Origin of the sequence: Aquimarina spongiae (assembly GCF_900141785.1) — a bacterium.
Classification (GTDB): Bacteria; Bacteroidota; Bacteroidia; order Flavobacteriales; family Flavobacteriaceae; genus Aquimarina; species Aquimarina spongiae.
Map to the genome: position 1 here is coordinate 346028 of NZ_FQYP01000001.1, position 115343 is coordinate 461370.

Genomic DNA, 115343 nt, shown 5'->3' on the forward strand with positions numbered 1-115343 from the left:
TCTAGTATTGCACCGGGAGTGACTGTTGGAGGTAATGTCAAGATTGATTTTTGCTCAGCGGTATCATTAGGAGCAAATATAATACAAGGAGTTACTGTAGGTAAGCACAGTATTATTGGAGCAGGAGCTTTGGTGCTGAACGATGTAAATGATTATAAATTAGTTTATGGAGTTCCTGGAAAGGAAATTGAAACCATTAAAAAAGGAAAAAAATATATTTCTAAATCTTAGTTTAGTATTCTTTCTAAAGTAGAGGGGAGGTATTTGATAAGATTTAATTTTTTAAATAAAAAAGATGTATAAATCATTTTTGAAACGCTTAATAGATTTTTTGGCTTCCTTTTTTGGGATAGTATTGTTATCGCCAATTATCCTTTTTCTCATTGTGTTTTTGGCCATGGCAAATAGTGGAAAGCCTTTTTTCTTTCAAGCGCGCCCGGGTAGAAATGAAAGAATATTCAAAATTGTGAAGTTCAAGAGTATGAACGACAAGAAGGATGAAAACGGAGAGCTTTTACCATTTGAACAACGCATCACAAAAGTGGGTAAGTTTATCAGAAAATACTCTTTGGATGAAATTCCACAGTTGTTTAATGTGCTAAAAGGAGATATGAGTCTTATTGGACCAAGGCCTTTATTAGTAAAATATCTTCCGTTGTATAATGATTTTCAGAAAAGAAGACATGATGTACGACCAGGAATCACTGGTTGGGCACAGGTAAATGGTAGAAATACGATCTCTTGGGAGGAAAAATTTAAATTGGATGTTTGGTATACCGAACATATTAGTTTTATAACGGACATGAAGATTTTGATACGAACAATAAAGAAAGTATTGTTCAAAGAAGATATCAATAGCGGGCAAAATTTGAATATGCCTACTTTTACAGGTAATAATTAACCAAAGAAACAACCACTAAAAACTTTAGATACAAAGTGAAAAATGCAGTAATTATAGGAGCAGGGACCCAGGGGCAGGTATATGCATCCTATTTGAAAGAAGCTGGAGTGCAGATCATCGGTTTTATCGATGATAACCCCGATCTCCAGGGGACAGAGGTGATCGGTATTCCCGTCTTGGGAAAATACGAAGACCTTTTTGATAATACATTTAAGAGCAAAATACAGGATGTGTATTGCCCAATCGGAGTGAATAAGGTAAGAGCAGAGTATTTATCGACCTTAAAGAATGAAGGATATGGTATTCCAGGTTTTTTACACCATACTGTTTCTATCGCACCAGATGTAACCATTGGAGAAGCGGTATACATGTTGGCAGGAAATATCGTAATGCCGCATACAACTATAGGAAATTACATCATGATCAATATGGATAGTACCATAGCACATCATGTAACTCTGGAAGATGGTGTTTTTATGTCATCTGGAGTTAACATTGGAGCTTTGATCAATGTAAGAGAAAACGCCTATATTGGTATGGGAGTAACCGCTATGACGGGGGTAAAAGAAATAGGTAGAGATACGCTTATAGGAGCCGGTACCGTTATTATACGTGATGTTCCTGATTATACCACTGTTGTAGGTAACCCAGGAAGAGTTATTAAAACCAAACAACCTTAATTCATGCAGGCCGAAATTAAAACCAAAATATCAGATATAACATTTATCGGTTCAGGGATATCTTCTTCTTTTACCATCTTACATTTTCTAGATAAATTAGAAGCTACTCCAGATGCAACCGAAAAGATTTACATCACAATCATCGATAAGTATAGCGAGTTTCATACGGGAATTCCATATGGTTCCAGATCAGGATATTCTGTACACCTTATTACTTCTTTGAAGAATTTTTTACCAGAACCAGAGCTGAGCAAGTTTGTCAAATGGCTTAACGAAAATAAAGGTTGGTTGTTGGATAATTTGAAAAAGGAGGGAGGTGATTTATCTATTGAATGGATGCAAACTCATGCTCAAAAAATAGAAAACAATGATTGGGAAGATTTATTTATTCCCAGAAGGTTTTTTGGATGTTATATCGAAGAAAAAGTAAACAGCCGTTTAGATAAATTCAGACAAGAGGGAAGACTGGAAATAAGCTGTGTTACTGGTGAAGTTATCGATATCGAAAAAGAAGCAGAACGATACCACCTATCATTAAAAAATGACCAAGTTATTGTTTCTCATAAAGTAGTACTTTCTGTAGGGTCATTGCCCGTAAATCATCTTTGGAAAGATGAGGACCTCATAGAAGAAGACAATCTTTTGTTTGCGAATGACCCTTACAAACCAGAGCTAGCACAAACTTTGCAAAAGATTGATGCTTTTTCTGAAGGATTGGGTAACAATACTCCGATTAATGTACTAATTGTAGGAGCCAATGCCAGTGGATTGGAGATGTTGTATAAGTTTAATGATATAGCTCATATAAAATCAAGGATACATAAGTTCTCTTTTCTTTCAACTCAGGGATTGTTACCGGATTCTGTTATTGATACCGAAAAGAGAAAAGAATATGTCCCTGAGCATTTAAAGGCCTTGGCAGATAAAGAAAGTCTAACTGCTCAAGAAATAGCGAATGCTACCTATAAAGATCTGGATCATGCCGATGAGATCAATTTGGGAGCAGCATCTACTGTTGAGATTGTTTCCAAAGCATTTGGAACGTTGCTTGGTAAGTTAGATACAGACGAACTTAGAAAGTTTGCCTGTTTTCATGGTAATGAAATCGGGAGAAGACAACGTTGTGCGGGATTCCATTACTCCAAAACCGTTGATGCATTAAAAGCCGAAGGAAGATTCAATCATATTGCAGGGCGATTTAGGGATCTAAAGAAGAATGATAATGGAGATTATGTTTTGCAATACTTGGATACCCAAACCAAGACCAATTTGATAGATCAGGATCCAGTACATATCATTATCAATTGTGTAGGAAGTACAAATCTGTCAAAAGAGAACATACCTGTATTACTTCAGAATATGATAAAGAAAGGATATGCCAAGGCAAATGATTCTAATATTGGTTTTGAGGTGAATGAAGATTTGGAAACCTTACCGAATTTACACATCATGGGCCCTTTGTTGGCTGGAAATATTTTTGATGGAAAGGCAGTTTGGCATTTAGAACATTGTGGTCGGATCATATGGTTGTCAAAAGTGCTGTCTGAAAAATTCAGTAGTTATTTTCTGAATACAGTAGAATAAAGAAAAACCTAAATAATAAACCTAAATTAATAGTTGTACAATTGAAGCAAAACTACAGATTACTTGTCGACCATCTCGATGATCAAGCAAATGTATCTCAATACAGAACGCTTCTTCAGGAGAAATGGGATAATAACGTGTATTATGCAATCGAGCATTTGCGTTATTTTGCTAATGATTCTGACAAGCTGAATTACTTTTTGTTAGAAAAAGACGGTACCCCATGTGTATTAATGCCTTTTGTGTCAAGAGAAATTGAAGTAAATGGTGTTAAAAGTAAATATCGAGATGTAATAAGTCCTTACGGATATAATGGTCCTCTTTTTAATTCTGATGTTTCTGAAGAAGACTTATCTGAGTTTTGGAGCCAGGTAGATGCCTGGTATCTGGAGAACAATATTGTCTCAGAGTTTATTCGGTTTAGTTTGACAGCCAATCATATGGCTTATTCTGGCAATCTAATACAAACACTTTCGAATGTGAGAGGAAATCTTTTGGGAGATTTTGAAGCGCAATGGACGGCTTTTCTGCCCAAAGTGAGGAATAATTACAGAAAAGCAGTGAATTATGATTTAAGTTTTAAAATATTCGACAAGCAGGAGATTACTAAAGATGTTATCAAAATTTTTAATGATATCTATGTAGAAACGATGAGTAGAAATAATGCGGCTAGTATCTATTTCTTTTCTAGTTCGTATTTTGATGATCTTGTCCTTTCGAACATTGATAACTTTTCAATAGCCGTCGCTTATTTTGAAGATGTCCCAATTTCTGTAGAGTTGATCATCAACTATAAGGATACCGTTTTTGCCTTTTTGGGAGGAACCAATGCAGAATACTTCAGTTATAGACCTAATGATTTTCTACGGGTAAAAGTTATCGATTGGGCTATTGCTAATCATAAGAAACACTACGTTTTGGGTGGAGGAATGAAAGATGGAGACGGATTGTACAAAAATAAAAAGTCATTGTTTCCAAAAGATGAAGATGTGATTTTTTATACCGGAAGGAAGGTGGTCAATCAAGAAGTTTATGATGATTTAAGCAAGTCTGCAAATCAAGAATATACTACATTTTCTGAAGAAGAGTTGAACAATTGTTTTTTTCCGTTTTACCGATGGAAACCCTAAAAAGAGGTATAAACCAAAACTAAAACAGGTGAAAAAAGAGATTGTAGATTATTTTTTCGAGATTTTTGAAAAGGGAAATATACCTCAAATATTTTCAGAGATTACTACCCATGGAGAGCATCAATCTATCCGAAATCCAGAGTATGAGGATCGATCAGATACGGTGTATTCATTTTTCTTTATTCCGGATTACCTAAAGCCGGTCTACAATAACGCAAAACTGAATACAAAGACGATTAATCAGTTTTTCAAGGGATATGCTATTTTATTAGACGGTTTTGCCAGCGCAGATGCATATGTAAAAGCTCGTTTCCGTAGTAATGCCAAAGGGATAAGAAGAAGGGTAAAAAGACTAGAAACCTGCTTTGATATCTCTTACAAAACGTTTTATGGAGAGATCCAACGAGAAGAGTACGATGCGTTGCTAGATGCTCTGGAAAAAATGTTGGTTAGAAGATTTGAGCAACGCAATGATGTAAGCCAAAGTTTAAAACAATGGGATCGCTATAAAAAGATGTACTTTTCTTTGATCAATGAAAAGAAAGCTTCTCTTTTTGTAGCTTATGAAAAAAACACGCCTATAGTAGTTTCCTTAAATCATCATTTTCACGGAAGATTGTTTAGTGCGATATCCTCTTATGATATCGACTTTGGGAAATTTAGCTTGGGTAGTGTAGAGATATTTAAGAAATTGGATTGGTGTATAGCAAATGATCATTTGTCTTACGAAATGGGAATGGGAGATTTGAGTTACAAAAGAGAATGGTGTAATCATATCTATCAATTCGAACAACAAATCTTATATCCCAAAAAATCCTTTTCCGGATGGTTTACAGCTACCATAGAATACTTGAAAGCAAGTGCAAAAGAGTTTGTTTTTAAAATAGCTTATGTACGCTACAAAAACTTTAAAGCAAAACGTAAAAAAGAACATCTTATTCAAGAAAGGTCTTTTGAAACTCAAGCGAAAGAAGAACTAAAAACATTCGAAACCTACCAAGAAATCGATTACAATCAGGATCAGTATTTGTATCTACGAAGAAACGTATTCGATTTTCTATATACCAGTATCGAACATGTAGATCAGGTAAAAGTGATTCAGGTACCCGAAGAAAAGGATAGTTTTTATATTTGTGGAGTTTCCAAAATGCAAAAAATCATTTTTGCAGATTAAAGATTTCAGTAATTTCTTGTAGACTTTATTTCCAGCCTTTGTTTTGCTGCAAATGATCTGTGATCACTTTAGCAATCAAACTTCTACCATGGTTGTTCCAATGGCGATCATAAATTAACGTTGTTGGTTTTTTTGATGCTTCAAATAAAGGTGCAAAATCCAGATAATCAAAGTTATTCGTTTCCAAGTGTTCTAAAAATAGAGGAGGAGTGATTCTGGAATCTAGTAAGAGCGTAAAACGTTCTTTGTCAAAACCATATAACTTAACTAAGCTTTCAAAATTAGCTAAATATTGTTGTTCTTTCTCTTTTTGGATTCGTGCAGTTTCTTCTTCGCTAATTACATGGGGTTCCTGCTTTGATTTTAGAAAACTTCTCATCCTGTAGATCAGTTTTTGAGGAGGGTCAAGAAGCCCAATACTCTTGGTATAGACCAATAATTTACTTTTTTTCAGTAATTTGTTTAAAGGAGATTCTAGAGCCAGTCTTCCTGTCATTACCTGATATTTGGAGCGTGTTAAATCATTAGAAAACTTGATTCCCAATATCACTTTATCAATATGATTAAACTCCTCTTTGTAGGAGTGTACAAGATGCAATTGATCAGCAAAATCATACCCCGCATAACCATATTCATATACTTCAATATCTGTGAATTGCTGCTCTATTTTTTTACCAATAGAATTGTAGTAGTTTTGATGAAATCCTTCTATAAAAGAGTCTCCCACTAGTGCCAGTTCTGTCTTATTCGCTGTAGGGTTAAATTCTCGATAAGAATTATATCCCGAGTTATTAATTTTATATTCAGAAAAGTTTTGCCTTCGATTTCCGGTTACCGAAAAACCATTTTGATTCGGAACCCATTTTTCAACTTCATGTTCATCAAGAAATCGATTAGGAGTGTCCTTTCCCAAATGAAAAACACGCACCAAACCTTCCAGAAAAATTAGGATCAGAAAAAAGTATAAACCGCTTTTTAGAATAAGTTTTTTCATCGTGTTTTAGAATTGAAAATAAATAAAAGATCGATCCACATTATCGTCGTAGAATAATAACATAGCGAGTATTACAAGTGCATACACCAAAAATCGAACGTACTTGGATTTAAATTTAAACGGAGCTCTTTCATCTCTACGTATTCTAAATTCGTACCATACAAAAATACCAAGTAAAATATAATAATCGATCATTCTATATCCCAATGGATGATGATAGCTTTCGTAAGAAAAATTAGTATAACACTGTTTTATAAAACCAAAGGCATCAGAAATGGATTCTGACCTAAAAAACACTCTAGAAAAAGTAACCAGAGAGAATGTGATCATGATCTGTATAATTTCCTTTACAGAAGGAAACCAGTTATTTTCTGCTACTACATTGTTCATGTAGATTCGGTTTCTTCCCATCAAAAATACAGGGATGTACAATACAGCATGTAATGCTCCCCAGGCAATGAATGTCCAATTAGCGCCATGCCAAAAGCCGCTGACCAAAAATATGATGATGATATTTCTAACAGATTTAAGTTTGCTTACTCTGCTTCCTCCAAGTGGGATGTACACATAATGCCTAAACCATGTAGAGAGTGATACATGCCAACGTTGCCAATATTCTGCTACATTTCTAGAAAAAACAGGGAATTTAAAATTAGACATCAATTCTATACCAAATAGTTTTGCGGTACCAATGGCGATATCAGAGTATCCACTAAAATCTCCATACACCTGAAAACTAAAAAGAGAAACTCCCAAGATCAAGGTTGAAGCAGGATATGAATGATAATTGGCAAAGATATCATCTACAATCGGCGCTATCGAATCTGCAATAACCACTTTTTTAAATAGTCCCCAAAGAATCAATTTTAACCCTTCTGTACATTGTACGTAGTTAAATACTCTTTTGGCGGTGATTTGTGATAGTAGATTAGATGCTCTTTCAATAGGTCCCGCAACTAGTTGCGGAAAGAAACTTACAAAAGTTGCAAAAGCAATAAAGTCTTTGGTAGGAGATAGTCTTTTATAATAGATGTCTAACGAATACGACATGGTCTGGAAAGTATAAAAGGAAATTCCTACTGGTAATATGATTTGTAACGTCCAGGTGCTTTTTAAATCATATCCTAAGATGGATATAAAATCAACCCAGGAATTCACAAAGAAATTATAGTATTTAAAAAAACCTAAAAGGCTGATATTGAAGATTACACTAATCCATAGCCAGGTTTTTCTTTTTGATTGATTATCAGAGTTGTGAATTGCCTGGCCTACAAAGAAATCCACTAAGGTGCTTGCCAGAATAAGGAACAAAAACCGCCAATCCCAAAGCCCGTAAAAAATGTAACTAGCAACTAGAAGAAAAGTATTTTGGATCTTGTTCTTTTTATGAAAAAGAAACCAATATGAAACAAAGACTATCGGTAGAAAAATGAAAAAATCTATAGAATTAAATAACATCTAGATGGTTTATAATTATAAAATTCTTGGGGAGGGAAATAGTTACTTACATCGCAATGGGTAGCTATTTTGAGGGAGTAAATTTTATACAATTAATTAAATAAATCAAAATTTATCTATGTTTTTTTTGAATCATGCTTGTAAACGTGAGTGTTAGGTTCTAAATAGCTTTTTGTAAGGGGAAAATACCCCGCCCATATTTAGGTATTGCACTGTAATATTTAAAAAAAGTATGCCTATTATTGCAGTGTTTATTGGTGGTTAGCTAATAATGTCATCTCATGATTATTTTTTTGTTTATCCTTGATCAAAATGACATTAGCGTAATTGCAACATAAGTTCTTTGAACAGTATTACTTGTAAAAGCTTGGTTTTCATCATACTTTTCTTACGGGAAACACGTATTTGGTGTAAGTAAGTAAGGGAATTTTAACCGTTAAACGTTTTTTTTAAGTATTCTGTCTAAAAAATAGATTTTTGAATTGATAATTGATCTATCTGAACTATTTTAGCTATCGGAAAATAAAATTATAAGGAAGTTCTACCCCCCTCTTCCAGCGTTTTTTTAGATTGTCATGAAAAAGAAGTGGATAGATGATACAATTTAGTCGGTATCATTTAATCGCTCAGAGATTATTTGTTCATTATTAATGGGAAAATATGAATATAATTGACTCAAAAAGAATATGGCTTTCATCGCCGCATATGGGTGGAACGGAACAAGATTTCGTCAATGAAGCTTTTCGTACAAACTGGGTTGCTCCACTGGGGCCAAATGTTGATGGGTTCGAAAAAGACCTAGAAACTTACCTAGAAAATGATGCAAATGTAGCAGCACTAAGTTCTGGTACAGGAGCACTGCATCTTGGTTTGATCATGCTAGGGGTATCTCATGGAGATGAGGTATTATGCCAGAGTATGACCTTTGCAGCTTCAGCGAATCCAATTGTATACCTAGGGGCAAAGCCAATATTTGTTGATAGCGAAAGAGATACCTGGAACATCTGTCCAGAGCAATTAGAAATTGCGATTAAAGACAGAATAGCCAAGGGAAAAAAACCGAAAGCAATTGTGGCAGTTCATTTATATGGAATGCCTTATAATGTAGAAGCGGTTCATCAAGTAGCAAAAGAGTATAAGATACCTGTTCTCGAGGATAGTGCAGAAGCTCTTGGAAGTACTTATCACGGGATTAAGTGTGGTACTTTTGGGGATTTAGCTATCTTATCTTTTAATGGAAACAAAATCATCACTACATCGGGTGGTGGTGCTTTGGTTACCAAAAATGAAGAACAAAAGAAGAGAGCTATCTTTTTATCAACACAAGCAAGAGATAATGCTCCACATTATGAGCATTCAGAGATAGGGTATAACTATCGTATGAGCAATATTACAGCAGGAATCGGTCGAGGACAGATGCAAGTATTGGATAAGCATGTGTCTTATAGAAGAAGAAATTTTGAATTTTATAAAGAGCATTTATCAGATTCTTCAGAAATAAAGTTTTTGGAAGAGCCTAACGGAATGTTTTCAAATAGATGGCTTAGTTGTATCGAAACCACTTCGTACAAACTAAGAGAAGCAATTAGAGGAGCCCTGGCCAAAGAGAATATTGAGTCCAGACCATTATGGAAACCGATGCATCTCCAATCTGTGTTTACAGAATGTGATGCGTATTTAAATGGAGTTTCAGAAGATCTGTTTGAGCGTGGACTATGTCTGCCAAGCGGATCAAATCTTGAAGAAGACGATTTACAAAGAGTAGTTTCAGTAATTAAAAATGTATTACGATGATTAAAAATTACCTAATAAATAATTCACATAAACATGCTTCCAAGTGGTTAGTATTGTCTATAGATGTATCTATTACGATTTTTAATTTCTTTTTAGCTTATGTAATACGTTTTGGTATTACGCTAAATTTTGATACATCAAGTTTGTTATACCAAATCCCTGTGGTTGCGGTATTGGCAACGTTAAGCTTTTTGACCATCGGATCTTACAAAGGTGTAGTAAGACACACCGGGATGAGAGATGCGTATAATTTATTCCTGTCGGTTACGGTATTAATTGCTCTAACAGGCTTTTTGATGGTGTCTAGTAGAATGTCATTGATCCCTGAGTTATTAAATATTCCAGTATCGATTATTTGTATTCACTATCTTTTGAATATCATTACGCTAACCACTAGTCGTTTGATATTTAAATATTGTTTTTACTACATAAAATCAAAATTAGGAGAGACTTCTAGAATTTTAATCTACGGTGCAGGAGATTCTGGTTTGATCACTTTGGCAGCAATTACGAATGATTCTAGCCGTTCTCTTTCTGTGGTTGGTTTTGTAGATGATAATGCGCAAAAAATAGGAAAGACCATCAATGGTATCAAGGTATTCTCTTCAAAGAATTTAACGCAGAGTTTTATCAACAAGAATAACATTCAGGAAATCGTTGTTTCGATACCTCATATTAGCAAGAAAAGGCTCTCTGAGATCTCTGATGAGTTATTGAAACTATCGGTTAAAGTAAAAATTATTCCTGCGGTTAATGACTGGATCGATGGTAAGTTGAATGTTTCGCAAATCAAAGAAATCCAGATTGAAGACTTGTTAGATAGAGCACCTATCAATATGGATAACCAAAATATTAAAGCAGAGCTTGAAGGTAAGGTAATTATGATTACAGGTGCTGCAGGTTCTATTGGTAGTGAGATTGTAAGACAAGCTTCTTATTATAACTACAAAAACTTGATTTTGGTAGATCAGGCAGAATCTGCTTTGTATGATTTACAACAAGAATTGCTAAGTAAAGGGGTTACTAAATTTACTCCTATCATCGCAGACATTAGAGATCACCAAAGAATAGAAACTATATTCGAAAAATATAGACCTAATATGGTATTTCACGCGGCAGCGTATAAACACGTACCGCTTATGGAATCTAATCCTTGCGAAGCAATTAAGATTAATGTTTTAGGAACTAGAAAATTAGCTGATCTCTCTTCAGAATTTGGTGTAGATAAATTCGTATTTGTTTCTACCGATAAAGCGGTGAACCCAACAAATGTAATGGGGGCTACCAAGAGAGTTGCAGAAATGTATATCAAGTGTCTTCATAGAACTAGTAAAACTAAGTTTATCACAACGAGATTTGGTAATGTACTTGGTTCTAATGGTTCTGTGATTCCTTTATTCAAAAAACAAATCCAAAAAGGAGGTCCGTTAACAGTTACTCATAAAGATGTAACACGTTTCTTTATGACTATTCCTGAAGCATCACAATTAGTGATCGAGGCAGGTACTATGGGTAACGGAGGAGAGATCTTCATATTCGATATGGGTGAATCAGTTAAGATATTTGATCTTGCCAAAAAGATGATTCGACTTTCAGGATTACAATATCCAAACGATATTGATATCCAGATTACCGGACTAAGACCAGGGGAGAAGTTGTACGAAGAATTATTGGCGGATACCGAAAATACATTACCTACTTATCATAAGAAAATTATGATCAGCAAGCATGATGATAATGATTGTGCATTGGTGAAAGATAAAATCGATGATTTGTGTATCATGAATTTATTAAATCAGGATCATCAAATTGTTGGAAAATTAAAAGAAATTGTGCCCGAATATATTTCTAATAACTCTACCTTCGAAAGTATTGATAAAATCAATAAAGAATCTAATAGAGCAAAAGAAGAGATTTTGGCATAGGGATTTAGGGAAAACAAGGTTTGCCATAGGACAATAATTGAGTTTGTGTCATTAAAAAGAATTTTAAGGGAAACAGATGACACAAAATTCTATTGTCGAATTAAATAAAGTTATATTTTTGTGACTTATACGATAGGCTTGCCTTAAAAGTGTTGTAAATATGCGATATAGATTTTTGTTATTACTTCTATTATTATTGATTTCAATTGTTTCATGCAAAGCTCCAAAAGACGTAGTATATTTTCAGGATTCTGCGAATTTGGAAAAAATTGGCTCTCCAAATTCATTTACACCGGTATTTAAAGTAGATGACATTGTTAGCATATTTATTTCTGCGGCAGATATGGATGCTGCAAGACCATTTAATTTGGGTCAGGGATCAAACATTAGTGCTGCAGGAGATGCTGGAGCAGCTGCAGCAGGCGGAGGAAGCGGAGTAGAGCCTAATTACTTAATCGACGAAAACGGAAATATCGATTTTCCAGTTCTTGGAAAACTAAAAATATCTGGACTTACCAGAGTTCAGGTAAAAGATATGATCAAGGAGAAGTTGAAAATTTATATCAACGATCCAATAGTAAGTGTACGACTGATGAACTTCAAAATCACCGTTTTGGGTGAGGTTGCCAGACCAGGTTCTTACACCATACCAAATGAAAGAGTAACTATAATTGAAGCACTAGGTCTAGCTGGTGATATGACCATTAAAGGAAAGAGAGAAAATGTGATGGTGATTAGAGAAAACGAAGGTGAAAATACCTATCATCGTGTGGACCTTACATCAAAATCAATTTTTGAATCTCCAGTGTACTATTTAGCACAAAATGATGTGTTGTATATTGAGCCTAATGATTCTAGAGTAAGAACTTCTAAAACTAATAATAATGCCTTAGGAATTATTATCAGTGTGGTTGGTTTAGTCTTGTCTGCAGTAACATTAATCATAAGATAATAGTAGGTAATTCTATGATTACTAATAATGCCCCCGTCGAAAATAATACTTTTGATACCAATAATGGTTTTGGTTTCAATCTACGTGATCAAATAATTAAGTATCTCAAAAAATGGTATTGGTTCGCTTTGAGTGTAGCCATTTTTGTAACAGGCGCTTTTTTAAAGGTCAGATATACGATTCCGCAGTATAATGTATCATCATCTATCATGATTTCTCAGGATGAAAGCATAAGCGAATCAGAACTTGCGGCTTTCAAGGATTTGGGATTGATAGAGTCTTCGCAAAATAGTATTCAAAACGAGATTCAGATTATTAGATCAAGAACTTTAATTACCAATGTGGTTAATAATTTGAAACTTAACGTTAGATATTTTTCTGAAGGTCGCATCTTAGAAGTAGAAAACTACCCTAAATCTTTGATCGAAATCAACTTTTTGGCGGATGATTCTATAGTGCATACAAAGTCTAAGGTTTTTCATGTAAAAATAAATTCATCTACTGCCTTTTCATTTTTGGATGAGAAAGGGAATAAGATCAGCGATCATTCTTTTGGAAATACTGTAAGCAGTACTGTTGGTGATATTGTGATCACTCCAAGTGTAGATAATCTCGACGCAAATATTGGTAAAATCATAAAAATCCAAATTGCTCCGGTAAAGATAGTGGCAGAGTCGTATAGAAATAGAATTGCCATATCACCAATGAAAAACTCTACCATAGTTCGTTTGGCCCTTAACGACCCTGTTAAGGAAAAAGCAAAGGATATCCTGAATAATCTGGTAGAAGAGTACAATAAGGCGACTATAGAGAATAAGAAACAAATCTCCGCCCGAACGGCAGATTTTATTAATGATCGCTTGGATTTGATATCAGGAGATTTATCTCAAGTGGATGATGAAGCAGCAGGGTATAAGTCCAAATTTGGTCTTACCAACGATGTTGAAGCCCAAACACAACGTGTTGCAGATATTGATTCTAGAAATGTACAAGAAATAGCACAGCTTAATACACAACTCAATTTGATCGAATCAATGAGAAGGTTTGTATTGAGTCAGGAAGGACGATATGATCTCATTCCTGCCAATCTTGGGTTTAGTGATGGTACAATTACGACTACAGTAACTAGATATAACGGTTTGATTTTACAACGAAAGCGATTATTAAAAACCTCTAGTGCTCAAAACCCGGTGGTTGTCAATATTGATCAGCAAATCGACGGACTACGACAGGTTTTGATTGGTAGTTTGAACAGTTTGCGAAGCAATATCAATATTCGTTTACAAAGTTTAAGAACTCAGGATCAGTATTTCAGTGGTAAGTTATATAGTGCACCTTTGCGTCAAAAGGATTTGAGAGTTATTGAACGTGAGCAAACCATTAAAGAACAACTTTACCTTTACTTATTACAAAAAAGGGAAGAAGCAGAGATCACAAGTCATATTACCTTGTCTAATGCACGTGTAATTGATAAAGCGACAACCTTAAGTTCATTCCCGGTATCTCCTAATAAAAAAATGATCTATGCAGGAGCGTTGTTCCTGGGATTAGTGATTCCGTTTATGATCATTTACCTATCAGATTTGCTGAATGTAAGAATCAACTCTAGAGAGGATCTTGAAAAAGTGCTTTCTATGCCTATTATAGGTTCTATTCCAAAGGTAAAAGGAAAGAGCAAAATTTTGATCTCTCAAAATGACAGATCTGGTATTGCAGAAGCGTTTAGGATACTACGTACCAATTTGGATTTCTTACTCGCCGGAATCAAAAAGGATAAAGGAAAAGTTATATTTATTACCTCTACAATTTCGGGAGAAGGTAAGACCATGATATCTTCTAATTTGGCTAAAGCCCTGTCCATTTCTGGTAAAAAAGTGGTGTATTTGGGGACTGATCTTAGAGATCCTAAGTTTCATAAAATATTAGAGTTGCCTCAAGGGAAAGATACCAAAGGACTTACTAATTTCATCATGGATTCCGAATTGAAGACTACAGATGTGATATACAGTCAAAAAGATGAAGATTCTTTCGATTATATCCCTTCTGGAGCGATTCCTCCTAATCCTGCCGAGTTATTGATGCAGGATAGGGTAAAAACAATGTTCGATTATCTGGAAGAAAATTATGATTATGTAATTGTGGATACTGCGCCTGTGAGCTTGGTTGCAGATACCTTGTTGATAGGTAAGTTTTCTGATCTTAGTATTTATATCGTAAGAGAAAACTACTCAGATAAGAGAATTCTGCAAGTACCTGAAAATTTCTATAGAGAAAAACGTTTGCCTAACATTGCTGTACTTCTTAATGCAGCTGGTAGTCAAGCGGGTTATAACTACGGTTACGGATACGGAAAAAAGAACTAAGAGAATATAAAGTTCTTTTTCATTAGGTTTTTGATTTGTTCTGCTATTTTTGGTTGGAAGCCTTTTTCCAGTACCATAAATTGCTGGTAGTTATGAACGTCTGATCCTGTAAAGTCTATATAACCTCTTTCGATCATTTTCTTGGCAAATTCTTTAACCTGATCCCCATAAAAACCGGACAAAGACAATAAATTAAGTTGAAACAGAACACCAGCTTCTTTAAGCTCGTCAAACTTCTTTAAGTCTTTATGGTAAAATGTATAACGTTCGGGATGAGCAAGTATCGGAATATATCCAGCCAATTTGGTTTCAAACAGCATTTCATTCAAATTCATTGGTGGACTAAAAGTAGACATCTCTACCAATACATATTTGTCGTGTAAAGGAAGAATGTCTTTTTCCTTTATTCTTTGAAAAAACAAATCATCCAACATGTACTCGGCACTTACCTTCAATTGAATATCTTCAATTCCTAGAGTGGGCAATATGGAGTTTACTTCCTCATATTTTTGAAGAATGGTTTCCGTAGAATTTGGCCAAATTTGTTGTAGCACATGTGGCGTGGTAATTACTTTTTTTACTCCAAGCTTTTGAAATTGTTCTAATATATAGGCAGATTGATACATGGTTTTTACACCATCATCAATTCCTGGAATTAAATGCGAATGGATATCCACATAGCCATCAGGAACAATGTCCTTAAAAGGAATCTCTTTTTTAGATAAAAACAGCAATGCGGCAGGTATTTGGGGGTGAACAATATTTCCTTTATGCTTATCTTTTAATAAATTAAGATAATCATGATGTAAAAATAAAGATTATTATACATAAAAAAAACTGCTTATGATTTCCTTATGATCATAAGCAGCCTAATGATGTTAAAAAACTGTCTATTAATATCTTGTAATGTCTCCTGATCCAGAAACCTTTTTGTCTTCTATTTTTGGGTCTCCTTTATACATAATGTCACCAGATCCTGTAACTCTTGCTTTTAATGAAGCAGTAGCAGTTACTTGTACATCTCCAGATCCAGTTACAGAAGCACTAACTTCTTTGGCATCCAGACTATATGCTTTTAGATCACCAGAACCTGTTACGCTACAATCAAAGTTGCTTGAAGAACCGCTTAGTACCAAATCTCCACTACCTGTTACATAACCTTCTGTGGTTTCTGCATCCAACATCAATTTTACATCACCAGATCCTGAAACACCGGTTTTAAAATTTGTTGCTTTGATTGGGTCTTTACTGTAGACATCTCCAGATCCGGATAAGGTAACTTTACTAATATCTTCAAAAGGAACAGTGATTATTAATTTTTTACCTCTTGATACTTTTAGATAATATCCTTTTTCTACATAAATTTTTAATGCATCTCCATCTACTTCGGTATTTACGTACTCGATTAGGTTACTTTCACCTTCGATGGTTAATTTACCTTCAGACCCAGCTACCAAAGATACATCCAAAGATCCTTTTACCTTGATTACATCGTAGTCTGATACGGTTCTGTTTTTGGAAACCATATTACCGTTTCCGGCAATTTTCTTTCCATTTCCCCACCACTGCGCGTTCACAGAAGTGATACTGCATAAAGCTAAACTTAAAATGATTGTTACTGTTCTCATTTGATTGAAATATTAGATTAGTGTTTTAGTTTTTTCTGAGTTTGATTCCTCCATAGCTAGAATAGATGTTCATCGTGTTTCCGGTATTGGGTTCACCCACATATCCCTGATACTCTTTTTTAGAGTCTTTACTGTACTTTTTCTGAACGTTGATACTGTCATCCAATTTAATGCCTCCGTAAGAAGTTTTGATGTAAAAATTAAAGCTACCCCCAGCTTCGTATCCAATATCAACCCCAGTATAATCAGTGTCAATACTCACAGTTTTTATAGACGATTTTAGAGATTCTACATCTATCGAACCGTAATCTGATTCTATATTAAGGGTGTTTGATACACTCCCTATCTTGGTGTCTACATAGTCAGAATTTCCAATAATCTTATCTGCATTCTGGATTCTAATTCCTCCATAATCACAATTATAGTTAATGGCTTTTACGGATTTAAATTTCGATTGAGTATAATCAGCATTCAAGTTTATTTTTTCGCTGCTTCCCACCTCAAAGTTTGAGTAATCTGCATTGATCTTACCAGTCTTCATGTATTTTATCGTACTGTTATTGGTATAATCAATGTTAATATCATTATTCTTTCCTAATAATTCACCCAAAATAATTTGTCCGTAGTCACAGTTAATATTAGCATCCCCCTCTATCTTATCTAGGGTAATACTTCCGTAGTCATTATTAAGATCAACACTGTTGGTAACCGGGACTTTTACAGTATAGTTGATTTTTAAACTTAAATTGTTTCCCCAATTGTTGGTCCATTTATCCCACCAGGAGCGATCTCCTTTATTGAAGGTAGTTTTTGCGCTTACCATTTGCGATGAAGATTCAAAATCTACATCTATGGATTCTAGCTTTTTAATTACCTTTTCTTCATTATTACCACTTACTTTTATGCTGATTTGCATTACGATGCGATTTTCATTCCAAGAGGTGATATCAAGATTCCCATAATCGTTACTGATTTTTAACAAGGCATTTGGGCTCACAGAGAATTCTTTGTTTAGTGTTTTCTCTTTGGTGTATTTTCCTTTTAGCTCTCCATTGTTTGCAATTACGGCCACAGGAAACAAGAGTAATAGTATTATCTTATAGAATAGCGTTTTCATTTTCGGATATTTTTAATTCGTTTATTTCGTTGATTTTTTGAAGTACATCTTCAAGCAAACTTGCTCTTTTTTGAAAGTTTCTAATCATAGCACTGATTACACGTTTATCATTTCCACTGTGTACCAGGTCTTTCTTTAGATCCTCATAGTCAGACTCAAGTTTTTCTAACAAATTCATAGCATCTTTTACTAATGCCTTGGTTTCTGGCGAAGAAATTTGATCAATTTCTTCTAGTTGTTGCTGAATGGCAGAGGTGAAAAACGTTTGGGTTTCTTCCATTTGCGGCGAAACACTAGCTAGATCTGCTTTCTCTTTGGGCTCATAAGATGTAAACATTGTAGCTACACCCATAAGGATTGCAATAGAAGCAGCAATGGCCAAAGGTTTGTACCAACTTTTCTTTTTGGTTGATAGTTGAACAACTTCACTTTGTTGTTGTAGTTTATCCAAAAATCTTGTTTTATGCCCATCAGCAGGTTCAAATATGTCTAGCTGATCTTTCATTTGTTCAAACAGTTTTTCAATATTGTCCTCTTTCATACCGGCTGTAATTTTTTTCGTAGGCTTTCTTTTGCGCGCGAAACAAGCGTACGACAATTAGAATATGATATATTCATGATCTCACAGATTTCTTCATAATCATACCCTTCAATGAGGTGTAATGATAATGCAGTGCTGTAACTTTCTTTTAGTTGTTTTAGTGTACTTAGAACTGTATTCGCCTTTATTTGTGTTAAATCTTCTTCTGCGATTCCGTCGGTATCACTCAAGCCATATTCAACAGTTTCCAGAGCTACCTCTTTATAGGTGTCCTTTTTGCGTAAAGCAGTGATACTAGAGTTCACAACAATTTTCTTTAACCAGGCGCCAAACATTTTATTGTCTTCTAACATAGGTAGCTTTGTAAAGGCAGTTAAAAAAGCCTCTTGCATAACATCTTCCGCTTCTGCAGAATCTTTTATGATTCGTAAAGCTGCATTAAACATAGCTTTGTAATAGCGATTGTAAACCTCAAGTTGCGCACCTTGATGTTGTTTACGACATTTCGCAATTAATTGCTCTGTATTTAGTTGGGTTAGTGACAAAAAAAATAGTTTACTTTAACCTAAAGATATAGAATGATACAGTTTGTTACAGTTTTTAAATTTTTTTTTTAAAGTTTGTGGCATAACAATTGAAATATAGAAGTAGCATTACACGCTAAGAATCTGATTTTATTGGGTTTTTATTGATTTTTTTAATCTGATTATAGTAACTTTAAAAGATATGTCAATTGTCTTAATGACAAAATGACTTTTATATATACTTATGGCGAAAACCAAATTTACAACACTTGACAGTTTGTCATTTCAAGGGATAGATGAGGAAGCAGAGTTAATACCATTATTAACTCCAGAGGATGAAGAGGAAATTAATAAGGAATCATTACCTGAGGTTTTACCAATTTTACCGCTTAGAAATACCGTATTGTTTCCAGGAGTGGTAATTCCTATTACTGCTGGAAGAGACAAATCCATAAAATTGCTGAACGAAGCAAACAGTGGAAATAAAACTATAGGCGTAGTTTCTCAAAAAGAAGAAGGAGTAGAAAATCCTTCCTTACAGGATATCAACAAAATTGGAGTGGTAGCTCGTATTCTTAGAGTCTTGAAAATGCCTGATGGCAATACTACGGTGATTCTGCAAGGGAAAAAAAGATTTGAAATAGAGGATGTAGTTGCAGAAAACCCTTACATCAAAGCTAAGGTAAAAGAAGTACCAGAAACAAGACCTACAAAAGAAAATAAAGAGTTTAGTGCAATTATTGAATCTATTAAAGACCTTGCGCTAGAAATTATTAAGGAAAGTCCTAATATTCCTTCTGAGGCTTCTTTTGCCATCAAGAATATAGAGAGTAATTCTTTTTTGATCAATTTCGTTTCTTCTAATCTGAATCTTCCTGTAGAGGAAAAACAAAATCTTTTAGAAATCAACGATCTGCAAGAGAGAGCATTGGCAACATTGAAGTTCATGAACGTAGAGTTCCAAAAACTGGAGCTTAAAAATGTGATTCAAAGTAAAGTGCAACATGATATGAGCCAGCAACAACGCGAATATTTTCTGCATCAACAAATGAAAACGATTCAAGAAGAACTTGGAGGAGTTTCACATGAAGATGAGCTGGAGGATATGCGCATGCGAAGCAAAGAAAAGAAATGGGATGAAAAGATAGCCAAGCATTTTGAAAAAGAACTTTCAAAAATGCAACGTATGAATCCTCAAGTTGCAGAGTATTCGATACAACGTAACTATCTGGATCTGTTTCTTGATTTGCCTTGGAATGAATACAGTACAGATAAGTTTGACCTAAAACGAGCAAAGAAAATATTGGATAAAGACCATTATGGTCTAGACGAAGTAAAACGCCGAATAATAGAATACCTGGCAGTATTAAAACTGCGTAATGATATGAAATCTCCTATTCTTTGTCTTTATGGACCTCCAGGTGTGGGTAAAACCTCATTAGGGAAGTCTGTAGCCGAAGCTTTGGGAAGAGAGTATGTAAGAATATCCTTGGGTGGTTTAAGAGATGAAGCCGAAATACGAGGGCATAGAAAGACCTATATCGGTGCAATGCCAGGTAGAATCATTCAAAGTCTTAAAAAAGCAGGAACAAGCAATCCTGTCTTTGTACTAGACGAGATCGATAAACTTTCTGTAGGGAATCAGGGAGATCCGTCTTCTGCCTTATTAGAAGTATTGGATCCTGAGCAAAATTCGGAGTTTCACGATAACTTCCTCGAGATGGGATTTGATTTATCAAAAGTGATGTTTATTGCAACTTCAAATAGCCTGGCAACAATCCAGCCCGCGCTGCGAGATCGAATGGAAATCATTAACGTTACTGGATATACTATCGAGGAAAAAGTTGAGATAGCCAAGCAACATTTACTTCCAAAACAATTGGAAGAGCATGGGTTAACCAATACCCATCTTAAAATAGGAAAAGTACAGTTAGAAAAAATCATAGAAGGGTATACTCGAGAGTCTGGTGTTAGAGGACTGGAAAAACAAATCGCAAAAATGGTTCGCTATGCGGCAAAAAATATTGCGATGGAGGAGGAGTATAATATAAAAGTAACCAACGAGGATGTTATTGAAGTATTGGGGGCTCCTAGATTAGAGAGAGATAAATACGAAAGTAATGAAGTAGCAGGAGTGGTTACCGGTTTGGCGTGGACCAGCGTTGGAGGAGATATTTTATTTATAGAGTCTATTTTATCCAAAGGGAAAGGAAATCTTACGATTACCGGAAACTTGGGTAAAGTGATGAAAGAATCTGCTACTATAGCCATGGAGTATATCAAAGCTAATGCAGATACACTAGGGATTAATCCTGAGATTTTTGATAAATATAATGTGCATATCCATGTGCCAGAAGGAGCAACTCCCAAAGATGGACCCAGCGCAGGAGTTACCATGTTAACCTCTTTGGTTTCATTATTTACACAACGTAAAGTAAAGAAAAGCCTTGCTATGACGGGTGAAATAACGTTGCGAGGTAAAGTATTACCAGTAGGAGGTATTAAAGAGAAAATCCTTGCTGCAAAACGCGCTCATATCAAAGAGATCCTGCTTTGTGAAGACAATAGAAGAGATATCGAAGAGATAAAGGCAGAATACCTAAAAGGACTGACTTTTCATTATGTCAAGGATATGGGTGATGTTCTTAAAATAGCAATAACAAATATCAAGGTAAAAAAACCCAAAAAATTATAAACAAAAAGCAGAACGTAATGTTCTGCTTTTTTTATTTTTTTCTCACCAATACTCCGGTATAGCGATCTAAATTTTTGAGTACAATTTCGCTTCCTTTCACAACGGTTTTCAGAGGTTGATCTCCAAGATGTACGGGTAGTTCTGTTGACCAGGATAAACGTTGGTCTAATCCCCTGAGCATGGATCCACCTCCAGTTAAATAAATACCAGAATTATAAATGTCGGCAGAGATTTCTGGTGGAATTTCAGATAATGTTTCCATGATAGCATTTTCTATTTGTGAAATAGATTTATCCAAACTTCTTTCAATTTCTTTATAAGACAAAGAAATTTGTTTTGGCTTTCCGGTAAGCAAATCTCTTCCTTCAATTTTCATATCAGGTGGTGGTTTTTTTAAATCAGATACTGCAGAACCAATTTGTAGTTTTACCTTTTCTGCCATAGATTCCCCAATATGAAGATTACGATGTTCTCTTACGTACTGCATGATGTCTTCGTTAAAAACATTACCTGCTATTTTTACAGATTGCCCACTAATAATACTTCCTATAGAGATTACTGCAATTTCTGTAGTTCCTCCACCAATATCGACAACCATGTTTCCCTTGGGTTCTAACACATTGATCCCACCACCAATTGCAGCAGCTATAGGCTCGTGTATGAGGAAAACATTTTTTGCATTTAATCTTTTAGCTGACTCCTTTACCGCTCTCATTTCTACTTCTGTGCTTCCGCAGGGTATAGATATAATCATATTGTAAGAGGAAGTAAAGAAAGAAGATTTAAGCGTGGATAGTTGCTTGATAAATGCTTTCAGCATCTTTTCTCCGGCATCAAAATTAGAAATAACTCCATTTTTAAAAGGGTGCAACGTCTGTATATTTTTGTTGATCTTTCCCTTCATCATGCCGGCTTCCTTACCAACGCCGATAATTTTACCAGTTAATCTGTTGATGGCAACTATAGAAGGGTGATTGATTGCTATTTTCCCTTTGTAGGTAATTAAAGTATTTGAAGTGCCAAGATCTATGGCGATCTTTTCATTAAGAAAATCAAAGAAGCCCATATTTGCGTGTTTAGGTTAATAGATGTCGATTTAAGGTCTTAAAAGTAACTTCTTGTCATGCAAAAGGGCGTTTCATGTAATAACTTTACAATTACTTAAATATTGTATACAAAGCCTGAACCGATGTATTAGGATGTGTCTAATGTCGTTGAGGGCAGTTTGAGTTCCTGAAGTAAGGGGGTAGGATTTTAACTTTTTACTCGAATATGAGTTAGTTTGGATTGTTTAAGGTATTTTTGATGTTGAATTAAATTCTGAAAACAGGAATACAGCTTGAAAAATAATAAAATCATTATTGCAATAGATGGGCATTCATCTACAGGAAAAAGTACAGTAGCTAAACAGTTGGCAAAAGCTTTGCACTATATATACGTAGATACTGGAGCTATGTATAGAGCAGTTACATTATATGCAATGCGAAAGGGATATATAGATGTTGATCATTTTGATGTGAGAGCCTTGGAAAGTGAGTTGCCTTTGATACGTATTAGATTTGAAAGAAACGCAAATAATGGGTTGGCAGAGGTGATTTTGAATGATGAAAATATTGAAAAAGAAATACGTGGGTTATCTGTATCCAGACATGTAAGTAAGATCGCTGCAGTATCTGCTGTTCGTAAAAAATTGGTAGAACAACAACAAGAAATGGGTAAAGATAAAGGTATTGTTATGGATGGTAGGGATATAGGAACGGTAGTATTTCCTAATGCAGAATTGAAATTATTTATGACAGCTACTGCAAAGGATCGAGCAGAACGACGCTATTTAGAACTAAAGGAAAGGGGGGACGATGTAAGTTATGAAGATGTTCTAAAAAATGTAGTCAACAGAGATCATATCGACAGTACAAGAAAAGACTCGCCTTTGAGAAAAGCTAGCGATGCTATCAAAATAGACAACTCTAATCTTACTCTTGATCAACAGTTTGAGCAGATACTAATATTAGCACAAACAAAAATTAAGAACTCTTAGTTAATTGGTGTCAGAAACATAATCGTGTTCATTGGTGTATTTGATAATGTTTCTGGATTCATAATACCTTAGGGTATTTTTGGTCCATTCTATAATCTCGATATATTCATCACCTCCACGAATAACCAATACACGATTTAGCATCAGATCATTATTCTGGACAGTGATAAATCTTTTTATAGAGATATCAGTCACTTCATAAAAAGCCTTTTCGTTAACAATTTGATAAGACTTTCCGGTATTCAATACCACCTGATCTTTACGTTCGTAAATAATGTCTGTTTTTGACAGTGATTGGGCACATGTAGGTATTGAATAGCATAGTACAATAATTAGTAATATCCTGTTCATACAAGTTGAGCTTTGGTTTCAAAGCATAAAAATACGGTAAAACCACAAAATAATTAGGGTAATTGGCGGAATTTACTTGTTTTTCAGGGTGAAAAGAGCAAAAAATCGATATAATACATAAAAAAGCTACTTTTTAGAGGTGTTTTTATTCAAAAAAAAGTCGCAATAACAATGTATTGCGACTTTTCTGTTGTTTTTTTATAGTATGGAAAATACTTTCTTAGAGATTTGGGATCACTAATTCCTGATCTGGATGGATAACATCTGGATTTTTAAGAATGTTAGTATTCGCCTCAAAGATTTGTTTGTATTTCATTGGGTCACCATAATAGTGTTTAGCTATTTTACTTAATGATTCTCCACTTTTTACCGTATGCCTATGATAAACAGAATTATCTGATACGTCGATGTCAGCCATAATATCTGATGGAGATTCACCACCAATTTCTTTAATTTTGTCCCAAAGTAGATTTTTCTCGTATTGAGTCTTTGCCGTTCCCTTTATTTTAAGAGTTCCGTTTTCTTCAGAGACATCACCGCCTTGGATATTTAATTGTTGTCCTAGATCCAAAACTTCTTGATACTTAGCTTTTACCATAACAAAGTTGATTTTAAATTATTAATTAGATTTACTCAAATATAGTGATTCTTCACTTATTTTTTTGAAAGTTTTAGGATTAAAAAAGAGTGTTTTATCGTTGAAATACATAATTTATCTATATTCGGGGACTACATAATAAAAATCAATGTTTAGAAAACGTTTCTATTATTTACTAGAATTACAATATTTAGGGTTTAGATATCACGGTTGGCAAAAACAACCTACAGTAAACACATTGCAAAGAATGGTAGAACGTACAGTTGCCTATGTTTTGGAACATAAAGATTTTAAAGTATTAGCAGCGGGAAGAACGGATGCAAAGGTATCTGCCAATCATGCATTTATAGAATTGTTTGTAGATCATGCTCCTTTGGATGTCGAAGAATTTTTGCCCATCTTCAATAGAAATCTTCCACAGGATATTAGAGCTTTGAAGATAAGTGTTACCGACGAGCATTTTAATATCATTCGATCTCCAAAAGTCAAGGAATATTTATACCTGTTTTCTTTTGGTTCAAAGTTTCATCCATTTTGTGCTCCATTTATGTACAATGTTTTAGAAGATTTGGATATAGAAATCATGAAAAAAGCAGCCCAATTGTTTGTTGGAAAACATAATTTTAGATCGTATTGCCATCGCCCTTCGGAGCACACGATTTTGGAAGGAGAAATACTTTATTGTGAGATAGAAAAAAATGATGTCTATATGGCTAATTTTTTTCCAGAAGAGAGTTATCTTTTACGAGTAAAAGGAGAAGGGTTTAAAAGAAATCAGATTCGATTAATGATGGGGGTTTTGTTGGATTTGGGTAAAGGAAAAGTGGATTTGGATTTTATAAAACAGACGTTGAACCCAGATGCAGAAGAAATTGTACTAGAGCATATCGTACCAGGATCAGGCTTGATTCTGAATAAAGTAGACTTAAAACCATAATATAATGAAAGTGTTATCAACAAACATAGGTGAACCCACAACCATACTTTGGAGAGGGAAAGAAGTGAAAACAGGGATTTATAAATACCCAGTGGACCAACCGATTTTTTTAGATAAAGAAGATGTAGCTGGAGATCACGTTATTGACAGGAGATATCATGGTGGGGTTGATAAAGCTTGCTATTTGTATGCAGCGGAGCATTATCCTTTTTGGAAAGAAAAGTATCCCGATTTAGACTGGAATTATGGAATGTTTGGAGAAAATCTAACTGTTTCAGGTTTTCAGGAAGAGGCGATTAAAATAGGGTCCATTTATCAACTAGGGACTGCAAAGGTGCAGATTTCGAGACCCAGGCAACCGTGCTATAAGCTGGGTGTGCGATTCGGAAGTCCTGCGATTATCAAACAATTTATTGATTCTAAGTTGTCTGGAGTATACGTGAGAGTAATCGAGCCTGGATCTGTAAGTGCAGGCGATGAGTTCATTCTGGAGAATGAAAATATCCAGGGGATCTCTATCAAAGAATTAAATACTTTATTGTTTCATTATAACGCTGAGGAACATGCAGAACTCCTAAAAAAAGCAGTTGAAGATCCTTTAGTTTCGGATGATGATAAAAAGTATTTTCCGAAGGACTAAACAGACTTCTTGAGCTTCTAGGCAATCTCTTTTAATAAGGTGGTTGCCTCTATCCTTTTTCTGGGAAGAGAAGAAGCATTTGCAATTTCACTTTCTTTTATCAATTGAATGATTCTTGTATTGGCTGGGCAGGCTATTTCATGTTTTTGAGCAGCTTTGATAATCGCACCATTCAAATAATCGATTTCTGTGTTTTTTCCTTGAGAAAGATCCCACCACATTGATGTTCGTACCGTGGGATCTATGGCTAGCATCTTGTTGGCCACCAGATTAAAAAGAAAATTAGGTAAGCTCAATATCAAAGGAAGGTACCTTGCAGGCAAGGATGTAAGTTTGGGTAATTGAATCTCTAAAGAATCAGTAACCTTTAGCAATTCTTTCATTAATGCCGCTATCACCAAACGATAGCCTCGCTGTTGAAGCATATTTTTGACTGGAATATCAGCCAATGCATTCACACTATTTCCCAGGTTGAGTTGTAATTTAGCCCACTGTAATTCCAGCATGGCTTTGGTTTCTTTAACGGGTAACATTTTACTATCCAGTACTTCCACCAATTCTGTAATTACTTCAGGTTGTTCTACTGATGTTTCTATATGTAAAGTCCCCTCTGATCCACGATGCAAATGGCCAGGAGCAGGTTCTGCCACATTAAAAGGAACCATAACTCGTAAAATCTGATTATTAGGAAAATGCTCCTTAATGATTTGCTCAGAACCTAAACCGTTTTGACAACATAAAATTATAGTATTTGGGCCTACAAATGGTTTGATATCATTGCTCACCTTTTGAATTGCAGTGCACTTCACAGTAATCCAAAGAAAACGACAATGCATATTATTGTCGGTTGCCGGAGGTATTTCTGAATCGATAAAATATAACTTAGGAATATTGACTTCATTTTTATGATAGTCAGTCAATCGGAGTCCGTTTGCTAATTTCTTTTGGGTTTGTGGGCGACAAACCAACCGAGTATCCTGTCCCAAAGAAGTAAATATACCTCCTAGAAACCCTCCTATCAATCCAGCACCAAAAATGATATGTGAAGACATAAAATTATAGTTAAGTAGTCGAGTCTTTTTTATCTAATATAGCCAAACCAATTTTTATAGTGTTGTAATCTACTGACCCTTCAAAGTGTTCGTAATAGGGTTTGAGCGTTTCGGGACTGTTCAATAATTCTTTAGCTTTTTGAATAGCAGTAATATTTTCCTTATCGATAAATTGATGCAGATCTATGGCTTCACCATCTTCGTATAGTTTGAAGATATGAGAAAAAATTGTACTAGCCGTCAATTTTCTTTGAACTGCAATTTCTTCCAAAGAAAGCCCATTCTTCAAAAGGGTTAATGTTTCTGTATGGGTTTTTCCCTTTTTGGTGGTTTTCTTTTTCTTTTTTGGAGGGTCTACAAAAGCTTGAATCTCTTTGATAAACTGATAGCCGTAATTTTGCATCTTTTGGCGTCCTACACCATTGATCTGTATAAATTCTTCATCGGTTACAGGTTTGTGCTTTTCCATTTCCCGTAAAGTAGCATCATTGAAAATTTGATATGCGGGAATTCCTGCTTTTTTGGCAAGTTCTAAACGCAATAATCTTAGCTTTTCAAATAAATCATTACTCGCAACCTGATTCGTGTTGATCACCGGCTGTTTTACCTTCTCCAATTCTTTTAAATGTGCAAGACTTACCTTTTCTCCTTCAAACAATACTTTCTTGGATAAAGCAGTTAGCTTTAGTTTGTTATTTTGATGAAATGCAATTTCTAGGTATCCTTGATTGATGAGTTGTATGATATATTGTTGCCAATCTCTCCAGGCAATGTCGCGACCAATACCGTAGGTTTTAAGGTTTTGATATCCTTGATCAACAACAATTGCATTTTGTGCACCTCGAAGAACATCTATTACCGTTCCAATAGGTTCTTGTTCTTTAATTCTTGTCACACAGGATAAGGCTTTTTGGGCCAGGGTTGTCCCATCGATAATAGTAGGCGGATTATTGCAAACATCGCAATTACCGCAATCTTTTTCTATCAATTCTCCAAAATAGCTCAATAGTATTTTGCGTCTGCAACTCAAGGATTCTGCGTATTGTTTCATTCTATCCAATTTTGCCAATTGGATTTCTTTATTACCAGACATATCTGCAAACTTTTGCAGTTGTACAACATCGGCATAACTATGAAATAATAGGGTAGAAGAGGGAAGGCCGTCACGGCCGGCACGACCAATCTCTTGATAGTACCCTTCTATGTTTTTGGGTAAGTTATAATGAATTACCCATCGTACATTGGATTTGTCGATCCCCATACCAAAGGCGATAGTGGCACATACTATTTGTATACTGTCATTAATAAACTTTTCTTGTACTTCTGCTCGTTTTTGATGTTCGATCCCAGCATGATATGCTGCAGCACTAAAACCTTTGTTGTTTAACTTCTCTGCAAGCGCTTCTGTAGTTTTTCTGCTCAAGCAATAAATGATACCACTTTGAAAAGGTTTATCAGAAAGGAAAGTATAGATTTGCTCGATACGCTTATTTCCGGGGCGTACTTCTAGTGCAAGATTTTTACGATCAAAAGATGCCAGATGTAATTTGGCATTAGGGATATTTAATTGATCACAAATATCTTTTCTTGTAGCTTTGTCCGCTGTAGCGGTTAGGGCAATTATTGGCGTTTTAGGAAATTGTTTTTTCAGGTATCCAAGTTGGGTATAGGCTGGTCTGAAATCATGTCCCCAGGCTGAAATACAATGGGCTTCATCAATGGCGATTAGACTAATTTCTATTTCGCTGAGTAGCCCTTCCAAAAAGTGTAAGCTTTCCGGAGCAACATAGAGTATTTTAATAGCCAGATTAGCGATATCCTGAAATATTTCTTGTTGTTCTGCTTCGTCTTGACTACTATTTACAAAGGCAGCTTTAATTCCGTTAGCCTTTAATCCATCTACCTGATCCTTCATCAAGGCGATTAATGGAGAAATAACCAAAGTGATACCAGGTAATAATAACGCAGGTAGTTGATAACAAATCGATTTACCACCGCCGGTGGGCATAATAACCAGATTATCCTTTCCTTCAAAAACAGCTTCTATGATTTCCTTTTGGAGATCACGAAAGCTGTCATATCCAAAATATTCTTTAAGGGTGTTTAGTATCAGTTGTGATTCAGGCATAGTATTAGCAATACTGTATTCGGTAAAAATGGTAGTATAATAAATTAAATTACAATAATAGAAGTGTTCAGTTTTATTTTTTGAAACTGTGTGTATTTTTGGTCAATTCCAGGATGACGTCATCGACTAGAAATCAATACATGGTATTCTTATTTGCAGAATGTTCAGGAATTTGCTGTATGGCATCCCAATGTTCAACAATTTTTCCTTGTTCGTCAAAACGAAAAAAGTCCATGGTTACGTATTGATCATTTCCCGGCCATGTTTGATGGGTATGCAAGGAGACCAAATCTCCCTCGGCGATGCAACGCACAAATTCTATGGTTTTTTCTGGATATTCACGTTGCATACGTTCAAAATACGCTATAAACCCAGATTTCCCGTCTTTTACATCGGGATTGTGTTGAATATAATCTGCACCTACAAATTTTTCTATCGCTTCTTTGGGATTACCTTCATATGCCATTTTGTAGAATGCAATGGCATTATCTTTATTTTGCTGTAAGTTCATAAGAGAAAGTTTACCCTAAATCTACTCAAAAAGATCAGAACTTAGGTATCGATCTCCACGATCACAGATAATAGCAACAAGAACACCGCTCTCTAAAGTTTCTGCAAGCTTTAAGGCAGCTGTAACAGATCCACCGCTACTCATTCCGGCAAAAACTCCTTCTTCTTTGGCTAATCTTTTGGCCATTGCTGTGGCTTCTTCCTGGCTTACTTCAATGACCTGATCCACTTTTTGCGGATTAAAAATTTTGGGCAAGTATTCTTTTGGCCATTTTCTAATACCCGGTATTCTAGAGTCATCTGTGGGCTGTACACCCACAATTTGGATGTCTTGAGACTGTTCCTTTAAGAAAGTAGAAGTCCCCATAATTGTACCCGTGGTTCCCATAGAAGAAACAAAATGGGTGATTTTACCTTCGGTATCTCTCCATATTTCAGGACCAGTGGTTTTATAGTGTGCTTTCCAGTTGTCATCATTTCCAAACTGATTTAGCATTACATAGCCTTCGTTGTTTACTTTTGCTTCTGCATAGTCTCTTGATCCTTCAATACCAATATCTGCGGAGGTTAATGTTACTTTTGCTCCATAGGCTCTCATGGTTTGTACCCGCTCTTTGGTAGAGTTCTCTGGCATGACCAATTCTATATTGAGATCAAAGATTCCTGCAATCATAGCCAGGGCAATACCGGTATTACCACTAGTTGCCTCAATCAATTTTGTGTTTTGGTCTATATCTCCTCTATCCAGTGCAGATTTGATCATATTAAATGCCGCACGATCTTTAACGCTCCCACCGGGATTATGACCTTCCAGTTTTAGATACAGTGTGATATTCGGGTTTTTAACAAGGGATTTTGCCTTTACCAAAGGCGTGTTACCAATCAGGTCTAAAATGCTATGAGACATTAAACAACTTTTTTAATCTTGATTTCTGAAGTATTTGAAATGATGGAGTTTTCTGGTACCGAAGAAGTAATCCAAGCATTACCACCAATGGTGCTATTGGCGCCAATAACCGTACTACCACCCAAGATTGTGGCATTAGCATAGATGGTAACGTTATCTTCTACAGTAGGATGTCGCTTTACGTTACGTAGTTTACGATCCACATAAAGACCACCCAGTGTAACTCCTTGATAAATCTTAACATTATCTTTGATGATGGCAGTTTCTCCAATCACTATTCCCGTGGCGTGATCAATAAAGAAGGATTCTCCTATTTCTGCTCCCGGATTAATATCTGTACCCGTAAGTCGGTGAGAATACTCAGTCATTAATCTCGGCACCATAGGTAATCCAAATTTTAGTAATTCATGACTCAATCGATAAATCGCAATGGCATAAAACCCAGGATAGGCTAGATAGACTTCTTCGATAGAATTTGCCGCAGGATCACTTTTCATAAAAGCTTCGGCATCTCTATTTAATTTTTGTAAAATACCCGGTAGTTTTTCCAGGTAAGATTGCCAAAGTTTACTACATGGTTTTTCAGTTTCCCAACACGCCAAATCGATCAACTCTTCAAAAGTTTCTTCAAGAAGGTCAACATTTTTGGCTACTTCGGTATCTGAATCAAATAGGGTATAAAAAAGCAAGTTCGTAAAATACTCTGTGCGCTCTTTTAAACGGAGGCGTAAATTGGGATTTTTCTTTTGCTCTTCTATTCTTGCTATGATAGCATCTCGCTCTTTGGACATCATCTTACGTTTAAAACTCTAGTAAATATATAGAATAAAGAATACATAAGTCACAATAAGTTGCAAATCATTACATTTTTAAAAGAAATATAACAACTCCAACCTAAAAATGGCATAAATGCATAATTTTTAGTTAAACTTAAAACTGGGAGGTAGATTTTAGATAAATTTAGTGGTAAAGAAAAACTTATGAATACCATACCAAAATCAGCATTTGAATTTTTAAAAAAACTAAAAAAGAATAATCATCGGGATTGGATGACCGAAAATAAAAAGGAATATCAAGCGGGAGAAAAGGTATTAAAAGCTTTTTATGCTTCCATAGTAGAACGATTGAATGAAAATGATGAGATAGAGAAAACGAAGGTATTTCGTATCAATAGAGATATTAGATTTAGTAAAGATAAAACCCCCTATAATGTGCATCGAAGTGCAAGTTTCAGCAGAGCAGGGGCTCATAGAAGAGGTGGATATTACCTACGATTAGAACCAGGGAACTCTTTGGTAGCTGGTGGATTTTTTGGTCCTCAACCAGCGGATTTATTGCGGATTCGGAAAGAGTTTGAAATGGATGACCAGGAAATTAGAGAAATATTGTCAGCTCCTGATTTTGATAAAGCCTTTGGCGGATTTAATACCGAGTTTCAGGTAAAGACGGCTCCAAAGGGTTTTAGTAAGGAACACCCTGCAATAGATCTCATCAAAAACAAATCTTTTTTTGTATCTCATAGCTTTACCGATCAAGAAGTTTTTGCCGATGACTTTTTGGATAAAGTGATCTATCATTATGAGTTGTTAAGACCTTTTTTTGATTATATGAGTGATGTGCTTACCACGGATTTGAATGGAGTATCTTTATTAGAAGATTGAAGCTTTTAATAGTAATTTTAATAATCTTTTTTCGACAAAAATAATAGAGAAAGACAGATGTTTTCTCTTTAACTTTTTTACCAACATTAACTTAAAAAAATATGAAAAGAATAGCCATAAATGGGTTCGGACGGATAGGAAGAGCCGCATTGAAAGTAATTATGGACGAGCCAGATATGCAAATTGTAGCCGTTAATGATTTGATGACCATCGAAAATGCAAAATATCTTTTAAAATACGACAGTGTATATGGCGTGTATGATAAAGAGGTGAGTGTAGAGGGAGATCACCTAGTCGTAGATGATCAAAAAATAATGTATCTCAATCAACGTGATCCAGAACAATTACCGTGGAAAGAAAACAATGTTGATATTGTTATTGAGAGCACGGGTTTTTTTACGAATAGAGAAGATGCCGAAAAGCATATTAAAGCAGGAGCCACAAATGTGGTAATATCTGGCCCCACAAAAAGTATAGATACTCCAACCGTTGTGCACGGAGTAAACACAGAAGATGGAAAAACCAGTATATTTTCTTGTGCAAGTTGTACAACAAATAATATTAGCCCAGTAGTAGAAATATTAGGAAGAACTATAGGTATTAAAAAAGCAATTTTGAATACTATTCATGCGTACACCGCCTCGCAAACTTTGGTGGATGCTCCTTCCAAAAAGAATCCAAGAATGGGAAGAGCTGGAGCAGTTAATTTAACTCCAACGACAACTGGAGCTGCAATTGCTACTACGAAGGCTTTACCACAATATCGAGGCAGGTTTGATGGGGTCGCAGTAAGAACACCTGTTCCTGTAGGCTCCATAAGTGATGTGACTTTTATTGCCGAAAGAGCAACTACTCCCGAAGAAATCAATGAAATATTACAAAAAGAATCTGGAACAGATCGATATGCTGAAGTATTGGATGTTACTTATGAACCTATTGTCTCTTCTGATATTCAACAAAGTCCATATGCAGCAATTGTAGATGCTTCTATGACCAGAGTGGTAGATGGAGATTTGGTAAAACTAATGATTTGGTATGACAACGAATGGGGATTTACCAATCAAATGATTCGACAGATCAAAGAATTATAAACGATGATCTAATAACATATAAAAGACCGTATGGTTTATAAACCATACGGTCTTTTATATGTTATTGTTTTGATTTAGATTTGACTTAAACCACCATCAACTTCTATTTCAATACCATTGATGTAGGATGCGTCTTCAGAGGCCAAAAACAATGCAGTTTTTGCAATCTCTTCAGACGTTCCGAATCTTCCTAATGGTACTTGTTCCCCAAATCCTGATCCCATTTCTTCAATAGTTTCTTGTGGTAATCCCATTTTGTCGTAAATAGGAGTAGCAATTGGTCCTGGAGCAATAGAGTTTACTCGTATTTTGCGTGATTTCACTTCAGAAGTTAATACTCTTTGGTAAGCTCTTAAAGCTCCTTTGGTAGCAGAATACACACTAAAACCATCAAACCCTTTTTGTGTAACAATAGAATTAGTGAATAAAATAGTACCCCCGTCATTAATATGAGATAATGCTTCTTTTGTTGCCAAAATAGGCCCTTTTACATTAGTGTTGAATAGTGAATCGTAATGTGCTTCGGTTACTTCGTGAGTAGGAGTAGGAGGTGCGATTCCTGCATTCAAGAAAAGTACATCAATTTTTCCGTAAGCTGCTACTGCTTCCTGAATGAGCTTGGTATTGTCTTCAGGTTTTGAAACATCAGCAGTAACAGTTATAAAATCTCCTTCAAGTTCATTAGCTACTTCTTCTAGTGCCTCTGGACGTCTTCCTGAAATTACCACCTTAGCACCTTCTTCTAAGTATAATTTTGCTGTGGCTAATCCAATACCGCTATTCGCTCCTGTAATAACGGCTACTTTGTTTTCTAATTTTTTCATTTTTTATTTTAATGTTATAGTGATAAGTTTTGAATTTTAGTTTTAGCTCCTTCCAGAATTTCTTCGGCATTGGTCATGATTAAATCGGAATTAATAAATTCGATATCAGTAATCCCTAAGAAATTGAGAAAAGTGGTCATATATCCTGTTACGTGATCAACTTCGGTACCTAGTTTGGTACCACCAGTAGTGATGATCACATAGGCTTTTTTGTTTTTAAGTAATCCTTGAGGTCCGTTTTCGGTGTATTGAAAGCTGATTCCCGCTCTCGAAATAAGATCGATATAGGTTTTTAATCCTGCAGAAACGCTAAAATTATACATAGGAACCGCAAATAGATAAGTATCAGCCTCTGCAAACTCTGTTGCTAGGATATTAGAAGCTTTGATGGCTTCTTTCTGTGTTGCGGTTTGTTCATTTTCCGGAGTAAAGTATGCCGTTACACTGTCTTCGTTACCCAAATGGATAAGTTGGTCATAATAGGTGTCTCTATTTTTGGTAGTATAGCTTACTTCAGCTTCTAGTTTGCTTTGCAGAACATCTGCCAATTGTCTGCTGATAGAGGTGGATTTTCTTGGACTACTATCTATTCTTAATAAGGTTTTCATTTTATTTTTGTTTTATTTGAAACGATCGTTTCATATTAGAGTAAAAAAAATTAATATAATGCCTTTAGTATGGTGTTTACTAAATTGTCTAGTTCTTCTTTATTGTTGTTTAATATGCCTGTCATACGCAACCCTTGGATAGCTGAGTATAGATATAAAGCATATTGGGCTGCAGTTTGATCTTGATTAAAGATTTTTTCCATTTGACCTTTGTAGACGATGTCCTCTAACATGGCTGTGGTTTGGTCCTGACTTTGTTCCATAAAGGATTTGATCATTGGTTCCTGATTGGTCATTTCTGACTTACAGTTTACCAAAAGACAACCTTTTTTGTTGGTATCATTTAGGATGTCCTCAACATACATGTTGAAAATTGCTTTAATAGAGTCGGAGGCGTTATGGGTATGAATCAACTCTTTTTTCATGTTGTCCTTACCACAAGATCTATAATGAGTAAGCACTTCCATAAACATCCCCAATTTACTACCAAAAGAATTATAGATACTAGATCTATTAAGAGAAGTAGCATCTACCAAATCTTGCATAGAGGTCCCGTTGTATCCATTTTTATGGAATACATTAGTTGCATTTTGCAATACTTGTTTTCTATCAAAGGTTTCTACTTTTGGCATTTTAATTGGAATGTTCGTTTCAAAATTAAATAAAAAAAAACTATGAACTGTTATGAAAATCATAAAGTTTATAATTCCAATTTCATCATTACGTCGGTTTGAATCTCGGTACCTAGCACAAACTTATGTGTAGTAAAAGCTTTAAATCCCCACCGTTCATAAAAACGAATAGCTCTTGTATTTTGGTCCCAAACCCCAAGCCAAACACAATTTGATTGTAATTCTTTGGCAATTGATAGGGCTTTCTGTAGTAATATCTGACCAATACTTTTACCTTGTTGTTCTTTTGTAACGTAGATACGTTCTATTTCTAAAGCATTAAGGTCTACAGCTTCGGTTTGAGCAGTCTGGGTATTTAACTTGATATATCCTACCAAAGTATTTTGTATACAAGCAAAATAAAACTGGGAGTGGGGGTGCAGAAGCTCTTGGGTGATTTGATCCAGGGTAAACTTTTGCTCAAGATAGCTTTGGATATTTTCTTCGGTATTTACAGGAGGACCAAAAGCCTCGTAGAAGGTGTTATAACCTATTTCTAATAGTTTTTCTTTGTCTTCTAGGGTAACTTTTACTATTTCTACATCTTGAGGCACCATAAGGCCTAAATAATTCTTTTGATTACACGTAGGTTATGGGTATGTGTTCTTCTTTCGGCATTATAAATCCCTGTATGATCTATACGATCCACACGCACTTTGCCATGCGCGTGGATGATATAGTTATCTTTCATCATGATACCGACATGTATGATGTTACCTTCTTCGTTGTCAAAAAAAGCCAGATCACCGGGTTCACTTTCTTCAATAAAACTTAATGCTTCTCCCTGAGTTGCTTGTTGCGAGGCATCCCGAAGGAGTTGATATCCATTTAATTTGTACACCATTTGGGTAAAACCACTACAGTCTATCCCAAAACTGGTCTTACCTCCCCATAAATATGGAGTATTTAGAAACATCAATGCAGTTTCTATCAAGTGTTCTTTTTCACTTTTTTGTGTAATGGTATACCCTTCAAACGTATGTTGAAAAAAATCTAAAGCTCCAAGAGAAGCGCCTAGTGGAATGGGCATCAGTTGATTTTGATCACAATTCACAAACTCTACCAAATCGCCTGATAAACAAATATCCTGTTCATCAAAGTTTTTATATTGTTGTTCGGTGATATCCAGATATTGTTTATTATCGATCCAGCCTTCATACTTATCATAGGCCAGACGAATCTTACTCCACTTTTTGCGTTTTTCGAGTACTTTAAAATGTTCTCCATACAAGACCTGAGTAACCATTTCACTTGGATCACTGGGTTCTGCACGTAAAGGAACAATACTTAGGTTACAAATGCCGTATTGCATTATCGGTAATTAGGGATTAGCAATGTTATAGAGCTACGCTCTTGATCAATAAAATTATAAACGCTCTATTACCATAGCAGAGGCACCACCACCACCATTACAGATTGCTGCGGCTCCAATTTTAGCGTTGTTTTGATCCAGTACATTCATCAAGGTGATCAAAATACGAACTCCAGAGCACCCTAGTGGATGTCCCAAAGAAACAGCTCCTCCATTTACATTGGTATTCTCATCGCTAAGTCCAAGAATTTTAAGATTTGCTAAACCAACTACAGAGAAGGCTTCGTTGAATTCGAAGAAATCAACATCATCTAAACTAATACCTGCTTTCTCGATAGCTTTTGGTAACGCTTTTGCAGGAGCAGTAGTAAACCATTTTGGTTCGTGAGCTGCATCTGCATAACTTTTAATTTTTACTAGAGGTTGTAATCCTAGTTCCTTTGCTTTATCAGCACTCATTACTACTACAGCTCCCGCACCATCATTAATAGTAGAAGCATTAGCAGCAGTTACCGTTCCATCTTTGCTAAACGCAGGTCGCAAAGCTGGAATCTTCTCCATTTTTACGTTTTTGTATTCTTCATCTTCCGTAACCATAACAGGCTCTCCACGGCGTTGTGGAACAGGTACAGGTACTACTTCATTATTAAATTTACCATCTGCCCATGCTTTTGCAGATCTTTCGTAAGATTGGATAGCAAAAGCATCTTGATCTTCACGACTAAATTCGTATTCATTGGCGCATAAATCAGCACAAACTCCCATGGCATTTCCATCATAAACATCTACCAAACCATCTCGCTGCATTCCATCTTCTAGTGTTTGAGGACCAAATTTATGTCCTGCTCTTAGTCGAACGTAATGAGGGATCAAACTCATGTTTTCCATACCTCCGGCAACGATGATATCTGCATCTCCCAAAGCAATAGCTTGAGCAGCATGCATAACAGCTTTCATACCACTTGCACAAACTTTATTTACCGTAGTACAAGGAACGTGATCACCTATACCAGCACCAAGTGCGGCTTGTCTTGCTGGAGCTTGTCCGTTTCCTGCTTGTACTACATTTCCCATAAAAACTTCTTGAACAAGAGAAGGGTCCAGGTTGATTTTATCCAATGCTCCTTTTATGGCAATAGCACCCAATTGGGTTGCCGGCACAGTAGATAAACTTCCTAAGAAACTTCCAATTGGTGTTCTTGCTGCAGATACAATTACTACTTCTTTACTCATTATATGTAATTTAAATTGTGTGTATTGTTTGCTGCGAATTTAAGGATTTTTGTAGGATAAAAACTAAGTAAAAAGTTAAGAGTTAGCTGTAATCCAAGTATAATTCTTAATTCTAGAGGGATACTTCGTACATCTAAGTTTGATTTACTACTTTTGAGTAATCAATAGAACGTAATTTGTGAGACGCTTTTTGAATAAATTTTATAAAAGACAATCTTTTATTTACAGGATTTTTCTTTTTATAACCACTACTGCACTTATTGTCTATTTGTTTCCTAAAGGGGGGATATTTAAGTACGAGTTTACCAAGGGAAAACCTTGGCAATACGAAAACTTATATGCTCCTTTTGATTTTGCCATTGCGAAGACAGAAGAGGAGATCGAAGAAGAAAAAAAAGACATTACCGATAATACAATCCCTTATTTTGAATACGATACTATTGTTTCTAATACTGCCAAAGAATCCTATGACGAGGCATTTAATAATTATCTAAAAGTCTTTAATCAAACCAGTGCCAGGGATCAGGCAAAGTTGTTTGGTCGAATCCTGCTTAACGATATTTATCGATACGGAGTCTTACAAAGCACAAGTCCGTATGATGAGCAGCGACAGATTTTTTTAAACAAAGGAAACGAAGCTGAAGCCATCACTTATGGGCAAATTTTGACTTCTAATGAAGTGACTAACCTCATTAACTCCAGAATTGATAAGAGTGAATATGCAAAGTTTAAAAGTGATTTTGTCGCCTTGTTCTATGATTTGGTGAAGCCCAATGTAAAACTCAATGAAAGATTAACACAAAGCACACTAGAGAATGAGTTGGCCAAAGTACTAACCACTAGAGGAGGAGTATCCAGAGGAAGTAGGATTATTGCGAGAGGAGAGGTTGTAGAAGGAGGTAAGTTGCAGATCTTAAATTCATTAAAAGCAGAATACGAATCTCAGGTATGGAGTGCCAAAAACTTTTACTGGATTGTTTTGGGGTATAGTCTTTTGGTATCATTGGCGTTAATGATGCTTTTATTATTTATCAGAAAATACAGGAACGATATTTATGAAAATAATACCCAGGTCACCTTTATTTTCTTTAATATTTTGTTCATCGTTTTGGTATCTACTTTGGTGGTGAAATATCGCTCCGAATATATCTATGTAGTACCCTTGTGTATATTGCCTTTGGTTCTTAAGGCTTTCTTCGATTCGCGTTTAGGTTTATTTACTCATGTCATTACGGTGTTAATCTTAGGTTTTGTAGTACCCAATAGCTATGAGTATACATTTTTACAAATCATTGCAGGTATTGTTACGATATTGACGATTTCAGAATCTTTTAAAAGAGCTAATCTCTTTATATCGGTGGGTCAAATCACCATCATCTATATCATTGCCTATATATCTTTTCATATTATACATGAAGGGAGTGTAAGTAATATCGATTGGACTACCGTCGTTTTGTTCGTGATTAGTGGATTTGCAACCCTTATTGTACACCCATTGATTTATGCTTACGAAAAGATTTTTGGCCTTATTTCTGATGTTTCCTTGTTGGAACTTAGTGATACCAATTCGGTGTTGCTAAAAGAATTGTCAGACAAAGCTCCTGGCACATTCCACCATTCTTTGAATGTCGCAAACATTGCAGAAGCAGCGGCCAATGAAATTGGGGCAAATGCCATGTTGGTTAGAGTTGGAGCGCTGTATCATGATATAGGTAAGATGGCAAATCCTACTTATTTTACAGAAAACCAATCGGCATCGGGAAATCCACATGATGTATTGTCTCCGAAAGAGAGTGCAAGAATTATTATCAATCATGTAATAAGAGGGATTGAAATCGCTAAAAAGTATAAACTTCCAGATCGGGTCATTGATTTTATCAGAACGCACCACGGTACAAGCACAGTATACTATTTCTATACCAAGGAAAAAGAGAGTAATGAAAACGTGAATATTGAAGATTTTCAATATCCTGGGCCAAAACCGTTTTCAAAAGAAACTGCCATCTTGATGATGAGTGATAGTGTAGAAGCCGCATCAAAGAGTCTTAAAAACCCTACCAGTAGTCTGATCGATTCTTTTGTAGAAAAGATTGTCAATAAACAGATGGAAGACGAGCAGTTTTTGAATGCTAATATTACTTTCAAGGAAATTCAGCAGGTAAAGAAGGTTTTTAAACGCAAGCTTACGAATATCTATCATTTGCGGATCGAATATCCGGAGTAATTGTGTTTTTTCGCTGGCATGGTTTTGCGGCACATTGTTTGATGCAGTAATCCTAGCAAGTTTTAAACACAATCAGGATGAAGAATTATCTTTTTTTATTGGCTTTACTTAGTTTACCATTTACTCATGTTTCTAATGCACAACTACGAATAGGAGGAGGGATATCTATTGGAGTAAATATTGACCTTCCTCTGCCAGAAATTGCTGTAGTCGTAGGAGACGCACCGTGCCCACAACCTCAAAATAGACGCCCAATAGTTCATAACTATGGTTCGATTAATCATCAAAATGGTCCTTATGGAAGGCATATTTATGAAGTAACAGGAGCAAGATTGCAACCAACATCTAATCAAGAAGAACGTATCCTATATTATTTGGGCTCTGGAGATGTATTAGAACTCATAATTCATACCGTTAACCCCAATGATTACAATTATCATTATTATGACGCTAATTGCGGTGATTGCTGGACGAATAATAACAGTATCGTTGCAATTTATATGAATCAAGAAGAAATCCCATTACATAATGGAAGCATTTCCCTGCAACCTGAAGTCAATGGAAGACTACATAGCGTGATTAACCTTCATAGTATCTATGATGGTGATTTTAATGGTACTATTGTGTTTTAGTCAGATATTTTTTATCCATCCAAAACGTTCCAAAAGGAATGATAGAACAAAGTAATACGATAGCTAGGGTTTTGTTATTCCATTGTTTTTCGAACTTTACAACAATGGCAAATACGATGTATAACAAGAATAGCAACCCATGTGCCATACCGATCACTTTATTGGGTTCTGGGGATTCGAACATATACTTTAGGGGCATAGTTACAAATAAAATAAGTAGGTATGAGATACCTTCTAGATAACTGATGAGTCTAAAACCTTTTATCATAAATTATGTATTGATATTATAATCCAACTCAAAAACTTCGAGTTTAAAATAGGGGATAGCAGATAGTAAGTGGTCAAAGATATCTGCCATTATATTTTCATAGTTTTTCCAAACCTTATCATTACTAAAAGCATAGATCTCAAGTGGAGTTCCTTGGGCTGTAGGAGCTAGTTGTCTACTCATTATGGTCATGTCTTTGTTGATATATGGATGGTTTTCTAGATATAACTCTACATAAGCTCTAAACACTCCCATATTGGATAGGTTTCTACCATTAACCAAATTACTTTTGTTAATGTTGTTTTGTGTATTGAAGGTATCTATTTCCGATTTTCTTTTCTGAAGATACGCTTTGATGATTTCAATTTCCTGAAGTTTATTGATATCTTCTTCTGAAAGGAAGGCAATACTTGATGTTTTAATGAGAAGAGATCTTTTGATTCTTCTCCCTCCAGAATCCATCATCCCTCTCCAGTTCCGAAACGATTCTGAAGTAAGGTGATAGGTAGGAATTGTAGTAATGGTTTTATCAAAATTCTGAACTTTAACTGAAGAAAGATTAATTTCTATTACATCTCCATCGGCACCATATTTTTCCATAGTAATCCAATCTCCAATTCGTACTGTGTCATTTACAGCAACCTGAATACTGGCAACAAATCCAAGAATAGTATCTTTAAAAATTAATAAAATAACTGCAGACATGGCTCCAAGCGCGGTTAGAAACGTCCAAATGGATTTTCCGGTGGCCGAAGAGAATATAAAGATGCCTCCAATTACCCAAACAAAAATCATAAAAACCTGTACGTAACTATCGATAGGCTTGTCTTTAAAAGAGTCTAAAGATTTTAGGAAATCCCGAAATGTTCTAAGAACGCTTCGCAAAATCCAAATCGTTAACACGATCACCATAATATCGAATAAGATCTCAAGGTATTTTTCTGTTGTTGGAAAAGCAATAAATAACTTAGGGACAATCCAAACAGTTATAGATAGCGGTATAATATGTGCCAGATAGTTGAAGGTATTGTTCTTTACCAAATAATCATCGAAGGTGTTTTTTGATCTTGATGCGTATTTCTTAAAAATAGTGATAAAGACTTTTTTCATGATAAAGTGTATCACGAATAAAGAAACAATCAATATAGCAAGACCAATAACTAAATTTAAATACTCTGAAGTGTTTTCTGAAAAGCCTTTGGAAACAAAAAGCTGGTAAAAGTATCGGGTAATATCTTCCATAAAAAAGGAATACTAGTTTAAGCGCAAAATTAAGGGTATACGGATAGTAATAAAAAATTATTCAAAGGATTTATGATTTAATTTAACGTATACAAACAAGAACCGCCATATACAATGATATGGCGGCTTTGATAAAGTGTTTTTGTAATCTAGAAGTTGAAATCTAGTCTTGCATAATAATATGCACCACCAAATCCCATTTGTACTGCATCCCAATATCCACCTGCTTCGGTTTCTCCATCATTTTGTTGGTCTGGATATTCATTAAAAATATTATTTCCTCCCAAAGTGAGTTTAAGGTTATCGCTTAATTGATACCCTGCATTAAGATCTGCAGTTATTTTTGCGCCATACACATCTTCGGTATCTGCAAAATCAATCAATACAATTTCGCTAAAATGGGTCAGTCCTAATCCAGCATTGAATTTATCCTTACTGTAGTTTGCATTAAAAGCAAATTTACTATCAGGTGCAGAAGCTAGAAGAAATGCCTTTTCACGTTCTCCAAAGAATATACTTTCGTCCAAATTTCCATTTTTAACTTCTTCGATAGTCATATTATTGATATTTCCAGCTAGAGTAGCTGAAATATTACCAAAATCAAAATTACCTTTCCAGGATAGGATAATATCAAGTCCCACAGTTTCGGTATCCACTCCATTTGCAAAAAATTGTGCTTCATTTACGTTTGGAATTTGAGGAGCGGCAAAAGTACCAGTTAGTACTATTCTATCTTTTACATTGATGTAGTATCCATCTACGGTAGCCGTAAACCCACCAAAGCTAGCTGTAGCTCCCACTGCAGCATTTATCGCTGTTTCTTCTTCAAGGGATTCGATACCAAAAGAAGCGGTTACAGGGCTGTTATTTGGTGATAAAAGTGTTTCTGTTGCCACACCCCCTTGAAAATCTGTAAATCGTAAGTTGTAATATATCTGAGCTAAAGAAGGTGCTCTAAAACCAGTACTCACAGATCCACGAACGTTAATGTTGTCTGATGCTTTCACTCTAAAGGCCAACTTTCCATTTATGGTGCTTCCAAAATCACTATAGTTCTCGAATCGTGCTGCAGCACCCAATAAGAAGCTATCGGTTATATCCAATTCTGCATCTGTGTATAAAGAGAAGTTGGATCTGGATCGATCAACTTCGTTGGCTGGGCTATATCCCGGGAAACCTTGTGACCCTCCTGGCCGAAGTTCTCCAGAATCAGGGTCGGTAGGTTGGGTTTGATTAGCAGGATCAATAATGGGTAATCCATTTACATCATACGTAGCATATGATCCTTCTTCACCAGCAAAAATGATAAAGTTTTCGGTTCTATATTCGGATCCAAAGGCTATGTTTAATCCTTTCATAATGTTTGGATAATACTTGGAGAGATCAAGACTTGTGGTATTCTGACTTAAGCTGTGTCCACCAGCATCAAAGTCAGTAGGAGAGGACTCTTGCAAAGAAGCATTTAACGTACCTTGTATGAAATAATGAAAATTGTTTTTACCCCATGTGTTATTTACGTCAATTTTCCAACCGTTTTCCGTCTCCGTACGTACTCCAACGGATACTGAGTTGTCAATGATATTGGAGGTGATTCTTGGTGTAAAACCATTAGGGAATATTGCGGTTACCACTCTTTCTCCACCATTACGAGTAAAAGCAAAAGCATCGGTATCTCTGTAGTTTCTTCCTCCAAAGGCGTAAGCTTCTGTTTTTTTGGAAATAGGTACAGCCGCGTTTACGAAGAAATTAAACCCATCGATAGCCGCTTCACCAAAACCTCTCCTGAAATCAAATCCGGGACGAAGTGTCTTATTTTTGCTCAAGAACTCTGTGGTAAAGTTGGCATAACCCCCATCGCCGATTTCTACTCCATAATTGGCAGTTACCTTTACGGATCCACCGTCAAAATCTTGGTCATCACCAATACGATTTCCATCATTATCGGTATCTAATCGATTTCCATCCGTATTGGGAGTACCGTCGGGAAAATCTCCCTTGGCATTGGTATTGTAAGCTCCATAGCTTACACTTCCAGAGATGGTATTTACATCGTTTTTAAGTACAATATTGATAACTCCAGCGATGGCATCAGAACCGTATTGCGCGGCAGCACCGTCTCGTAATACTTCGATTCTTTTGATAGCAGTGGCGGGAATTGCATTAAGGTCGGTTCCCGAATTTCCTCTTCCTCGTGTCCCAAAAATGTTAATTAAAGACGAAGAATGCCTTCTTTTTCCATTAATTAAAACCAAAGTCTGATCAGGTCCTAATCCACGAAGAGAGGCAGGATCAATATGATCTGCTCCATCAGATCCAGATTGTTTGTTGGCATTAAACGAAGGTGCTGTATATTGAAGCAGTTCATTGATTTCAATTTTACCACTTTTGGTAATAATCTCTTGCATATCAATAATGTCAATAGCTACAGGAGTATCGGTTGCTGTTCTTTTTGGACTTCTGGATCCAACCACAATAATGGTACTTAAGGCTTCTCCTTCTTGTAGAACAACATCTATAATTTCTTGATTTCCAACTTCTACCTCTTTAGTTTCATAGCCAATAAAGCTGAAAACTAATACGGCTCCTTCGTCAACAGCTATGGTATATTTACCTTGCTCATCGGTTGTGGTCCCTTTTTCTGAGCCTTTTTCTAGAATGTTAACATAGGGAATAGGAAGTCCAGAGGGGTCAGTTACCGTACCTGATACGATTTGTTGACCATAACTTAGGTACGTAGTGAATACCCCCAATAAAATGAGTGTGAATTTTTTCATAAAGTAATGTTTATTTAAGTTGATTGTCACCTTAAATATATCTAAAATATTTTACTTCGATTACTTTAAAAAAGGAGCAGACATAAAAAAGGCCGGAAGTAATTCCGGCCAACTTAATCTATTGTACTTTTATGTTATTTTAACTTATAAATAGTGGTAATTACTTCATCCGTATTACTATCATAAGATTCTAAAATAAGATTTTTGTCATTATCAAAATGCCCGACAGTATTATCTTTTCCTCCGGCGTTTATGATATAATATCCATTACTAAGCGGTCTCGCTTTGCATACTTGATTACCAGTTTTGTTCAAAAGAGTAATAACAAAACCTTTTCCATCGGTTACTTTAGTATACGCATCCATATCCGAAGAAGATTCTGATTTTTGAACTTGAACTTCTTGATCTGAATAGATTGCAGATTGATTGGTTTTGTCTTCATCACCAGGGTTTAATTCGATTTTACTTTTTTTGGTAATGACTTCTTGTTTTGTAATCACTTTCTCCTCGCCGTTAGCTCCCTTGATTCTAATAATTTTGGTAACTGTTTCTTCCGAAGAGTTTTCTTTCGGTTTTTCTGTAGTTTGAGAAAAACCGACGCTTGTAAATCCTAAAAGGATGACTGAGGTTAAAATTTTAAAAGTATTCATTTGTTTATAATTGGGATTCAAAATTAAAAAAAATGCTAAAAACAATAAAATATGCACTTTGATTACGATAATAAGAAGTGTAAATAGCGATTTGCTAATCTAATTCTACATATTTGTTTCCTAACTAGGAATAATAGTATCTTTGCACTCTCAAAAACGAGATAATACATAAGAAATCTCTGTTCAAAATAACGCAATAGAATTATGAAAGCAGGTATCGTAGGATTACCAAATGTTGGAAAATCAACTTTATTTAACTGTTTATCCAATGCCAAAGCGCAAAGTGCAAACTTTCCGTTTTGTACTATAGAACCCAATATCGGAGTGGTCAATGTTCCCGATCCCAGATTAGAGAAATTAGAAGAATTAGTAAATCCAGAAAAGGTGATACCGGCAACAGTAGAGATTGTTGATATTGCTGGTCTGGTTAAAGGAGCAAGTAAAGGAGAAGGATTAGGAAACCAGTTTTTGGGGAATATTAGAGAAACCGATGCGATCATTCATGTGCTTAGATGTTTTGATAATGATAATGTAGTACACGTTGATGGTTCTGTAGATCCTATACGTGATAAGGAAACTATTGATATAGAATTGCAGTTAAAGGACCTTGAAAGTATAGATAAAAAACTGGATAAGGTAAAGAGAGCTGCAAAGACAGGAAATAAAGAAGCGCAGAAAGAAGAATCTATTTTACTGCAATTGAAAGAAGGTCTTGAGGCCGGAACTTCAGTGAGAGCAATAGCTATTTCTGAAGATGATCGTGAAACTTATGTGAAACCATTACAGTTGATTACAGATAAACCAGTATTGTATGTTTGTAATGTGGATGAAGGATCTGCAGTAAATGGAAATCATTATGTAGACAAAGTGAAAGAAACTGTTGCTTCAGAGAATGCAGAGGTGATCGTTCTTGCTGTAGGTACCGAAGCAGATATCACAGAATTAGAAGATTATGAAGAACGCCAACTATTTTTACAGGATATGGGACTAGAGGAGCCTGGTGCTTCTGTACTTATTCGTGCAGCTTATAAATTATTAAATCAGCAAACCTATTTTACTGCAGGTCAGAAAGAGGTACGAGCATGGACAGTAACTGTTGGAGCCACTGCACCACAAGCTGCAGGAGTAATTCACACCGATTTCGAAAAAGGGTTTATCCGTGCAGAGGTAATCAAATACGATGATTTCGTACACTATGGCAGTGAATCCAAAGCCAGAGAGGCAGGTAAACTAGGAGTTGAAGGAAAGGCATATGTGGTAAATGATGGAGACGTAATGCATTTTCTGTTTAATGTTTAATGAAATTATATTTATATAGAAAAAGGCCTTCTGAAGAGCATCAGAAGGCTTTTTTAATTGCTGTTATGAGTGTGATTATTATACTTTATAGGTAATCTGGTATCTTTTGTAACTATAAAATTTCCTACCATAAAAAGGATAAACATTCTTTAAAAAAGAGATGAAATCGACACTTTATTAATGGGGGTTTACGGTTTTTTTACTAAATTAACGTATTGATAAGCAGGTTTTTGCTTATAAGGGGACTCTTTAACGTAAACAAAATATTCATTGTATAAATTGCTCGTGCATTAATAATTAGTGAGCCTTGAGAACGTATGTGCTAATATTTTCTGTGGTAGCTCTTAGCTATCTGTCTTACGGTCAAAACACCATGACCGAAACCCATAATGATAGCCTACAGTCATTAATTGATCAGTCTAGCGATTTGAGTTATGAGTACAAGATCAAAGAATCATTGGATTATGCAATTAAAGCTGTAAACTATGCTCATGAGCTAAATAATAACTACTACAAAGGGCAGGCATATTATCTGATGGCTTATAATTATGAAGTTTTGGTTGACTTCAAAAATGCTGAAACCTGTTACCGAAAATCATTACACTTTGGAGAGATTTCAAAAGATACATTGTTGATTTTACGCAGTAATAATGGTTTGGGAAATGTCTATTCTGATGGGTATAAAGACCTGAAAACTTCTTTGATTTTTTATGACAAAGCCAAAGAGTTGGGTAAAAATCTTGAAGACTCTTACGAATACATGACCCCAGTAATAAATTTAGCATGGACCTATATTGATATCGAACAATTTGAAGAAGCATTGCCTTTTATAGAAGAGGCACATCAATTGGTAGTAGAACATAGAGAATTACAAGGGTATTGTGAGGTGTTTTATCTGAAAGGTAAATATGCGATGTATAAAGGGAATTTTGTAGAAGCTGGTGACTTTTTTGAGGAAGCTATCGATATTGCAGAAAAACACGATATGATTCTTGAATTGTCTTATTTATATGAAGGGAGGGCTGAGCTAAATGAGAAAAGAGGTAATATCAATGAAGCCTATCAGGATATTAAGAAATATCAGGAGTTTACAAATAAACTATATGACAAAGAGAAATTAAAACAAATAGAGATTGCTAGAGTAAGTTTTAGTGTTGATGAATATAAAAGAGAATTGGAAATTGCTAATAAAGAAAAGGATTATCAAGCAAGTATTGCGAAGAATAATAAGACGATAACTTTTATTTCGATAGCAGGATTGATTTTTGTGTTGGGAACTGCATTTTTCTTCTACATGGGGTATCGTTCTAAGAAAAAACTGAATAATGTATTAAGAGAGAAAAATACACAGCTAGAAGTAGCAAAAACTGAAGCCGAGAAATTAACTACAGTAAAATCACAGTTTATCTCCACGGTAAGTCATGAATTAAGAACTCCGTTGTATGGTGTAGTGGGTATAACCTCTTTGTTATTAGAGGAAAAAGATATGCCTGAAAAGCATAAAAAACTACTTAATTCCTTAAAGTTTTCTGGGGATTATCTACTTGATTTGATCAATAAGGTATTGAAGATTGGTAAAATTGAATCCAACAAAGAAAAACTAACCAAAACCCCAACTGACTTAGCGCAATTGTCTCAAAATTTATTGCATTCTTTTGAATATCAAGCTAAAAATAAAAATAATAAACTGGTATTAGATATTCAGAAAGAAGTGCCTAAAATAGTAAGCGTTGATTCCCTTAAGTTGTCAGAAGTATTAATTAATTTAATAGGGAATTCAACAAAATTTACAGAAAATGGAACGATTTGGTTGAGAATTAAAATCGTATCTATAGATAAGGATCAAATTAAAATAAGGTACGAAGTAGAAGACAATGGGTTGGGAATTCCCAAGGATAAGCAAGAGTTTGTTTTTGAAAAGTTTTCTCAGTTAGGGAGAGAAGTTAATAAATCTGAAGGTACTGGTCTAGGACTTTCTATAGTAAAGAACCTACTTGAAATGATGGATAGCCAAATTCATCTCGATAGTAAAGAGGGGAGAGGAACCCGGTTTTATTTTGATTTAGATGTTGAGATTGTCGATGAAAAACAAGCAGAGAAACTCGATCTTAATGGTGAAGATACTGCACAAACGTTTAAGAAGATTCTTGTAGCAGAGGATAACAAAATCAATCAAATAGTAACCAAAAACCTATTGGATATTATAGGATATAGTTGCACCATTGTGGAGAACGGCTTCAATGCCTTGCAAATGGTCAAAAAAGAAGACTTTGATCTTATTTTGATGGATCTAAATATGCCTTATCTCGACGGGATGGAAGCCACCAAACGGATACGTGAATTTAATACACAAACGCCTATCATAGCACTAACAGCTTCAGAATTAAGTGAAGTGAAGTCAGAATGTTTGGAGGCCGGGATGAACGATATTATCAATAAACCACTAAATAAAGACGATCTCAAAGATATTATCGCAAAGAATTTGATGTAGTATTCGCAATAATATCTTTGAGGATCTAGTATTGTTTCTTAGTGAGTCCCTTCAGGTTGTTTATTTTTTTTATTCTTAACATGTTTTTCTAACCATTGATCTTGTTCCCATAGCACGTGTAGAATAGATTCTTTTGCTCTATATCCATGACTTTCTTTGGGTAAAATCACTAGCCTTGTTGTTGCACCTAATCCTTTTAAAGCATTAAAATAGCGCTCACTTTGCATAGGATATGTTCCCGAATTATTGTCTGCTTCACCATGAATTAAAAGTAAAGGTGTTTTCATTTTATCGGCATGCATAAATGGGGACATGTTATAATATATTTCAGGAGCCTCCCAATAATTGCGTTCTTCACTTTGGAAACCAAATGGAGTGAGTGTTCTGTTATATGCTCCGCTTCGTGCGATGCCTGCAGCAAAAAGGTTAGAATGAGAGAGTAGATTAGCGGTCATAAACGCACCATAGGAATGCCCACCTACTGCAACTCTTTCTCGGTCGATATAACCTAGTTGATCAATGGCATCTATAGCTGCTTTTCCGTTAGCGACTAACTGATCTCTAAAGGAATCATTCGGTTCTTTGTTATCTTCCCCTACAATAGGAAAAGAAGCATCATCAAGTACAGCATATCCTTTTGTAATCCAATATATCATAGATCCCCAAAAAGGATAGGTAAACTCATTTGGATTTGAAGTAGATTGAGAAGCACTATTTTTATCTTTATACTCAACCGGATATGCCCACAAAATCATTGGTAACTTTTCTTTCTTCTCTTTATCATAACCTGGTGGAAGATATAAAGTTCCTGAAAGCTCAAGACCATCGTTTCTTTTATATTTAATCAATTCCTTCGATACATTTTGTAATCCTTTAAATGGATTTTCGAAAGAAGTAATTTGATCTACAGTGTTCTTTTTTATGTTTCTTACATAGTAGTTAGGATATTCGTTTGGAGATTCAATGCGGACAAGAAATTTACCTTTTTCAAGATCTATGGCGCTGTATATATTTTCAACTTTATCAGTGTATTCTGATTGATAAACCCTAGTTGTTTTGTTTGTTTTTAATTCTAAGTTATCAATAAAAGGGAATTGACCATCTTTGGTAAAACCATCTCCGATTAGGTGCATCTGATCATTCTTAATGTCAATTACAGAAAGTCCATAGTCATTAATGGTTCTTATAGGGTCCCCAGGATCACTGTACCGGTCTTGGTAATTTCGATCAGAAATAATTTTTGATTCAGATTTTGGTTTTGAGGGATTGAAAACATACGTCTTGGTGTTTCTGGTATTCCACCAATAATCGTATGCAATCGCATACTCACTATTATTAGTCCAATTGATTTGCCAAACTCTGTTTTTGGTTTTTAGAATAGATTGAGGAGCTTCGTTAAAGGGAGCTTTTAACTGGAATACTTCATCTCTAAAATCTACTTTAACTTCTGGATCTCCTTTGTCTAATGCTTCAAACCAATACAATACAGCAGGTTTATCCACTCTCCATGAAATATTTCTTTTACCGGTTCTTGTAGACATAAAGCCTTTTGGTAGAACTTCAGTAAGAGGAACTTGGTTAATCGTTTTTATAACTTTTCCGCTATTATCATAAATTTTAGTTTCTTGAGGGAAACGGCGATAAGGTACCAAATAAGAAAAAGGCTTCTTGATTTCGGTTACAATAACATATGCTCCATTTGGTGAAAAAGAAAAAGAACTGTACATAGCAGAAGAAGCCCAGTTTTCAATGGTTCCATCTAACGGGACTTTTTTAATCTCTGAAAGGGATAGCTGCTCAAAGTTATATTCGTCGTTAGGATTCTTTAACAAATCCTGATACGTTCTGTTTTGTGCTTTTGTACCTTCACTAATCGTAATGGTAGGTCCCGTAGGAATAGCTTCTTCCTTATTTACAAGGGACTTTCTGTTATTAGGGATAAACTTTACTAATATAGATGAACTGTCCATAAACCACTTAAAAGGAGCACCCATATTTGAGTTTACCTTGGCATCTGTAATTTTCTTTGCCTCATTTTTTGCGACATCAAGAACCCATAATTCAACGCCGGTTTCTACAGTATTGGTGAAAGCTATTTTCTTTTGATCTGGTGACCATCTAGCATTAGTAATTCTCATATTTGAAGACAAACCAAGAACCTGTTTAGCATCTTTATCTTTTGGAGTCTTAATTTTAATATTATTGAAGTAATTGGCACGGCTAGAAATATTGGTTTTAGGGTTAATCCTTAAACCTGCTAGTCTCATTTCTTTTTCCGAAAGTTCTGCAATAGATTTATACGGATTACGATAGAAGAAAATTAAATTGTCGGCATTTTTATCCGCTCTAACAAAAGGAGCTAGTTGGACATCAACTAAATCCAGGATCTCATTTGAAGGCTTTTGATAGCCTAAATTTTCTTGGGCATAAACAGTAGATGACACTACTAATAATGCTAGGAAGAGCTTAATGTATTTCATGGTTAAGAATATTGTGTGAAAATTTTTGATACAGCTTTATAGCTGTTACAAGATTCAAATAATTACGAATATTAACAAGTATAATAATCCATTTAACATTAAAAAGATAGGTTTTTAATAAATCTAGTGGTCTCTTGTAAAACAACCTCCGCATTCTCCTTATGTGGAGTATGACCAATGTCAGGAATAATCAATGCTTCCGAAGGTCCTGTCGTATTATTTACAATTGAGTATACCTGATCCAAGGACCCGTATTCGTCCCTTTCTCCCTGTATGATTAGAGATGGGCATTTGATTTTGGGTAGGAATTCCTCGATATTCCAGAATTGATAGTCTTCGGATAACCAAGTCTCTGTCCACATTCTAAATACATCATCTGTTTTGTTTCCATGATATTTTATAAGCTTATCTCGAAGATTGGTCTTTTGGTAAGCGATTACCGCTTCTTTGATGCCAGCTATTGTTTCTTTTTCGACAAATACATGAGCTCCTTCAGTGATAACTCCCGAAATGATATCTGGAGATAGCGCTGCCGCCAGTAGTGAAATACTTCCACCATCGCTATGTCCAAAAAGAATAACCTTGGTAAGTTGTAGTTGATTGATTATTTGTACCAATACCTCTGCTTCATTTTGGAGGTAGCTTTTATCTCTTTTTTGAATTGAAAAAGGGGCAGATTGCCCATACCCCTGTCGATCGTATGATAGTATATTACACCCAATGCGATCAGCTATTTTGTTGGGAAAATCTCTCCATAGTTCAATGCACCCCAAAGAATCATGGAGAAAAATGATAGTCGGTAAATCTGTATTGAATAGGTTAGGATTGTCTGAAAATCGGAGACGATGATGATCAATTTTAATATCCAAAATGATGGGTTTATGGTAAAAAGTGCTAAAAATAAGCTAAAGTCTGTACAAAATGTATATTTTACGTCCTCAAAATTGTAACATAAACTAGTTTTCTTAGTCTAGCAATAGTAAATAATTAATTTGATCAGATGAAAAATATTTTTGCCAAAATCTTCATTGGCGTAATGCTAGTGGGGTGTGGAACTCCAAAAACGTCTAACGATATCGCTACAGGTGTACCTATTGCCTCGTCTGTAGATTTAACAAAGTCTACAGAAGACAAAGTACCTGTAGTTATCAACCCAGGAAGGTTTGCGCAAGATACGGTAACTTACTACTTGCCCAAAGTAGTACAAGGAACCTATGCAGTAAGTGATTTTGGGAAATTCGTAGATAATTTCAAAGCGTTGGATTATGAAGGAAATGAAATTATTACCAATAAGTTAGATGACAATACCTGGGTGATTCCTAATGCAAAACAATTAGACCAAATCCAATATCTAGTTAATGATACTTATGATATTGAAAACTCTGGAGAAGCTACACCGTTTTCTCCATCAGGAACCAATATCGAACCAGAGAATTACGTGTTGAATCTTCACGGTTTTATTGGTTATTTTGATGTACTCAAGAACAATCAATATACACTAGAGGTTATTGCACCAAAAGAGATGAAACGAACTTCTGCATTGCAAAAAGTAGGAGAAGAAGCTAGTGAGGATGAGAGTGTAGTGACGGATAAGTATTTTGCATCACGTTATTTTGAGATCACGGATAACCCAATGATGTATGGGAAACTGGATGTAGAAGAATTTATGGTGGGGGATATCAAAATTGTATTGAGTGTATATTCACCAAATGGAGTTCATAAAGCTTCAAAAATCAAAGAAACTGTTTTTAAGATGATGAAGGGACAAAAGGCATATCTTGGTGACATTAATAGTACACCTAGATATGATATCTATTTGTATTTAGCCGAAGGTACTCAGGAATCGCCAACAGGATTTGGAGCTCTGGAACATCATACGTCTACTGTAGTAGTATTACCAGAACAAATGCCTGATGAGGCATTAGCAAGTGCTATGATTGATGTAGTTTCTCATGAGTTTTTTCATATTGTAACTCCGCTTTCTGTGCATTCTGAGGATGTACACTATTTTGATTACAATGACCCTACATTTTCTAAGCATTTGTGGATGTATGAAGGAGTAACTGAATATTTTGCTACTTTATTTCAAGTGAATCAGGATCTCGTTGGTGAAGATGAGTTTTATGAAAAGGTGATGGGCAAGATTCAAAGTGCTAATGGTTTTGATGATACGATGAGTTTTACAGAAATGAGTGAGAACATCTTGGATCAACCGTACGCCTCAAATTATGTAAATGTATACGAAAAAGGAGCGCTTATCGGAATGTGTATTGATATTCTGATGAGAGAAGAGAGTAATGGGAACAGAGGTATTTTGTCCTTGATGAAAGAATTATCCTTGAAATATGGGAAAAATAAACCTTTCGAAGATGATAACATCATTGCCGAAATTACAGAAATGACGTACCCTTCTGTAGGTGAATTTTTGAATACTCATGTAGTAGGAAAGACTCCGATCAATTACAGAGAGTTTTTTAACAAAGTAGGGCTTTCAATTAGTAATGAAAAGGTAGAAACGAATTATATTCAAAATTCTGGAGCACTTATTGTGGCTGGTGATCAGGCCACTGGAACGATCTTCTTTACTGATTTGGTAGCAGATAATAGTTTTTGGGCAGAAAATGGAGTAAAAGCGAATGATAATATTGTAGAGATTAATGGTACTAAGTTGACTGTACAGAATGCTAATAATGTACTTGGAGGTACTTTTCAATGGAAAGAAGGAGACGATCTGGAGGTGAAATTGAATAGAGAAGGAGAAGAGGTTGTAATCAAAACCAAAGTCGCTAAATCGTATACACAAGGAGAAACGTTGTCTCCGTCAGATAATCCTACAGAAGAACAACTGGCGCTTCGTAAAGCTTGGTTGAAAGGATAATTTGTAATAAGAATAACTAAAAAAGCTGTAAAGCATATGCTTTACAGCTTTTTTTATGATGATTGTAGACTGTTTATTTTAAAGAAGAAGAATCGTATACCAATACCTTATTCCATAAATCTTTATTTTCTGCAATAAATTTTTTGTGGATAGGAGCCACCTGGTAGTTGTCATGAGCTTCTTTGGATGCAAAAGTGATTACCACACAATAGGTAAAGGAAGCATCAACTACAGGACGTTTTTCTGTGTTGGCAGGTGTACCAAAGTGGCTAGAGGTGATAAATTCACAACCGTCTAAAAGTTCTTTTACTCCTTTTTCAAAAGTTTTCCTTTCCTCTCTATTGTCTGGATTGTTTAACCAAAATAGTACAGTGTGCACTAGTTTCCCGTCTATGGTTTTGGCTGATTTTGTTGTTGATTCATCTTGTTGCGCAAAACTAAATGAGGAAATTAGAAGTGCTGCAAGAATTAGATAACGTTTCATAAATCAATGTGCTTTAGTTAATGTGTTGTTACCGATGTGGTATATATAAGAGTTGTTTCTGTTTAAAATATAGACGGTTTTACTCCGATTTATAGGGGATTTTATCTAAGAGGTATCGTATAGCCTCAAGACGGGCTTTGGTTTTTCGATCTGCTTCTATAATGATCCAGGGAGAATCTTTGGTATTAGTATGTTCAAACATTTTGACTTTGTATTTGGTGTATTCATCCCAAAGTTCCTGTGCTCGTTCATCTACCTTTGTCATTTTCCATTTTTTTAGCGGATTGGACTTGATATCTTTAAAACGATAATCTTGTTCCTCCTTAGTGATCGAAAAATAGAACTTGATGAGGTAGGTGTCAGATTCCATGATCATTCTTTCAAACTCATTGACCTGGCCCATAAAAGTTTCGTACTGTTGTTGGGTACAAAAACCATTTACAGGCTCTACCACAGCTCTATTATACCAACTGCGATCAAAAAAGACAATCTCGCCAGGTTTGGGGAGTTGGTTAACATAGCGTTGAAAATACCATTGTCCTCCTTCTTCTTCGGTTGGTTTTGGTAGAGCAACAATTTTGAAGTGTCTGGGGTTAATGTGAGCAGTAACTCTTCTTATGGCACCACCTTTACCAGCGGCATCTCGACCTTCGAACAGAATTACGACCTTTTTGTTATTGGTAATTACCCAGCTTTGTAACTTAACCAACTCTGCTTGTAATGCTTTAAGCTCAATTTCATACTTGGTCATTCTCAATGCTTTTTCTACATCGGTCTTTTTGTCGGCAAGAAGATATCGCAATCCAATGGGAGAATTGAGGAGTTCTATATCCTTTTCTGAAAGATATAGGGCTTCTGTTTGTTTTGTTTCTTTCATAGGGGATTAAATATCAATTTGTTCAACATATCGATGATACCTCAATATCACATTTGGGTCGGGAAATAGCCTGGTTTTGGCTCTGGTTTTACCTGTGTATTCAAATTTGGATAGCACGTAACGCATACTTTCTAGACGAGCTGTCTTTTTACTATTGGTCTTAACAATGATCCAAGGGCTAAAGGTAGTATGTGTTTTAGAGAACATTTGTTCTTTATAGAGCGTGTATTTACTCCATAATTGCTGTCCTTTCATATCTACAGGGCTAAATTTCCAGGCTTTCAAAGGGTTTTCTATCCGCGCATCAAATCGTTTTTGTTGTTCTTCTTTGGATATCGAAAACCAGAATTTGATAACTATTACACCATCTTCATAGAGCATATGCTCAAATTCGGGAACCTGCACCATAAACTTATTGTATTGCTTTTTGGTACAAAATCCCATTACTGGCTCTACTACAGCGCGGTTATACCAGCTGCGATCAAAAAAAACAATTTCTCCTGGGTTTGGTAATTCTTTTATATATCTTCGGAAATACCATTGCCCTTGTTCTTCTTCTGTAGGTTTGGATAGTGCTACAATTCGCATAGAGCGGGGGTTAAGATGCTCTGTAAACCGTTTGATAGATCCTCCTTTTCCTGCAGCGTCTCTCCCTTCAAAAATAATGGCTACTCTCATTTTTTTCTTGGCGATCCATTGTTGAAGGTTTACCAATTCAGCTTGTAAAAACCGTAGTTCTTCTTCATATTGAAACTTGCGCATTATTTTCTGGATATCAATATCCTTTTCCTGGGCAAGTGCTACAAGCTGTTTACGTTTTTTTATTTGATTAAGCTCCTCGAGGGTGAACATGTGTATTTTGATTTGTTGTAGTGTATGGTAAATATAGCATTAAGCAAGCTTTGGTACAACCCCATATATGGCTTTTCTGGATTTGAAAAGATAATCGCTTTATAAACAATGTGGTTTCTGGAAGGTGTTTTTGGGAAAAAAGAAAGCAGGCACATTTGATATGCGCCTGCTTCTAAATATTTTTAAGATGATTTTAACTTACTTTTTCTTGCAAGTAAGAGGTTAATCTTTCAAAAGTAGAGCCCCAACCGTTGTAGAAGCCCATTTGTTCTTGTTGCCTACAGTATTCTTCGGTTTCATGGATGACATGAAATGTAAATTGTGTTTTGTCGCCAATTTTCTTGAGTAACACTTGTAGTTCAACACCTTCAGTCATCGGTTTGAAATTGGCAGAAGTTCGAATTTTTTGAAGTTTAATGATTTCGATGTATACACCATCCGCAATAAAATCTTTTCCATCGGGCATGGTCATTGCATATTCCCAGGCACCACCTTCTACAAAATTATGCTCGATAATTCTGGTTTTCATTCCTTTTGGTCCCCACCATTGTGTAATGTGCTCGGGTTGTGTCCAGGCCTCCCAAACCAATTCTATGGGAGCGTCAAAAGTTTTTTCAATGGTTAACGTTCGGTTGTTAAGATCACTCATTTTTATTATCGTTTTTGGATTTTGCTTGTAGTTGTTTTAAGTAGGCTTCGAAAGAGTCTATTTTTTCTTCCCATAAACTTTGATATTGTTCAACCCATAAAAAAGCCGGAATCAGACTCTTAGGGCGAATCAGACAATAGCGTTCTCGCCCTTGTTGTTGGATATCAATAATACCACACTCATTAAGAATCTTTAGATGTTTAGATATCGCAGGTCGACTTACATCAAACTGATGGGCTATTTCGTTGATTGATAAGGTTTTTTGTGATAACAATTGAATGATATCACGTCGTACCGGATCGGCAATAGCTTGAAAAACGTCTCTTCTCATAAATATGTTACCGTTTGGTTACAAATATATATGTAACTATTCGGTTACACAAATTAATTGTGGATTAATTTTTAGATTTGAGGAGGAGGAGGTAAGTCAATGATTACAATCCAAGAAGTTGAAGTTTTTTAATTTTATGATAGCGTAAAGCGGCTTTAACGCATTGCTTTAGCTCATTTTTGGTAGTGGTTCGTTAATTTGAAACACCAGGGCTCTATTTCCTTCAAAATCAAAAGTTTGTTTAAAAACGATTCTGAAAGTAGCCACTAATTGACTTGAACAGTTAAAATACATGGCATATTGATTTGGAGTCTTTTTCTTCCAATCAATTCTGAGGGTACTTCCGTGTTTAGCAATATAGCTTGGTTCTCCCCATTTTAGAGTTTCTTCTAATTCTAATACTTCTTCGGTTTCCTTAGCAGTTTCCAAAATCAACTCACGAAGATTCAGCATTTTATCTTTTACGGTCCCTGGATAATTATCAAAAACGGTTTTTACGTTTTGAGAGGTGTTCAGTTTAAAATCTTTCATGAATTGTTATTTACTAAAATGGATGTTGTGATTTGAAAAGGATTAAAGATTAAGGTATCTGGTGTCACTGACAACTGTATGTCAGTAGCTAAATTTAATTTTTGGAGAGCTTTATTGAACATTAAGGAAGAATTGACATCAGCATGGGAAGAATCATAATGTACCCGTGCTTATTCAGGATATACTTTTGTGGTGTACACAATAAACAAAACTTTTAATTAAAACTATTATGAATAATTCAACTACAAAAGAACAGACAATCAAAGAAAATGTAAACGCTGTATTAAATCTACTTTCAGAAGGTAAATTTCTGGATGCAATGAATGAGTATTTGGCAGATGATGTTATTCTACGCGAAGGAAATAACGAGCCTAAGGTGGGTAAGGAATTTTGTATTCGTCAAGAAGAAGAATTACTAGCTACTGTTACTGCATTTCATGGATACGAAGTTGTAAGTGGTCCTGCAGTAAAAGGAGATACTTCATTTTATGAGGCTGTAATGAAATTTGATACCGCAGACGGACAAAAACATACTTTCGAACAAGTAGTGCGAACAAAATGGAATGATGCAGGAAAAATTATTGAAGAAAGATATTATCATTCTTAAAATCAAAAGATTACAATAAGTGTTTAATGGGATTGAGAACGACCATTACTGAAAAAGTAATGGTCGTTTAGTATATGAATGTCTCTCATTGTTTAAAAAAGAATCTAATCTCATTTCATGTTTATATAATTAGATGCTCTTCCTTCGGATTTAGACAAAATTGAAGGTGTATTTTGGTTGAAATGTATTTTAATAGCTTGTAAGCCAAATAATCAACAAATTTAGCTATGTATTTGTTAATTACTTTGTAGGTTGGCTGTTTTAATTTTGTAAGTGAAACCTTATATTAGCTGGCATTCTACCCAAAATTTTATGAGTAAGGAAACCAAATATACTGAAGATAATATACGATCCCTCGATTGGAAAGAGCATATCCGTATGCGACCAGGGATGTATATTGGGAAACTGGGAGATGGATCATCTCCAGATGATGGAATTTATATTTTATTAAAAGAGGTACTCGACAATTCGATTGACGAATATGTGATGGGTGCTGGTAAGACCATTGAAATTTCTATACAGGGAGATAAGGTGATCGTAAGAGATTATGGTCGTGGTATTCCTCTGGGTAAAGTAGTAGATGTGGTTTCCAAAATGAATACTGGGGGTAAGTATGACTCCAGAGCCTTCAAAAAGTCTGTTGGATTAAACGGGGTAGGTACCAAGGCAGTAAATGCGTTGTCTACTTATTTCCGTGTTGAATCTACTCGTGATGGGAAATCGGCTTCGGCAGAGTTTGAGAAAGGAAATCTTACCAATCAGGATACGCTAGATGAAACTTCTAGAAGACGAGGAACCAAAGTGTCTTTTGTTCCTGATGATTCTATTTTTAAGCATTACAAGTATCGTACAGAGTATGTAAGCAAAATGCTTAAAAATTATGTGTATCTTAATCCTGGACTAACCATTATCTTCAATGGGGAAAAGTTCATTTCTGAAAATGGGTTAAAAGATCTTCTTTCAGACAATATCAATCAAGAAGATCGCTTGTATGATATTGTTCATCTAAAAGGGGATGATATCGAAGTAGCGATTACACATAGTAAAACGCAGTATAGCGAGGAGTATCATTCGTTCGTAAACGGTCAACATACCACACAAGGAGGTACGCATCAAGCTGCTTTTCGGGAGGCTGTTGTAAAGACCGTTAGAGAATTCTATGGTAAAAACTATGAGGCCAGTGATATCCGTAAATCGATTGTAGCTGCCATTAGTATCAAAGTAATGGAACCCGTTTTTGAGAGTCAAACCAAAACAAAATTGGGATCTACAGAAATGGGGGACGGTTTGCCTACCGTGCGGACATACATTAATGATTTCGTAAAGAACAAGCTTGATAATTTCTTACATAAAAATCAGGCTACTGCAGAGAGTTTACAACGTAAGATTTTACAGGCAGAACGAGAAAGAAAAGATCTATCTGGAATCCGGAAATTAGCTCGTGAAAGAGCAAAAAAGGCAAGTTTACACAACAAAAAACTAAGAGATTGTCGCGTACACCTAAGTGATAGTAAGAAGGAGAGAAATTTGGAGAGTACGCTATTCATTACCGAGGGAGACTCGGCAAGTGGATCGATTACCAAATCCAGAGATGTAAATACGCAGGCAGTTTTTAGTTTACGAGGGAAACCTTTGAATAGCTATAACATGAGTAAAAAGATTGTGTATGAAAATGAGGAATTCAATCTTTTGCAAGCTGCCTTAAATATAGAAGAGTCTTTAGAAGATCTGCGATATAACAATATAGTAATCGCAACCGATGCCGATGTCGATGGAATGCACATTCGATTACTATTGATCACATTCTTTTTGCAGTTTTTCCCCGAAGTGATTAAAGAAGGACATCTTTATATTTTGCAAACACCACTATTTCGGGTAAGAAATAAAAAAGAAACCATCTATTGCTATTCTGAACAAGAACGAAGAGATGCGATTAATAAATTATCAGGAAAACCTGAAATCACACGATTTAAGGGACTTGGTGAAATTTCTCCAGACGAATTCAAACATTTTATAGGAGATGATATGCGTTTGGACCCGGTGATGCTGGATAAGGAGAAGTCTATAGAAGAGCTATTGTCATTTTACATGGGGAAAAACACTCCACAACGACAAGAGTTCATTATAGACAATTTGAAAGTAGAATTAGACGCAATAGAGGAAGAATTATAATAGTTTAAGCGCCCCTTAGGATAAATATGGATTTGGAAAACGAAAACGAAGAACTACATCACGAATCAACTCCCGAAGATCACCAACCACAAGAGGTGATCACTAAGGTAACAGGAATGTACAAAGACTGGTTTTTGGATTATGCCTCGTATGTAATCCTGGAACGTGCTGTACCCGCTATAGAAGATGGTTTAAAACCAGTACAACGCCGTATCCTACATTCTATGAAGGATTTGGATGATGGACGTTATAATAAGGTCGCTAACATCGTAGGGCATACCATGCAATATCACCCTCACGGTGATGCCAGTATCTCGGATGCTATGGTTCAAATAGGTCAAAAAGATCTATTGATCGATATGCAGGGAAACTGGGGTAATATCCTTACTGGAGATAGAGCAGCAGCCTCGAGATATATTGAAGCGCGCTTGTCTAAGTTTGCCTTGGATGTAGTTTATAATCCCAAGGTAACCGATTGGCAGTTATCCTATGATGGAAGAAAGAAAGAGCCCATCAATTTACCGGTTAAGTTTCCGTTATTGTTAGCACAGGGAGCAGAAGGTATTGCCGTTGGATTAAGTACCAAGATACTTCCTCATAACTTTATTGAACTTATCGATGCTTCTGTAAAACATTTGCAAGGAAAACGATTTACGATACTGCCTGATTTTCCTACCTCTGGTATTGCGGATTGCACGAATTATAATGATGGTAATAGAGGGGGTAAAGTTAGAGTACGGGCGAAAATTGCGCAACAAGACAAAAATACATTGGTGATTTCCGAGATTCCTTTCTCAACGACCACCACAAGTTTGATTGATTCTATCCTGAAAGCAAATGATAAAGGAAAGATTAAGATCAAGAAAATAGAAGATAATACAGCAGCAGAGGTAGAGATACTAGTGCATCTTCCTTCTGGAATTTCACCAGACAAAACTATTGATGCGCTATATGCATTTACCAATTGTGAGGTTTCTATTTCTCCTCTTGGGTGTGTGATCGAAGAAAACAAACCAAATTTCATTGGTGTTTCTGAGATGCTTCGCCGTTCTACTGATAATACGGTAGAATTACTAAAAAAGGAGCTCGAAATACAGTTAAACGAGCTTCAGGAGCAATGGCATTTTGCTTCTCTGGAAAGAATTTTCATCGAAAATCGAATTTATCGAGACATTGAAGAGGTAGAAACCTGGGAAGGAGTGATAGAGGCAATCGATAAAGGGTTGAAACCGCATATCAAGCACCTAAAGCGTGCCGTAACCGAGGAAGATATTGTGCGATTAACAGAAATACGAATCAAGCGTATTTCTAAGTTTGATATTGATAAAGCACAACAAAAAATTGAGGCTTTAGAAGATGATATCGCCAGTGTAAAGCATAATTTGGAACATCTTATCGAATATGCTATAGATTACTTCAAACGATTAAAATCCACTTACGGAAAAGGTAAAGAGCGCAAAACAGAGCTTAAGATTTTTGACGATATTGAAGCTACCAAGGTAGTAATCAGAAATACCAAGCTTTATGTAAATCGTGAAGAAGGATTTGTGGGTACGTCATTACGACGGGATGAATATGTAACCGATTGTTCTGATATTGATGATATTATCTGTTTTACTGCAGAAGGTAAGATGATGGTTACCAAAGTAGATTCTAAAACCTTTATTGGTAAAAACATTATCCATGTTGCCGTATTCAAAAAGAAGGATAAGCGTACCATTTACAATATGATTTATCAAGATGGTAGAGGAGGAGCTTCTTTTGTAAAACGATTTGCGGTAACGGCAGTAACACGTGATAAAGAGTATGATCTTACCCAAGGGAAAAAGAGCTCAAAAGTCACTTATTTTTCTGCTAACCCTAATGGCGAAGCTGAGGTAATTACTATTTTGCTACGTCAGGCGGGGAGTATCAAAAAACTGAAGTTTGATCTGGATTTTTCTGATTTGCTGATAAAAGGTAGAGGAGTAAAAGGAAATATAGTTACCAAATATAATATCAAACGAGTTGAGCTAAAAGAAGCGGGAGTGTCTACGCTGAAACCCCGTAAGATTTGGTTCGATGATACGGTACAACGATTAAATGTTGATGGAAGAGGAGAACTGCTGGGGGAATTTAAAGGAGAAGATCGCTTATTGATTATCGATCAAAAAGGCGGGGTGAAAACTTTGATTCCTGAAATGAGTTTGCATTTTAGTGCTGATATGATTGTGTTGGAAAAATGGAAACCTAAAAAACCAATTTCCGCAGTCTATTGGGATGGAGAAAAAGAACGTTACTATGTGAAACGATTTGTAATAGAAAATCCTGAAAAAGAAGAGTCTTTTATTACAGATCATCCTAAATCATTTTTGGAGGTAGTTTCTACAGATTATAGACCTTTGACCGAAATTGTTTTTACCAAAATCAGAGGAAAAGAGCAACGCCCTAATGAAGAGGTAAATCTAGAAGAATTTATTGCTATAAAAGGGATAAAAGCACTTGGTAATCAATTGACTACTCATAAAGTGCGACAAATAAATCTATTGGATTCGTTACCTTATGAAGAACCAGAACCACTTCCTGCGGAAGAAATTGAGGTTGTTGAAGAAGAAAATGTATCTCCAGAAAATGGAGGACAAACTACAGAAGATACATCAAGCGAATCAGAAGCAAAAAGTACCGAAGAACCTGAAGAAGGAGAACAAGGTAGCTTATTCTAAGCTTCGATATAAAAAATATTCAGAGTTTTAGATAGTAGGAGTAGGTTTTATGTTTAATACCAATAACAGAAACAGATTGAAAGAAAGATACTAGTTGTCTATCTTTATAATTTCTTTACATATTTGGTGAGAATCACAATATGTTGACCGTTTACTTTGCCTTCTAGATGTTCTTCGTTGTCGTGTACTAAGGTAATGTTACGCACTGCTGTACCTCGTTTTGCGGTAAAATTGGTGCCTTTAACGTTTAGATCTTTAACCAGTACTACATTGTCTCCTGCTTGTAACAGCGCTCCGTTTGCATCGATATGTTTTATAGCATCTTCATTTTCATCTCCTTCTCCAGTTGCTTTTGCCCATTGCAAAGTGTCATCATCTAGATATAGCATGTCTAGTAAGTCTTGCGGCCAGCCTTCAGCTTTAATTTTGTGTAACATTCTCCACGCAACCACTTGCACTGCAGGGACTTCACTCCACATGCTTTCGTTTAAGCATCTCCAATGATTTGGATCTATCTTTTCAGGGTTTTCTATCTGTTCTAAGCAAGTTTTAGAGATTAAAATATGACTTTCTAATCCATTTCCAGGAGATTTAGGAACTTGATATACCTCTAGATTTTCGGTATCACCAGATAATTCACATTTTTGCTGACTACGTTTTTGTAATGCTCTTTCTAAACTCATTTATGCAGGATTCTTTTTTTGATCCATACAAAAATGCAATTTTTTGTAGGATAAAAGAAAATAGCTGAGTAGTTTATTAAGCATTCGTATCAGGAGTAGGTATTACAGAGACTTTTTTTGCAAAATAGTATCCAATAGCTATAATACCACCAATTTCAGCAATAACAGAAAATATGGAGCCTTCAAAACCAAAAGCACCACCATTTAATAGATTATTCTCTACGATTTGAGTTTCAATAATAGAATACATGTCCAAACCGCTAACATTGAAACCAAAATGCGTTTGAAAAAAGTTCCAACTAAAATGCAATGCAATAGGAAACCATAAGTTTTTGGTATACACATATGAGATTCCCAGTAGTAAGCCTGCCAGAAACAGAACAACCATACTAAACCAACTAATATTTGGGTTAAATCCGTGTAACAAAGCAAAAATTGCCGAAGAGAGAATAAGTGCTATATATTTATTAAAAGAGATCATAAAATTTCTAAGTACATATCCTCTTAACAAAACTTCTTCTACTATGGCTACAATCAAAAATATCAAAATAGAAATAAAAAGCTCTCGGATTGAAAAAGTCAATTTTACAAACTCAATTTCACTTAGAAGCAATAAGGTGACATATGCAAACCCCATGATAAAAGCTCCAAGCACAATTCCACCCACGATTTCCTTACCTCTATTTTTTATATGAAAACCAAGAGAAACGAACTTTTCCTTATCTACAAAACGCATAAAAATCCATAGTAGTAAAAAGTTCCCCAAGAGATTAAAAGAAGAAGTGATTAATTGTTGCCCTGAAGACTTAACTACATTTGGGGGATCTATTTGAATACCTGCTACCCAAGCACCTATTAATTGAAAACCTCCTACTATAAAGAAATAGGGGATGATCAATAGCAGAACCCTTATCCATCCAATGTGTTTGTTTTCCATATATCTCTGTTAGATTTATGGTTGCTAAAATAGAAATATTTTTTATGGTTTAGAGGTAGTTCATTGGCTAACGGTACTTTCTACAAAATTTTTAAACTGATCCAACCACTTTTGTGTATATTTTTTGGACAGTCCAGGCATTAAGAAGGCCATTAATTTGGGCATAAACCCTTTAAACCTTGTGTAATGTACTAAATAATCCATTCTGGTAGTATTATGAGAAAGTGCTTTGAAACTGCATGTCACGGCATTATCCATATGTTTGTGTTCATAAGTTCCACTGAATTCTTCAGGAAGGTTTTTTGCCGTAATCGTCTCCACAAGTTGCATTTCTCGTTTTCCATGTTTGTAGGTAAGTATGGATTTGGCTCCAGGAGTACCTGGCGTTCCGCTTAAGGGTTCAAAACTTATAAAACCATCTTGCCATTCTTTGAGATGATCTGGATTATCAAAAAGTTGAATAACCTGATCTATTGGGGCATCTATTAGGACACTACATGTAAACTTCATAAGGATTCGATTTAATAGATGGTCTTATAAATATAGGCAAAAAAAAACACGGTTTGTAATTTTCAAACCGTGTTCATCATATCTATGAAGAATGTATTTGTTTAAAAACCAGCATATTTGTTAGCACTCTCCAAGACTTTTGAAAAATCGTAATAATCACTTAATGATTTATTATCTACGTGTTCAATAAGTGAATAGTTTTGTCTTAAATACGCATTTGTAAAATCGTCGATCCTATAATTGAGTAATTTTGCTTCCATAAGATCCCTTTTCCATGCTTTTCTTTGTGATCTTTTCATGGTACCCTCTTGAATCATCCTATCGTATGCTATGATTTTGAGAGATAATTCTTTGCAACGGGCAATCATTGCTTTGTATTCTTCTACAGGGTAGGTAGGTTGATCTTTTTCGATGTTCTGAGTTTCTTCAAATTGTTGTACTTCAATAGTAACATTTGTAAGCGTTGTTGTGGTAATTTGTTGATTTTCTTGGGCTTGTAAAACAATTGTAGTAAACCAAAGAATGGCAAATAGTGTGTGAGTTTTCATATTTTGGGGTGATTTTTAAAATTTAACTAAAATGTTTTGCGATCTGGATCTAAAGTAAATTTTAACACGAAGAATATACAATTGATCCGGATATAACTATTCAATTTTCGTTAAAATTCATTTTTGTTGGATTAAGTGTTTGCTAGATAATAAAACGAATCCTTAATCGAGTTTATTGCGAGAGTTGTAAAATTTGTAGGAATTTAAGTGTATATTAACACGTGTTATATGCGTAATGGATTACAGAAGCATGTAGGTGGTCAACTACATGTGTTATCGTTAATAAAATGAAAAACAGATTTTTAACCTATTTATTTTGGTAATAGACCATGATTTCCTAATAGTATTTCGTTACATTTTGTAAAAAATTAGATACTTTGTTTTTTTCTAATTTTAAAGTTTAGGAACTCTACAAACAAAGAAAAAGCAATGGTAAAATAGAGATACCCTTTAGGAATAGTTCCCACTTCGGTATCAAATATTTTAAAATGTGCTAGGTGAGCAGCTTCTGCAATAAGCATAAAACCAATAAGTATTAGAAAAGAAAGCCCTAAGATTTGAATTGATGGATGTTTGTTTACAAATCTTCCCACAGGAGCGGCGAAGAGCATCATGATTAAAACTGAAATCACCACGGCTACAATCATAATAATTAATGCATCATTGGGATTTGCGCTTAAGCCATTTGTCATTCCTACTGCGGTAAGAATAGAATCAAAAGAAAAAACGATATTGATCAATGTGATTTGTAGAATTGCTTTTGAAAGCGTAGAAGAACTCTTGGCCTGGATTTCTTTTTCTTCTTCTCCTTTTTCTTCTACTTTTTCATGAATTTCATGAACACTCTTGTACAAGAGAAAAATACCACCACCAAACAATATTAATGCTTGTCCGCTAATACCTGCTTCGACCCAAGGCAAATTGATATGCCAGAATGGGGCTTCCATAGCTACAAGAAGTGAAATACCGAATAGCAATACGATTCGCATAATCATGGCCAACAATAAACCAATATTGGTTGCTTTTTTTTGCTGTTGATCCGGAAGCTTACTTGAGGCTAACGAAATAAAAATAATATTATCGATACCTAATACAATTTCTAAAAAGGTAAGTGTTAGTAATGCAACCCATGCATCTGCAGAAGCGAAAATTTCAAACATCTTATTTTATTTTTTTGGCAGTTCCTTTTTGCTTGTTGGCACTACCCACTAATCCGTACTCAAAAGTATAGATATCACCATCTGTAGATAATATTTTCATGTGGATTGATTTTTCTTCAGACATACTTTTGGGATGCAATTTTTTGACAATGTACTCGCAGTCATTAATCCATCGGATAGTTGCCGTATCACTTTTCCCTCTGAAATAATCGATCTCGATAGAATCATTTCTAACAAATGTGGTTTTTGCTAGTTCTCCATCGAGAAGGGTTTCGAACTCAAATGTCCCAGTATGAAATTCTGTACAATTTCGTTCTTGTTGATAACACCCGGTAAAGAGTAAGCCGCAGAAAAGTGTAAAAAGAAAGTACTTCATAGTTTGGTTTAACTAAAAGCGAAAATAAATTTATTTCCAGAAAGTTAATAGTAAGCACTAAAAAAATATCAAGATTTTTTTGTGGTATATGATCTAAAGGAACCATCATTGTAGAAAATGACAATTCTTTCAATTTTTTCCTCATCATAGGTAATCTTACGAATAGCTTCCTGAGAAGTTTGAGGTATAGGAGTGGGGGTTTCATTTTCTTGGACAGGAGCAGGTGTGTGTTGCGAAAATAAATCCTGATCTTCTTTATCAATAGGAAGTGTAGTAGGTTGTATTTTTTCCTGAAGTGGTGTTGCTGTCACCAATTGTTTTTCCTGTACAATTTCTTCTGATTTAGGAAAGCTCCCTTTTCCATATAATAACCATTGCATATCGACATCACCATACGCTTCAGTTATTTTCATGACAAAGTCAAGACTGGGTTTATTTCGTCCACTAAGGATATGCGATATAGACGAACGTCCTACACCCATATAATCTGCAAAAGATGAGGCAGATACACCATAATGATCCATTATTTTTTGGATTCTTTTACCAAAATCTTTGTTGTTTACCATTGTAAACGAATAGAAGGTTAATATTGTGTTACAAAGGTAAACAATTTAATGAAATTCTCCTAGTTACATTTGTAAACAGTGATTATTGGGTAATAAAGTAGTTATTTAGATTATCGTATTTAATCATCTGATTAATAACAATTTAATTTAATATGCAAATATTTGGAACATTGATTGTTAATAACTGAAATACAATTGGAAACTGTACAGATATAATTGATTACAATCGTAAACAAACTAAATAATTTCACATGTTTACAAATGTAACTCGATGGTATTTACAATTGTAAATTAGTTGTTGGTTTACAGATGTAAATAATAATTTGTTTTGTTATGAATCTTCAATAAACTATACTAATTTCGTGGCATATAATTAGATATGAGCAACATTGATAGATTAGAAAATTGGTTCTTACAACACAAAGAAACTTCCTTATTTGGACGTTATATTTCTTATGATCATATAGCCCCTATTTTAGATAGACACGCTTCTAAAATGAAAATTGAAGTTATAGGAGAATCTGAAAACAACGCACCTATTCATTTAATTACTTTGGGAACTGGCCCCAAAAAACTATTGTACTGGTCTCAAATGCATGGCAATGAAAGTACGACTACAAAAGCGGTGTTTGATGTCCTTAACTTTCTAAATGATGCTAAAGAACCTTCGGTAAAGGAACTCTTAGAATCTTGTACGCTCTATATTATTCCTATATTAAGTCCGGATGGAGCTAAGGCATATACGAGGTTAAACTACAATCAAGTAGATCTTAATAGGGATGCTCAAGCAAAAACACAAAAGGAAAGTGTTGTATTAAATAAGATTATCAGCCAGATTCAACCAGATGTAGCTTTTAATCTACATGGGCAACGAACCATCTTCAGTGCAGGAGAAACTAATCATACAGCTACAGTGTCGTTTTTATCCCCAGCAGGTGATCCAGAGCGAACCATTACTGCTAGCCGAAAAATAGGTATGGAGATCATCGCTCATATGAATTCTATTCTTCAACAGTATATTCCTAACCAAGTGGGGCGTTATGATGATGGATTTAATATCAACTGCATAGGAGATACTTTAGAGTCTTTAGGGATTCCAACTATTCTTTTTGAGGCAGGTCATTATGAAGAGGATTACGATCGCGAGCATACTCGGAAATATATATTCTATGCATTAGTCAGTTCTTTAGAGTATCTAGCCAGTACATCAGTGACCGGAGCTTATTATCAAGATTATTTTTCAATCCCTGAAAATGGAAAGTGTTTTTACGATATCATTATTCGAGATGTACTTTTGAATGATAAAAACGTAGATATAGCGATTCAATTCTCCGAAAAATTAGAGGAAAATACTGTCAAATTTGTACCTAAAATTGTTAAAATTGATGATTTACGAAAATTTTATGGTCATCGCGAAATAGAGGGTAAAAAGAGGGTAATTCGTCACGAAAACGTTACAGTAGAGATAGTTCCAGAGGTTGAGATGTTAAAATTTCACTTAGATTCTGAATTATTCTCAATAGAATTGACAAAAAGGTGAATTAAAATGTGTGAAAACTGTATTTTTCTGTTATTTTTGCAATGTAAATAATCGGGAAAAATATTAAATTGTTACTATGGCAAAGTTCAAATTAGACGAAGTTGACCACCAAATTCTGGATATGTTGATTGAAAATACACGTACTCCATTTACTGATATCGCAAAGAAATTATTGATATCTGCAGGTACCGTTCACGTACGTGTTAAAAAAATGGAGGAAGCTGGAATTATCGAGGGGTCTTCTCTAACATTAGACTATAAAAAATTAGGATATTCTTTTATAGCTTATGTAGGTATTTATCTTCAAAACACTTCTCAAACCAAATTTGTTTTGGAGCGCATTAACGAAATACCTTATGTTACTGTAGCGCACATCACTACAGGGAAATTCAACATCTTTTGTAAAGTAAGAGCAAAAGACACTAACCACGCAAAAGAAATTATTTTTAAACTAGACGATATCGATGGAGTATATCGTACAGAAACTATGATTTCTTTAGAAGAAAGCATCAATGATAAGAAACGCTTAATGCATTCTATTTTTCAGGAATTGTAAAGGGTTTCTCTTTCTTAATAGCATAAGCCCTTTGAGACATGATCTTAGAGGGCTTTTTAATTTTTGTTAACCACAACCATTTTACCACCACAACAATGGCTAGAAAACCAAAAATCGAACGTTTTAATGAAAACGTTCTAGCAAAGTACCAGATATACAACAGTATATTCATGACCTTGCCTTTTGATACGATTACCAATACTGGAGTATTACTACCACTTTTTAAAGACGTTTGCGAAAAGGGCTACGAACTTCATAAGAATCCTACAGAAATTGTAGAAAAGTTTTTTGCACAATATCAGGATAATCCTTCTGAAAAAGATAAACACGATCTTTTGTTCCGCTTTATTCAATACATAGAACGACAAGTAGTATTGTTTGATGCGATTGAAGATGCAGCTTTTCCTGTAGTGAATAATATGGATGGTAGAGGGACATTGCGCAGTATTAAAGAAGAAGCGCAGGCAAAGGGGCAATTGGAAGAATTGAAAGATTATCTTAGGAGATTCAAGATTCGTCCAACACTTACGGCACACCCAACTCAATTTTACCCGGGAACTGTTCTTGGGATTATTCATGATTTGGATAGCGCAATACGCGTAAATGATTTGGCAAAAATCAAAAAATTGTTAGCGCAATTGGGTAAGACCGCTTTTTTCAAGAAAGAAAAGCCAACTCCATTTGATGAAGCCGTAAGTTTGATATGGTATTTGGAGAATGTATTTTATCATTCTGCCAGTACCATATATAACTACATTCAGGAGAATATTTTTGAAGGAGAAGAGATGGATAACGATTTGATTAATCTTGGTTTTTGGCCGGGAGGAGATCGAGATGGGAATCCATTTGTTACTACAGAAACTACACTCAAAGTAGCTAAAAGATTACGCAAAACGATATTGATCAATTACTATCGTGATATGCGTGAGTTAAAGAGGCGTATCACTTTTGGAAATCTACAAGAAAAAATCATAAAGTTAGAATCTGCGTTATATGATAATTTCTATTATTCAAAAACTGCAGAGCCATTATCTATAGAAGCGTTGCTAAATGGTTTGTTGGAGATCAAAGAAGAATTGATTGAAGAGCATCAATCTTTATTTTTGGAAGACCTTCAGGCAATGATCAACAAGGTTAAAGTTTTTGGATTTCATTTTGCAACCTTAGATATAAGACAGGATTCCAGAGTACATCATAAGGTGTTGACAGATATAGTTCAAAAGACCAATGAAGCAGGTTTAGGTATTTTTCCTGAGAATTATGAATCACTTTCAGAAAAAGAGCAAATCAAAGTTCTTTCAGAAGTAAAGGGAAAATTAGATCCATCGATTTTTGAAGAGGACATTACCAGAGCCACGATAGAGTCTATTTATGCGATTCAAACTATTCAGAAGGATAATGGAGAACGCGCAGCAAATCGATATATCATTAGTAATAATGGAGGTGAGTTAAATGTGATGGAAACCTTTGCTATGATTCGATTATGTGATTGGCAGCAACCCACAGTAGATGTGATTCCTCTTTTTGAAACAGTGCCAGATCTCAAAGTGGCACATGCTGTAATGGAATCACTGTATAGTAATCCTGTTTATATGGATCACTTAAAACGCAGGGGAATGAAGCAAACAATTATGCTAGGCTTCTCTGATGGTACTAAGGATGGAGGGTATCTGATGGCAAACTGGGGTATTTTTAAAGCAAAAGAGGAGCTAACTGAGATTTCTAGAAAATATGATGTCGATGTGATCTTCTTTGATGGTCGAGGAGGACCTCCTGCAAGAGGAGGTGGTAATACCAACCAGTTTTATGCTTCTCTAGGTCCAACTATTGAAGATGAGCAAATACAAATCACGGTGCAAGGGCAAACCATTAGTTCTAATTTTGGAACATTAGATTCTTGTCAATATAACTTGGAGCAATTGTTAGGAGCTGGAGTCGAAAACCAATTAACAACCAATGACGCTAATCGTTTTTCTGAAGAGAATAAGAAGACCATGCAAGAGTTGGCAGATATTAGTTATCAGACTTATGTAGACTTTAAGAGTCATCCAAAGTTCCTTCCGTATTTAGAGCATATGAGTACCTTAAAGTACTACGGAAAAGCTAATATTGGTAGCCGACCTTCTAAACGAAGCAAAAGCACTACCTTGGATTTTGGAGATTTGAGAGCAATTCCTTTTGTAGGTAGCTGGAGTCAGTTAAAACAAAACGTTCCAGGATTCTATGGAGTAGGAACCGCATTAAAATCTTTTGAAGATCGTGGAGAATTTGATAAAGTAGTTACTTTGTATAAGGATTCTGCTTTTTTTAGAGCGTTGATAGCAAATAGTATGATGAGTTTGACTAAGTCGTTTTTTGAGCTTACGGCATATATGAAAGAAGATAATGAGTATGGGAAGTTTTGGGATATTATCCATGATGAGTTCGAACTCACAAAAAAGCTATTGATGAAACTGACTGGCTATTCTGAATTAATGCAAAACGAACCAGCAGGTAGAGCTTCTATTGATATGCGTGAGAAAATTGTACTTCCGCTACTTACGATACAGCAGTACGCTTTGAAGAAGATTCAGGATATGAATCGTACTGAAGATGCTGATACTGAATTGCGTGAAGTTTATGAAAAAATGGTGACACGCTCTCTATTCGGAAATATTAATGCTAGTCGTAACTCAGCATAATGTAATAAAGAACTGTTAAGTTTTTTTAGAAGTGAGGTAGGAATGATTAAATTTCTACCTCATTTTAATTACATACTATGATATCCCAACTCCGTAAAGAAGAATACCATCCTTATTATGGCGCGTACATTGCAAAAGCAGAATTTCCTGATATCGTTGAGGGATTGAAAGCTGGTAAAACCGAATTTATTGATTTTGTGAGCGTTTTACCTGATGAAAAACTAGCTTTTGCCTATGCAGAAGAAAAGTGGACTTTGGCCGAAGTATTGCTACATTTGATTGATTCAGAAAGAATATTTGCGTACCGCGCATTAAGGTTTGCTCGTAAAGATAATACACCTTTGGCTGGTTTTGATCAGGACGTATATGTTCCTAATTCTAATGCAAAGCATATGACAAAGAATGATATCATAGAAGATTATGAGGCAGTACGTAATAGTTCTATAGCTATGTATAAGAATTTTACCAAAGAGATGTTGCAATTTATAGGAACAGCAAGTGATAGTCCTATGAGTGCAAGGGCATTGGGCTATATTTTGGCCGGGCATCAAAGACATCATTTGGAAGTGATTAACGAGAAATACCTTTAAAATGACCAAAGAAGAAGTTGCCCATAATTACCTCGACTTTTTACAAAATGGGGATATAGATCAAATCGTTGAATTGTTTACTGATAATGGTGTCGTAGTCTCACCTTTATATGGCACAAAGCCGGCGAAAGACTTTTATACAGTTTTGAAAAATGACACCAACCGTTCTATACTTAGGTTCGATGGTTTGTTTTTTGAAGAAGATACGAATCGTATTTCTTTGCTTTTTGATTACTATTGGGAGATTAGCAATGGAGAAACTGTTCAATTTAAGGTGGTTGATATTATTGAATTATCGCCAGAAAATAAAATAGAAAAATTGACTATCATCTATGATACCGTACACAGTCGTAAAGCTATAGAGGATATCAAGAGAACGAAATAAAAGTTTAGATTTATAGTATTAGAGATAGGGTATTAGGATCTAATTCATGTCCTCCGGTATGCATGTGGAATTGAATTTTAGGAAAAATACGCTCTAATCTATCCTTTTCGGCTTGGACTTTGTCTTCTTCATAATAGGGATCTTTTTCTCCCAAAATATGCACTATTTCTGTGGTAGGGATTAAAAAATCAAAATCCTTTGGAGCTAGTTCTCTGGGAAAACCACCAGATACTATTGCAAAAGCAGTACAAGATATTTTTCTGCTTGCGATCCATCTACTGGCAATACTAACGCCTTGAGAATATCCCAAAACAATGAGATTAATATTTTCTGGAATATCTTCCTCTTGCATTACAGCATCTATATAGTTTAATACGTTTATAGTCTCAGCTTTGGTGTTTTCTTTGGTAAGCCAACTCGAACCTACTTTGTTGTAGGTGTTGCCTTTATAATATTTTGAAGGCGCCTGCGGTGCGATAATATAGTTTTGAGTACTATCCAGACTTTCGAATAATTTAATGAAATATCTACTTAGATATCCAATCCCATGAAAAACCAACCAAACATTTTTTGTAGTACTAGTAAGTTGATTTAGTGTAGAGTAGGAGTTTGTAGTTTGGTAAACTGCTGATTTTTCTTCTGTATTCATAGGATAGAAGGTAAGTTTTTTAATGTAATTCGAACCAATCATATACAATTGGCCACAAGATATCTCGGTTTTTCTTTCTAAAAAAATCAAAATGCCCGATAGCCCTCAAATTGTATTGAGATGGTATGAGATGTTTGCGGGTTACCGAGGCATTTTGATATACTTTATCTCCTAAAATATCTACAGATTTTTTCGGAGCAAAAAGATCGTCTTCTATACTTATCAATAGCATCTGATCTTTAATGTGTTCGTAATGAGTGACTTTATTTTGTTGGGTAAAATGTAGCATTGAATCCGGATGTAACAAGAACTTTGCCCAATCCTTTGCTACTTGTGTGGTCAAGGACTCGCCCAGTCCAAACCATTTTGAAGGATAATAGCCCAAAATAGAAGTGGTTATGGGTACAAAAAGTCCAAAATTAAGAAGTATGAGAAGTCTCATTTTAAACTTGAAGTGCTTGTAATATCCATACTGAGAAGCAATGGTTAAATACTTGTCGTAATATTGATGAGCATCACTAAAACCAATGCTGTTCCCTCCGTAACTATGTCCGATTAAATATTGTTTGTTTCCAGGGTATTCTTCTTTGGCATGTTTTGATACTTCTTTGAAATCCCCTGCCCAGGAGAAATATCCATCATTTTTTATGGATTGTAATGTTTTGGATTTAGAAAAGCCAATACCTCTATAATCAAAAGTGAATACATTACATCCCTTTTGTGCCAGTTCTTTTGCTAAGCCGAAATAGAATTTTTGAGGAACAGCTACTGCAGGAGCAAAAACAATAGTTATATTGTTAGGCGATTCTGGAACAAATTCATGTACGGATATAGGGTAATTATCAAAAGATCGTAGTGTGTAGGAATCCATTAGATTATTTTTTAAGGATGATTTTCTCCATTCTTTGTATGGCTTTATCTAAGTACTTGGAATCATCGTAGACCTGCATCAGCAAAATGCCACCTTCAATATCTTGCACCATTTGTTCTGCAAGTTCTGTAGCTTCATTAGCATCGTACTGAGATTGTTGCAGTAAACGTTCAATCCCGGAAATAAAATCTTGAAAGAAAGATTGGATCTCTTTTTTGTAAATAGGGTCGAGGTGTATAGTTTCTAAAGCAGTATTCGCCATAATACACCCACCATCTGAAACTTGAAAGATTTTGAACATCAGTGTTTTCATTTTTACAATTTTTTCTTCGATGCTCATAGAAGGATTGTCTATGATTTTGAACAAATTATGATGAAAATAACTATGTACTGTAGCTAGTACTTCTTTAATCAGTTCGTCTTTATTACTGAAATAGTAATAGAAATGTGATTTCTGAATCTGGCAAGCTTTAGACAATTCGCTCATGCTACTATTTTGTACACCACGTGCTCTAAGTACTGGAATGACCTTTTTAAGAACTTCAGCTTTGGATGTTTTTACTTTTGGCATTTTATTGAACGTTCGTTAAAATAATAATCAAATATAGTTAGAATTATTTAAAGTCATTACATATTTTTGCTATATAATACTTCGTTTTTATGAAATTCACAGAATCAGAGATACTCGAACAATGCGCAAAAATGTGTAAAAATACCCTTATGGAAACCCTGGAAATTTCCTTTTGCGAGGTGGGTGAGGACTATTTGGTGGCCAAAATGCCGGTAACCCCAAAAGTTCATCAACCTGATGGTGTATTACATGGGGGAGCAATGGTTGCTCTAGCGGAAAGTGTGGGGAGTGCAGCTTCTTATATTTTTCTCAATGCAAAGGATTTTTTTATAAGAGGACTTGAGATATCTGCAAACCATGTAAAAAGTGTAAAAGAAGGATATGTGTTTGGACGTGCCGAAATTGTACACAAGGGAAGAACTACCCAGCTCTGGGATATTAAAATAAGGGATGAGGAAGGAAATTTGATTTCTGTTGTAAAGTTGTCCACTATCGCATTACCAAAATCAAAGTAATATGAATGTGCATCCAGAATTTGCTGGTATCGAAGAACATTTGGACCAAAACTTACCCTTGGTCTTATATAAAAAACAAGGAGCGAAGCATCTTAACGTTTTGCTTCAAGAAAATGAGATGATCTATGAGGTGGCAAATTATCAAGAATCTGGATTTGTTTTCTCTCCTTTTGATCAGAGTAAAAAGGCGATTTTACTTCCACTGGATGTTTGTAAACATATCACTATACCACTTACTGAGTTACCGGTAGTAGATGAGGACGTATTCTATACAAAAGAGCAGGAAATAAAAATTTCTTGGTCTGAAGAACAGAAAAATAAACATAAGCAATTAGTACAAAAAGGAATTGACGTAATTAAGGCAGGTGCTTTTAAGAAAGTGGTTTTGTCTAGAAAAGAGGTTGTTGTAGGTGAAGAAGCTTTTGAACCTTTATTGTTACTAAAACGACTAATCAATTCTTATGATGATGCGTTTGTGTATTTGTGGTACCACCCAAAAGTTGGTATTTGGTTAGGGGCTACTCCAGAGACATTGCTCTACAGTAAAGAAAATAAGTTTTCTACTATGGCATTGGCGGGAACACTGCCATATCAGTCTACAGAACAGGTGAACTGGGGGAACAAAGAGCTTGAAGAACAAGAGATGGTCACTTCGTTTATTCTAGAACAATTATCCGGGATCGCAAATGACATTATTTCTTCAAAAACCTACACACACAAGGCAGGAACTTTACTTCACTTAAGAACAGATATAAAAGGAGATTTAATTCCAGAAAAATCAGGATTAAAGGATGTGTTGTCTATATTACATCCTACACCAGCGGTTTGTGGTTTACCCAAAAATGATGCGAAAGAGTTTATTTTACAAAATGAAGGATATAGCAGAGAATATTATACTGGATTCTTAGGGGAGTTACATATGCAGGATGGTAAAGGGAAGGTGATATCTGATATGTATGTAAATCTTCGTTGTATGCAACTTAATGGTAACGAGGTTGAGTTGTATGTAGGAGGAGGAGTAACCAAAGATTCTGATCCGGAAAAAGAATGGGAGGAGACGGTGCGCAAAACCGAAACCATGAAAAAGGTGCTGTTTTAAATTCGTATCAAAAGGTTGGGTTAGATTGGTTTGATGTTGTACTTTAGCTCTTCAAATGAAAAGACGTTTTTATTCAAAAATTCCTTTAGCGCAAAGTGTTGTGGCGCTATGCGAAGCAAAAGGTGTTCATCATATTGTAATTTCTCCAGGATCTCGTAATGCTCCTTTAATTATTGGTTTTACCGAAAACCCAACTATGAAGTGCTATAGCATTGTGGATGAACGTTGTGCTGCTTTCTTTGCTTTGGGGATTGCGCAGCAGATAAAAAAGCCAGTAGCGCTTGTGTGTACCTCTGGAAGTGCACTTTTAAATTACTATCCTGCAATTTCAGAAGCTTTTTATAGTGATATCCCGTTAGTGGTGCTAAGTGCAGATCGACCTATCGAACGAATAGATATTGGGGACGGGCAGACCATTCGTCAAAAAAATATTTTTGAGAATCATATCTTATATTCTGCTAATTTGTATTCTGAAGTGGTTGCAGAAACCGAGATTAAAGATCCCAAAGTACGACAGAAACAGCGAGAAGCGCAAAAGCATAACGAAAGAGAAATTAATCTGGCTTTAAACAAAGCTATAGAGAAAAAAGGTCCGGTACATATTAACGTTCCTTTTTATGAGCCTCTGTATGATCGATTAGAAGAGCCAACAGTCTTACCTAAGAATATACCTGTAGAATTTCCGCAGCATCATATCTCAGAAACCCTTCAGGATGAGATGCTAACATTATGGAATACTTCAAAAAGAAAAATGATTCTTATAGGGGTGAATTCTCCTGGAGTCATAGAACAACGGTGGATCGATCATTTTGCTAATGATCCTTCGGTGCTCGTGTTAACCGAAACCACATCCAACATACATCATGACTCTCATGTAAATTGTATTGATCAGTTGATCACCTCTTTGTCTGAAGAGGAGTTTGAGCAATTGCATCCAGATATATTGTTGACGGTAGGAGGAATGGTTGTTTCCAAAAGGGTCAAAGCTTTCTTAAGAGAGTATCAACCTAAGGCACATTGGCATATTGATGAGAAAAAAGCTTTTGACACCTATTTCTGTTTGACAGAACATATAAAACTAACTCCTAATAACTTTTTTGGAACCTTCTTGATGGAAACAAAAAATGTAAATGGAGATTATAAGCAATCCTGGTTAGCCATTCGAGATCAAAGAAGAGAACGACATCAAGCATATCTGGAACAAATAAAGTTTACTGATCTTAAGGCGTTTGAGGTGATTTTTGATCATATTCCCGAAGGTCAAATGGTGCAGCTAAGCAATAGTTCTACAGTACGCTATGCGCAATTATTCTCTTTAAAACCTTCATATCGGGTATTTTGTAATAGAGGGACTAGTGGGATAGATGGAAGCACTTCGACAGCTATAGGAGCTGCCACAGTAACTAACACTCCAACAACTTTGATTTCCGGAGATCTCAGTTTTTTTTACGATAGTAATGCATTGTGGAACGATCATATCCCGGCAAACTTCAAAATTATTTTGATTAATAATGATGGAGGAGGGATTTTTAGGATCTTGCCTGGTAAAGAAGAAAGTGTTAACTTTAGTACATACTTTGAGACTACTCATGGTTTATCTGCAGAACACTTGTGTGCCATGTTTGGATTTGAATATCACAAGGCGGATACATTAAATGATACCATTGCAAGTATTCAACAGCTATATAAAAACGACAGCAAACCCCAGCTACTCGAGATTTTTACACCTAGAAAAGAAAATGATAGTACGTTAATCGATTATTTTAGGTGTTTTGTCTAATATTTGGCCTTTAATATACTTTAAAGAATATTTATTCATTTAATATTCATCTATATTTGAGAAACAAATTAAAATAACTAAAAACCTAAAACTTTATCATCTTATGAGTAAAAGAGACGAATTAATCGCTAAGTATGCTGCGGACATTAAAGACAAAATCGGTCAAACACCAGATATGGATTTATTAACCAAAGTTACTATCGGATGTGGGCCATCTATCTATAATGCTGATGCTGCTACAGTATCAGGAAGTGATCAAAGTGAGTTAGATACTGTAAAGAAGAACTTTTTGATCAAAAAATTAGGTCTTGCTGATGGTCCTAAATTAGATGAAGCTATTGCTTCAGTGATTGAGCAGTACGGTAAATCAAACCGCAATAAATACAGAGCTGTAGTATACTATCTTTTAACCAAGCATTTCGGTAAAGAAGCAATCTACAACTAAAAATTAATACTTTGTTTTAGAGATAAGGGTGGGTCGAGGAACGATTCACCCTTATTGTTTTGTTTTAATAGCGAAAAAGCGCTTTTAAAAATTATCTTTGCACAAAATATAGAATACAATGCTAAACTTAGGAGTATACAATACGCTTAAAATTTTGAGAGATCGTGAGCCAGGACTATTTCTTGGTGACGATGATGGGAATGAAGTGTTACTTCCGAATAAATATGTTCCGGAAGAATTCGAAATAGGAGATGAGATTAAAGTTTTTGTGTATTTGGATAGTTCTGAGCGTATTGTTTCGACTACTCTAGAGCCCTATGGTACACTCAATACCTTTGCTTATCTGAAGTGTACAAGCGTATCAGATATTGGTGCTTTTTTAGATTGGGGATTAGAGAAAGATCTTTTTGTTCCTTTTAAAGAACAAGCGTTTAAAATGAAAGCTGGAGGTTGGTATTTGGTTTATATCTATTTGGATGAGGAAACCAATCGATTAGTAGGTTCTAGTAAAACCAAAAAATACTTGGATAACTCTCTAGTGTTATTGTCGTCCTATGATGAAGTGGATTTAATTGCGTCTCACCCTTCACCGCAAGGTTGGAATATGATCGTAAATCAAAAACATCTGGGGTTAGTATATGAAGATGAGATTTTTCAAAAGATGACCGTAGGAGATCAGATGAAAGGCTTTGTGAAAAAAGTGCGTCCCGACGGTAAAATTGATCTTACTCTTCAAAGACATGGTTATCGTAGCATAGAGCCTAATGCCGAACAAATCCTAAAGGAGTTAAGAGCTAGTGGAGGGTTTATCGACATCAATGATAAGTCTGCTCCGGAGGATATTAAAGAAGTTTTTCAATTGAGTAAGAAAAGTTTCAAAAAAGCAATAGGGTCTCTTTATAAAGCTAGGAAAATTACCATCGAAAAAGATGGTATAAGAATAGTAGAATAACTTCAGGTTTGTTCTCGGTTAAGTTAAGTTTGTTTTAAGAGTGGCATGCAATTGTAGGTAATCGGCTTAAAGTCAATTATTTTATTAAATTTATATCCTCAAATATATAGTCACTAACTTAACCTTTTATACCCATGGTTGCATTTTGCAAACGAATCGCCGATTCCAGGTGGTTTCAACAATTCATTATTACAGTAATTATTCTTGCCGGAGTTTTAGTTGGGATACAAACCTACGGTGATAAAGTTATGCAGTGGACTCCAATCATTGATGCACTCGATTGGTTAATCCTCGTTATTTTTACAATCGAAGTAATTATAAAGATTACCGCCGAAGGAAATCAACCTCAGAATTATTTTAAAGATGCTTGGAATTTATTCGACTTTTTCATTGTTGTAGCTTGTTATGCAGGTCCATTTTTGGGAGATAGTGCAGAGTTTCTTCCTGTATTACGATTAATTAGAATACTTAGAGTTTTTAAACTCGTTACGGCACTTCCAGAATTGCAACTCATAGTTGGGGCATTGTTGCGCAGTATTCCTTCTATGGCGTATATAAGTTTATTATTAGGATTGCTGTTCTATATCTACGGGGCAATGGCAGTATTTTTGTTTGGGGCGAATGACCCTATTCATTTCGAGAATTTACAAATGGCCATCTTGTCTTTGTTTCGGGTAATTACTCTGGAGGATTGGACGGATATCATGTATATCAATATGTATGGGTGTGACAACTATGGATATGGAGGAAACGAAGCTCTGTGTACCAACCCGAGTGGATCACCTATTTTGGCAGCTATGTTCTTTGTTTCTTTTGTGCTCATAGGGACCATGATTGTTTTGAATCTATTTATTGGTGTGATAATGAACGGTATGGATGAGATGAAGGCAGAAACTGAATTAAAAGCAAAGGTGAAACGTAAAAACAAAGAGGACGGAACCAATTTAAAGAACGAAATTCATTTGCTGATTGATAAGGTAGACGGAATAAAAGAAGAATTAAGTGTACTTACACATTTATATGATCAGGAACGTAAAGAAGTCCCTTTAATTGGTAAAGCATATGAGCATACCAACGGGAAATCAAGATAGTTTCTTAGTACGCTAAACCTGTAATAGGGCAGAAAGCACCACTATAAAAGCCTGCATCCTTGTAGGCTATATTTTTTACACCGCCATTGTTTTGAGTGTTGTTAAATCCGTTACCCGAAACTCGCAAAGAAAATGCTCCGGGTTGAGGAATAGAAACGTTATACAAAGGTGCGATGAACTGCTCTTTTGGTAGTTCTAGTATAGGAGCGCTTTTGCGCAAAGCTTGTTGTCGTACATCTACAGTAAGATTGACTTCCATTAGTTGATACTTTTGGGATGAGTCTTCCTTTTGTACTAAGGAAATAGGTTCACTAAGTCTCTCAAAAGAAATAGTTTTAATTTCAATTTCTTGTCCAAAAGATAGGTATCCAATACCTCCAAATAATAATATCATCAAAGTCTTCATGTTGTAAATATATATGCTATTCTATAAAAGATCATCAAAAACTATGCTAAATTCTAGATAGAAACCATGTTTTTATCATTTTTTTGATGGATTTAGCTGATAAATAATAGAGATGAATAGGCTTTATTGTATTATTTTTGAAAGATAAAAAATAAATTAATGAGTTCAATAGACTGGAAAACCGCAAAAGAATATAAAGATATAACCTATAAAAAATGTGATGGTGTTGCTCGCATTGCTTTTAACAGACCTAATGTACGTAATGCTTTCAGACCTAATACTACAAGTGAATTGTATGATGCATTTTACGACGCACAAGAAGACACTTCGATAGGAGTGGTATTACTTTCTGCAGAAGGCCCTTCTTCCAAAGATGGTGTATATTCATTTTGTAGTGGAGGAGATCAAAAGGCAAGAGGTCATCAGGGATATGTGGGTGAAGATGGGATGCATCGATTGAATATTCTGGAAGTACAGCGATTGATTCGTTTTATGCCAAAGGTTGTTATAGCGGTAGTGCCAGGTTGGGCAGTAGGAGGGGGACATAGTTTGCACGTAGTATGTGATCTTACTTTGGCAAGTAAAGAACATGCGATTTTTAAACAAACGGATGCAGATGTAACTAGTTTTGATGGTGGATATGGTTCTGCTTACCTTGCCAAAATGGTTGGGCAAAAGAAAGCTAGAGAAATTTTCTTTTTAGGAAGAAATTACACTGCTCAAGATGCGTACGAAATGGGAATGGTAAATGCCGTGATTCCTCATGATGAACTTGAAGATACAGCCTATCAATGGGCACAAGAGATATTGGAGAAGTCACCTACTTCTATAAAAATGCTAAAATTTGCCATGAACCTTACTGATGATGGTATGGTAGGGCAACAGGTTTTTGCAGGAGAAGCTACACGATTAGCATATATGACTGAAGAGGCAAAAGAAGGTAGAAATGCTTTTCTTGAAAAACGTAAACCAGACTTTAAAAATGTAAAGTGGATACCATAAAAAGGTATTCTTGGGGTTGAAACATAAAGATTAGGGGAAATGGATAAAAAAGAAGAGGAATTATTATCGATGCATTATCAGATCGAGAAGACTGATATCAAGCAACAACAATTAGAAGATCGACTGGGGTCTATTTCTAAGGATTTGGACAAAAGTAAAACTGTTCGGAATTTATATTTTGTTCTAATTGTTCTGTTGTTGTTGATCACGGCTGGGGCAGGGTTCTACCTGGTTAAAAAAGATAAAATATTCGCTTCTGGGCTTAATGAAGATAATTCTGAAGAAATCCAAAAGCTACTGGTGACCAACGATTCCCTTAAAAAAGCGCTTCATAAATTAAAAGAGGATGTTGCTGCATATCAAAACAAAAACAGTGGTGTAGGAGCAAATGGTGAAGAGGCGTTAGATTCTATTCAAGAAGAAAGTAAACTGAAGTTTGAAAGAATTTACTGCTATATTACTAAAGCTTTTGAAAGTAATGATGCTACATTTATCGAAGCTGATTTTATAGAATTTTATGAAGGTAGAAAAGCGGTAATGAAAGCCAAAGAATTCGGTGAAGCGGAGTATGATATCGACAAAGATGGTGATACTTTGTATTATTTGTATAATAATTATTATATTAATAACCAGAATTCTAAGTCCAGAATTTTAGAACTTGACGATAAAGCAAGGGTTCGGATTGATGATATCAATCAAATTTCTAATGGGTTTCCGTTAAAAGCGTTTCAAAGAATTATAAAAAAGAAACAAGTTTTTGTATTAGAAACTAATAATGGTGTTGTTTACAGTATTACTCAGAAGAAACTCCCTTAAGCGTGGTGTAAATATGTGCGATACAATTTTGTTGAAACCCCATTAAACTACCCCAGTCATGAAGGTTATGAAAGACGAAGATCTTTTGTCATTACATTATCAAATAGAAAAGGCAGAAATCAAGCAAAAGAAACTTGAAGACTTGTTGGACGCCGAGACCGAAAAACTAAAGAAAAGTAAATATTCTAATCGAATGTTTGGTTCTTTTTCTTTAGTGTTACTACTTCTAGCAATATTTCTAGTTGCCAACGCATTTTATTCAAATAAAAATAATGAGTTAGCTACGGTCGAGATCAACAGGAGTGAAGAATTATCATTACTTCAGAATGAATTGGACGCTGTAAAAAGTGAACTGGCCGTATTGAAAAAACAAAAACAAGAGATAAAAGATATCAAAGATATGTATCTCTATAGAAGTTTGATTAATAAGGATACCGTGTATTCTGTACAGGTAAAGGCCTTAGTAGATGGTAAAATAGCTTCTATCTCAGAAAAGTATACCAATACCTTGGTGTATAGTGATACTTCGCTGTATAAGTTAAGTCTGGGTATTTTTGAAACGCTTTCCGAAGCTCAGGATTTTAGAAAAACCTTGATACAATCTGGGATGTATGACAAACGCGTGTTTGTAATATCATACAAAGATGGTAAACGTATTAAAATAGAGGACTTTCAGTAAAACTTTTACTCTTTTTATCTAAGCTGTGGATATGAGCCAGGATCTACCTCGTTCATAATATCGTATACCTTTTCGAAAATATCTTCGGTAGATGGTTTACTAAAATAATCTCCATCAGTTCCAAAGGCAGGTCGATGCGGCTTTGCACTTAGTGTTTGTGGTTTACTGTCTAGATGCGCATAAATATTTTGCTCATCAATCAGTTTGTGTAATATATACCCTGTTGCACCACCAGGTACGTCTTCGTCTATGACTAGTATTCGATTGGTCTTTGCAACACTCTTTACAATATCGTGATTCAAATCGAACGGAAGTAAGGATTGCACATCTATTACTTCGGCATTAATACCTACGGTAAGTAATTCTTTTGCAGCTTGCTCAACCAATCTCAACGTAGATCCGTAGGATACTAATGTAATATCTGTTCCTTCTTTTACAGTTTCAACAACTCCGATTGGTGTTCTGATTTCGGATAGGTTGGAAGGCATTTTTTCTTTTAATCGATATCCATTCAAACACTCAACTACTACTGCAGGTTCATCACTCTCTAATAGAGTATTGTAGAAACCTGCTGCTTTTGTCATGTTTCTAGGAACCAAAATATGAATACCTCTCAATAGATGAATTAGTCCACCCATTTGTGATCCAGAATGCCATATACCTTCTAATCGGTGTCCTCTGGTTCTTACGATCAATGGAGCTTTTTGCTTTGCAAGTGTTCGGTAGCGTAATGTAGCAAGATCATCACTTAATCCTTGCACACAATACAAGATATAATCAAGGTATTGAATTTCGGCAATAGGACGTAAGCCTCGCATTGCCATGCCGATTCCTTGCCCGATAATTGTTGCTTCTCTAATTCCAGCATCAGAGATTCGTATTTCTCCGAATTTTTCTTGAAGACCTTCTAATCCCTGATTTACATCACCAATCTTACCACTGTCTTCTCCAAAGATTAATGCTTCAGGAACTCTATTAAAAATTTGCTCAAAGTTATCACGTATAATCACTCTTCCATCTACTGCTTCAGCATTATCCTGATATTCTGGTGCCACCTCTTCAATATTAGTTACTTTGGTGTCAAAATCATTATATAAGTGATCGCTATACTTCGGCTGGATTTTATCTATATAAGTATTTACCCACTGTTGTAATGCGCTTTTTTCTGCAAAGTTTTCTTTTACAACATATCTTAAAGCTTTTCTAGTAGCTTCAAGAATATCCTTACGTATAGGCTCTTCTTTCGAAGCAAGCGTATTTACTAATGGAGTGATAAAGTTTTTGTTAGCACTTTTTTCTTCTACAGCTTTCAGTTGTTGTAATGCTTCTTGTTGTTCTGATTTGATTTCAGATAGATACGCATTCCAGGCTGCTGTTTTTCCTTGTCGAACTTCTTTTTTAGCAGTTTTCTCAAGATCCAGCATTTCTTCTGCAGTAGCAATGTTGTGGTCTATGATCCACTCTTTGAACTTTTTGTTACAATCGTGCTCACGTTCCCAGTTTAGGCGTTCTTCACTTTTGTAACGCTCATGAGATCCTGAAGTAGAATGCCCTTGAGGTTGTGTAAGTTCGGTTACGTGTATGATTACAGGGATATGCTTTTCTCTTGCGATCTCATCTGCAGTTTCGTAAGCATCCATAAGAGCGGGGTAGTCCCAGCCTTTTACTTTGATGATTTCATATCCTGCTAAATCCTCGGTACGTCTAAAACCTTCTAGGATTAAAGAAATATCTTCTTTAGTTGTTTGATGTTTTGCATGTACAGAAATTCCGTATTCATCATCCCAAATGCTAATCACCATAGGTACTTGCAGTACCCCAGCGGCATTAATAGTTTCCCAAAAAAGCCCTTCACTTGTACTTGCGTTTCCGATCGTTCCCCATGCTACTTCATTACCATCGATCGAAAAGTTTTTGAAATTAGCTACGCTTTTTTCATTTCGGAATACTTTTGATGCTTGTGCTAAACCTAAAAGTCTAGGCATTTGTCCAGCAGTAGGAGAGATATCAGAACTAGAATTCTTTTGCTGAGTAAGATTTTTCCAGCTACCATCTTCGTTCAAGCTATGTGTGGCAAAGTGGCCACCCATTTGTCTACCAGCTGCAAAAGGTTCTTTTTCTATATTGGTGTGCGCATACAATCCAGCAAAGAACTGCTCTATCGTATACTTATCGATAGCCATCATAAAAGTTTGGTCGCGATAATATCCTGATCGGAAATCACCATCTTTAAATACTCTTGCCATGGCAAGTTGTGGTAATTCTTTTCCACCACCAAAAATTCCAAACTTTGATTTTCCTGTTAATACTTCCCGTCGTCCAAGAAAACTACACTCTCTGCTTATAAGTGCAATTTTATAGTCTCTAAGGATTTGACTTCTATATTCTTCAAATGAAATATTTGATGTAGTAACAGTTTCAGATTGCATACGAACGACGTTTAAAGGTTTGCAAATTTAGTTAAAATGCTGGCCATTTGCAAGACCGATACTCTTAAATTTTTTAAACATATCTCAGTTAAATTCATTTTTTGTTGATGAATTATTGTTTTTGGGTGTATTTTTAAGGATTGATTAACAAATGTGTAAAATTTTCACATTTAGGATTTTGAAAAGATGAAAAGAGGTTAATACCACTCTCTAGTAAACAATCCGATAAGTGTTTCTGGACTTAATGTAATGATAAACCGAATTTGTTGATCGTAGTTGGGTTGTGCAATTTCCCAACCCTTACTAGAAACAACGGGGAAGAAGACTTCGAAGAAATCGGCAACCAAACTTAATCGCACTCCGCTGTCAAAAACAAATTCTGGAGACGTTCCTCTATTTTTTACTAGTCCTACATCTCCATAGGCGTAGATCCAATTCCAAATATTGGTATTGGCATTAAGGGTAGTAATCCACTGATTGGCAAAAGGAACATCGAGTTGGGATTTGAACCCTCCTTCTGCAATGATGATTTGTTGACTTACAAATCCTGTATCTTCACTTCTGCCTAAGTAATTAAAATCAAATAAATAGTCTGTAGGTCGATCCAGGGCAAAGCTGAAAAAATCGCCATCCCTTTCTGTGTCATTGAATAAAAATGTACCGGCGAAAAATCTTAGGTTTAGCTGTCTGTTGTTTAGGAATAACTTTCTATAGTTTATTGTAGTCGATAGTTTGCTGAAATTTTTAGAAATCTGATAATCTACAGTATATCCTAAGAAATCAGTTAAGTTGAAATCAGAATATCGATATCTTGCATTAAAAACGTTATAATCTGGTGTTTCTACGGGATTCAATTCATCCCTTTGTCGAAATACGTTTACATTTCGCAAAGACAGTCTTTCATTTTTATTGGATCGAAGATCTTCAGGTCTGAAATAGAAGTTTACAGAAGTAGAAAATCTTCTAAACAACAAATCAGGAGCATAGCTAAACATGCTACCATTTATTCCGTAACGAATTTGATATAATCCGTGATCTGCAATTTGATTTCTAAAGAAGAAAGAGGCAGACCCCAACAATTTCTTGGATTTTAAACCATAAGCCGGGGAAATGTTGTACTCAAAGTTTCTTCTTATCAGTGTTTTATTATAGAATTTGGATGCAATCGTAAATCCATCATAAACATTAAATTCAAATTCTGGAATAAAGAAAATTTGATGATATCTTGGATCTTCTACATCTTGCAGTAACCTGAATTGAACAGGTTTGTTGATGAACCAATTTAGATTTCGGATGTTGTTTCTTCGGTTAACTTCAGGGATATTTTGATCATAATCCAGAGCTACTTTGCTAAGATCATTGTTTGCAATCTTTACTTTTTTGGTCCCGGTGAATCCCTCGACCCAGGTTTTAGAAACCACGTCTTTTTTACGAAGTCCATATAAAGAAATCGGCATTAAATTATTTTGTCGATTCTTTATGGTAACCTCTACAGAGTCTTTGTCTTTTTTTACTGACTGTATTTTGAAGTCTAATTTAACATTGGTATTTACGTAATCTTCAAAAAACCAATCTATATTTTTTGGAGACATCGAGGTAAGCGTCTCTCTATACTTTTCAGAATTTGTAGGTTGTAATACATTTTGTTTGTAAAAAGTACTAATGCTTTCAGCTACGATATTGTCATCTTCTAGATAATCCTCGAGATACTTGAATCCAACACCTGCTTTATACGCATTGGCAATATTTTGATTGAACTTTACCAGTTGATCCTGGGGGAGTGAGAGAGGCTGATCCAGAAACAACCTTGCCATATTTTTGTAAGCAAGAAAATACTGGTCGTTAAACTCTAAGTCTGCAATATGAAACCATCTAACTCCGATGACTTTACTTAGTTTACCGATAATTTTCATATCGGGATAGTGCTGCTCTGTATAGGCCATCATTAAATAAATATGTATGGCATCCCTAAGCCAGGCATCATGTCTTGGGTCGATAATGAGTGTGTTCTCAAGATAATTTTCGGTAATTGCTTTCAATTGTTTGATTTCAAACTGAAATCCATCAGGGAAAGGTCTCACAATATCCGGCAGCTGATTTAATCCATATACTGGATTGTTTTTATAATCGCTTTCGGATATCAAAATTTTGTCAAAAGGGTAGGGACCTAATTTTTTTTGTAAGAAATCGATAACTCTACTGGTAGCTACCATTTTCATTTTGGACATCAATTTATTATCATCAATGTCACTAACGAATTGAATTCCATTAAAATCAAAATTGTAAAATGTGCTAACTCCACGATTAATATATAGGTTAACTTCTGTTCTGTTATTTCCGGTGAACTGAAGCTTTTTGATGTCTTTTTCTTGCGAGGCTACTAAAACTTCTTTTTTAAGATCCGAAACTACAGTGTATGATTCTGGAACGGTAAAGTCAATTTTGTAATCTATTAACGGAGCATACAGATCATCTAGGTTTTTATGGCTGTATGTCTTCCATTCGTTATCAAATACTGCGGGTAGGATGTACCAATATTTAAGATCAAAGTTCCCATTTTCTTTATATCCATATCTCGTAAATTTACTACTAGGGATCTTTACTTTGTATTTTAAAACAAAAGTTTGTTGTTCTCCTGGGAGTAATATTTTGGGACATTCGACCCAAATAATATCTGGAGCGCCATCTTGTCTGCCCCAACTTAATGATTGAGAATTCGCGTCAAGAATATGTTGTACTGTAGTGTGTCCTCTTTCATGATCTTTTGCAAAATAAAAACGCTTTAGAAAATCCTCAGAGAAACGTTCTCCCAAAGGGGTGGTTTTGTTTGAAAAAGCGTTTGCCCAATCAAGAAACTCTATTCTTTTTAACCCCTTATCAGAGGTATTGGTATAAGTGATTTCTTGTTCGATGGTAAGTACCTTTTTCTCGGTATCTAACTCTGCGTTAATATACGTGCTATGTTGAGCTGTTGCGGTAAGCAGTGATAAAAATGCAATTATGATATGAGAAATCTTAGTACTGTTCAAGATATTATGTGTGACTTAATAGTTTTTATTATCAATTAATAGGCCAAAAATAACAGAATTTGATTTTTCTTCGGTAAAGAAAAAATACCAAATCCTGTTTTAATGTATAATTACTTTTTAGAGAATGATTCTAGAAATTAGGACTTAGATTGTATTCTGCATAGAATTTATCTAGTATTTCTAAAACCTCTTCGGGGGTATCAACCACATGAAAAAGATCTAAATCACCTTCACTGATATTTCCGAATTTTTCTAGTAATGTTGTTTTAATCCAATCGATTAGTCCTCCCCAAAACTCAGTACTTACTAATATAATCGGAAATTTAGCGATCTTTTTGGTTTGAATAAGTGTCATCGCTTCAAAAAGCTCATCCAAAGTCCCGAATCCACCGGGCATTACTACAAACCCTTGAGAGTATTTTACGAACATTACCTTACGAACAAAGAAATAATCAAAATCCAAACTTTTATCGCTATCGATATAAGGATTGTCATGTTGCTCAAAAGGGAGGTCGATATTTAAACCTACAGAGGTTCCTCCGCCCAGATGTGCTCCTTTATTTCCTGCTTCCATGATCCCTGGACCACCACCAGTAATTACTCCATACCCATTATTCACAATTTCTCTAGCTACATTAACTGCTAATTCGTAGTACTTGTCATCGGTTTTTGTACGGGCGGATCCAAATATTGAAACACATGGACCAATTTTACTCATTTTTTCGAATCCGTTTACGAATTCTCCCATGATTTTAAAGATAGCCCAAGAATCGTTAGTTTTTATTTCGTTCCATCCTTTATGATGTTGTTCTTTTCTCATAAATCTGTGTGATTTTAATTTAATATGCCTAGTTCTTTCTTCAAGAACTTTGCGGTATAACTCTTTTTATCTTTTATAATAGTTTCTGGTGTCCCTTTGGCAACTACTTGACCTCCATTTTTACCACCTTCGTATCCTATGTCAATAATATGATCCGCCATCTTGATCACATCCAGATTGTGCTCTATGATGAGTACCGTGTTGCCTTTGTCTACTAATTTATTCAATACCTCCATCAAGACTCTGATATCTTCAAAATGTAATCCAGTAGTAGGTTCATCCAAGATGTAGAAGGTATTTCCGGTATCTCTCTTAGAAAGTTCCGTAGCTAATTTAATACGTTGCGCTTCTCCTCCGGATAGGGTGGTAGATTGTTGTCCAAGGGTAATGTAGCCCAGCCCCACACTTTGGATGGTTTTTAGCTTACGTGCAATTTTTGGAATATGCTCAAAAAATACGCATGCTTCGTTGATGGTCATTTCTAAAACATCAGAAATAGATTTTCCTTTATATCGAATTTCTAAGGTCTCTCTATTGAATCTTTTTCCCTGGCAGGTTTCACATTCTACATACACATCGGGTAAAAAGTTCATTTCTATCACGCGTAACCCTCCTCCCTTACAAGTCTCACATCTCCCTCCAGCTACATTGAAGCTAAAACGCCCAGGTTTGTATCCTCTGATCATCGCCTCTGGTGTTTTTGCGAATAAACTTCGTATTTCAGAAAACACTCCAGTGTATGTTGCAGGATTGGATCTTGGAGTTCGTCCAATAGGGGATTGGTTGATATCGATCACTTTGTCTGCATGTTCTAATCCCGAGATGCTCTTATACGGCATTGGTTTTTTTACCCCATTAAAATAGTGTGCATTCAGAATAGGGTATAAGGTTTCATTTATTAAAGTAGATTTCCCACTTCCAGAAACCCCTGTTATGGCTACCATCTTTCCTAAAGGGATGTCGATAGAAACATTTTTCAGATTGTTACCTGTGGCTCCCTTTAATGAAATGGTTTTGCCATTTCCTTTTCTCCTTTTTTTAGGGATTTCAATTTGCTTCTTTCCGCTTAGGTAATCTGCGGTAAGGGTATCGTGTTTTTGTAGCTCTTCTGGAGTGCCTTCGCTAATGATCTCTCCACCGTGTTTTCCGGCAAACGGACCAATATCAATTACATGATCGGCACGCTCAATCATATCTTTATCATGTTCTACCACGATAACCGAGTTGCCAATATCCCGAAGTTGAATAAGCGAATTGATCAACTTTTCATTATCTCGCTGATGAAGACCAATACTAGGTTCATCAAGAATGTATAATACTCCTACCAACTGAGAACCAATTTGCGTAGCTAATCGGATACGCTGTGCTTCTCCACCAGATAGTGATTTACTACTTCGGTTTAATGAGAGGTAGGTAAGACCTACATCTACCAAAAACTGAATACGAGCATTGATCTCCTTTAGTATTTCAGAAGAAATTTGCTTTTGTTTTTCACTCAAATGAATAGGGAGATCCTTAAACCAATCGGCTAACTCCAAAATATCCATTTGCGCCAGCTCGGCAATATTTTTGTTATTTACCTTGAAGTAAAGGGATTCTTTACGCAATCGGGTGCCTCCACACTCTGGGCATGAGATATTATCCATATACTCTTTGGCCCAACGCTTTAGCGAAGTAGAATCACTATTGTTATATGTGTTTTCTATAAAGGTAGCAATACCTTCAAAATCAATTTTATACTCTCGTGTAACTCCTAAAGTTTTGCTATTTACGCTAAACTTTTCTTTTCCCCCATACAGTATGATTTGCATGGCTTCTTCAGGTATTTTTTTGATGGGGTCACTCAACTTAAAATCAAAGCGCTGTGCAATAAGGTCTAATTGCTTGAATATCCAGTTGTTCTTTTGTGGTCCCTGCGGAGCCAAACCTCCATTTTTAATCGATTTGGAGTCGTCTGGGATTATTTTTTTGAGATTTACCTCATACAGATTCCCGATTCCATTACATTTTGGACAGGCTCCTTTTGGAGAGTTAAAAGAGAAATTATTAGGTTCTGGGTTGGGATAAGAGATACCACTTGTTGGACACATTAAACTCCTACTAAAATAGCGAGGGTGCTCTGATCCTTGTTCAATCACCATCAATACATCATCTCCGTGGTACATGGCAGTATTTATAGTCTCCATCAAACGTTTGGAGTTTTCCTGATCTTCGTTAACCAATAATCGATCAATCACGATTTCTATATCATGAGTCTTGTATCGATCGAGTTTCATCCCTTTGGTTAAATCTCGAATTTCTCCATCGGTCCGTACCTTTACAAACCCCTGTTTGGCAATTTGCTCGAACAATTCGCGATAGTGTCCTTTACGTGATCGCACAATAGGAGCAAGGATATTTATCTTTTTACCCTTGAAATCTTTAAGGATCAGGTCTTTGATTTGATCATCACTATAGCTCACCATCTTTTCTCCAGTATTATAACTGTAAGCATCACTTGCTCTAGAGAAAAGGAGTCTTAGGAAATCATATATTTCTGTAATGGTACCAACGGTACTTCTTGGACTTTTACTAGTGGTTTTTTGTTCGATGGCGATTACCGGAGATAGTCCATCAATTTTATCAACATCCGGACGTTCTAGTCCTCCTAAAAATTGCCGGGCATAGGCCGAAAAAGTTTCTATATATCGGCGTTGTCCCTCGGCATAAATAGTATCAAAAGCTAAAGAAGATTTACCAGATCCCGATAAACCAGTAATCACTACTAATTTTTCTCTTGGGATGGTCACATCTATGTTTTTTAGATTGTGAACTCTAGCCCCTAATACTTCGATATTTTCTTCAGATTCAACCATAAATTTTTAACCAAGATTGCAAATGTAGTTATTTGCTCGCTCTTTGTAAAATGGGTTTGGTTTCAGTTTTGTTAAAAGACTATAAATTTTAAAAGAAAAACAACCATGTATTATGTTTATCTTTATTTCTCTTTAGTATTGATTAATAGTTTTTATTTTTACTCAAAAAACACAATATGATACTTGGAATAGGTTCAAGAATAAAACATCCAGAGCATGGGATAGGAGTAGTAACCAATGTAACAGCAAAAATGTATTGGGTTACTTTTATTGAAAACGGACTAGAAACCATCGAGATAGACGAAGAATTTGAAGTGATTGAAGGTGTTGAGGATGAAGTGGATACGGTGAGTTTTTATGAAGTGGAAAAAACCTTTAAAGATTTATTAAAACGCTATAGCGATATTTCTGAAGTTGTTCCTATCGCTGATAAGTGGAAAGGAGGAAACTTGATTTTACAACCTGGAGACTCGAACCTGAGTGCCAAAGAAATGCCGATAGATACCTTTTTTCATAAAATCGTCATGGTACGGGATCGAATTCGTGTGATGGAGCAAAAAATCAATAGCTCTAATCTGGATGAACAAGATAAAATTGATCTACAACAGTACATTACACGTATGTATGGTAGTTTGACTACTTTTAATGTACTTTTCAAGAATAAATCTCAAAATTTTGTGGGTAGTAGAAGCAAATAATGCTTTTCTAGAGCTCATTATTTCGAATTCCAGGCGCGTAGATTAGAAATAGGTATTTCAAAACCTGCTAATCTATGTTTTTGGGATAGATATGCACCACTTTCTGTGTTTGTCCAGCCTGTCCAGGTGGCTTCAACTCCGCCTATGGGTAAAATAGAGACCCACATTTGGTAGCTGGTCGGCAAGTAATTCTCATCCACTTTCCAGAGATATGAATCTCCAGGTGTAGTGCCACCAGATTGATAGGTGACAAATAGTGCTTCAGAGCCATCGTCTAAATTTACTATTTTCCGGGTAACGCCGTGATCAAACAATTTGTGTGGAGCCACAACCCAAAAAGAATCGTTATTGAAAAAAGCTAGTGCTTTATGGATAAGTTCCTGTTTTTGGGCATTGTCAGTAATTACTTTTGCCTCTGTATATACTTTGCTGTTATCAGGTTGAGTTAAATCCAGTGCTACCTTGTGATCATCCCATTGTACTTCTACTGTACCATTAGATTTATTCCATAAATAGTGGTGTTTGTTTCTGAAGGACCACTGAATAAAATCCGTATTCAGATAAGCATCATGCTTTACAGCCTTTTGTATTTTTAATGCTAGTTCGTCTGCTTCAGGTCCGGACTTACCTTCTGGTAGCTTATGATGTAATGAAAAATACAGTGTTGCCGCTGTGATGATAATCAAAGCAATACTGCTTAAAACAAGTATTTTGAGTAGCTTAAAAAGTTTCTTTCTCAAGATGATGGGTTTTGTGCATTTAATTTACCTTCTAAAGGTATAAAAAAGCATTAAAACGAGTCGTAGTACTCAAAAGACTTTAGGATAAGCTGATCATCCACCACACAATTATATTTGGCTTCCCCCAATGTATTTAGCAATACGAAATAAATGTTCCCTTGTTCATTTTTCTTGTCATGAACCAGTAAATCCATAATGGGTTGATGATCCTCGCTCGGGATAGTCACCTTCGGAAAAGTATGTAGAATTACCTTACTGATAGATTCAAGACCTTCTTTGGTGAGGGATAACAATTCGGAAGATATATAAGCTTCCATGATCATACCAATCGCAATGGCCTCTCCGTGTAATAAAGTTTCTCGTTCGGGATGTGTCAGGTAATAGGATTCGATGGCATGGCCTAAGGTGTGACCAAAGTTGAGATACTTTCTAATATTTTGCTCAGTAGGATCTTCAAATACAATATTGTTTTTGATCACTACCGAATCGTAAATCATTTTTTCAAGATGCGTAAGGTCTAGTTTGGATAGATCACTGATCTGATTCCAATAATCTTTGTCTTGAATCAACCCATGTTTTAGCATTTCTGCAAACCCGCTACGCATTTGATTTGCAGGTAATGAACCTAGATAGGTGGTGTCCACCAAAACCATTTCAGATTCACTAATCACACCCACCATATTTTTGAGATTCCCCAGATCGACACCGGTTTTCCCTCCTACAGAGGCATCAACCATCGCTAATAGTGATGTTGGGATGTTGATATAGTTAATTCCTCTTTTGTACGTACAGGCAACAAAACCACCCAGATCAGTAACTACACCACCGCCCAAATTGATCATCAAACTTTTGCGATCTGCTCCCAGTTCTGAAAGTACATTCCATACACCACTACAGGTTTCAATATTTTTATGAATTTCTCCAGGCTCTATTTCAATAACCTCGATATCATATGATCCTTTAATCTCTCCCATCAATCGAGAAAGGCAGAATTCGTGCGTATTGCTATCAACCAGAATAAAGATTTTAGAATGGTTTGCTTTCTCTAGATAAGTATTTAATGCAGAGTAGCATTCTTCACCAAAATAAACAATAGAATCTTTAGAGATAATAGGTTTCATACCGTGGGTTATTATTTGGGGCGAAATTAAGTAGAATTTGCAATAAAATAAACTCGCAAGTTCTATATTTGCAGATATCGTAAAAACGATAGCAGGTTTAGATAAAAATTCATCATATTTTTATCAAAATATATTTAATCTTATTGATTCCTAAAATTAATTCTTGATGGGGCAAAATAAATTGTTCGATAATACTGAAACGGCTTTCGCATTAAAAAGTGATTCTGAACTAGAGCGAGCGTATTTTTTGTTTAAAATGATTTCTAACGAGCCTTTGGTTCGAATAGGAACAGCAGTAACTAACTTTGCCATAAAGGCGCATTTACCAGTACAAGGACTTATTCGAGCTACCGTGTTCGATCATTTCTGCGGAGGAGTTAATGAAGAGGATTGCTTGCCTGTAGTAGATAAGATGTATACCAAAGGAGTAAGCTCGGTATTAGACTATTCTGTTGAAGGAAAAGAGGAAGAGGCTCAGTTTGATGCTGTGTTGCAAAAAACACTGGAAATCTTAGAATTTGCAGATAATAAAGATGCAATGCCATTTGGGGTTTTTAAACCTACAGGTTTTGGGCGTTTTTTGATTTGGCAAAAGAAAACCGAAGGAACATCTCTTACTGCTGAAGAAGAAGAAGAGTGGAAGCGTATAGAGAAGCGATTCGACATCGTTTGTAAAAAAGCTTATGATTGTGATGTAGCTTTGTTAATTGATGGAGAGGAAAGTTGGATGCAGGATGCAGCAGATGAATTGGTGGGTAAAATGATGCGTAAGTATAACAAAGAAAAAGCAATTGTATACAATACACTTCAGTTATATCGCCACGATAGAATGGCGTATTTACAACGTTTACACGAAGAAGCTCGGGTATACAATTTCAAAATTGGAATGAAGATCGTAAGAGGGGCATATATGGAAAAGGAAAATGAAAGAGCTGCCGAGAAAAACTATCCTTCACCAATCTGTAAAGATAAAGCGCATACCGATCAAAACTTCAACGATACTATGAAGTATATCCTGAAACACATTGATGATATTTCTGTTTTTATAGGAACCCACAATGAAGAAAGCAGCTACCTGGCTATGGAAATGATGAAGCAGGCTGGTATAGATAAGAGTGATTTTAGAGTCTGGTTCGGACAATTATATGGGATGAGTGATCATATCAGTTTTAATATGGCAAATGAAGGCTATAATGTTGCCAAGTACCTTCCTTTTGGTCCGGTTAGAGATGTAATGCCTTATTTGATCCGTAGAGCTGAAGAAAATACCTCTGTAGCAGGACAAACTAGTAGAGAGCTTAATTTGTTATCTCAAGAAAAACAACGTAGAAAATTGTAATGAATCTTAATCAAGTTACCGTACCTTCTATAGATATTGCACGATCTATTGAATTTTATAAAACCTTGGGATTGAATCTTATTGTTGAAGCACTTCCTCATTACGCGAGATTTGAATGCCCTAATGGAGATGCTACATTTTCAGTTCATTTGGTAGATAAGTTACCAGAAGGAGAAGGGATGTATGTGTATTTTGAAACCGAATCCTTAGATCAAGAAGTGGAGCGTTTACAAAAAGAAGGCGTGCAATTTGATCAATTACCAGTAGATCAAAGTTGGTTGTGGCGTGAAGCTAGATTAAGGGATCCTGATGGAAATAAAGTCATTTTATATTTTGCAGGAGATAACCGGAAAAACCCACCCTGGAGAATAAACTAACAGATACTCTTTTGTTATGGATGAACATGTTCTGGATCAATCTTTTCTACGAGAAAATTTCAAAGGGAAACGGTTAACCGCCAGAACTTTTGATAACTGCACTTTTATTCATTGCGACTTTACTGAAGCGAATTTATCGGGGATTACTTTTCTGGAATGCAGATTTGAGGATTGTAATTTTGGGTCTGTGATGTTAAAGGAAACTTCATTGCAAACTGTAGTATTTGTAGTATGTAAATTATTGGGTGTCGATTTTAGTAGTTGTAATTCATTCTTATTCTCTGTAGCTTTTGAAAATAGTACTCTGGATTATGCCTCTTTCTATGGTTTGGGTATGAAAAACACACCTTTTACCACTTGTAGTGCAAAGGAAACAGATTTTACTCAAGCTGATTTATCTGGTGCTGTTTTTGATCAATGTGATTTGAATCAGGCAATTTTTGATCAAACAAAATTGGAAAAAGCTGATTTTAGAACGGCTTTTAATTTTACCATCGATCCGAAATTGAATATTATGAAAAAGGCTAAGTTTAGTGCCTCTGGATTAAAAGGACTGTTGACTAAATACAATTTGGATATAGAAGAATAATAGTTTCACTTATAACTGAGCGCATACTTTTTCAAGAATGATAATAGTTTTGTAAATTTCTTCTTCATTTAGCGAAGCAAATCCCATACGGATACTGTTATGTTTTAAGTTGTTTGGATCGTATCTTCGCCATTCTGGATTAAGCTCTAATTTTAGAGAACCGGCTTTGGCAACTACATCATCCCAATTGTATTTATTGTTTAAAGTAACCCAAACAGCTAATCCTCCTTTTGGAACTTCAAATTCGAAATAATTGGATAGCCTTTCTTTGAGTAAGGAGCAGAATAAATCTCTTCTGCTCTTGTAGATTTTAAGAACTTTACTCGTATGCCTTTGTATATCTCCAGCTTTAATAAGTTGTGCCATAGTTTTTTCTAACACCATATCTCCTTGTCGATCAATGATCCTCCTCATATTGGAAGCTTCGTCTATAAAATCCTTGGGGGCAATCAGATAACCAATGCGCATAGCGGGTGCTATGATTTTGGTAAATCCTCCAATATATATCACATTGCCATAGTTGTCATTACTCGCTAATGGAAGAATAGGGGCATTGCTGTAATGAAAATCGTAATCATAATCGTCTTCAATAATGGCAAAACCATATTGCTTTGCCAGTTGCAATAAGTGCATTCTTCTTTCTGCAGACAGGGTTACCGTTGTAGGATGGTGATGATGAGAGGTCACGTAAATAGCTTTTGCTTTGGTTTTCTTACATAAAGCTTCCATAGCATTTGTGTCAATTCCTTGATCATCAACAGGGATATGAGCGATAGTAGCTCCTGCTTCTTCAAAAGTATAGTTGGCAGTGAGGTAATTTGTGTTTCCAACCACAACAGTGTCTCTTTTATTGAATAAGAGTTGACTCGCAAGGTAAATTCCCATTTGACTACCTCGGGTAATCAGGATGTTATCCAAAGAGATGTTCAATCCTCTCGTTTGATTCAGGTATTTTACCAACTTTTTCCTTAGATCAAGATTGCCATAAGTAGAGCCGTAGGCAAAAAGGTTTTGATGGTAGCTTTTTTTGGCAATATTTCTATAAGTTTTGGATAACTCTTCAATCGGGGCTAGTCGGTGATCCGGAGATCCGTCGTCTATCTGTATTTTGGGAGAATCATCAAAACTAACAGAGCTGTACATTAAATTAGGTCTTTTTGAAAACGAAAAAGAGCTGATGGTGGTAGTTTTTTGTTTTGAGTTTTCGTGATCAAAATCCGCAGGATTTACAATCGGAAGCATCCTATTTACATAGGTTCCTCGAGAGGGTAATGTTTCAATCCAGCCTTGTGCGATAAGTTCGTCGTAGGCGGCAATTACCGTTTTGCGATGAATTTGTAGGTCGTTTGCCAATGTTCTGGTCCCTGGTAATCGGGTAGCGGGAGGTAATTTCCCGGATTTGATGTGTTTAATTATTTGATCACATAACTGTAGGTACAAATTGCGATGGGCTTTGCGATTAAGTAGTATCGAGCTCTTATATGGAAACATAACCGGACTATTAGATATATTAAAACTGGATGCATATAAGCATCCATAAAGCTACTACTTTTGAGTATCAAATAAAAATCAGAAGCTAGAGTGAGCGTATTTGCCGCTAAGTTTAATTTCAAAATAAATAAGCTATGGGAACATATTCGGTTTCATCATTAAATAAAGTAGTTCGAGGACCTAAAAGAGCGAATTACGATGTACAAACTATTAATACCATTTTGGATGACGCTTTTTTGTGTAATGTGGGGTATATATGGGATAGTAAGGCTATTGTTATTCCTACTGCCTATGGAAGAAAAGAGAATAAACTCTACATTCATGGATCTCTCAAAAATCGTATGATGTTGAGTTTGTTAGAAGCTGGAGAGGCCAGCGTTTCGGTAACTCATCTGGATGGTTTGGTGTTGGCTAGGTCTGCATTTCATCATTCTGCAAATTATCGTTCTGTAAATGTATTTGGCAAAGTACGAAAACTGGAAGATCCAGATGAGAAAATGGCAGCTCTTGCCTGTATTTTGAATCATATGGTAGATGGACATTGGGATCATGTTCGACAGCCTAATGAAAAGGAATTTAATGCTACACTAGTACTTGAAATAAGTATGGATCATGCTTCGGCAAAGGTTAGGGCAGAAGGAGTTAACGATGAACCCGAAGATCATAATTCTTCAATTTGGGCTGGAGTAGTGCCAATTCGTCAAGTAGCTTTCGATGCTATTTCTGATGAATTGCTGCAGCCAGACGTAAATATACCTGATACTGTAAATCGCTTTGTGGAACAAAATAAATAGACAGATGTTACAAATAAGACCCAGTTGCGAAAACTGTGATGCACCATTACCCAATACTAGTGATCAAGCAATGATATGTTCTTTTGAATGTACGTTTTGTAAGGATTGTGTGGATCATATATTTCATAATGTTTGCCCAAATTGCGGAGGAGGATTCGAGAAAAGGCCTACCAGACCATCGAATTGCTTTACCGGAAACTGCGTAGATCGCTATCCAGCAAGTCAAAAAAAAGTGTTTAAACCAGTAGTGTTTGATAAGTTTAAAGAAATTTTGAATATTTTTAGAGATATTGAACCAAGAAAAAGGTAACAATGATTGATATCAGAAGAGCTACAGTACAGGATACACAAAGTATTTCTCAATTGGGTGCAACAACCTTTGATGAAGCTTTTGGGCATTTATTTATTCAACGGGATGATCTTAATTCATACCTTACAGATACGTTTGCCGAAGAAAAAATATTTCGCAGTTTACAAAAAGAAAAGAATGTGTATTGGTTAGCGACCGAAGATGGTGTTCCTGTGGGGTATGCCAAGTTACAACTTGATGCTCCTTCTGAATTTATTGATAGTACAAAGGTCTGTAAACTTCAAAAGATTTATTTTCTAGGGAGTCATGTTTCCAAAGGTATTGGTAGCCGTTTGCAACAACTAGTTTTTGAGAAAGCTATGGAGCATAACAATCATTATCTTTGGTTGTCGGCGTTAAAAGAAAATGTGGGTGCAGTAAAGTTTTATGAAAGAAATGATTATGAAATAGTAGGAGAGCATCCCTTTACTATAGGAGAACAAAAGTTTGAGTTTTGGGTAATGGGTAAGAAATTAGTCTAATTCACTTTTTATATCCAAAGCTTCCACCTTTGCTGTAGAATCACAGTTTTTTACCTGTAGCTCTATAATTTTCTGCTCTAATTGACCTTCAATAAAATAAAGATTACAAGAGTCTCTTTTGGTGTCACTTTTTGAAAAATCTACGCTTCCGGTTTGTAGGACTTTTGAAATGTCTGCTGTATCAATGCTATTTGCCTGCATTTTGGTTAAAACCTCTTGTTTGAATACACGATCTTTGACTCTGATATTTTTGAGTACTCGAGCATTAGGTCCATAGTCACAAGAAGTCTTTTTTCCGCCTAAAAAGAAAAATAACAGAATAAGACCAATAGTAAATCCTCCAAGGTAATAAAACAAACGCTGTGCTAATTTCATCAGTTATAAAATTGTGACGGCAAAGTAACGATTTTTTACACAAAAAAACAGTAGCGCTTTTAACCAGGAATATTAAATTATCAACAGATTAATATCTCGGTAGGATAAGTCAAACCAATCGGCTATAGGTTTGCTGGTTAGAATACCATGATAAAAATAGAGACCACTTTTTAATCCTCGATCAAAACGTACCGCACTTTCAATCCCGCCTTCATCTCCGATTTGTAATAGGTAGGGAGTAAAGATGTTACTGATCGATAATGAGGAGGTACGAGCGTATCTCGATGGGATATTAGGAACACAGTAGTGTACGACACCATGTTTTTCGAAAGTAGGGTGGTCGTGAGAAGTAACTTCACTAGTTTCAAAACATCCGCCCATATCAATACTAACATCAATAACTACTGCTCCTTGTTTCATACGTTCTACCATGGTTTCGGTCACAATAACCGGAGCTCTGTTTTTACCTCGAACGGCGCCTATCACTACGTCGCAACGACGTAACGCTTTTAATAAGTTCTTTGGTTGAATAGTGGAGGTGTAAAGTGTTCTACCTAGATTGGTTTGAATACAGCGTAATTTGGTAATCGAATTGTCAAAAACCTTTACATTGGCACCAAGACCAACTGCAGAGCGAGCAGCAAATTCACCAACAGTACCTGCACCAAGAATCACCACTTCTACAGGAGGTACCCCACTAATGTTACCCATCATTAAACCTGACCCAGAAGTGCTTACGCTATTCATAAGTTCTGAAGCAATTAAAACTGCAGCAGTACCAGCTATTTCACTCAAAGCTCTTACCGCCGGATAGGCTCCGTCGGAATCCCGAATAAACTCAAAACCCAGAGCAGTAATTCTCTTCTTTGCAAGTGCCTGAAAATAGTCCTTGGTTTGTGTTTTTAATTGTAATGCCGAGATTAAAACCGACTGTGGGTTGATATGTTCCAATTCTTCTAACGAAGGTGGTTCTACTTTTAGGATAATCGGACATCCAAAAACTTTTGCTTTGTCATTGGTGATTTCTGCACCTGCTTCACTGTAATCCCTATCCGAAAAACTAGCGCCTATACCAGCATTGGTTTCTAATAGCACTCTATGTCCGTGAGCTGTTAATGCGGCAACTGCATCTGGAGTAAGACATACTCGCTTCTCTTGGTAACTAGTCTCTTTTGGGATCCCTATAAAGAGCTTTCCTTTTTTGCGTGCTACTTCGATGGTTTCTTCTTGTGGCAGTAGTTGCTCTTTGGTAAAAGGAGATGTTGGTTTACTCATTTGCGTGAAATTCTGTAACTCAAATTACGAATAAAAAAGCCAAGAAAACAAATAAGGTGAAGTATTAACATCAGTTTTAGTGCCTATTAAGCAACGGTAATCCTCCTTTTTCCATCTTCGGTAAGAACAATTTTTACAGTAGCAATATCCATGGGTAATATGTTTTTTACCCGATCAGGCCATTCAATAAATACCCAGGCACCTGATTCCAAATATTCTTCAAAACCAATGTGATAGGCTTCTTCTTCATCTTCGATTCTATAGAAATCGAAATGATAAATTGGCCCTTCATCTCCTTCATATTCATTGACCAAAGAATAGGTTGGGCTAGTGATACCGTCTTGTACACCCAGTTGTTTACAAATTTGTTTAATCAAAGTGGTTTTACCGATGCCCATATCACCATCAAAGCTTATAATTTTGTTGGTCGTATGGGCAATTACCTGTTCTGCAATATCTAAAAGTTCTTCTAGGGAATATGTGATGGTCATTTTTGTTTTATCTGGGATTTAACACAGCAAATGGTATGATCATTTCCTCTAGCGATACCCCACCATGCTGGTACGTATTGCGATAATAACTTACGTAATGATTGTAATTATTAGGGTACGCAAAGAAATAATCTCCTTTGGCAAAAATAAAAGAACTACTCACATTTATAGAGGGTAAATGAATTTCTTTTGGATTGGTAGCTTCAAGCACTTCTCTCTGTTCATAGGTTAAACTTTTTCCTGTCTTGTATCGCAGATTTAAACTGGTGTTTTTGTCTCCGATTACTTTCGAAGGATTTTTTACATTAATTGTACCATGATCCGTAGTAATAAGGAGTTTAAAACCAAGTTGTTGTGCTTGTTGTATCATTTCCAGTAGAGGAGAATTCTTAAACCAACTTTGGGTAAGAGATCGATACGATTTATCATTAGACGCTAATTCTTTGATAACTTCCATCTCGGTTTTGCTGTGGGATAGCATATCCACAAAATTATATACTACCACAGTGAGATCGTTGTCCTTTAAGCCTTTAAAATTAGCAGCAAGAGTCTTTCCGGATCTTTCGTTGGTAATCTTGTAGTATTCGTGTTTGATGTCTAGCCCTAATCGTTGTAATTGAGCGGTCAAAAATTCATTTTCATTCATGTTTTTTCCACCTTCATCCGTATCATCCAGCCAAAGGTCAGGATGTCTCTTTTTCATTTCTGAAGGCATCAATCCAGAGAAAATGGCATTTCGCGCATATTGGGTAGCGGTTGGTAGGATACTGAAATAGGATATCTCTTGCTCTTTTTTGTAATAATTGTTTACGATCGGCTCAAACGCTTTCCATTGGTCATATCTTAGATTATCAATAACGACCAATAGAGTAGGCTGACTTTTGCTTATCTCAGGAACAACCATTTCTTTGAATAATGTGTGCGACATTACAGGTGCATCGTCATGCCCGCTGAACCAATCTCTATAATTTTTGTCGATAAATTTGAAGAATTGAGAATTAGCCTCGGTTTTCTGTGATTCCAGAATTTCGAACATTCCTGTATCTTCGATGTCTTCAAGTTGCAATTCCCAGTATAAAAGTCTTTGGTAGAGATCTGACCATTCTTCAAAAGAATTGACCATAGCCATATCCATAGCTATTTTTCTAAACTCTTGTTGGTAATTGGCCGTTGTTTTTTCAGAAACTAACCTGGAATTGTCTAAGTTCTTTTTTAAACTTAAAAGAATCTGGTTAGGATTAACCGGTTTTATCAAATAATCAGCAATCTTACTTCCGATTGCTTCTTCCATAATATATTCTTCCTCACTCTTGGTGATCATGACAACAGGAATACTATCTTTCTTTTCTTTGATTTCAGAAAGCGTTTCAATTCCTGATAATCCTGGCATATTTTCATCCAAAAAAACGATATCAAAATTATCGTCGTCTAATATATCTAATGCTTCGGTACCACTTTGACATTTTGTAACCTCATAATTTTTCTGCTCGAGAAATAGTATATGTGGTTTTAGTAAATCAATTTCATCATCCACCCACAATATCTTTATCTTACTCATCAATCGTATTATTTATTTGATTAATTATCTATTAATATAAATTTTTTGTTCCTTTTTTGAATAAACTTATTACTTAAAATTTATAGGAAGTGCCTTATATGATCGCCATATATGTATATTTGCTTTCATAAAAGTAAAATAAACTTGAAAAAAAGAAATAAGCTCAAAATATTAAACGACCCAATTTACGGTTTTATTACCATACCGAATGAACTAATTTTTGATCTTATAGAGCATAAATATTTCCAACGACTTCGCAGAATTTCTCAAATGGGTTTATCGTATTTGGTATATCCTGGTGCGCACCATACTCGTTTTCACCATGCTTTGGGTTGTATGTATTTGATGCAAAAAGCGGTAAGAGTTCTTCGTTTTAAGGGAGTTAGCATTTCTGAAGAAGAGGAAGAAGGGTTGTATGTGGCGATACTTCTGCATGATATTGGTCATGGTCCATTTTCGCATGCGATGGAGCATAGTATCGTAAATGAGATCAATCACGAATCTATTTCGTTGATGTTTATGGAGAAAATCAATGAAGAATTTAACGGGAGTTTAACGTTAGCGATTCAAATTTTTAAAGGAGAGTATCATCGTAAATTTTTACACCAATTGATATCTAGCCAGTTGGATATGGATCGTTTGGATTATCTGAAACGTGATAGTTTTTATACTGGTGTCGCCGAGGGTAATATTAATAGTGAACGTTTGATTACTATGCTTACCGTGGTTAACGATGAATTGATGATCGAAGAAAAAGGAATTTACTCCGTAGAAAAGTTTTTGTTGGCTCGTAGGTTGATGTATTGGCAAGTGTATTTACACAAGACCAGTATTGTTGCCGAAAATGTATTGATAAGAGTATTGCAAAGAGCAAAGGAATTGGTGGATGATGGAGTAGAGCTTGAAGCAAGTAAAGCGTTGAAATTCTTTTTGCAGAATAAAATCACTGCTGATAATTTTACCGAAGATGTATTAGAGACTTTTGCTAAACTAGATGATTATGATGTAGTTTCGGCAATGAAAGAGTGGATGTCTTCTGAAGATTTTGTGTTGCGTACATTATCCGCTATGATCATAAATAGAGATTTGTTGAAAATTAAAATTAAAAAGAAGCCTTTTGATAATGAGAAAAAGGAAAAACAAATCGAAAAATTCAAACAAGCGTATAAAATTTCTGATGCCGAGGCACGTTATTTTGTTTTTGGAGGAACTATTACTAATCAGGCTTATCATCAAAACAAACAAAATATTAATATTTTATACAAATCAAGGAAAGTAGTTGATATTGTGAAAGCTACAGATGAGTATAACTTAGAGGCCCTATCTAAACCTGTAACTAAATATTTTATGTGCTCTCCGAAGTACAAACATTAACACATTTTTTATACTTTTGCTAGAATGATTTTTACAGCCACACAAATTGCAGGTATCTTAAACGGAGAAATTGAAGGAGATGAATCTGTTGAGGTATCAAAACTAGCTAAAATAGAAGAGGGTACTAAAGGGTCTCTGACCTTTTTAGCCAACCCTAAATACACCCAGTTTATTTATTCTACCGATGCTTCAATTACTATAGTTGATAAGACTTTTGAAGCCGAATCCGACATCAAAACGACATTGATTCGAGTGGATGATGCGTACAAAGCATTCTCTCAATTATTAGAATATTACAATATGGTAAAGATGAATAAAACAGGGATAGAGCAACCTAGTTTTATTTCAGAAACTGCCAAATATGGAGAGAATATTTACTTTGGAGCTTTTTCTTATTTGGGAGAAAATGTAACCATTGGTAAGAATGCCAAAATATTTCCTAACGTTTATATAGGTGATAATGTTACTATTGGAGATGATGTTGTAGTATTTGCTGGAGCTAAAATTTATTCTGAAACCATTATTGGGAATAATTGTGTAATCCATAGTGGAGCTATTGTTGGAGCCGATGGATTTGGTTTTACGCCCAATGAAAAGGGAGAATATAGCAAGGTGCCTCAAACAGGAAATGTGATTATTGAAGATAATGTAGACGTAGGCGCAGGAACTACCATAGATAGAGCCACCTTAGGTTCTACTGTTATAAGAAAAGGAGTAAAGCTGGATAATCAAATTCAGATCGCACATAACGTCGAGATAGGAGAACATACTGCAATAGCTGCGCAAACAGGAATTGCTGGTTCAACAAAAATTGGAAAAAATTGTCTTATTGGGGGACAAGTAGGTATCGCTGGTCACCTTAATATTGGTAATGGCGTACGAATACAAGCACAATCAGGAATAGGTAGAAATATCAAAGATGGAGAAGCAATACAAGGTTCTCCTGCCTTAGGATATTCGGACTATAACAAGTCTTATGTACATTTCAAGAATCTCCCAAAGATCGTAGATAGAGTATACAAATTAGAGAAAAAGATAAACGATAATGAGTGACATCGTTGTGAGTAAGCAAAGAACCATTAAAGAGGAAATTAAACTTACCGGAGTAGGTTTACATACAGGAAAAGAAGTTACCCTTACTTTTAAACCTGCACCAGAAAATCACGGATACGCATTTTGCAGAATTGATCTCGAAGGCAGTCCTGTGATTGAAGCTGATGCCAACTATGTGGTAAATACCCAGCGAGGTACTAATCTGGAAAAAAACGGAGTAAGTATCCAAACTTCAGAGCATGTATTGGCTGCTTGTGTTGGACTCGAAATTGATAACCTTTTAATTGAGTTAGACGCTTCTGAGCCTCCTATTATGGACGGATCGAGTAAGTTTTTTATTGAAGCTCTAGAGAAGGCCGGCATTGTAGAGCAAGAGGCAGAACGAGAAGAGTATATCGTCAAGGATGTGATTTCTTATACCGATGAAGAATCAGGAAGTGAGATCATTGTAATGCCTTCAGACGAGTATCAGGTGACTACAATGGTGGATTTTGGGACTAAGGTATTAGGAACACAAAATGCATCTCTTAAGCATTTATCTGATTTTAAAAAGGAAATAGCTGATGCCAGAACATTTAGTTTCTTGCATGAACTAGAAATGTTATTGGAGCATGGTTTGATCAAAGGAGGAGATCTTAATAATGCTATTGTTTATGTAGATAAAGAACTAAGTCCAGAAACCATGGAAAAGCTAAAAGTAGCTTTTGGTAAAGATTCGATTGCGATCAAGCCGAATGGAATTTTGGATAACCTCACGTTGCACTATCCTAATGAGGCAGCAAGGCACAAATTATTGGATGTAATCGGAGATTTAGCGCTTATTGGTACTAGAATTCGTGGAAAAGTAATCGCAAATAAACCTGGACATTTTGTAAATACGCAGTTTGCCAAAAAGCTTTCCAAAATCATCAAGATTGAAAAAAGGAATAAAGTTCCTCAATTTGATTTGTCCAAAGAACCTTTTATGGATATCAATAAAATTATGGATATGCTTCCGCATAGACCTCCGTTCTTGTTGATAGATCGTATTTTGGAAATGTCGGATAAACATGTCGTAGGGTTAAAGAATGTAACCATGAATGAACCTTTCTTTGTGGGGCACTTTCCTGGAGCACCGGTAATGCCAGGGGTTCTACAGGTAGAAGCTATGGCGCAAACCGGAGGAATTTTGGCACTAAGCACGGTTCCTGATCCCGAAAATTACCTTACCTACTTTATGAAGATTGATAAGGTAAAGTTTAAACAACAGGTGTTGCCAGGCGATACATTGATTTTTAAATTAGAGCTGATAACTCCTATTCGAAGAGGTATCTGTCATATGCAAGGTTTTGCTTATGCCAATGGTAGGTTAGTTACCGAGGCAGAGTTGATGGCACAAATCGTAAAATCAAAATAATTAATAATTTAAAAGAGAATTATCCATAAGTTTATTAATCTTGTGGATCTAGAATAGTTGAATAGCACATTACATTTGATGTATATAAAATAAACCAAAACTGATGAATCAACCTTTAGCATATGTTCATCCCGGAGCGAAGATTGCGAAAAATGTGGTAATTGAGCCTTTTACTACAATTCATAATAATGTAGTCATAGGAGAAGGGACTTGGATAGGTTCTAATGTAACTATTATGGAAGGTGCACGAATAGGAAAGAACTGTAGTATTTTTCCTGGGGCTGTAATTTCTGCTATCCCTCAGGATAAAAAGTTTAATGATGAGGATACCATTACCGAGATAGGAGATAATACTACGATAAGAGAATGTGTTACCATCAATAGAGGTACTACAGATAGAATGAAAACTAAAATAGGAAATAATTGTTGGATTATGGCCTATTGTCATATTGCTCATGATTGTATTGTTGGAGATAATTGTATTTTTTCAAACAATAGTACTTTGGCTGGTCATATATCAGTCGGGGATCATGTCGTGCTGGCAGGAATGGCAGCAGTACAGCAGTTCTGTAGTATTGGTAACCATGCTTTTGTAACGGGAGGATCTTTGGTAAGAAAAGATGTACCACCTTTTGTTAAAGCAGCTCGAGAACCTCTTTCTTATGTTGGAATCAATTCGATCGGCTTGAGACGAAGAGGTTTCAGTACTGAGAAAATTAGAGAAATCCAGAATATATATAGAATCTTATATCAAGGAAATTATAACAATTCTCAGGCAGTTGCCATTATAGAAGCAGAAATGGAAGCAACCTCAGAGCGTGATGAAATATTAGAATTTGTTAAGAATTCTCAACGAGGAATTATGAAAGGATATTTCTCGAATTAATAAAACAAAAATTAAAGAATACTAGATAATGGCAAGTACAAGTGATATTAGAAACGGACTTTGTATAAAGTATAATAACGATATTTATAAAATCATCGAATTTTTACATGTTAAACCAGGAAAAGGTCCGGCATTTGTTAGAACTAAGCTCAAAAGTGTAACTACAGGAAAAGTAATTGATAATACGTTTTCTGCAGGGCATAAAATTGAAGATGTACGCGTAGAAACCCATAAGTTTCAATATCTATATGCAGAAGGAGATACCTATCACTTCATGAACACAGAAGATTATAATCAGATTACACTTGAAAAGTCAACATTGGATGCTCCTGGTTTATTGAAAGAGGGAGAAGTGGTAACTGTTATTATCAATTCTGAAGATCAAATGCCATTGTCTGTAGAAATGCCTGCTAGTGTAATTTTGGAAGTTACAGCTACGGAGCCTGGAGTTAAAGGAAATACTGCTACCAATGCGACTAAGCCAGCAACTGTAGAAACAGGGGCAGAAGTTATGGTGCCTCTATTCATTAATGAAGGTGATAAGATCAAAATTGAAACCGAAAAAGGTACCTATAAAGAAAGAATTAAAGAGTAAGTAATATTCGTATTTGAATAATGAAATTTCCTCAAGCACATACCTTAGAGCAGATAGCTACTATTATATCTTCAGAATTTATTGGTGACCCAGAGTTTCCAGTACTGGGAATGAATGAAATCCATGTGGTTACACCAGGAGATATTGTTTTCGTAGACCATCCGAAGTATTATGATAAAGCTTTAGAAAGTGCAGCTACTGTAGTACTTATTAATAAAAAGGTAGCGTGTCCAGAAGGAAAGGCATTATTAATATCAGACGATCCGTTTAGGGATTTCAATATTCTTACCAAGTATTTTAAACCATTCGAAAAGGCAAGTGCTCAGATTTCGCCAACTGCCAAGATTGGAAAAGGAAGTATTGTACAACCTGGTTCTTTTGTTGGGAATCATGTGGTTATTGGAGAAAATTGTTTGATTCATAGCAATGTTAGTTTGTATGATCATACAGTTATAGGTGATAATGTTACCATTCATGCAGGATCTGTGTTGGGAGGAGATGCTTTCTATTATAAAAATCGTCCTGAGGGATTTGATAAATTGATCTCTGGGGGTAGAGTAGTAATAGAGGATAATGTAGATATAGGTGCTCTGTGTACCATAGATAAAGGAGTAACCGGAGATACTACCATAAAAGAAGGAACCAAAATCGATAATCAGGTGCATATTGGCCATGATACAGTTATTGGTAAAAAGTGCTTAATTGCTTCACAAGTAGGGATTGCTGGTTGTGTTGTTGTTGAAGATGAAGTAACGATGTGGGGTCAAGTAGGAATAACCAGTGGGATTACTATAGGTACAAAAGCAATAATTTCTGCGCAATCTGGAGTAAGTAAATCACTTGAAGGAAAGAAAAGTTATTTTGGCACACCAGCTGATGACTTCAGAAAAAAATACAAAGAAATTGCTGCTATACGGCAAGTACCTGATTTAATAGAAAAATTGAATACTAAATGAATACACAGGCAAAAGACATCGTAAGGTCTTTTTATGAAACGGATTTAATACACAACTCAGAAGCTTTTTCTGAATTTCTACACCCGGAAATTGAACTGTTTTGGAATAGTAGTTTTGGGTTTAGCAAGAAGAATTTTAACGATATCAAGATGATGTTTAGCGAGATGGCCGCATCTTTTGAGACCTTCAGATGTGAGATCAGCCATTTGTTGGCAGAAGGTGATAAAGTCACAATCCGTTACACGTATTTTGCAAAGACGATAGAAGATCCTGATAAAGAAGAGGCTATAGCCCATTTTATTACGATTTGGGAGCTAAAAGACGATAAATTGTATCGAGGATATCAAATAAGTCAGCAAGGGGATAATACTCCCGAAAGTATGAAATCTTTTCTTTCAAAATAATTTCATTTTCATTTTAACGATAGTGTTCAAAAGCTTACTTTTGAAACTTTAAAAAGCAATAAAAAAATCATAACGCAATGAGTGTTTTAGTAAATAAAGATTCGAAGATTATTGTTCAAGGGTTTACAGGTAGTGAAGGTACATTTCACGCTGGTCAAATGATTGAATATGGAACAAATGTTGTAGGAGGAGTTACTCCAGGAAAAGGAGGGCAAACTCACTTGGATAAACCTGTATTTAATACGGTAGAAGAAGCTGTTAAAGAAGTAGGAGCTGATACCACTATTATATTTGTACCGCCTGCATTTGCCGCAGATGCGATTATGGAAGCTGCAGATGCTGGAATAAAAGTAATCATTACTATTACTGAAGGTATTCCTGTTGCTGATATGATAACGGCTTCAAATTATATAAAAGATAAGGATTGTAGATTGATTGGTCCAAACTGTCCGGGAGTAATTACTCCAGGAGAGGCCAAAGTAGGAATCATGCCAGGTTTTGTTTTCAAGGAAGGAAATGTTGGTATTGTTTCTAAGTCAGGTACATTAACTTATGAAGCTGCTGACCAAGTGGTGAAACAAGGATTAGGAATTACTACTGCTATTGGTATCGGAGGAGACCCGATTATTGGTACAACTACAAAAGAGGCGGTAGAATTACTAGTTAATGATCCTGATACGTCATGTGTGGTTATGATCGGAGAAATAGGAGGACAGCTGGAAGCTGATGCTGCAAGATGGATTAAAGAAAGTGGAACTAAAAAACCAATCGTAGGGTTTATTGCTGGAGAAACTGCGCCAGCAGGTCGTACGATGGGACATGCGGGAGCGATCGTTGGAGGTAGTGAAGATACTGCTGCTGCCAAGAAAGCAATTATGAGAGAATGTGGCATTCATGTAGTAGATTCACCTGCTGAAATAGGTAAAAAGGTTGCTGAAGTTTTAGGTTAAGCAGCTGTTAAATAATTACAAAACCTCTTGGATTTATGTTCAAGAGGTTTTTTATTGAACATAATTTAAGAAAACTGTAACGTGTTTGTATATTTCACGTCTCTTAGTTAACTACAAATCAAACTAAATAATTATTTATGAAGATTTTTAAATCTATGCTACTATTGCTCTTTGTTTTGCTACTGAGCAATTGTAAAGATTCATCAACAAAAGCGGATACATCAGATGTTATCAAGACTGAACAACATACTGATAGTGCTGGTTTTAATTATGAAACCGTATCTAACGACCCAACAGGTCTAAGGTTGTATACTTTGGATAATGGGATGAAAGTGTATTTGGCAAAAAACGAAGAAGAGCCAAAAATTCAAACCTATATTGCTGTACGTGCAGGGTCTAATTATGATCCTAAAGAGACTACTGGTCTTGCACACTACCTCGAGCACATGGTTTTTAAAGGTACTGATGAAATAGGGACGCAGGATTTTGCAAAGGAAAAAGTACTGCTAGATCAGATTTCAGATTTGTATGAAGAACATAAAAAGGAATCTGATCCTGAAAAGAAGAAAGCGATTTACAAGAAAATTGATGAAGTCTCTCTTGAAGCTTCAAAAATTGCGATATCTAACGAATATGATAAAATGATTAGTTCTTTGGGAGCTCAAGGAACTAATGCACATACTTGGTTTGAAGAAACCGTATATAAAAATAAAATTCCGGTAAATGAATTGGATAAGTGGCTTAAAGTAGAGAGTGAGCGTTTCAGTCAATTGGTATTACGTTTGTTCCACACGGAGCTTGAAGCTGTTTATGAAGAATTTAATAGAACACAGGATAACGATTTCAGAAAATCATATTATGCTACTCTGGAAGGGTTGTTTCCTAATCACCCTTATGGACAACAAAGGACAATCGGGACTTCTGATCACTTGAAGAATCCTTCTATGGTTTCTATCCATAATTATTTTAATAAATATTATGTGCCTAATAATATGGCAGTAGTATTAGTTGGAGACATAGATTTTGATGAAACTATTAACAAAGTAAATGATGCTTTTGGGGCCTATGAGAAAAAAGAGGTAGCGCATCCTGTCTTACCAAAAGAACAACCGATTACAAGCCCTGTTGTTAAAGAAGTATTTGGTCCAACCTCAGAGAATGTTGCTGTTGCATATCGATCTGAAGGGATTGGTTCTGAAGAAGAAAAATTGTTGACCATGGCAGATATGATTTTGACCAACGGAAAAGCAGGACTTATAGACTTAAACCTAAATCAAAAGCAAATGGTGCAAAATGCCGGTTGTTCTCCATTATTTCAAAATGATTATGGGTTCCATAGATTTAG

The 115343-nt window shown here is 35.6% G+C and carries 108 protein-coding genes and 1 pseudogene (2 of these 109 running past the window's edge); 54 read left to right on the plus strand and 55 right to left on the minus strand.

The genetic code is table 11. The annotated features are described in order from the left end of the window. From BUE24_RS01460 to BUE24_RS01485, 6 genes and pseudogenes are all read left to right on the plus strand, one after another. Positions 1-231 carry the 3' portion of an acetyltransferase gene (locus tag BUE24_RS01460; protein WP_073312880.1) on the plus strand. Its footprint begins 438 nt before the window's first position, so 231 of the gene's 669 nt are visible here — the last part of the coding sequence; its start codon lies beyond the left edge, outside the window; the stop codon is at positions 229-231. Positions 232-295: 64 nt separating this feature from the next. Further along, positions 296-901, plus strand: a complete 606-nt coding sequence (locus BUE24_RS01465; RefSeq protein WP_073312881.1) for a sugar transferase — start codon at positions 296-298, stop codon at positions 899-901. Between the two features lie 29 nt (positions 902-930). Then, positions 931-1581, plus strand: a pseudogene (locus BUE24_RS01470) (NeuD/PglB/VioB family sugar acetyltransferase); the annotation flags it as partial. A 3-nt stretch (positions 1582-1584) separates the two neighbouring features. Then, positions 1585-3165 carry an FAD/NAD(P)-binding protein gene (locus tag BUE24_RS01475; protein ID WP_073312897.1) on the plus strand — a complete coding sequence of 527 codons (1581 nt, stop codon included), beginning with the start codon at positions 1585-1587 and terminating at the stop codon, positions 3163-3165. A 41-nt stretch (positions 3166-3206) separates the two neighbouring features. Next, positions 3207-4295 carry a GNAT family N-acetyltransferase gene (locus BUE24_RS01480; protein ID WP_073312899.1) on the plus strand — a complete coding sequence of 363 codons (1089 nt, stop codon included), beginning with the start codon at positions 3207-3209 and terminating at the stop codon, positions 4293-4295. 28 nt (positions 4296-4323) lie between these two features. Then, entirely contained in the window at positions 4324-5469 is a 1146-nt protein-coding gene (locus BUE24_RS01485; protein ID WP_073312901.1) for a GNAT family N-acetyltransferase, read from the plus strand. Between the two features lie 25 nt (positions 5470-5494). Here BUE24_RS01485 and BUE24_RS01490 read toward each other — a convergent pair whose 3' ends face one another. Continuing rightward, entirely contained in the window at positions 5495-6463 is a 969-nt protein-coding gene (locus BUE24_RS01490; protein WP_073312903.1) for a hypothetical protein, read from the minus strand. Positions 6464-6469: 6 nt separating this feature from the next. Further along, a complete protein-coding gene (locus BUE24_RS01495; RefSeq protein ID WP_342039410.1) occupies positions 6470-7747 on the minus strand; it encodes an MBOAT family O-acyltransferase in 1278 nt (425 codons plus the stop codon). A gap of 834 nt (positions 7748-8581) precedes the next feature. Between BUE24_RS01495 and BUE24_RS01500 the strand changes: the two genes are divergently transcribed. The 4 genes from BUE24_RS01500 to BUE24_RS01515 all read left to right on the plus strand — a co-directional run bounded on the left by BUE24_RS01500 (position 8582) and on the right by BUE24_RS01515 (position 14955). Then, complete coding sequence (locus BUE24_RS01500) at positions 8582-9715, plus strand: DegT/DnrJ/EryC1/StrS family aminotransferase (protein ID WP_073312907.1); 1134 nt, start codon at positions 8582-8584, stop codon at positions 9713-9715. Continuing rightward, positions 9712-11640, plus strand: a complete 1929-nt coding sequence (locus BUE24_RS01505; protein ID WP_073312909.1) for a polysaccharide biosynthesis protein — start codon at positions 9712-9714, stop codon at positions 11638-11640. Before BUE24_RS01500 ends, BUE24_RS01505 begins: the two co-directional genes overlap by 4 nt. Before the next feature lie 160 nt (positions 11641-11800). Beyond that, on the plus strand, positions 11801-12592 hold the full coding sequence (locus tag BUE24_RS01510; protein ID WP_073312910.1) for a polysaccharide biosynthesis/export family protein: 792 nt from the start codon (positions 11801-11803) through the stop codon (positions 12590-12592). Between the two features lie 14 nt (positions 12593-12606). After that, entirely contained in the window at positions 12607-14955 is a 2349-nt protein-coding gene (locus BUE24_RS01515; RefSeq protein WP_084549352.1) for a GumC family protein, read from the plus strand. Here BUE24_RS01515 and BUE24_RS01520 read toward each other — a convergent pair. The 5 genes from BUE24_RS01520 to BUE24_RS01540 form a co-directional block, all read right to left on the minus strand. Further along, positions 14952-15689 (minus strand): tyrosine-protein phosphatase, encoded by a 738-nt coding sequence (locus BUE24_RS01520; RefSeq protein WP_073312913.1) that lies wholly within the window; start codon positions 15687-15689, stop codon positions 14952-14954. The two genes, BUE24_RS01515 and BUE24_RS01520, sit on opposite strands and share 4 nt — an antisense overlap. A 159-nt stretch (positions 15690-15848) precedes the next feature. Next, entirely contained in the window at positions 15849-16583 is a 735-nt protein-coding gene (locus tag BUE24_RS01525) for a head GIN domain-containing protein (RefSeq protein ID WP_073312915.1), read from the minus strand. Between the two features lie 25 nt (positions 16584-16608). After that, the gene (locus tag BUE24_RS01530; protein WP_073312917.1) at positions 16609-17700 is read right to left on the minus strand and encodes a DUF4097 family beta strand repeat-containing protein; all 1092 of its coding nucleotides are present in this window, start codon (positions 17698-17700) and stop codon (positions 16609-16611) included. Then, entirely contained in the window at positions 17681-18241 is a 561-nt protein-coding gene (locus BUE24_RS01535) for a hypothetical protein (protein ID WP_073312918.1), read from the minus strand. Before BUE24_RS01535 ends, BUE24_RS01530 begins: the two co-directional genes overlap by 20 nt. Further along, positions 18238-18786: an RNA polymerase sigma factor gene (locus BUE24_RS01540; protein WP_073312920.1), complete on the minus strand. Its 549-nt coding sequence runs from the start codon at positions 18784-18786 to the stop codon at positions 18238-18240. The genes BUE24_RS01535 and BUE24_RS01540 overlap by 4 nt, the downstream gene beginning before the upstream one ends. Before the next feature lie 223 nt (positions 18787-19009). On the opposite strand from BUE24_RS01540, the gene lon reads away from it, so the two are divergent. Next, positions 19010-21460, plus strand: a complete 2451-nt coding sequence (lon, locus tag BUE24_RS01545; RefSeq protein ID WP_073312921.1) for an endopeptidase La — start codon at positions 19010-19012, stop codon at positions 21458-21460. Positions 21461-21491: 31 nt separating this feature from the next. On the opposite strand, the gene mreB is transcribed toward lon, so the two are convergent. Then, a complete protein-coding gene (gene mreB / locus BUE24_RS01550) occupies positions 21492-22526 on the minus strand; it encodes a rod shape-determining protein (RefSeq protein WP_073312932.1) in 1035 nt (344 codons plus the stop codon). Between the two features lie 273 nt (positions 22527-22799). Between mreB and cmk the strand changes: the two genes are divergently transcribed. Next, a complete protein-coding gene (cmk, locus tag BUE24_RS01555) occupies positions 22800-23498 on the plus strand; it encodes a (d)CMP kinase (RefSeq protein ID WP_073312934.1) in 699 nt (232 codons plus the stop codon). Here cmk and BUE24_RS01560 read toward each other — a convergent pair whose 3' ends face one another. Next, positions 23499-23849 carry a hypothetical protein gene (locus BUE24_RS01560; RefSeq protein ID WP_139241892.1) on the minus strand — a complete coding sequence of 117 codons (351 nt, stop codon included), beginning with the start codon at positions 23847-23849 and terminating at the stop codon, positions 23499-23501. Between the two features lie 220 nt (positions 23850-24069). Then, complete coding sequence (locus BUE24_RS01565; protein WP_073312938.1) at positions 24070-24447, minus strand: LysM peptidoglycan-binding domain-containing protein; 378 nt, start codon at positions 24445-24447, stop codon at positions 24070-24072. Between the two features lie 148 nt (positions 24448-24595). Between BUE24_RS01565 and BUE24_RS01570 the strand changes: the two genes are divergently transcribed. Together BUE24_RS01570 and BUE24_RS01575 are read left to right on the plus strand one after the other, a co-directional pair. Then, entirely contained in the window at positions 24596-25384 is a 789-nt protein-coding gene (locus tag BUE24_RS01570) for a tRNA pseudouridine synthase A (protein ID WP_073312940.1), read from the plus strand. Positions 25385-25388: 4 nt separating this feature from the next. Continuing rightward, positions 25389-26024 carry an MOSC domain-containing protein gene (locus BUE24_RS01575; protein ID WP_073312942.1) on the plus strand — a complete coding sequence of 212 codons (636 nt, stop codon included), beginning with the start codon at positions 25389-25391 and terminating at the stop codon, positions 26022-26024. A 17-nt stretch (positions 26025-26041) separates the two neighbouring features. On the opposite strand, the gene BUE24_RS01580 is transcribed toward BUE24_RS01575, so the two are convergent. From BUE24_RS01580 to epsC, 5 genes are all read right to left on the minus strand, one after another. Then, positions 26042-27076, minus strand: a complete 1035-nt coding sequence (locus BUE24_RS01580; protein ID WP_073312944.1) for a 2-dehydropantoate 2-reductase — start codon at positions 27074-27076, stop codon at positions 26042-26044. Positions 27077-27086: 10 nt separating this feature from the next. Beyond that, positions 27087-29204 carry a DNA helicase RecQ gene (gene recQ / locus BUE24_RS01585; protein ID WP_073312946.1) on the minus strand — a complete coding sequence of 706 codons (2118 nt, stop codon included), beginning with the start codon at positions 29202-29204 and terminating at the stop codon, positions 27087-27089. A gap of 133 nt (positions 29205-29337) precedes the next feature. Further along, positions 29338-29715 (minus strand): nuclear transport factor 2 family protein, encoded by a 378-nt coding sequence (locus BUE24_RS01590; RefSeq protein WP_073312948.1) that lies wholly within the window; start codon positions 29713-29715, stop codon positions 29338-29340. 21 nt (positions 29716-29736) lie between these two features. Continuing rightward, positions 29737-30621 carry a cysteine synthase CysM gene (gene cysM, locus BUE24_RS01595; RefSeq protein ID WP_073312949.1) on the minus strand — a complete coding sequence of 295 codons (885 nt, stop codon included), beginning with the start codon at positions 30619-30621 and terminating at the stop codon, positions 29737-29739. Further along, positions 30621-31412 (minus strand): serine O-acetyltransferase EpsC, encoded by a 792-nt coding sequence (gene epsC / locus BUE24_RS01600; RefSeq protein WP_073312951.1) that lies wholly within the window; start codon positions 31410-31412, stop codon positions 30621-30623. Before epsC ends, cysM begins: the two co-directional genes overlap by 1 nt. Before the next feature lie 189 nt (positions 31413-31601). On the opposite strand from epsC, the gene BUE24_RS01605 reads away from it, so the two are divergent. Both BUE24_RS01605 and BUE24_RS01610 read left to right on the plus strand, forming a co-directional pair. Continuing rightward, positions 31602-32282 (plus strand): DUF2461 domain-containing protein, encoded by a 681-nt coding sequence (locus BUE24_RS01605; RefSeq protein ID WP_073312953.1) that lies wholly within the window; start codon positions 31602-31604, stop codon positions 32280-32282. Positions 32283-32383: 101 nt separating this feature from the next. After that, positions 32384-33373 carry a type I glyceraldehyde-3-phosphate dehydrogenase gene (locus BUE24_RS01610; RefSeq protein WP_073312955.1) on the plus strand — a complete coding sequence of 330 codons (990 nt, stop codon included), beginning with the start codon at positions 32384-32386 and terminating at the stop codon, positions 33371-33373. 74 nt (positions 33374-33447) lie between these two features. Here the strand turns inward: BUE24_RS01610 and BUE24_RS01615 are convergent, their stop codons facing one another. The 6 genes from BUE24_RS01615 to BUE24_RS01640 all read right to left on the minus strand — a co-directional run bounded on the left by BUE24_RS01615 (position 33448) and on the right by BUE24_RS01640 (position 38021). After that, entirely contained in the window at positions 33448-34197 is a 750-nt protein-coding gene (locus BUE24_RS01615; protein ID WP_073312957.1) for an SDR family NAD(P)-dependent oxidoreductase, read from the minus strand. A 14-nt stretch (positions 34198-34211) separates the two neighbouring features. Next, on the minus strand, positions 34212-34805 hold the full coding sequence (locus BUE24_RS01620; protein WP_073312959.1) for an FMN-dependent NADH-azoreductase: 594 nt from the start codon (positions 34803-34805) through the stop codon (positions 34212-34214). A 50-nt stretch (positions 34806-34855) separates the two neighbouring features. Next, the gene (locus BUE24_RS01625; RefSeq protein WP_073314395.1) at positions 34856-35437 is read right to left on the minus strand and encodes a TetR/AcrR family transcriptional regulator; all 582 of its coding nucleotides are present in this window, start codon (positions 35435-35437) and stop codon (positions 34856-34858) included. 68 nt (positions 35438-35505) lie between these two features. Then, the gene (locus tag BUE24_RS01630; protein WP_073312961.1) at positions 35506-36033 is read right to left on the minus strand and encodes a GNAT family N-acetyltransferase; all 528 of its coding nucleotides are present in this window, start codon (positions 36031-36033) and stop codon (positions 35506-35508) included. A gap of 5 nt (positions 36034-36038) precedes the next feature. After that, the gene (locus BUE24_RS01635; protein WP_073312963.1) at positions 36039-36788 is read right to left on the minus strand and encodes a C40 family peptidase; all 750 of its coding nucleotides are present in this window, start codon (positions 36786-36788) and stop codon (positions 36039-36041) included. Between the two features lie 54 nt (positions 36789-36842). After that, a complete protein-coding gene (locus tag BUE24_RS01640; RefSeq protein ID WP_073312965.1) occupies positions 36843-38021 on the minus strand; it encodes an acetyl-CoA C-acyltransferase in 1179 nt (392 codons plus the stop codon). A 178-nt stretch (positions 38022-38199) separates the two neighbouring features. On the opposite strand from BUE24_RS01640, the gene BUE24_RS01645 reads away from it, so the two are divergent. Both BUE24_RS01645 and BUE24_RS01650 read left to right on the plus strand, forming a co-directional pair. Further along, complete coding sequence (locus BUE24_RS01645) at positions 38200-40245, plus strand: HD family phosphohydrolase (protein ID WP_073312967.1); 2046 nt, start codon at positions 38200-38202, stop codon at positions 40243-40245. 77 nt (positions 40246-40322) lie between these two features. Next, a complete protein-coding gene (locus BUE24_RS01650; RefSeq protein WP_073312969.1) occupies positions 40323-40877 on the plus strand; it encodes a hypothetical protein in 555 nt (184 codons plus the stop codon). On the opposite strand, the gene BUE24_RS01655 is transcribed toward BUE24_RS01650, so the two are convergent. From BUE24_RS01655 to BUE24_RS01670, 4 genes are all read right to left on the minus strand, one after another. Then, entirely contained in the window at positions 40864-41145 is a 282-nt protein-coding gene (locus tag BUE24_RS01655) for a DUF3817 domain-containing protein (RefSeq protein ID WP_073312971.1), read from the minus strand. The genes BUE24_RS01650 and BUE24_RS01655 overlap by 14 nt on opposite strands. Before the next feature lie 3 nt (positions 41146-41148). Further along, positions 41149-42387 carry a mechanosensitive ion channel family protein gene (locus BUE24_RS01660; RefSeq protein WP_073312973.1) on the minus strand — a complete coding sequence of 413 codons (1239 nt, stop codon included), beginning with the start codon at positions 42385-42387 and terminating at the stop codon, positions 41149-41151. Positions 42388-42536: 149 nt separating this feature from the next. Continuing rightward, a complete protein-coding gene (locus tag BUE24_RS01665) occupies positions 42537-45161 on the minus strand; it encodes a TonB-dependent receptor (protein WP_073312975.1) in 2625 nt (874 codons plus the stop codon). A 134-nt stretch (positions 45162-45295) separates the two neighbouring features. Then, a complete protein-coding gene (locus tag BUE24_RS01670; RefSeq protein ID WP_073312976.1) occupies positions 45296-45811 on the minus strand; it encodes a hypothetical protein in 516 nt (171 codons plus the stop codon). Positions 45812-46015: 204 nt separating this feature from the next. Between BUE24_RS01670 and ychF the strand changes: the two genes are divergently transcribed. Continuing rightward, on the plus strand, positions 46016-47110 hold the full coding sequence (gene ychF / locus BUE24_RS01675) for a redox-regulated ATPase YchF (protein WP_073312978.1): 1095 nt from the start codon (positions 46016-46018) through the stop codon (positions 47108-47110). A gap of 307 nt (positions 47111-47417) precedes the next feature. Next, positions 47418-49601, plus strand: a complete 2184-nt coding sequence (locus BUE24_RS01680; RefSeq protein ID WP_139241893.1) for a tetratricopeptide repeat-containing hybrid sensor histidine kinase/response regulator — start codon at positions 47418-47420, stop codon at positions 49599-49601. 38 nt (positions 49602-49639) lie between these two features. Here the strand turns inward: BUE24_RS01680 and BUE24_RS01685 are convergent, their stop codons facing one another. Beyond that, a complete protein-coding gene (locus tag BUE24_RS01685) occupies positions 49640-52081 on the minus strand; it encodes an alpha/beta hydrolase family protein (protein ID WP_073312981.1) in 2442 nt (813 codons plus the stop codon). Positions 52082-52179: 98 nt separating this feature from the next. After that, a complete protein-coding gene (locus BUE24_RS01690) occupies positions 52180-52950 on the minus strand; it encodes an alpha/beta fold hydrolase (RefSeq protein WP_244548102.1) in 771 nt (256 codons plus the stop codon). A 131-nt stretch (positions 52951-53081) separates the two neighbouring features. Between BUE24_RS01690 and BUE24_RS01695 the strand changes: the two genes are divergently transcribed. Next, positions 53082-54959 (plus strand): M61 family metallopeptidase, encoded by a 1878-nt coding sequence (locus BUE24_RS01695; RefSeq protein WP_073312983.1) that lies wholly within the window; start codon positions 53082-53084, stop codon positions 54957-54959. A gap of 73 nt (positions 54960-55032) precedes the next feature. Here the strand turns inward: BUE24_RS01695 and BUE24_RS01700 are convergent, their stop codons facing one another. The 6 genes from BUE24_RS01700 to BUE24_RS01725 all read right to left on the minus strand — a co-directional run bounded on the left by BUE24_RS01700 (position 55033) and on the right by BUE24_RS01725 (position 58683). Next, the gene (locus BUE24_RS01700) at positions 55033-55443 is read right to left on the minus strand and encodes a Dabb family protein (RefSeq protein WP_073312985.1); all 411 of its coding nucleotides are present in this window, start codon (positions 55441-55443) and stop codon (positions 55033-55035) included. A gap of 79 nt (positions 55444-55522) precedes the next feature. After that, positions 55523-56320, minus strand: a complete 798-nt coding sequence (gene ppk2, locus BUE24_RS01705) for a polyphosphate kinase 2 (protein WP_073312987.1) — start codon at positions 56318-56320, stop codon at positions 55523-55525. A 6-nt stretch (positions 56321-56326) separates the two neighbouring features. After that, positions 56327-57172 carry a polyphosphate kinase 2 gene (ppk2, locus tag BUE24_RS01710; RefSeq protein ID WP_073312989.1) on the minus strand — a complete coding sequence of 282 codons (846 nt, stop codon included), beginning with the start codon at positions 57170-57172 and terminating at the stop codon, positions 56327-56329. A gap of 193 nt (positions 57173-57365) precedes the next feature. Then, positions 57366-57821 (minus strand): SRPBCC family protein, encoded by a 456-nt coding sequence (locus BUE24_RS01715; protein WP_073312991.1) that lies wholly within the window; start codon positions 57819-57821, stop codon positions 57366-57368. Further along, positions 57814-58152, minus strand: coding sequence for an ArsR/SmtB family transcription factor (locus BUE24_RS01720; protein WP_073312993.1), 339 nt, complete (start codon positions 58150-58152; stop codon positions 57814-57816). The genes BUE24_RS01715 and BUE24_RS01720 overlap by 8 nt, the downstream gene beginning before the upstream one ends. A gap of 168 nt (positions 58153-58320) precedes the next feature. Further along, positions 58321-58683, minus strand: coding sequence for a DUF1801 domain-containing protein (locus BUE24_RS01725; RefSeq protein ID WP_244548103.1), 363 nt, complete (start codon positions 58681-58683; stop codon positions 58321-58323). A 229-nt stretch (positions 58684-58912) separates the two neighbouring features. Between BUE24_RS01725 and BUE24_RS01730 the strand changes: the two genes are divergently transcribed. The 3 genes from BUE24_RS01730 (at position 58913) to BUE24_RS01740 (ending at position 64164) form a co-directional block, all read left to right on the plus strand. Continuing rightward, a complete protein-coding gene (locus tag BUE24_RS01730) occupies positions 58913-59290 on the plus strand; it encodes a hypothetical protein (protein ID WP_073312995.1) in 378 nt (125 codons plus the stop codon). A 312-nt stretch (positions 59291-59602) separates the two neighbouring features. Beyond that, the gene (locus BUE24_RS01735) at positions 59603-61462 is read left to right on the plus strand and encodes a DNA topoisomerase IV subunit B (RefSeq protein WP_073312997.1); all 1860 of its coding nucleotides are present in this window, start codon (positions 59603-59605) and stop codon (positions 61460-61462) included. Positions 61463-61488: 26 nt separating this feature from the next. Beyond that, the gene (locus BUE24_RS01740) at positions 61489-64164 is read left to right on the plus strand and encodes a DNA gyrase/topoisomerase IV subunit A (protein WP_073312999.1); all 2676 of its coding nucleotides are present in this window, start codon (positions 61489-61491) and stop codon (positions 64162-64164) included. A 104-nt stretch (positions 64165-64268) separates the two neighbouring features. Here BUE24_RS01740 and BUE24_RS01745 read toward each other — a convergent pair whose 3' ends face one another. The 7 genes from BUE24_RS01745 to BUE24_RS01775 form a co-directional block, all read right to left on the minus strand. Then, positions 64269-64847, minus strand: coding sequence for a PhnA domain-containing protein (locus tag BUE24_RS01745; protein ID WP_073313001.1), 579 nt, complete (start codon positions 64845-64847; stop codon positions 64269-64271). Between the two features lie 76 nt (positions 64848-64923). Next, complete coding sequence (locus BUE24_RS01750; RefSeq protein WP_073313003.1) at positions 64924-65784, minus strand: CPBP family intramembrane glutamic endopeptidase; 861 nt, start codon at positions 65782-65784, stop codon at positions 64924-64926. 60 nt (positions 65785-65844) lie between these two features. Continuing rightward, positions 65845-66294 (minus strand): SRPBCC family protein, encoded by a 450-nt coding sequence (locus tag BUE24_RS01755; protein ID WP_073313005.1) that lies wholly within the window; start codon positions 66292-66294, stop codon positions 65845-65847. A 101-nt stretch (positions 66295-66395) separates the two neighbouring features. Next, positions 66396-66842 (minus strand): hypothetical protein, encoded by a 447-nt coding sequence (locus tag BUE24_RS01760; RefSeq protein WP_073313007.1) that lies wholly within the window; start codon positions 66840-66842, stop codon positions 66396-66398. A gap of 368 nt (positions 66843-67210) precedes the next feature. Then, positions 67211-68002, minus strand: coding sequence for a TerC family protein (locus BUE24_RS01765; RefSeq protein ID WP_073313009.1), 792 nt, complete (start codon positions 68000-68002; stop codon positions 67211-67213). A 1-nt stretch (position 68003) separates the two neighbouring features. After that, complete coding sequence (locus BUE24_RS01770; RefSeq protein ID WP_073313010.1) at positions 68004-68378, minus strand: DNA topoisomerase IV; 375 nt, start codon at positions 68376-68378, stop codon at positions 68004-68006. A 68-nt stretch (positions 68379-68446) separates the two neighbouring features. Next, positions 68447-68944: a helix-turn-helix domain-containing protein gene (locus BUE24_RS01775; RefSeq protein ID WP_073313012.1), complete on the minus strand. Its 498-nt coding sequence runs from the start codon at positions 68942-68944 to the stop codon at positions 68447-68449. Between the two features lie 379 nt (positions 68945-69323). Between BUE24_RS01775 and BUE24_RS01780 the strand changes: the two genes are divergently transcribed. The 5 genes from BUE24_RS01780 to BUE24_RS01800 all read left to right on the plus strand — a co-directional run bounded on the left by BUE24_RS01780 (position 69324) and on the right by BUE24_RS01800 (position 74696). Continuing rightward, positions 69324-70484, plus strand: a complete 1161-nt coding sequence (locus BUE24_RS01780; RefSeq protein ID WP_073313014.1) for a M14 family zinc carboxypeptidase — start codon at positions 69324-69326, stop codon at positions 70482-70484. A gap of 76 nt (positions 70485-70560) precedes the next feature. Beyond that, entirely contained in the window at positions 70561-71040 is a 480-nt protein-coding gene (locus tag BUE24_RS01785) for an Lrp/AsnC family transcriptional regulator (RefSeq protein WP_073313016.1), read from the plus strand. A gap of 95 nt (positions 71041-71135) precedes the next feature. Further along, positions 71136-73721, plus strand: a complete 2586-nt coding sequence (locus BUE24_RS01790) for a phosphoenolpyruvate carboxylase (protein WP_073313018.1) — start codon at positions 71136-71138, stop codon at positions 73719-73721. Between the two features lie 77 nt (positions 73722-73798). Beyond that, positions 73799-74311, plus strand: coding sequence for a DinB family protein (locus BUE24_RS01795; RefSeq protein WP_073313020.1), 513 nt, complete (start codon positions 73799-73801; stop codon positions 74309-74311). A 1-nt stretch (position 74312) separates the two neighbouring features. Beyond that, the gene (locus BUE24_RS01800; RefSeq protein ID WP_073313022.1) at positions 74313-74696 is read left to right on the plus strand and encodes a nuclear transport factor 2 family protein; all 384 of its coding nucleotides are present in this window, start codon (positions 74313-74315) and stop codon (positions 74694-74696) included. A 10-nt stretch (positions 74697-74706) separates the two neighbouring features. Here the strand turns inward: BUE24_RS01800 and BUE24_RS01805 are convergent, their stop codons facing one another. Genes BUE24_RS01805 through BUE24_RS01815 form a run of 3 tightly spaced genes read right to left on the minus strand, consistent with a single transcriptional unit; the run spans position 74707 to position 76787 of the window. Further along, entirely contained in the window at positions 74707-75345 is a 639-nt protein-coding gene (locus tag BUE24_RS01805) for an alpha/beta hydrolase (RefSeq protein ID WP_073314399.1), read from the minus strand. 19 nt (positions 75346-75364) lie between these two features. Next, positions 75365-76216 (minus strand): alpha/beta hydrolase family protein, encoded by an 852-nt coding sequence (locus BUE24_RS01810; protein WP_073313024.1) that lies wholly within the window; start codon positions 76214-76216, stop codon positions 75365-75367. 4 nt (positions 76217-76220) lie between these two features. Continuing rightward, positions 76221-76787: a TetR/AcrR family transcriptional regulator gene (locus tag BUE24_RS01815; protein ID WP_073313026.1), complete on the minus strand. Its 567-nt coding sequence runs from the start codon at positions 76785-76787 to the stop codon at positions 76221-76223. 89 nt (positions 76788-76876) lie between these two features. Here BUE24_RS01815 and BUE24_RS01820 point away from each other — a divergent pair, with 89 nt between their 5' ends. From BUE24_RS01820 to BUE24_RS01845, 6 genes are all read left to right on the plus strand, one after another. Beyond that, positions 76877-77302, plus strand: a complete 426-nt coding sequence (locus BUE24_RS01820; RefSeq protein ID WP_073313028.1) for a PaaI family thioesterase — start codon at positions 76877-76879, stop codon at positions 77300-77302. Position 77303: 1 nt separating this feature from the next. Further along, positions 77304-78401, plus strand: a complete 1098-nt coding sequence (locus BUE24_RS01825) for an isochorismate synthase (RefSeq protein ID WP_073313100.1) — start codon at positions 77304-77306, stop codon at positions 78399-78401. Positions 78402-78456: 55 nt separating this feature from the next. Beyond that, positions 78457-80181, plus strand: a complete 1725-nt coding sequence (gene menD, locus BUE24_RS01830; protein WP_073313102.1) for a 2-succinyl-5-enolpyruvyl-6-hydroxy-3-cyclohexene-1-carboxylic-acid synthase — start codon at positions 78457-78459, stop codon at positions 80179-80181. Positions 80182-80284: 103 nt separating this feature from the next. Then, positions 80285-80626, plus strand: a complete 342-nt coding sequence (locus BUE24_RS01835) for a DUF2853 family protein (protein ID WP_073313105.1) — start codon at positions 80285-80287, stop codon at positions 80624-80626. A 118-nt stretch (positions 80627-80744) separates the two neighbouring features. After that, entirely contained in the window at positions 80745-81578 is an 834-nt protein-coding gene (locus BUE24_RS01840) for a CvfB family protein (protein ID WP_073313106.1), read from the plus strand. Between the two features lie 134 nt (positions 81579-81712). After that, positions 81713-82669 carry an ion transporter gene (locus BUE24_RS01845; RefSeq protein WP_073313108.1) on the plus strand — a complete coding sequence of 319 codons (957 nt, stop codon included), beginning with the start codon at positions 81713-81715 and terminating at the stop codon, positions 82667-82669. A 4-nt stretch (positions 82670-82673) separates the two neighbouring features. Here BUE24_RS01845 and BUE24_RS01850 read toward each other — a convergent pair whose 3' ends face one another. After that, on the minus strand, positions 82674-83063 hold the full coding sequence (locus BUE24_RS01850; protein ID WP_211483300.1) for a hypothetical protein: 390 nt from the start codon (positions 83061-83063) through the stop codon (positions 82674-82676). A 171-nt stretch (positions 83064-83234) separates the two neighbouring features. On the opposite strand from BUE24_RS01850, the gene BUE24_RS01855 reads away from it, so the two are divergent. Genes BUE24_RS01855 through BUE24_RS01865 form a run of 3 tightly spaced genes read left to right on the plus strand, consistent with a single transcriptional unit; the run spans position 83235 to position 85572 of the window. Continuing rightward, positions 83235-84077, plus strand: coding sequence for a 1,4-dihydroxy-2-naphthoyl-CoA synthase (locus BUE24_RS01855; protein WP_073313121.1), 843 nt, complete (start codon positions 83235-83237; stop codon positions 84075-84077). 39 nt (positions 84078-84116) lie between these two features. Then, a complete protein-coding gene (locus BUE24_RS01860; protein WP_073313123.1) occupies positions 84117-84893 on the plus strand; it encodes a hypothetical protein in 777 nt (258 codons plus the stop codon). A gap of 58 nt (positions 84894-84951) precedes the next feature. Then, the gene (locus BUE24_RS01865; protein WP_073313125.1) at positions 84952-85572 is read left to right on the plus strand and encodes a hypothetical protein; all 621 of its coding nucleotides are present in this window, start codon (positions 84952-84954) and stop codon (positions 85570-85572) included. A 14-nt stretch (positions 85573-85586) separates the two neighbouring features. Here the strand turns inward: BUE24_RS01865 and BUE24_RS01870 are convergent, their stop codons facing one another. The 4 genes from BUE24_RS01870 to uvrA all read right to left on the minus strand — a co-directional run bounded on the left by BUE24_RS01870 (position 85587) and on the right by uvrA (position 94705). Then, entirely contained in the window at positions 85587-88001 is a 2415-nt protein-coding gene (locus BUE24_RS01870; protein ID WP_073313127.1) for an alpha-ketoacid dehydrogenase subunit alpha/beta, read from the minus strand. 197 nt (positions 88002-88198) lie between these two features. Beyond that, entirely contained in the window at positions 88199-91030 is a 2832-nt protein-coding gene (locus tag BUE24_RS01875; protein ID WP_073313129.1) for a gluzincin family metallopeptidase, read from the minus strand. 130 nt (positions 91031-91160) lie between these two features. Continuing rightward, complete coding sequence (locus BUE24_RS01880; RefSeq protein ID WP_073313130.1) at positions 91161-91850, minus strand: LOG family protein; 690 nt, start codon at positions 91848-91850, stop codon at positions 91161-91163. Between the two features lie 14 nt (positions 91851-91864). Next, positions 91865-94705: an excinuclease ABC subunit UvrA gene (uvrA, locus tag BUE24_RS01885; RefSeq protein ID WP_073313131.1), complete on the minus strand. Its 2841-nt coding sequence runs from the start codon at positions 94703-94705 to the stop codon at positions 91865-91867. 176 nt (positions 94706-94881) lie between these two features. Between uvrA and BUE24_RS01890 the strand changes: the two genes are divergently transcribed. Further along, positions 94882-95403, plus strand: a complete 522-nt coding sequence (locus tag BUE24_RS01890) for a hypothetical protein (protein ID WP_073313132.1) — start codon at positions 94882-94884, stop codon at positions 95401-95403. 17 nt (positions 95404-95420) lie between these two features. Here the strand turns inward: BUE24_RS01890 and BUE24_RS01895 are convergent, their stop codons facing one another. Both BUE24_RS01895 and aroB read right to left on the minus strand, forming a co-directional pair. Next, the gene (locus BUE24_RS01895; RefSeq protein WP_084549355.1) at positions 95421-96143 is read right to left on the minus strand and encodes a hypothetical protein; all 723 of its coding nucleotides are present in this window, start codon (positions 96141-96143) and stop codon (positions 95421-95423) included. A gap of 50 nt (positions 96144-96193) precedes the next feature. Continuing rightward, positions 96194-97264, minus strand: a complete 1071-nt coding sequence (aroB, locus tag BUE24_RS01900) for a 3-dehydroquinate synthase (protein ID WP_073313142.1) — start codon at positions 97262-97264, stop codon at positions 96194-96196. Positions 97265-97430: 166 nt separating this feature from the next. On the opposite strand from aroB, the gene BUE24_RS01905 reads away from it, so the two are divergent. The 3 genes from BUE24_RS01905 to BUE24_RS01915 are packed head-to-tail and all read left to right on the plus strand — an operon-like array spanning position 97431 to position 99569. Next, on the plus strand, positions 97431-98603 hold the full coding sequence (locus tag BUE24_RS01905; protein WP_073313143.1) for a proline dehydrogenase family protein: 1173 nt from the start codon (positions 97431-97433) through the stop codon (positions 98601-98603). Further along, on the plus strand, positions 98603-98980 hold the full coding sequence (locus BUE24_RS01910) for a VOC family protein (RefSeq protein ID WP_073313145.1): 378 nt from the start codon (positions 98603-98605) through the stop codon (positions 98978-98980). The genes BUE24_RS01905 and BUE24_RS01910 overlap by 1 nt, the downstream gene beginning before the upstream one ends. A gap of 16 nt (positions 98981-98996) precedes the next feature. Then, positions 98997-99569: a pentapeptide repeat-containing protein gene (locus BUE24_RS01915; RefSeq protein WP_073313147.1), complete on the plus strand. Its 573-nt coding sequence runs from the start codon at positions 98997-98999 to the stop codon at positions 99567-99569. 9 nt (positions 99570-99578) lie between these two features. Here the strand turns inward: BUE24_RS01915 and pdxR are convergent, their stop codons facing one another. Further along, complete coding sequence (pdxR, locus tag BUE24_RS01920) at positions 99579-101060, minus strand: MocR-like pyridoxine biosynthesis transcription factor PdxR (RefSeq protein ID WP_073313149.1); 1482 nt, start codon at positions 101058-101060, stop codon at positions 99579-99581. A gap of 134 nt (positions 101061-101194) precedes the next feature. Here pdxR and BUE24_RS01925 point away from each other — a divergent pair, with 134 nt between their 5' ends. Genes BUE24_RS01925 through BUE24_RS01935 form a run of 3 tightly spaced genes read left to right on the plus strand, consistent with a single transcriptional unit; the run spans position 101195 to position 102685 of the window. Continuing rightward, complete coding sequence (locus tag BUE24_RS01925; protein ID WP_073313158.1) at positions 101195-101854, plus strand: pyridoxamine 5'-phosphate oxidase family protein; 660 nt, start codon at positions 101195-101197, stop codon at positions 101852-101854. A 4-nt stretch (positions 101855-101858) separates the two neighbouring features. Beyond that, complete coding sequence (locus BUE24_RS01930; protein ID WP_073313161.1) at positions 101859-102164, plus strand: DUF1272 domain-containing protein; 306 nt, start codon at positions 101859-101861, stop codon at positions 102162-102164. A 2-nt stretch (positions 102165-102166) separates the two neighbouring features. Beyond that, positions 102167-102685 carry a GNAT family N-acetyltransferase gene (locus tag BUE24_RS01935; RefSeq protein WP_073313163.1) on the plus strand — a complete coding sequence of 173 codons (519 nt, stop codon included), beginning with the start codon at positions 102167-102169 and terminating at the stop codon, positions 102683-102685. Here BUE24_RS01935 and BUE24_RS01940 read toward each other — a convergent pair. From BUE24_RS01940 to porX, 4 genes are all read right to left on the minus strand, one after another. Continuing rightward, a complete protein-coding gene (locus tag BUE24_RS01940; RefSeq protein WP_073313165.1) occupies positions 102677-103060 on the minus strand; it encodes a DUF4258 domain-containing protein in 384 nt (127 codons plus the stop codon). The two genes, BUE24_RS01935 and BUE24_RS01940, sit on opposite strands and share 9 nt — an antisense overlap. A gap of 72 nt (positions 103061-103132) precedes the next feature. Beyond that, entirely contained in the window at positions 103133-104335 is a 1203-nt protein-coding gene (locus BUE24_RS01945; protein ID WP_073313167.1) for an alanine dehydrogenase, read from the minus strand. A gap of 86 nt (positions 104336-104421) precedes the next feature. Beyond that, complete coding sequence (gene tsaE / locus BUE24_RS01950; RefSeq protein ID WP_073313171.1) at positions 104422-104826, minus strand: tRNA (adenosine(37)-N6)-threonylcarbamoyltransferase complex ATPase subunit type 1 TsaE; 405 nt, start codon at positions 104824-104826, stop codon at positions 104422-104424. Between the two features lie 7 nt (positions 104827-104833). Beyond that, on the minus strand, positions 104834-106384 hold the full coding sequence (porX, locus tag BUE24_RS01955; protein WP_073313172.1) for a T9SS response regulator signal transducer PorX: 1551 nt from the start codon (positions 106382-106384) through the stop codon (positions 104834-104836). Between the two features lie 144 nt (positions 106385-106528). On the opposite strand from porX, the gene BUE24_RS01960 reads away from it, so the two are divergent. From BUE24_RS01960 to BUE24_RS02000, 9 genes are all read left to right on the plus strand, one after another. Beyond that, on the plus strand, positions 106529-107758 hold the full coding sequence (locus BUE24_RS01960) for an HD domain-containing protein (protein WP_073314401.1): 1230 nt from the start codon (positions 106529-106531) through the stop codon (positions 107756-107758). A 24-nt stretch (positions 107759-107782) separates the two neighbouring features. After that, positions 107783-108811, plus strand: a complete 1029-nt coding sequence (lpxD, locus tag BUE24_RS01965) for a UDP-3-O-(3-hydroxymyristoyl)glucosamine N-acyltransferase (protein WP_073313174.1) — start codon at positions 107783-107785, stop codon at positions 108809-108811. Further along, positions 108804-110207 carry a bifunctional UDP-3-O-[3-hydroxymyristoyl] N-acetylglucosamine deacetylase/3-hydroxyacyl-ACP dehydratase gene (locus BUE24_RS01970; RefSeq protein WP_073313176.1) on the plus strand — a complete coding sequence of 468 codons (1404 nt, stop codon included), beginning with the start codon at positions 108804-108806 and terminating at the stop codon, positions 110205-110207. The genes lpxD and BUE24_RS01970 overlap by 8 nt, the downstream gene beginning before the upstream one ends. Positions 110208-110310: 103 nt before the next feature. Next, positions 110311-111093 carry an acyl-ACP--UDP-N-acetylglucosamine O-acyltransferase gene (gene lpxA / locus BUE24_RS01975; protein ID WP_073313178.1) on the plus strand — a complete coding sequence of 261 codons (783 nt, stop codon included), beginning with the start codon at positions 110311-110313 and terminating at the stop codon, positions 111091-111093. A 28-nt stretch (positions 111094-111121) separates the two neighbouring features. Beyond that, positions 111122-111688, plus strand: coding sequence for an elongation factor P (gene efp / locus BUE24_RS01980; RefSeq protein WP_073313180.1), 567 nt, complete (start codon positions 111122-111124; stop codon positions 111686-111688). A 20-nt stretch (positions 111689-111708) separates the two neighbouring features. After that, positions 111709-112644, plus strand: coding sequence for a UDP-3-O-(3-hydroxymyristoyl)glucosamine N-acyltransferase (locus BUE24_RS01985; RefSeq protein WP_073313183.1), 936 nt, complete (start codon positions 111709-111711; stop codon positions 112642-112644). After that, positions 112641-113048, plus strand: coding sequence for a nuclear transport factor 2 family protein (locus BUE24_RS01990; protein WP_073313186.1), 408 nt, complete (start codon positions 112641-112643; stop codon positions 113046-113048). The genes BUE24_RS01985 and BUE24_RS01990 overlap by 4 nt, the downstream gene beginning before the upstream one ends. Positions 113049-113125: 77 nt before the next feature. Continuing rightward, the gene (gene sucD, locus BUE24_RS01995) at positions 113126-113998 is read left to right on the plus strand and encodes a succinate--CoA ligase subunit alpha (RefSeq protein ID WP_073313189.1); all 873 of its coding nucleotides are present in this window, start codon (positions 113126-113128) and stop codon (positions 113996-113998) included. 137 nt (positions 113999-114135) lie between these two features. Further along, a protein-coding gene (locus tag BUE24_RS02000) for a M16 family metallopeptidase (protein WP_073313191.1) crosses the window boundary here: on the plus strand, positions 114136-115343 show its beginning. It continues 1774 nt past the right edge of the window; only the first 1208 of its 2982 coding nucleotides appear in the window; the start codon lies at positions 114136-114138; its stop codon lies off the right edge, out of view.

Coding starts and splice junctions, on each gene's coding strand:
- BUE24_RS01640 (WP_073312965.1), bottom strand. CDS start 38,021: ATGAGTAAAGAAGTAGTAATTGTATCTGCAGCAAGAACACCAATTGGA.
- BUE24_RS01735 (WP_073312997.1), top strand. CDS start 59,603: ATGAGTAAGGAAACCAAATATACTGAAGATAATATACGATCCCTCGAT.
- BUE24_RS01940 (WP_073313165.1), bottom strand. CDS start 103,060: ATGAAATTAGCACAGCGTTTGTTTTATTACCTTGGAGGATTTACTATT.
- BUE24_RS01530 (WP_073312917.1), bottom strand. CDS start 17,700: ATGAAAACGCTATTCTATAAGATAATACTATTACTCTTGTTTCCTGTG.
- BUE24_RS01515 (WP_084549352.1), top strand. CDS start 12,607: ATGATTACTAATAATGCCCCCGTCGAAAATAATACTTTTGATACCAAT.
- epsC (WP_073312951.1), bottom strand. CDS start 31,412: ATGTCCAAAGAGCGAGATGCTATCATAGCAAGAATAGAAGAGCAAAAG.
- BUE24_RS01755 (WP_073313005.1), bottom strand. CDS start 66,294: ATGAAGTTTACATGTAGTGTCCTAATAGATGCCCCAATAGATCAGGTT.
- BUE24_RS01670 (WP_073312976.1), bottom strand. CDS start 45,811: ATGAATACTTTTAAAATTTTAACCTCAGTCATCCTTTTAGGATTTACA.
- BUE24_RS01780 (WP_073313014.1), top strand. CDS start 69,324: ATGAGCAACATTGATAGATTAGAAAATTGGTTCTTACAACACAAAGAA.
- sucD (WP_073313189.1), top strand. CDS start 113,126: ATGAGTGTTTTAGTAAATAAAGATTCGAAGATTATTGTTCAAGGGTTT.
- BUE24_RS01910 (WP_073313145.1), top strand. CDS start 98,603: ATGAATCTTAATCAAGTTACCGTACCTTCTATAGATATTGCACGATCT.
- BUE24_RS01500 (WP_073312907.1), top strand. CDS start 8,582: ATGAATATAATTGACTCAAAAAGAATATGGCTTTCATCGCCGCATATG.
- lpxD (WP_073313174.1), top strand. CDS start 107,783: ATGATTTTTACAGCCACACAAATTGCAGGTATCTTAAACGGAGAAATT.
- BUE24_RS01560 (WP_139241892.1), bottom strand. CDS start 23,849: ATGAACAGGATATTACTAATTATTGTACTATGCTATTCAATACCTACA.
- menD (WP_073313102.1), top strand. CDS start 78,457: ATGAAAAGACGTTTTTATTCAAAAATTCCTTTAGCGCAAAGTGTTGTG.
- BUE24_RS01565 (WP_073312938.1), bottom strand. CDS start 24,447: ATGGTAAAAGCTAAGTATCAAGAAGTTTTGGATCTAGGACAACAATTA.
- BUE24_RS01615 (WP_073312957.1), bottom strand. CDS start 34,197: ATGAAAAAATTAGAAAACAAAGTAGCCGTTATTACAGGAGCGAATAGC.
- BUE24_RS01815 (WP_073313026.1), bottom strand. CDS start 76,787: ATGCCAAAAGTAAAAACATCCAAAGCTGAAGTTCTTAAAAAGGTCATT.
- BUE24_RS01620 (WP_073312959.1), bottom strand. CDS start 34,805: ATGAAAACCTTATTAAGAATAGATAGTAGTCCAAGAAAATCCACCTCT.
- BUE24_RS01760 (WP_073313007.1), bottom strand. CDS start 66,842: ATGAAAACTCACACACTATTTGCCATTCTTTGGTTTACTACAATTGTT.
- BUE24_RS01625 (WP_073314395.1), bottom strand. CDS start 35,437: ATGCCAAAAGTAGAAACCTTTGATAGAAAACAAGTATTGCAAAATGCA.
- ppk2 (WP_073312987.1), bottom strand. CDS start 56,320: ATGAAAGAAACAAAACAAACAGAAGCCCTATATCTTTCAGAAAAGGAT.
- BUE24_RS01525 (WP_073312915.1), bottom strand. CDS start 16,583: ATGAGAACAGTAACAATCATTTTAAGTTTAGCTTTATGCAGTATCACT.
- BUE24_RS01790 (WP_073313018.1), top strand. CDS start 71,136: ATGGCTAGAAAACCAAAAATCGAACGTTTTAATGAAAACGTTCTAGCA.
- porX (WP_073313172.1), bottom strand. CDS start 106,384: ATGAGTAAGATAAAGATATTGTGGGTGGATGATGAAATTGATTTACTA.
- cysM (WP_073312949.1), bottom strand. CDS start 30,621: ATGTCTCATAGCATTTTAGACCTGATTGGTAACACGCCTTTGGTAAAG.
- recQ (WP_073312946.1), bottom strand. CDS start 29,204: ATGCCTGAATCACAACTGATACTAAACACCCTTAAAGAATATTTTGGA.
- BUE24_RS01505 (WP_073312909.1), top strand. CDS start 9,712: ATGATTAAAAATTACCTAATAAATAATTCACATAAACATGCTTCCAAG.
- ychF (WP_073312978.1), top strand. CDS start 46,016: ATGAAAGCAGGTATCGTAGGATTACCAAATGTTGGAAAATCAACTTTA.
- BUE24_RS01580 (WP_073312944.1), bottom strand. CDS start 27,076: ATGTCTTCACATATCATTTTTGGTGCTGGATTGATAGGAGGGTTTCTA.
- BUE24_RS01740 (WP_073312999.1), top strand. CDS start 61,489: ATGGATTTGGAAAACGAAAACGAAGAACTACATCACGAATCAACTCCC.
- tsaE (WP_073313171.1), bottom strand. CDS start 104,826: ATGACCATCACATATTCCCTAGAAGAACTTTTAGATATTGCAGAACAG.
- BUE24_RS01865 (WP_073313125.1), top strand. CDS start 84,952: ATGAAGGTTATGAAAGACGAAGATCTTTTGTCATTACATTATCAAATA.
- BUE24_RS01835 (WP_073313105.1), top strand. CDS start 80,285: ATGAGTAAAAGAGACGAATTAATCGCTAAGTATGCTGCGGACATTAAA.
- BUE24_RS01970 (WP_073313176.1), top strand. CDS start 108,804: ATGAGTGACATCGTTGTGAGTAAGCAAAGAACCATTAAAGAGGAAATT.
- BUE24_RS01695 (WP_073312983.1), top strand. CDS start 53,082: ATGAAAAATATTTTTGCCAAAATCTTCATTGGCGTAATGCTAGTGGGG.
- BUE24_RS01905 (WP_073313143.1), top strand. CDS start 97,431: ATGGGGCAAAATAAATTGTTCGATAATACTGAAACGGCTTTCGCATTA.
- BUE24_RS01850 (WP_211483300.1), bottom strand. CDS start 83,063: ATGATATTATTATTTGGAGGTATTGGATACCTATCTTTTGGACAAGAA.
- BUE24_RS01720 (WP_073312993.1), bottom strand. CDS start 58,152: ATGAGAAGAGACGTTTTTCAAGCTATTGCCGATCCGGTACGACGTGAT.
- efp (WP_073313180.1), top strand. CDS start 111,122: ATGGCAAGTACAAGTGATATTAGAAACGGACTTTGTATAAAGTATAAT.
- BUE24_RS01635 (WP_073312963.1), bottom strand. CDS start 36,788: ATGCAATACGGCATTTGTAACCTAAGTATTGTTCCTTTACGTGCAGAA.
- BUE24_RS01870 (WP_073313127.1), bottom strand. CDS start 88,001: ATGCAATCTGAAACTGTTACTACATCAAATATTTCATTTGAAGAATAT.
- BUE24_RS01535 (WP_073312918.1), bottom strand. CDS start 18,241: ATGAAAGAGGACAATATTGAAAAACTGTTTGAACAAATGAAAGATCAG.
- BUE24_RS01880 (WP_073313130.1), bottom strand. CDS start 91,850: ATGAGAAAAGAACAACATCATAAAGGATGGAACGAAATAAAAACTAAC.
- BUE24_RS01510 (WP_073312910.1), top strand. CDS start 11,801: ATGCGATATAGATTTTTGTTATTACTTCTATTATTATTGATTTCAATT.
- BUE24_RS01575 (WP_073312942.1), top strand. CDS start 25,389: ATGAAAGTGTTATCAACAAACATAGGTGAACCCACAACCATACTTTGG.
- BUE24_RS01860 (WP_073313123.1), top strand. CDS start 84,117: ATGGATAAAAAAGAAGAGGAATTATTATCGATGCATTATCAGATCGAG.
- BUE24_RS01845 (WP_073313108.1), top strand. CDS start 81,713: ATGGTTGCATTTTGCAAACGAATCGCCGATTCCAGGTGGTTTCAACAA.
- BUE24_RS01820 (WP_073313028.1), top strand. CDS start 76,877: ATGAAATTCACAGAATCAGAGATACTCGAACAATGCGCAAAAATGTGT.
- BUE24_RS01935 (WP_073313163.1), top strand. CDS start 102,167: ATGATTGATATCAGAAGAGCTACAGTACAGGATACACAAAGTATTTCT.
- BUE24_RS01650 (WP_073312969.1), top strand. CDS start 40,323: ATGAAGAATTATCTTTTTTTATTGGCTTTACTTAGTTTACCATTTACT.
- BUE24_RS01730 (WP_073312995.1), top strand. CDS start 58,913: ATGAATAATTCAACTACAAAAGAACAGACAATCAAAGAAAATGTAAAC.
- BUE24_RS01665 (WP_073312975.1), bottom strand. CDS start 45,161: ATGAAAAAATTCACACTCATTTTATTGGGGGTATTCACTACGTACCTA.
- BUE24_RS01985 (WP_073313183.1), top strand. CDS start 111,709: ATGAAATTTCCTCAAGCACATACCTTAGAGCAGATAGCTACTATTATA.
- BUE24_RS01605 (WP_073312953.1), top strand. CDS start 31,602: ATGAATACCATACCAAAATCAGCATTTGAATTTTTAAAAAAACTAAAA.
- BUE24_RS01630 (WP_073312961.1), bottom strand. CDS start 36,033: ATGGTGCCTCAAGATGTAGAAATAGTAAAAGTTACCCTAGAAGACAAA.
- BUE24_RS01745 (WP_073313001.1), bottom strand. CDS start 64,847: ATGAGTTTAGAAAGAGCATTACAAAAACGTAGTCAGCAAAAATGTGAA.
- BUE24_RS01570 (WP_073312940.1), top strand. CDS start 24,596: ATGTTTAGAAAACGTTTCTATTATTTACTAGAATTACAATATTTAGGG.
- lpxA (WP_073313178.1), top strand. CDS start 110,311: ATGAATCAACCTTTAGCATATGTTCATCCCGGAGCGAAGATTGCGAAA.
- BUE24_RS01925 (WP_073313158.1), top strand. CDS start 101,195: ATGGGAACATATTCGGTTTCATCATTAAATAAAGTAGTTCGAGGACCT.
- aroB (WP_073313142.1), bottom strand. CDS start 97,264: ATGAAACCTATTATCTCTAAAGATTCTATTGTTTATTTTGGTGAAGAA.
- BUE24_RS01810 (WP_073313024.1), bottom strand. CDS start 76,216: ATGGATTCCTACACACTACGATCTTTTGATAATTACCCTATATCCGTA.
- BUE24_RS01915 (WP_073313147.1), top strand. CDS start 98,997: ATGGATGAACATGTTCTGGATCAATCTTTTCTACGAGAAAATTTCAAA.
- BUE24_RS01490 (WP_073312903.1), bottom strand. CDS start 6,463: ATGAAAAAACTTATTCTAAAAAGCGGTTTATACTTTTTTCTGATCCTA.
- BUE24_RS01715 (WP_073312991.1), bottom strand. CDS start 57,821: ATGAGTGATCTTAACAACCGAACGTTAACCATTGAAAAAACTTTTGAC.
- BUE24_RS01655 (WP_073312971.1), bottom strand. CDS start 41,145: ATGATAAAAGGTTTTAGACTCATCAGTTATCTAGAAGGTATCTCATAC.
- BUE24_RS01685 (WP_073312981.1), bottom strand. CDS start 52,081: ATGAAATACATTAAGCTCTTCCTAGCATTATTAGTAGTGTCATCTACT.
- BUE24_RS01475 (WP_073312897.1), top strand. CDS start 1,585: ATGCAGGCCGAAATTAAAACCAAAATATCAGATATAACATTTATCGGT.
- BUE24_RS01590 (WP_073312948.1), bottom strand. CDS start 29,715: ATGAACTTACAGCAAAATAAAGATAATGCCATTGCATTCTACAAAATG.
- mreB (WP_073312932.1), bottom strand. CDS start 22,526: ATGGGCTTCTTTGATTTTCTTAATGAAAAGATCGCCATAGATCTTGGC.
- BUE24_RS01795 (WP_073313020.1), top strand. CDS start 73,799: ATGATATCCCAACTCCGTAAAGAAGAATACCATCCTTATTATGGCGCG.
- lon (WP_073312921.1), top strand. CDS start 19,010: ATGGCGAAAACCAAATTTACAACACTTGACAGTTTGTCATTTCAAGGG.
- BUE24_RS01785 (WP_073313016.1), top strand. CDS start 70,561: ATGGCAAAGTTCAAATTAGACGAAGTTGACCACCAAATTCTGGATATG.
- BUE24_RS01770 (WP_073313010.1), bottom strand. CDS start 68,378: ATGAAGTACTTTCTTTTTACACTTTTCTGCGGCTTACTCTTTACCGGG.
- BUE24_RS01765 (WP_073313009.1), bottom strand. CDS start 68,002: ATGTTTGAAATTTTCGCTTCTGCAGATGCATGGGTTGCATTACTAACA.
- ppk2 (WP_073312989.1), bottom strand. CDS start 57,172: ATGTTCACCCTCGAGGAGCTTAATCAAATAAAAAAACGTAAACAGCTT.
- BUE24_RS01700 (WP_073312985.1), bottom strand. CDS start 55,443: ATGAAACGTTATCTAATTCTTGCAGCACTTCTAATTTCCTCATTTAGT.
- BUE24_RS01930 (WP_073313161.1), top strand. CDS start 101,859: ATGTTACAAATAAGACCCAGTTGCGAAAACTGTGATGCACCATTACCC.
- pdxR (WP_073313149.1), bottom strand. CDS start 101,060: ATGTTTCCATATAAGAGCTCGATACTACTTAATCGCAAAGCCCATCGC.
- BUE24_RS01825 (WP_073313100.1), top strand. CDS start 77,304: ATGAATGTGCATCCAGAATTTGCTGGTATCGAAGAACATTTGGACCAA.
- BUE24_RS01855 (WP_073313121.1), top strand. CDS start 83,235: ATGAGTTCAATAGACTGGAAAACCGCAAAAGAATATAAAGATATAACC.
- BUE24_RS01465 (WP_073312881.1), top strand. CDS start 296: ATGTATAAATCATTTTTGAAACGCTTAATAGATTTTTTGGCTTCCTTT.
- BUE24_RS01990 (WP_073313186.1), top strand. CDS start 112,641: ATGAATACACAGGCAAAAGACATCGTAAGGTCTTTTTATGAAACGGAT.
- BUE24_RS01945 (WP_073313167.1), bottom strand. CDS start 104,335: ATGAGTAAACCAACATCTCCTTTTACCAAAGAGCAACTACTGCCACAA.
- BUE24_RS01750 (WP_073313003.1), bottom strand. CDS start 65,784: ATGGAAAACAAACACATTGGATGGATAAGGGTTCTGCTATTGATCATC.
- BUE24_RS01800 (WP_073313022.1), top strand. CDS start 74,313: ATGACCAAAGAAGAAGTTGCCCATAATTACCTCGACTTTTTACAAAAT.
- BUE24_RS01660 (WP_073312973.1), bottom strand. CDS start 42,387: ATGGAAGATATTACCCGATACTTTTACCAGCTTTTTGTTTCCAAAGGC.
- BUE24_RS01725 (WP_244548103.1), bottom strand. CDS start 58,683: ATGAAAGATTTTAAACTGAACACCTCTCAAAACGTAAAAACCGTTTTT.
- BUE24_RS01890 (WP_073313132.1), top strand. CDS start 94,882: ATGATACTTGGAATAGGTTCAAGAATAAAACATCCAGAGCATGGGATA.
- uvrA (WP_073313131.1), bottom strand. CDS start 94,705: ATGGTTGAATCTGAAGAAAATATCGAAGTATTAGGGGCTAGAGTTCAC.
- BUE24_RS01775 (WP_073313012.1), bottom strand. CDS start 68,944: ATGGTAAACAACAAAGATTTTGGTAAAAGAATCCAAAAAATAATGGAT.
- BUE24_RS01805 (WP_073314399.1), bottom strand. CDS start 75,345: ATGAATACAGAAGAAAAATCAGCAGTTTACCAAACTACAAACTCCTAC.
- BUE24_RS01840 (WP_073313106.1), top strand. CDS start 80,745: ATGCTAAACTTAGGAGTATACAATACGCTTAAAATTTTGAGAGATCGT.
- BUE24_RS01610 (WP_073312955.1), top strand. CDS start 32,384: ATGAAAAGAATAGCCATAAATGGGTTCGGACGGATAGGAAGAGCCGCA.